The organism is Achromobacter agilis (assembly GCF_900496965.1).
GTDB classification, from domain to species: Bacteria; Pseudomonadota; Gammaproteobacteria; order Burkholderiales; family Burkholderiaceae_B; genus Achromobacter; species Achromobacter agilis.
Genome location: NZ_UFQB01000021.1, coordinates 1 through 110,369 on the forward strand (window position 1 = coordinate 1; position 110,369 = coordinate 110,369).

The 110,369-nt window shown below is 66.8% G+C and carries 111 protein-coding genes; 60 read left to right on the forward strand and 51 right to left on the reverse strand.

What is annotated here, in order from left to right; all coding sequences use genetic code 11:
* The 3 genes from AGI3411_RS21560 to AGI3411_RS21570 all read left to right on the forward strand — a co-directional run.
* The coding region (locus tag AGI3411_RS21560) for a phosphate acyltransferase (protein WP_279638354.1) at nt 1–1,158 on the forward strand (1,158 nt) is incomplete at its 5' end.
* Between the two features lie 49 nt (nt 1,159–1,207).
* Complete coding sequence (locus AGI3411_RS21565) at nt 1,208–2,368, forward strand: patatin-like phospholipase family protein (RefSeq protein ID WP_129529475.1); 1,161 nt, start codon at nt 1,208–1,210, stop codon at nt 2,366–2,368.
* Nucleotides 2,365–2,832, forward strand: coding sequence for a barstar family protein (locus AGI3411_RS21570; protein ID WP_129529377.1), 468 nt, complete (start codon nt 2,365–2,367; stop codon nt 2,830–2,832). The genes AGI3411_RS21565 and AGI3411_RS21570 overlap by 4 nt, the downstream gene beginning before the upstream one ends.
* A 5-nt stretch (nt 2,833–2,837) precedes the next feature.
* Here AGI3411_RS21570 and AGI3411_RS21575 read toward each other — a convergent pair whose 3' ends face one another.
* Nucleotides 2,838–3,569: a 16S rRNA (uracil(1498)-N(3))-methyltransferase gene (locus AGI3411_RS21575; RefSeq protein ID WP_129529378.1), complete on the reverse strand. Its 732-nt coding sequence runs from the start codon at nt 3,567–3,569 to the stop codon at nt 2,838–2,840.
* Nucleotides 3,570–3,788: 219 nt separating this feature from the next.
* Here AGI3411_RS21575 and tkt point away from each other — a divergent pair, with 219 nt between their 5' ends.
* From tkt to AGI3411_RS21590, 3 genes are all read left to right on the forward strand, one after another.
* Entirely contained in the window at nt 3,789–5,825 is a 2,037-nt protein-coding gene (gene tkt, locus AGI3411_RS21580) for a transketolase (RefSeq protein WP_129529379.1), read from the forward strand.
* 14 nt (nt 5,826–5,839) lie between these two features.
* A complete protein-coding gene (gene gap, locus AGI3411_RS21585) occupies nt 5,840–6,850 on the forward strand; it encodes a type I glyceraldehyde-3-phosphate dehydrogenase (protein ID WP_013395726.1) in 1,011 nt (336 codons plus the stop codon).
* A gap of 155 nt (nt 6,851–7,005) precedes the next feature.
* On the forward strand, nt 7,006–8,199 hold the full coding sequence (locus tag AGI3411_RS21590) for a phosphoglycerate kinase (RefSeq protein WP_129529380.1): 1,194 nt from the start codon (nt 7,006–7,008) through the stop codon (nt 8,197–8,199).
* 339 nt (nt 8,200–8,538) lie between these two features.
* On the opposite strand, the gene AGI3411_RS21595 is transcribed toward AGI3411_RS21590, so the two are convergent.
* Nucleotides 8,539–9,522, reverse strand: coding sequence for a Bug family tripartite tricarboxylate transporter substrate binding protein (locus AGI3411_RS21595; protein ID WP_129529381.1), 984 nt, complete (start codon nt 9,520–9,522; stop codon nt 8,539–8,541).
* 277 nt (nt 9,523–9,799) lie between these two features.
* On the opposite strand from AGI3411_RS21595, the gene AGI3411_RS21600 reads away from it, so the two are divergent.
* Complete coding sequence (locus AGI3411_RS21600) at nt 9,800–11,488, forward strand: SulP family inorganic anion transporter (protein ID WP_208748152.1); 1,689 nt, start codon at nt 9,800–9,802, stop codon at nt 11,486–11,488.
* 13 nt (nt 11,489–11,501) lie between these two features.
* Here AGI3411_RS21600 and AGI3411_RS21605 read toward each other — a convergent pair whose 3' ends face one another.
* The 7 genes from AGI3411_RS21605 to AGI3411_RS21635 all read right to left on the reverse strand — a co-directional run bounded on the left by AGI3411_RS21605 (nt 11,502) and on the right by AGI3411_RS21635 (nt 18,347).
* Nucleotides 11,502–12,686, reverse strand: coding sequence for an acetate/propionate family kinase (locus AGI3411_RS21605; protein WP_129529382.1), 1,185 nt, complete (start codon nt 12,684–12,686; stop codon nt 11,502–11,504).
* An 86-nt stretch (nt 12,687–12,772) separates the two neighbouring features.
* On the reverse strand, nt 12,773–13,717 hold the full coding sequence (locus AGI3411_RS21610; protein ID WP_129529477.1) for a phosphate acetyltransferase: 945 nt from the start codon (nt 13,715–13,717) through the stop codon (nt 12,773–12,775).
* Complete coding sequence (locus tag AGI3411_RS21615) at nt 13,717–16,107, reverse strand: DUF3141 domain-containing protein (protein WP_129529383.1); 2,391 nt, start codon at nt 16,105–16,107, stop codon at nt 13,717–13,719. Before AGI3411_RS21615 ends, AGI3411_RS21610 begins: the two co-directional genes overlap by 1 nt.
* Nucleotides 16,108–16,294: 187 nt before the next feature.
* The gene (locus tag AGI3411_RS21620) at nt 16,295–16,699 is read right to left on the reverse strand and encodes a VOC family protein (protein ID WP_129529384.1); all 405 of its coding nucleotides are present in this window, start codon (nt 16,697–16,699) and stop codon (nt 16,295–16,297) included.
* A gap of 27 nt (nt 16,700–16,726) precedes the next feature.
* Entirely contained in the window at nt 16,727–17,362 is a 636-nt protein-coding gene (yfcF, locus tag AGI3411_RS21625; protein ID WP_129529385.1) for a glutathione transferase, read from the reverse strand.
* Nucleotides 17,363–17,469: 107 nt separating this feature from the next.
* Complete coding sequence (locus tag AGI3411_RS21630; RefSeq protein ID WP_088447143.1) at nt 17,470–17,799, reverse strand: DHCW motif cupin fold protein; 330 nt, start codon at nt 17,797–17,799, stop codon at nt 17,470–17,472.
* A 62-nt stretch (nt 17,800–17,861) separates the two neighbouring features.
* Entirely contained in the window at nt 17,862–18,347 is a 486-nt protein-coding gene (locus AGI3411_RS21635; protein ID WP_129529386.1) for a GNAT family N-acetyltransferase, read from the reverse strand.
* A 200-nt stretch (nt 18,348–18,547) separates the two neighbouring features.
* Here AGI3411_RS21635 and AGI3411_RS21640 point away from each other — a divergent pair, with 200 nt between their 5' ends.
* The 4 genes from AGI3411_RS21640 to AGI3411_RS21655 are packed head-to-tail and all read left to right on the forward strand — an operon-like array spanning nt 18,548 to nt 20,930.
* Nucleotides 18,548–19,495 carry a DnaJ C-terminal domain-containing protein gene (locus AGI3411_RS21640; protein WP_129529387.1) on the forward strand — a complete coding sequence of 316 codons (948 nt, stop codon included), beginning with the start codon at nt 18,548–18,550 and terminating at the stop codon, nt 19,493–19,495.
* A 2-nt stretch (nt 19,496–19,497) separates the two neighbouring features.
* Nucleotides 19,498–19,815, forward strand: a complete 318-nt coding sequence (locus AGI3411_RS21645) for a chaperone modulator CbpM (protein WP_129529388.1) — start codon at nt 19,498–19,500, stop codon at nt 19,813–19,815.
* 60 nt (nt 19,816–19,875) lie between these two features.
* Nucleotides 19,876–20,586: an AzlC family ABC transporter permease gene (locus tag AGI3411_RS21650; protein ID WP_129529389.1), complete on the forward strand. Its 711-nt coding sequence runs from the start codon at nt 19,876–19,878 to the stop codon at nt 20,584–20,586.
* On the forward strand, nt 20,583–20,930 hold the full coding sequence (locus AGI3411_RS21655; protein WP_129529390.1) for an AzlD domain-containing protein: 348 nt from the start codon (nt 20,583–20,585) through the stop codon (nt 20,928–20,930). Before AGI3411_RS21650 ends, AGI3411_RS21655 begins: the two co-directional genes overlap by 4 nt.
* Here AGI3411_RS21655 and AGI3411_RS21660 read toward each other — a convergent pair.
* From AGI3411_RS21660 to AGI3411_RS21670, 4 genes are all read right to left on the reverse strand, one after another.
* Complete coding sequence (locus AGI3411_RS21660; protein WP_129529391.1) at nt 20,927–21,574, reverse strand: DsbA family protein; 648 nt, start codon at nt 21,572–21,574, stop codon at nt 20,927–20,929. The two genes, AGI3411_RS21655 and AGI3411_RS21660, sit on opposite strands and share 4 nt — an antisense overlap.
* A 104-nt stretch (nt 21,575–21,678) precedes the next feature.
* The gene (locus AGI3411_RS21665; protein WP_129529392.1) at nt 21,679–23,154 is read right to left on the reverse strand and encodes an inorganic phosphate transporter; all 1,476 of its coding nucleotides are present in this window, start codon (nt 23,152–23,154) and stop codon (nt 21,679–21,681) included.
* Nucleotides 23,155–23,440: 286 nt separating this feature from the next.
* On the reverse strand, nt 23,441–23,566 hold the full coding sequence (locus AGI3411_RS30540; RefSeq protein WP_279638355.1) for a hypothetical protein: 126 nt from the start codon (nt 23,564–23,566) through the stop codon (nt 23,441–23,443).
* A gap of 13 nt (nt 23,567–23,579) precedes the next feature.
* Entirely contained in the window at nt 23,580–24,704 is a 1,125-nt protein-coding gene (locus tag AGI3411_RS21670) for a D-alanyl-lipoteichoic acid biosynthesis protein DltD (protein ID WP_129529393.1), read from the reverse strand.
* A gap of 285 nt (nt 24,705–24,989) precedes the next feature.
* Between AGI3411_RS21670 and mog the strand changes: the two genes are divergently transcribed.
* From mog to AGI3411_RS21685, 3 genes are all read left to right on the forward strand, one after another.
* Nucleotides 24,990–25,613 (forward strand): molybdopterin adenylyltransferase, encoded by a 624-nt coding sequence (gene mog, locus AGI3411_RS21675; protein ID WP_129529394.1) that lies wholly within the window; start codon nt 24,990–24,992, stop codon nt 25,611–25,613.
* 102 nt (nt 25,614–25,715) lie between these two features.
* Nucleotides 25,716–26,054, forward strand: a complete 339-nt coding sequence (locus tag AGI3411_RS21680; protein ID WP_129529395.1) for a hypothetical protein — start codon at nt 25,716–25,718, stop codon at nt 26,052–26,054.
* Entirely contained in the window at nt 26,045–26,926 is an 882-nt protein-coding gene (locus tag AGI3411_RS21685) for a peptidoglycan DD-metalloendopeptidase family protein (protein WP_425265366.1), read from the forward strand. The genes AGI3411_RS21680 and AGI3411_RS21685 overlap by 10 nt, the downstream gene beginning before the upstream one ends.
* Before the next feature lie 24 nt (nt 26,927–26,950).
* Here the strand turns inward: AGI3411_RS21685 and AGI3411_RS21690 are convergent, their stop codons facing one another.
* The 4 genes from AGI3411_RS21690 to AGI3411_RS21705 form a co-directional block, all read right to left on the reverse strand.
* Nucleotides 26,951–27,238, reverse strand: coding sequence for a hypothetical protein (locus AGI3411_RS21690; RefSeq protein WP_129529396.1), 288 nt, complete (start codon nt 27,236–27,238; stop codon nt 26,951–26,953).
* A gap of 152 nt (nt 27,239–27,390) precedes the next feature.
* Nucleotides 27,391–27,654 (reverse strand): translation initiation factor IF-1, encoded by a 264-nt coding sequence (gene infA / locus AGI3411_RS21695; RefSeq protein WP_043545975.1) that lies wholly within the window; start codon nt 27,652–27,654, stop codon nt 27,391–27,393.
* A gap of 508 nt (nt 27,655–28,162) precedes the next feature.
* Nucleotides 28,163–28,702: an SRPBCC family protein gene (locus AGI3411_RS21700; RefSeq protein ID WP_129529397.1), complete on the reverse strand. Its 540-nt coding sequence runs from the start codon at nt 28,700–28,702 to the stop codon at nt 28,163–28,165.
* A gap of 57 nt (nt 28,703–28,759) precedes the next feature.
* Complete coding sequence (locus AGI3411_RS21705) at nt 28,760–29,191, reverse strand: GFA family protein (protein WP_129529398.1); 432 nt, start codon at nt 29,189–29,191, stop codon at nt 28,760–28,762.
* A 199-nt stretch (nt 29,192–29,390) separates the two neighbouring features.
* On the opposite strand from AGI3411_RS21705, the gene phnC reads away from it, so the two are divergent.
* The 3 genes from phnC (at nt 29,391) to phnE (ending at nt 32,115) form a co-directional block, all read left to right on the forward strand.
* Nucleotides 29,391–30,227 carry a phosphonate ABC transporter ATP-binding protein gene (gene phnC / locus AGI3411_RS21710; protein WP_129529399.1) on the forward strand — a complete coding sequence of 279 codons (837 nt, stop codon included), beginning with the start codon at nt 29,391–29,393 and terminating at the stop codon, nt 30,225–30,227.
* A gap of 31 nt (nt 30,228–30,258) precedes the next feature.
* Nucleotides 30,259–31,239 carry a phosphonate ABC transporter substrate-binding protein gene (gene phnD, locus AGI3411_RS21715; protein ID WP_129529400.1) on the forward strand — a complete coding sequence of 327 codons (981 nt, stop codon included), beginning with the start codon at nt 30,259–30,261 and terminating at the stop codon, nt 31,237–31,239.
* An 81-nt stretch (nt 31,240–31,320) separates the two neighbouring features.
* A complete protein-coding gene (phnE, locus tag AGI3411_RS21720; protein ID WP_129529401.1) occupies nt 31,321–32,115 on the forward strand; it encodes a phosphonate ABC transporter, permease protein PhnE in 795 nt (264 codons plus the stop codon).
* Between the two features lie 37 nt (nt 32,116–32,152).
* Here phnE and AGI3411_RS21725 read toward each other — a convergent pair whose 3' ends face one another.
* The 3 genes from AGI3411_RS21725 to AGI3411_RS21735 are packed head-to-tail and all read right to left on the reverse strand — an operon-like array spanning nt 32,153 to nt 35,524.
* A complete protein-coding gene (locus tag AGI3411_RS21725; protein ID WP_129529402.1) occupies nt 32,153–32,662 on the reverse strand; it encodes a GAF domain-containing protein in 510 nt (169 codons plus the stop codon).
* On the reverse strand, nt 32,659–33,633 hold the full coding sequence (locus AGI3411_RS21730; RefSeq protein WP_129529403.1) for a Bug family tripartite tricarboxylate transporter substrate binding protein: 975 nt from the start codon (nt 33,631–33,633) through the stop codon (nt 32,659–32,661). The genes AGI3411_RS21725 and AGI3411_RS21730 overlap by 4 nt, the downstream gene beginning before the upstream one ends.
* 55 nt (nt 33,634–33,688) lie before the next feature.
* Nucleotides 33,689–35,524, reverse strand: coding sequence for a gamma-glutamyltransferase family protein (locus tag AGI3411_RS21735; protein ID WP_129529404.1), 1,836 nt, complete (start codon nt 35,522–35,524; stop codon nt 33,689–33,691).
* Between the two features lie 105 nt (nt 35,525–35,629).
* Here AGI3411_RS21735 and AGI3411_RS21740 point away from each other — a divergent pair, with 105 nt between their 5' ends.
* The gene (locus AGI3411_RS21740) at nt 35,630–36,601 is read left to right on the forward strand and encodes a LysR family transcriptional regulator (RefSeq protein WP_129529405.1); all 972 of its coding nucleotides are present in this window, start codon (nt 35,630–35,632) and stop codon (nt 36,599–36,601) included.
* 6 nt (nt 36,602–36,607) lie between these two features.
* Here AGI3411_RS21740 and phnN read toward each other — a convergent pair whose 3' ends face one another.
* The 4 genes from phnN to phnF all read right to left on the reverse strand — a co-directional run bounded on the left by phnN (nt 36,608) and on the right by phnF (nt 39,958).
* A complete protein-coding gene (phnN, locus tag AGI3411_RS21745; protein WP_129529406.1) occupies nt 36,608–37,177 on the reverse strand; it encodes a phosphonate metabolism protein/1,5-bisphosphokinase (PRPP-forming) PhnN in 570 nt (189 codons plus the stop codon).
* On the reverse strand, nt 37,174–37,917 hold the full coding sequence (locus tag AGI3411_RS21750; protein WP_129529407.1) for a DUF1045 domain-containing protein: 744 nt from the start codon (nt 37,915–37,917) through the stop codon (nt 37,174–37,176). Before AGI3411_RS21750 ends, phnN begins: the two co-directional genes overlap by 4 nt.
* 2 nt (nt 37,918–37,919) lie before the next feature.
* The gene (locus AGI3411_RS21755) at nt 37,920–39,119 is read right to left on the reverse strand and encodes an alpha-D-ribose 1-methylphosphonate 5-triphosphate diphosphatase (protein ID WP_129529408.1); all 1,200 of its coding nucleotides are present in this window, start codon (nt 39,117–39,119) and stop codon (nt 37,920–37,922) included.
* Between the two features lie 116 nt (nt 39,120–39,235).
* A complete protein-coding gene (gene phnF / locus AGI3411_RS21760; RefSeq protein ID WP_129529409.1) occupies nt 39,236–39,958 on the reverse strand; it encodes a phosphonate metabolism transcriptional regulator PhnF in 723 nt (240 codons plus the stop codon).
* Nucleotides 39,959–40,130: 172 nt separating this feature from the next.
* On the opposite strand from phnF, the gene phnG reads away from it, so the two are divergent.
* From phnG to AGI3411_RS21805, 9 genes are all read left to right on the forward strand, one after another.
* Nucleotides 40,131–40,601 (forward strand): phosphonate C-P lyase system protein PhnG, encoded by a 471-nt coding sequence (gene phnG, locus AGI3411_RS21765; RefSeq protein WP_129529410.1) that lies wholly within the window; start codon nt 40,131–40,133, stop codon nt 40,599–40,601.
* Between the two features lies 1 nt (nt 40,602).
* Nucleotides 40,603–41,220, forward strand: a complete 618-nt coding sequence (phnH, locus tag AGI3411_RS21770) for a phosphonate C-P lyase system protein PhnH (protein ID WP_129529411.1) — start codon at nt 40,603–40,605, stop codon at nt 41,218–41,220.
* Between the two features lies 1 nt (nt 41,221).
* Complete coding sequence (locus tag AGI3411_RS21775; RefSeq protein WP_129529412.1) at nt 41,222–42,337, forward strand: carbon-phosphorus lyase complex subunit; 1,116 nt, start codon at nt 41,222–41,224, stop codon at nt 42,335–42,337.
* Complete coding sequence (locus AGI3411_RS21780) at nt 42,334–43,227, forward strand: alpha-D-ribose 1-methylphosphonate 5-phosphate C-P-lyase PhnJ (protein WP_129529413.1); 894 nt, start codon at nt 42,334–42,336, stop codon at nt 43,225–43,227. Before AGI3411_RS21775 ends, AGI3411_RS21780 begins: the two co-directional genes overlap by 4 nt.
* Nucleotides 43,224–44,000, forward strand: coding sequence for a phosphonate C-P lyase system protein PhnK (gene phnK, locus AGI3411_RS21785; RefSeq protein WP_129529414.1), 777 nt, complete (start codon nt 43,224–43,226; stop codon nt 43,998–44,000). The genes AGI3411_RS21780 and phnK overlap by 4 nt, the downstream gene beginning before the upstream one ends.
* Before the next feature lie 2 nt (nt 44,001–44,002).
* The gene (gene phnL / locus AGI3411_RS21790; RefSeq protein ID WP_129529415.1) at nt 44,003–44,725 is read left to right on the forward strand and encodes a phosphonate C-P lyase system protein PhnL; all 723 of its coding nucleotides are present in this window, start codon (nt 44,003–44,005) and stop codon (nt 44,723–44,725) included.
* Between the two features lie 2 nt (nt 44,726–44,727).
* A complete protein-coding gene (locus AGI3411_RS21795; protein ID WP_129529416.1) occupies nt 44,728–45,927 on the forward strand; it encodes an alpha-D-ribose 1-methylphosphonate 5-triphosphate diphosphatase in 1,200 nt (399 codons plus the stop codon).
* A gap of 31 nt (nt 45,928–45,958) precedes the next feature.
* Nucleotides 45,959–46,501 carry an MOSC domain-containing protein gene (locus AGI3411_RS21800; RefSeq protein WP_129529479.1) on the forward strand — a complete coding sequence of 181 codons (543 nt, stop codon included), beginning with the start codon at nt 45,959–45,961 and terminating at the stop codon, nt 46,499–46,501.
* Nucleotides 46,502–46,604: 103 nt separating this feature from the next.
* Nucleotides 46,605–47,039, forward strand: coding sequence for a hypothetical protein (locus AGI3411_RS21805; protein WP_129529417.1), 435 nt, complete (start codon nt 46,605–46,607; stop codon nt 47,037–47,039).
* A gap of 46 nt (nt 47,040–47,085) precedes the next feature.
* On the opposite strand, the gene AGI3411_RS21810 is transcribed toward AGI3411_RS21805, so the two are convergent.
* Together AGI3411_RS21810 and AGI3411_RS21815 are read right to left on the reverse strand one after the other, a co-directional pair.
* Nucleotides 47,086–47,463, reverse strand: coding sequence for a hypothetical protein (locus AGI3411_RS21810; RefSeq protein WP_129529418.1), 378 nt, complete (start codon nt 47,461–47,463; stop codon nt 47,086–47,088).
* A gap of 135 nt (nt 47,464–47,598) precedes the next feature.
* A complete protein-coding gene (locus AGI3411_RS21815) occupies nt 47,599–48,900 on the reverse strand; it encodes a dicarboxylate/amino acid:cation symporter (protein ID WP_208748154.1) in 1,302 nt (433 codons plus the stop codon).
* A gap of 345 nt (nt 48,901–49,245) precedes the next feature.
* On the opposite strand from AGI3411_RS21815, the gene AGI3411_RS21820 reads away from it, so the two are divergent.
* Nucleotides 49,246–50,145, forward strand: coding sequence for an SMP-30/gluconolactonase/LRE family protein (locus AGI3411_RS21820; RefSeq protein WP_129529420.1), 900 nt, complete (start codon nt 49,246–49,248; stop codon nt 50,143–50,145).
* Between the two features lie 47 nt (nt 50,146–50,192).
* Here AGI3411_RS21820 and AGI3411_RS21825 read toward each other — a convergent pair whose 3' ends face one another.
* Together AGI3411_RS21825 and AGI3411_RS21830 are read right to left on the reverse strand one after the other, a co-directional pair.
* Nucleotides 50,193–51,809, reverse strand: a complete 1,617-nt coding sequence (locus AGI3411_RS21825) for an ABC transporter substrate-binding protein (RefSeq protein ID WP_129529421.1) — start codon at nt 51,807–51,809, stop codon at nt 50,193–50,195.
* A 167-nt stretch (nt 51,810–51,976) separates the two neighbouring features.
* Nucleotides 51,977–52,750 carry an IclR family transcriptional regulator gene (locus AGI3411_RS21830; RefSeq protein ID WP_129529422.1) on the reverse strand — a complete coding sequence of 258 codons (774 nt, stop codon included), beginning with the start codon at nt 52,748–52,750 and terminating at the stop codon, nt 51,977–51,979.
* 228 nt (nt 52,751–52,978) lie between these two features.
* Between AGI3411_RS21830 and AGI3411_RS21835 the strand changes: the two genes are divergently transcribed.
* From AGI3411_RS21835 to fba, 7 genes are all read left to right on the forward strand, one after another.
* Nucleotides 52,979–54,301 carry an ArgE/DapE family deacylase gene (locus AGI3411_RS21835; RefSeq protein ID WP_129529423.1) on the forward strand — a complete coding sequence of 441 codons (1,323 nt, stop codon included), beginning with the start codon at nt 52,979–52,981 and terminating at the stop codon, nt 54,299–54,301.
* 41 nt (nt 54,302–54,342) lie between these two features.
* On the forward strand, nt 54,343–55,947 hold the full coding sequence (locus AGI3411_RS21840; RefSeq protein WP_129529424.1) for an ABC transporter substrate-binding protein: 1,605 nt from the start codon (nt 54,343–54,345) through the stop codon (nt 55,945–55,947).
* Nucleotides 55,944–56,921 (forward strand): ABC transporter permease, encoded by a 978-nt coding sequence (locus tag AGI3411_RS21845; RefSeq protein WP_129529425.1) that lies wholly within the window; start codon nt 55,944–55,946, stop codon nt 56,919–56,921. The genes AGI3411_RS21840 and AGI3411_RS21845 overlap by 4 nt, the downstream gene beginning before the upstream one ends.
* Nucleotides 56,918–57,757, forward strand: a complete 840-nt coding sequence (locus AGI3411_RS21850) for an ABC transporter permease (RefSeq protein ID WP_129529426.1) — start codon at nt 56,918–56,920, stop codon at nt 57,755–57,757. Before AGI3411_RS21845 ends, AGI3411_RS21850 begins: the two co-directional genes overlap by 4 nt.
* Nucleotides 57,757–59,385, forward strand: a complete 1,629-nt coding sequence (locus AGI3411_RS21855; protein ID WP_129529427.1) for an ABC transporter ATP-binding protein — start codon at nt 57,757–57,759, stop codon at nt 59,383–59,385. Before AGI3411_RS21850 ends, AGI3411_RS21855 begins: the two co-directional genes overlap by 1 nt.
* Nucleotides 59,378–60,820, forward strand: coding sequence for an amidase (locus AGI3411_RS21860; protein ID WP_129529428.1), 1,443 nt, complete (start codon nt 59,378–59,380; stop codon nt 60,818–60,820). The genes AGI3411_RS21855 and AGI3411_RS21860 overlap by 8 nt, the downstream gene beginning before the upstream one ends.
* A 208-nt stretch (nt 60,821–61,028) precedes the next feature.
* Nucleotides 61,029–62,093, forward strand: a complete 1,065-nt coding sequence (gene fba / locus AGI3411_RS21865) for a class II fructose-bisphosphate aldolase (RefSeq protein WP_129529429.1) — start codon at nt 61,029–61,031, stop codon at nt 62,091–62,093.
* Between the two features lie 99 nt (nt 62,094–62,192).
* Here the strand turns inward: fba and AGI3411_RS21870 are convergent, their stop codons facing one another.
* Nucleotides 62,193–62,648, reverse strand: a complete 456-nt coding sequence (locus AGI3411_RS21870; RefSeq protein ID WP_129529430.1) for a GFA family protein — start codon at nt 62,646–62,648, stop codon at nt 62,193–62,195.
* A 282-nt stretch (nt 62,649–62,930) separates the two neighbouring features.
* Between AGI3411_RS21870 and AGI3411_RS21875 the strand changes: the two genes are divergently transcribed.
* From AGI3411_RS21875 to AGI3411_RS21895, 6 genes are all read left to right on the forward strand, one after another.
* A complete protein-coding gene (locus AGI3411_RS21875) occupies nt 62,931–63,812 on the forward strand; it encodes a phosphoribosylaminoimidazolesuccinocarboxamide synthase (RefSeq protein ID WP_129529431.1) in 882 nt (293 codons plus the stop codon).
* Nucleotides 63,813–63,977: 165 nt separating this feature from the next.
* Nucleotides 63,978–64,136 carry a DUF5993 family protein gene (locus AGI3411_RS30165; protein WP_043545931.1) on the forward strand — a complete coding sequence of 53 codons (159 nt, stop codon included), beginning with the start codon at nt 63,978–63,980 and terminating at the stop codon, nt 64,134–64,136.
* A gap of 10 nt (nt 64,137–64,146) precedes the next feature.
* A complete protein-coding gene (locus tag AGI3411_RS21880) occupies nt 64,147–64,719 on the forward strand; it encodes a disulfide bond formation protein B (RefSeq protein ID WP_129529432.1) in 573 nt (190 codons plus the stop codon).
* A gap of 100 nt (nt 64,720–64,819) precedes the next feature.
* Nucleotides 64,820–65,341, forward strand: coding sequence for a 5-(carboxyamino)imidazole ribonucleotide mutase (purE, locus tag AGI3411_RS21885; protein WP_165359238.1), 522 nt, complete (start codon nt 64,820–64,822; stop codon nt 65,339–65,341).
* A 5-nt stretch (nt 65,342–65,346) separates the two neighbouring features.
* Nucleotides 65,347–66,537, forward strand: a complete 1,191-nt coding sequence (locus tag AGI3411_RS21890; RefSeq protein WP_129529433.1) for a 5-(carboxyamino)imidazole ribonucleotide synthase — start codon at nt 65,347–65,349, stop codon at nt 66,535–66,537.
* 11 nt (nt 66,538–66,548) lie between these two features.
* On the forward strand, nt 66,549–67,601 hold the full coding sequence (locus AGI3411_RS21895) for an L-threonylcarbamoyladenylate synthase (RefSeq protein ID WP_165359239.1): 1,053 nt from the start codon (nt 66,549–66,551) through the stop codon (nt 67,599–67,601).
* Between the two features lie 60 nt (nt 67,602–67,661).
* Here AGI3411_RS21895 and AGI3411_RS21900 read toward each other — a convergent pair whose 3' ends face one another.
* From AGI3411_RS21900 to AGI3411_RS21915, 4 genes are read right to left on the reverse strand one after another with little or no spacing between them, the layout of a single operon-like run.
* Nucleotides 67,662–68,489, reverse strand: coding sequence for an IclR family transcriptional regulator domain-containing protein (locus tag AGI3411_RS21900; protein ID WP_129529434.1), 828 nt, complete (start codon nt 68,487–68,489; stop codon nt 67,662–67,664).
* A complete protein-coding gene (locus tag AGI3411_RS21905) occupies nt 68,489–69,130 on the reverse strand; it encodes a 3-oxoacid CoA-transferase subunit B (protein ID WP_129529435.1) in 642 nt (213 codons plus the stop codon). The genes AGI3411_RS21900 and AGI3411_RS21905 overlap by 1 nt, the downstream gene beginning before the upstream one ends.
* Nucleotides 69,131–69,140: 10 nt before the next feature.
* Nucleotides 69,141–69,821, reverse strand: coding sequence for a 3-oxoacid CoA-transferase subunit A (locus AGI3411_RS21910; RefSeq protein ID WP_129529436.1), 681 nt, complete (start codon nt 69,819–69,821; stop codon nt 69,141–69,143).
* A gap of 46 nt (nt 69,822–69,867) precedes the next feature.
* The gene (locus tag AGI3411_RS21915) at nt 69,868–70,887 is read right to left on the reverse strand and encodes a Bug family tripartite tricarboxylate transporter substrate binding protein (RefSeq protein WP_129529437.1); all 1,020 of its coding nucleotides are present in this window, start codon (nt 70,885–70,887) and stop codon (nt 69,868–69,870) included.
* A 351-nt stretch (nt 70,888–71,238) separates the two neighbouring features.
* Between AGI3411_RS21915 and AGI3411_RS21920 the strand changes: the two genes are divergently transcribed.
* A complete protein-coding gene (locus tag AGI3411_RS21920; RefSeq protein ID WP_129529438.1) occupies nt 71,239–72,261 on the forward strand; it encodes an amino acid ABC transporter substrate-binding protein in 1,023 nt (340 codons plus the stop codon).
* 86 nt (nt 72,262–72,347) lie between these two features.
* Here AGI3411_RS21920 and AGI3411_RS21925 read toward each other — a convergent pair whose 3' ends face one another.
* The 4 genes from AGI3411_RS21925 to AGI3411_RS21940 all read right to left on the reverse strand — a co-directional run bounded on the left by AGI3411_RS21925 (nt 72,348) and on the right by AGI3411_RS21940 (nt 76,546).
* Nucleotides 72,348–72,758: a Zn-ribbon domain-containing OB-fold protein gene (locus AGI3411_RS21925; RefSeq protein WP_129529439.1), complete on the reverse strand. Its 411-nt coding sequence runs from the start codon at nt 72,756–72,758 to the stop codon at nt 72,348–72,350.
* Nucleotides 72,759–72,761: 3 nt separating this feature from the next.
* Nucleotides 72,762–73,931 carry a thiolase domain-containing protein gene (locus tag AGI3411_RS21930; RefSeq protein WP_129529440.1) on the reverse strand — a complete coding sequence of 390 codons (1,170 nt, stop codon included), beginning with the start codon at nt 73,929–73,931 and terminating at the stop codon, nt 72,762–72,764.
* 14 nt (nt 73,932–73,945) lie between these two features.
* Complete coding sequence (locus tag AGI3411_RS21935; protein WP_244240421.1) at nt 73,946–74,878, reverse strand: Bug family tripartite tricarboxylate transporter substrate binding protein; 933 nt, start codon at nt 74,876–74,878, stop codon at nt 73,946–73,948.
* A gap of 96 nt (nt 74,879–74,974) precedes the next feature.
* Nucleotides 74,975–76,546, reverse strand: coding sequence for an AMP-binding protein (locus tag AGI3411_RS21940; protein ID WP_129529442.1), 1,572 nt, complete (start codon nt 76,544–76,546; stop codon nt 74,975–74,977).
* 186 nt (nt 76,547–76,732) lie between these two features.
* Between AGI3411_RS21940 and AGI3411_RS21945 the strand changes: the two genes are divergently transcribed.
* Nucleotides 76,733–77,332, forward strand: a complete 600-nt coding sequence (locus AGI3411_RS21945) for a TetR/AcrR family transcriptional regulator (RefSeq protein ID WP_129529443.1) — start codon at nt 76,733–76,735, stop codon at nt 77,330–77,332.
* Between the two features lie 36 nt (nt 77,333–77,368).
* Here AGI3411_RS21945 and AGI3411_RS21950 read toward each other — a convergent pair whose 3' ends face one another.
* On the reverse strand, nt 77,369–78,286 hold the full coding sequence (locus AGI3411_RS21950; protein WP_129529444.1) for a LysR family transcriptional regulator: 918 nt from the start codon (nt 78,284–78,286) through the stop codon (nt 77,369–77,371).
* 102 nt (nt 78,287–78,388) lie between these two features.
* Here AGI3411_RS21950 and AGI3411_RS21955 point away from each other — a divergent pair, with 102 nt between their 5' ends.
* The 7 genes from AGI3411_RS21955 to AGI3411_RS21985 all read left to right on the forward strand — a co-directional run bounded on the left by AGI3411_RS21955 (nt 78,389) and on the right by AGI3411_RS21985 (nt 85,757).
* The gene (locus AGI3411_RS21955) at nt 78,389–79,657 is read left to right on the forward strand and encodes an MFS transporter (protein WP_129529445.1); all 1,269 of its coding nucleotides are present in this window, start codon (nt 78,389–78,391) and stop codon (nt 79,655–79,657) included.
* A gap of 43 nt (nt 79,658–79,700) precedes the next feature.
* Entirely contained in the window at nt 79,701–80,561 is an 861-nt protein-coding gene (locus AGI3411_RS21960) for an IclR family transcriptional regulator (RefSeq protein WP_425265367.1), read from the forward strand.
* Nucleotides 80,562–80,777: 216 nt separating this feature from the next.
* Nucleotides 80,778–81,686: an arginase family protein gene (locus tag AGI3411_RS21965; protein WP_129529482.1), complete on the forward strand. Its 909-nt coding sequence runs from the start codon at nt 80,778–80,780 to the stop codon at nt 81,684–81,686.
* Nucleotides 81,687–81,730: 44 nt separating this feature from the next.
* Nucleotides 81,731–82,519 carry an ABC transporter substrate-binding protein gene (locus tag AGI3411_RS21970; RefSeq protein ID WP_129529447.1) on the forward strand — a complete coding sequence of 263 codons (789 nt, stop codon included), beginning with the start codon at nt 81,731–81,733 and terminating at the stop codon, nt 82,517–82,519.
* 30 nt (nt 82,520–82,549) lie between these two features.
* Entirely contained in the window at nt 82,550–83,242 is a 693-nt protein-coding gene (locus tag AGI3411_RS21975) for an amino acid ABC transporter permease (RefSeq protein WP_043545915.1), read from the forward strand.
* Nucleotides 83,243–83,246: 4 nt separating this feature from the next.
* On the forward strand, nt 83,247–83,999 hold the full coding sequence (locus AGI3411_RS21980; protein ID WP_129529448.1) for an amino acid ABC transporter ATP-binding protein: 753 nt from the start codon (nt 83,247–83,249) through the stop codon (nt 83,997–83,999).
* A 198-nt stretch (nt 84,000–84,197) separates the two neighbouring features.
* A complete protein-coding gene (locus tag AGI3411_RS21985; protein ID WP_129529449.1) occupies nt 84,198–85,757 on the forward strand; it encodes an acetolactate synthase large subunit in 1,560 nt (519 codons plus the stop codon).
* A gap of 68 nt (nt 85,758–85,825) precedes the next feature.
* Here the strand turns inward: AGI3411_RS21985 and AGI3411_RS21990 are convergent, their stop codons facing one another.
* The 8 genes from AGI3411_RS21990 to AGI3411_RS22025 form a co-directional block, all read right to left on the reverse strand.
* Nucleotides 85,826–86,536 (reverse strand): ABC transporter ATP-binding protein, encoded by a 711-nt coding sequence (locus AGI3411_RS21990; protein WP_129529450.1) that lies wholly within the window; start codon nt 86,534–86,536, stop codon nt 85,826–85,828.
* Nucleotides 86,533–87,297, reverse strand: a complete 765-nt coding sequence (locus tag AGI3411_RS21995) for an ABC transporter ATP-binding protein (protein WP_129529451.1) — start codon at nt 87,295–87,297, stop codon at nt 86,533–86,535. Before AGI3411_RS21995 ends, AGI3411_RS21990 begins: the two co-directional genes overlap by 4 nt.
* Nucleotides 87,290–88,339: a branched-chain amino acid ABC transporter permease gene (locus tag AGI3411_RS22000; RefSeq protein ID WP_129529452.1), complete on the reverse strand. Its 1,050-nt coding sequence runs from the start codon at nt 88,337–88,339 to the stop codon at nt 87,290–87,292. The genes AGI3411_RS21995 and AGI3411_RS22000 overlap by 8 nt, the downstream gene beginning before the upstream one ends.
* A 2-nt stretch (nt 88,340–88,341) precedes the next feature.
* On the reverse strand, nt 88,342–89,223 hold the full coding sequence (locus AGI3411_RS22005; RefSeq protein ID WP_129529453.1) for a branched-chain amino acid ABC transporter permease: 882 nt from the start codon (nt 89,221–89,223) through the stop codon (nt 88,342–88,344).
* A 31-nt stretch (nt 89,224–89,254) separates the two neighbouring features.
* Nucleotides 89,255–90,415: an ABC transporter substrate-binding protein gene (locus AGI3411_RS22010; RefSeq protein ID WP_129529454.1), complete on the reverse strand. Its 1,161-nt coding sequence runs from the start codon at nt 90,413–90,415 to the stop codon at nt 89,255–89,257.
* A 36-nt stretch (nt 90,416–90,451) separates the two neighbouring features.
* Nucleotides 90,452–91,276, reverse strand: coding sequence for an alpha/beta fold hydrolase (locus tag AGI3411_RS22015; RefSeq protein WP_129529455.1), 825 nt, complete (start codon nt 91,274–91,276; stop codon nt 90,452–90,454).
* Complete coding sequence (locus AGI3411_RS22020; RefSeq protein WP_129529456.1) at nt 91,273–92,832, reverse strand: benzoate-CoA ligase family protein; 1,560 nt, start codon at nt 92,830–92,832, stop codon at nt 91,273–91,275. Before AGI3411_RS22020 ends, AGI3411_RS22015 begins: the two co-directional genes overlap by 4 nt.
* 73 nt (nt 92,833–92,905) lie before the next feature.
* Complete coding sequence (locus tag AGI3411_RS22025) at nt 92,906–93,376, reverse strand: 4-hydroxylaminobenzoate lyase (protein WP_129529457.1); 471 nt, start codon at nt 93,374–93,376, stop codon at nt 92,906–92,908.
* Nucleotides 93,377–93,557: 181 nt separating this feature from the next.
* Here AGI3411_RS22025 and AGI3411_RS22030 point away from each other — a divergent pair, with 181 nt between their 5' ends.
* The 5 genes from AGI3411_RS22030 to AGI3411_RS22050 all read left to right on the forward strand — a co-directional run bounded on the left by AGI3411_RS22030 (nt 93,558) and on the right by AGI3411_RS22050 (nt 99,547).
* Nucleotides 93,558–94,466 carry a helix-turn-helix transcriptional regulator gene (locus AGI3411_RS22030; protein ID WP_062683254.1) on the forward strand — a complete coding sequence of 303 codons (909 nt, stop codon included), beginning with the start codon at nt 93,558–93,560 and terminating at the stop codon, nt 94,464–94,466.
* Between the two features lie 143 nt (nt 94,467–94,609).
* Nucleotides 94,610–96,268, forward strand: coding sequence for a 2,3-epoxybenzoyl-CoA dihydrolase (gene boxC, locus AGI3411_RS22035; protein ID WP_129529458.1), 1,659 nt, complete (start codon nt 94,610–94,612; stop codon nt 96,266–96,268).
* Nucleotides 96,269–96,322: 54 nt separating this feature from the next.
* Nucleotides 96,323–97,750 (forward strand): benzoyl-CoA 2,3-epoxidase subunit BoxB, encoded by a 1,428-nt coding sequence (boxB, locus tag AGI3411_RS22040; RefSeq protein ID WP_129529459.1) that lies wholly within the window; start codon nt 96,323–96,325, stop codon nt 97,748–97,750.
* A gap of 54 nt (nt 97,751–97,804) precedes the next feature.
* The gene (gene boxA / locus AGI3411_RS22045) at nt 97,805–99,034 is read left to right on the forward strand and encodes a benzoyl-CoA 2,3-epoxidase subunit BoxA (protein ID WP_129529460.1); all 1,230 of its coding nucleotides are present in this window, start codon (nt 97,805–97,807) and stop codon (nt 99,032–99,034) included.
* Between the two features lie 69 nt (nt 99,035–99,103).
* The gene (locus tag AGI3411_RS22050; protein ID WP_129529461.1) at nt 99,104–99,547 is read left to right on the forward strand and encodes a MaoC family dehydratase; all 444 of its coding nucleotides are present in this window, start codon (nt 99,104–99,106) and stop codon (nt 99,545–99,547) included.
* Between the two features lie 42 nt (nt 99,548–99,589).
* Here AGI3411_RS22050 and AGI3411_RS22055 read toward each other — a convergent pair whose 3' ends face one another.
* The 3 genes from AGI3411_RS22055 to AGI3411_RS22065 all read right to left on the reverse strand — a co-directional run bounded on the left by AGI3411_RS22055 (nt 99,590) and on the right by AGI3411_RS22065 (nt 103,801).
* Nucleotides 99,590–100,579: a TRAP transporter substrate-binding protein gene (locus AGI3411_RS22055; protein WP_129529462.1), complete on the reverse strand. Its 990-nt coding sequence runs from the start codon at nt 100,577–100,579 to the stop codon at nt 99,590–99,592.
* Between the two features lie 215 nt (nt 100,580–100,794).
* Nucleotides 100,795–101,988 (reverse strand): acyl-CoA dehydrogenase, encoded by a 1,194-nt coding sequence (locus tag AGI3411_RS22060; RefSeq protein WP_129529463.1) that lies wholly within the window; start codon nt 101,986–101,988, stop codon nt 100,795–100,797.
* A gap of 130 nt (nt 101,989–102,118) precedes the next feature.
* Nucleotides 102,119–103,801 carry a thiamine pyrophosphate-binding protein gene (locus tag AGI3411_RS22065; protein WP_129529483.1) on the reverse strand — a complete coding sequence of 561 codons (1,683 nt, stop codon included), beginning with the start codon at nt 103,799–103,801 and terminating at the stop codon, nt 102,119–102,121.
* Nucleotides 103,802–103,986: 185 nt separating this feature from the next.
* Here AGI3411_RS22065 and AGI3411_RS22070 point away from each other — a divergent pair, with 185 nt between their 5' ends.
* From AGI3411_RS22070 to AGI3411_RS22085, 4 genes are all read left to right on the forward strand, one after another.
* Nucleotides 103,987–104,892 (forward strand): LysR substrate-binding domain-containing protein, encoded by a 906-nt coding sequence (locus AGI3411_RS22070; protein WP_129529464.1) that lies wholly within the window; start codon nt 103,987–103,989, stop codon nt 104,890–104,892.
* An 18-nt stretch (nt 104,893–104,910) separates the two neighbouring features.
* Nucleotides 104,911–105,894 (forward strand): site-specific tyrosine recombinase XerD, encoded by a 984-nt coding sequence (gene xerD, locus AGI3411_RS22075; RefSeq protein WP_129529465.1) that lies wholly within the window; start codon nt 104,911–104,913, stop codon nt 105,892–105,894.
* A 44-nt stretch (nt 105,895–105,938) separates the two neighbouring features.
* Nucleotides 105,939–106,430, forward strand: coding sequence for a Cys-tRNA(Pro) deacylase (gene ybaK, locus AGI3411_RS22080; RefSeq protein WP_129529466.1), 492 nt, complete (start codon nt 105,939–105,941; stop codon nt 106,428–106,430).
* Nucleotides 106,431–106,562: 132 nt separating this feature from the next.
* A complete protein-coding gene (locus AGI3411_RS22085; protein WP_129529467.1) occupies nt 106,563–107,141 on the forward strand; it encodes a DJ-1/PfpI family protein in 579 nt (192 codons plus the stop codon).
* Between the two features lie 156 nt (nt 107,142–107,297).
* Here AGI3411_RS22085 and adhP read toward each other — a convergent pair whose 3' ends face one another.
* Nucleotides 107,298–108,323 carry an alcohol dehydrogenase AdhP gene (gene adhP, locus AGI3411_RS22090; RefSeq protein ID WP_129529468.1) on the reverse strand — a complete coding sequence of 342 codons (1,026 nt, stop codon included), beginning with the start codon at nt 108,321–108,323 and terminating at the stop codon, nt 107,298–107,300.
* Between the two features lie 241 nt (nt 108,324–108,564).
* Between adhP and AGI3411_RS22095 the strand changes: the two genes are divergently transcribed.
* The gene (locus AGI3411_RS22095) at nt 108,565–108,951 is read left to right on the forward strand and encodes a ribbon-helix-helix domain-containing protein (RefSeq protein WP_129529469.1); all 387 of its coding nucleotides are present in this window, start codon (nt 108,565–108,567) and stop codon (nt 108,949–108,951) included.
* A 149-nt stretch (nt 108,952–109,100) separates the two neighbouring features.
* On the opposite strand, the gene pbpG is transcribed toward AGI3411_RS22095, so the two are convergent.
* A complete protein-coding gene (gene pbpG / locus AGI3411_RS30435) occupies nt 109,101–110,330 on the reverse strand; it encodes a D-alanyl-D-alanine endopeptidase (protein ID WP_165359240.1) in 1,230 nt (409 codons plus the stop codon).
* Between the last annotated feature and the right edge of the window lie 39 nt (nt 110,331–110,369).

Genomic DNA, 110,369 nt, shown 5'->3' on the forward strand with positions numbered 1-110,369 from the left:
CTGATTCCCAAGCCGTTCGACCCGCGCCTGATCGTGCGCATCGCGCCGGCGGTGGCCAAGGCGGCGATGGAAGGCGGCGTGGCGACGCGTCCGCTGGCGGACCTGGAAGCCTACGAAGAGCAGCTGCAGCAGTTCGTGTACCACTCGGGTGCGTTCATGAAGCCGCTGTTCTCGGCGTCCAAGCGCATCGTGCGCGAAGGCGGCAAGGCGCGCATCGTGTTCGCGGAAGGCGAGGATGAGCGCGTGCTGCGCGCCGTGCAGGTGGTGGTCGACGAAGGCCTGGCCCGTCCCATCCTGGTGGGCCGTCCGTCGGTGCTGCTGGCCCGCATCGAGAAACTCGGCCTGCGCCTGCGCCTGGGCGAGGACGTCGAGGTCACCAACCCCGAATACGACGAGCGCTTCCACCAGTACTGGACGACGTACTGGGAGCTGATGTGCCGCCGCGGCATCACCAAGGAAATGGCGCGCGTGGAAATGCGCCGCCGCCTGACGCTGATCGGCGCGATGATGGTGCGCCTGGGCGACGCCGACGGCATGGTCTGCGGTTCGGTGGGCGCTTACCACGACCACCTGCGTTTCGTGGACGAGGTGATCGGCCGCCGTGCGGGCCACAACGTGTATGCGGCGATGAACATCCTGCTGCTCAACGAGCGCACGGTGGTGCTGGTCGACACGCACGTGAACGATGAGCCCTCGGCCGAGCAGATCGCCGAATTCACGGTGGCGGCCGCGAATGAGATGCGCCGCATGTACCTGGCTCCCAAGGTGGCGTTGCTGTCGCGTTCGAACTTCGGTTCGGGCAGCTCGGCCTCGGGCGCGAAGATGCGCCGGGCGCTGGAGCTGGTGCGCCAGATCGCGCCGGAGCTGGAGATCGACGGCGAGATGCACGGCGACTGCGCGCTGGACGAGGCGCTGCGCATGCGCATCCTGCCGTCGTCTTCGCTCAAGGGCGAGGCCAACCTGCTGGTGTGCCCGAACGTGGATTCCGGCAACATCGCCTACAACCTGCTCAAGACCGCGGCAGGCGGCAACGTGGCCGTGGGCCCGTTCCTGCTGGGCGCGAATGCGCCCGTGCACATCCTGACCTCCAGCTCCACCGTGCGCCGCATCGTCAACATGACCGCAATGACGGTCGTCGATGTCAACACACCGCGTTGAAGTCAGGCCTGCCGGTCCGGCGTGCCCGCGCACGCCGACCGGATTGGTCCTGACCGGAGGCGGCGCCCGCGCCGCCTATCAGGTGGGCGTGCTCAGCGCCATCATGGAACTGCTGGATCCGGACTGGCATTCCCGTTTCCAGAATCCCTTTCATATCATCTGCGGCACGTCGGCCGGGGCGATCAACGCCGCGGCGCTGGCATGCCGGGCCGACCGGCCGCATCTGGGCGTGCGGCGCATCCGGCGCCTGTGGTCCTCGCTGAATACCGACATGATCTACCGGGCCGACGCGCCCGGCCTGCTCCGCACGGGCGTGCGTTGGCTGGGCCTGCTGTCGCTCGGCTGGATGTACTCGGGGCTGGCGCGCAAGCGGCCCACCTCCCTGCTGGACAACAGCCCCATGCAGGCCTTGCTGGGCCGCGTGCTGGACTTCCAGCACCTGCGGTCCAATCTCGAAAGCGGGGCGCTGTCGGCGCTGGCGATCACGGCCTCGGGCTACACCAGCGGGGAACACCTGACCTTCTACCAGGCGCACACGCCTATCGAGCCCTGGCACCGCTATCTGCGCCTGGCCATCCCCACTCCGATCGGCATCGACCACCTGATGGCGTCCTCCGCCATTCCGTTCGTCTTCCCGGCCCGGCAGGTGCAGGTGCACGGCAAAGGCGAATGGTGCGGCGACGGTTCGATGCGCCAGCTGGCGCCGATCAGCCCGGCCATCCATCTCGGGGCGCACCGGGTGCTGGTGATCGGCACCGGCTTCCGGGACGACACGCACCCCGAGAACCGCGAGGACTCGCCGCCTTATCCATCCCTGGCGCAGGTAGGGGGCCACGCGCTGGCCAGCATCTTCCTGGATGGCCTGTCCGCCGACATCGAGCGACTGCAGCGGATGAACTCCCTGATGGCCCTGTCCGGCGAGGACGGCCACAACCCCAGCGTGCGCCGCATCGAGGTCCTGACGATCACGCCGAGCCAATCGCTAGACCTGATGGCGCTGGAGCATTTGCAGGACATGCCGGCCCAGGCCCGTGCCCTTTTTCGCGTACTCGGTGTATCGTCCGATCCAAGCCGTCCGGGAGGGGGATCGCTGATGTCCTACCTCTTGTTCGAATCCAGCTACACCAAGCGATTGATTGAACTGGGTTATGCCGATACGATGCAGCGTAACGACGAAGTGATCGCCTTTTTCAAGGAGGCTCAGGCATGACGCGCAATGGCCAATCTACTTTGCAGCGGCAGCTCCTGCGCGGCGGTGCGCTGGCCGACGAAGGGCTGGACAAAAAGGCCGTGGTGGACGCTGCTCATGAGCTCGGCCTGGCCTTGTTCGTCGCCAATTGCGACCCCGCCCGCAGCCGTTCGGCGGTGTTGCGCGCCATCGTCAAGGCGGTGGACTTCCCCGAGTATTTCGGCGGCAATCTCGACGCGCTGTACGACTGCCTGTGCGATACGGTGCTGGATCACAAGGTCGGCGTGGTGCTCTGGCTGTACAAGCTGCATTCCGGCGATCCGGCGCTCGAGGAAGACGCCGCCCTGATCGAAACCGTCTGCTCCGATGCGTCGGATTTCGCCCGTGAAAACGGCCGCGTTTTCGCGTACGTCATTGAGCACGCCGGCAAGCACCCCGACCCCGAGCCCGGCGTGGCTGCCGCGCCCTACGGCGAAAACAGCTGACCGGCCTACCAGCCCAGCAGCGCGCTGGCGGCTGACACCAGCGCCAGCCCGGCCGTTTCGGTGCGCAGCACCCGGGGGCCGAAACGCACGGCCTGCACGCCTGCCTCGCGGGCCAGCGCCAATTCCTTGTCCGACCATCCGCCTTCCGGACCCACCAGCAGGGTCAGCGCCTGCAGGCCAGGGGCCGACCGCAGCCGCGCGGCAAGATCGTCAGCGGCTTCCGGGTGGCACATCAGGCGCAGGCCTTCGTCCGGTTGCGCCAGCCACTCGGCCAGCGTCCGGGGCGCGTCCACGGCCATGAGCCGGTTGCGGCCGCATTGCTCGCTGGCGGATTGCGCGATGCGCTGCCAGTGGGCCACGCGTTTTTCCAGGCGCGGGCCAGACAACTGCAGCACGCTGCGCTGCGCCGCGATGGGGCAGACCCGAGCCGCGCCCAGCTCCACGGCTTTCTCCACCACCCAGTCCATCTTGTCTCCGGAGGGCAGCCCCTGGACGAGGGTGACGCGGCCGCCGAGCTCGGCCTCGCGGGGCGAGAATTCGCCCAGCCGGGCAAAGCCGGCCTTGCCTTCCACTTCCAGCACCGCGGGATACTCGCCGCCCTGGCCGTTGAACAGCAGGAGGGCTTCGCCGTCGCGCAGGCGGAGCACCCGCAGCGCATGGTGCGCAAGGGCGTCGGGCAGGGCGACGCGTGCGCCGGAGCTGAGAGGGATGTCGCAAAAGAAGCGGGGGGCGGACATGAACGTTACAGAAAATGAAAAAATGGCCCCTCGGTGGGGCGGCAAACCCGTGAAACGGGCGCGGCGAGGGGCTTTTATCGAGGGGAGTAGCCTAGCATGGGGCTCGCCTTATGGCCGATGGCGTCGGGGAAACCCCTGGATGCTAAAATCCCCTGCTTCGCAACCTACTTAACTGGCCCTATTTTCATCTAGGCATGCCAGCCTCAAAGAGCCTTCCGAATGAGCAATCCGACCGCCCCTAAACTTGCCTTGGCGGATGCCATCCGCGCCCTCGCGATGGACGCCGTGCAACAAGCGAACTCCGGGCACCCGGGTGCTCCCATGGGCATGGCGGAAATCGCCCAAGCCTTGTGGGCCGGCAACCTGCGTCACAATCCCAAGGATCCCGCCTGGGCCAACCGCGACCGCTTCGTGCTGTCCAACGGCCACGGCTCGATGCTGATCTACGCCTTGCTCCACCTGACGGGCTACGATCTGCCGATCGAAGAACTGAAGCAGTTCCGCCAACTGCATTCCAAGACGCCGGGCCACCCCGAAGTGGGCATCACCCCGGGCGTGGAAACGACCACCGGCCCGCTGGGCCAGGGCCTGGGCAATGCCGTGGGCATGGCGCTGGCCGAAGCGCTGCTGGCCGCTGAGTTCAACAAGCCCGGCCACGCCATCGTCGACCACCACACCTACGCCTTCGCCGGCGACGGCTGCCTGATGGAAGGCATTTCGCACGAAGTGTGTTCGCTGGCCGGCACGCTGAAGCTGGGCAAGCTGGTCGTGCTGTATGACGACAACGGCATTTCCATCGACGGCCACGTCGAGCACTGGTTCGCCGACGACACCGCCAAGCGTTTCGAAGGCTACGGCTGGAACGTGATCCGCGGCGTGGACGGCCACGACGTCGCCGCCGTGGACGCCGCCATCAAGGCCGCGCGTTCGCAATCCGAAAAGCCCACGCTGATCGTTTGCCGCACCGTCATCGGCAAGGGTTCGCCCAACATGGCCGGCACGCACAATGTGCACGGCGCGCCGCTGGGCAAGGACGAGATCGCCGCCACCCGCGCCGCGCTGGGCTGGTCCGCGGAACCGTTCCAGATCCCGCAAGCCGTGTACGACGGCTGGGATGGCCGCCAGAAAGGCGCTTCGGCCCAGGCCGAATGGCAATCCGCGTTCGACGCCTACGCCGCCGAATTCCCCGCCGAGGCCGCCGAGTTCGCTCGCCGCATGAAGGGCGAACTGCCCGCCGGCTACGCCGAGCAGTTCCAGTCGTTCCTGAACGCCACCCTGGAAAAGGCCGAAACCGTCGCCACCCGCAAGGCTTCGCAGTTCGCGATCGCGGCGCTGGCCCCGGTCCTGCCGGAAATGCTGGGCGGCTCGGCCGACCTGACCGGCTCGAACTTCACCGACTGGAAGGGCGTCGCCGCCGTCCGCGCGGGCGAACAGGGTTTGCAGTTCGGCCGCCACATCAACTACGGCGTGCGCGAATTCGGCATGGCCGCCATCATGAACGGCGTGGCCCTGCATGGCGGCTACCTGCCGTTTGGCGGCACGTTCCTGACGTTCTCCGACTATTCGCGCAACGCCATCCGCATGGCCGCGCTGATGAAGCAGCGCGTGGTCCACGTGTTCACCCACGACTCGATCGGGCTGGGCGAAGACGGCCCCACCCACCAGTCCATCGAGCACGCCGCCAGCCTGCGCCTGATTCCCAACCTGTCGCTGTGGCGTCCGTGCGATACGGCCGAAACCGCCGTCGCCTGGAACGCGGCCGTGACGCGTCCGGCCAGCATCGGCATGGACGTGCATGACGGCGGCCCGACGGCCCTGTTGCTGTCGCGCCAGAACCTGCCGTTCGTGCCGCGCGACGCCGCCACCGTTGAAGCCATCGCCCGCGGCGGCTACGTGCTGCGCGACGCCGAAGGCGCCCGCGCCGTCATCATCGCCACCGGCTCGGAAGTCGCCATCGCGCTGGACGCGCAGGCGCAGCTGGCCAAGGAAGGCATCGCCGTGCGCGTGGTCTCCATGCCCAGCACCGACGTCTTCGACAAGCAAGACGCCGCCTGGAAGCAGTCCGTACTGCCCAAGGGCCTGCCGCGCGTGGCCGTCGAAGCCGGCGTGACCGCCTTCTGGCACAAGTACGTGGGCCTGGAAGGCGCCGTGGTCGGCATCGACCGCTACGGCGAATCCGCGCCGGCCGGCGCACTGTTCAAGTTCTTCGGGCTGACCGCCGACAAGGTGGCCGAGACCGTCCGCCAAGTTTTGTAAAAAGGAGCTTAGTCATGACCATTCGCGTCGCCATCAATGGTTACGGTCGCATCGGCCGCAACATCCTGCGTGCCCACTACGAAGGTGGCAAGAAGCACGATATCGAAATCGTCGCCATCAACGATCTGGGCGATCCCAAGACCAACGCGCACCTGACGCGCTACGACACGGCCCATGGCAAGTTCCCGGGCACCGTCGAAGTCGACGGCGACTTCATGGTCGTCAACGGCGACAAGATCCGCGTGCTGGCCAACCGCAACCCGGCCGAGCTGCCCTGGGGCGAGCTGAAGGTCGACGTGGTCCTGGAGTGCACGGGCTTTTTCACGACGAAGGAAAAGGCCGGCGCGCACATCAAGGGCGGCGCCAAGAAGGTCATCATCTCGGCTCCCGGCGGCAAGGACGTCGACGCCACCATCGTGTACGGCGTGAACCACGGCGTGCTGAAGGCCACCGACACCGTCATCTCGAACGCGTCGTGCACCACCAACTGCCTGGCCCCGCTGGTCAAGCCGCTGAACGACAAGCTGGGCCTGGAAAACGGCCTGATGACCACTGTCCACGCCTACACCAACGACCAGGTCCTGACCGACGTCTACCACGAAGACCTGCGCCGCGCCCGTTCGGCCACCATGAGCATGATCCCCACCAAGACCGGCGCCGCCGCCGCCGTGGGCCTCGTGCTGCCGGAACTGAACGGCAAGCTGGACGGCTACGCCATCCGCGTCCCGACCATCAACGTGTCGCTGGTCGACCTGTCGTTCGTGGCTAGCCGCGACACGACCGCCGAAGAAGTCAACGGCATCCTGAAGGCTGCCTCGGAAGGCGAACTCAAGGGCATCCTGGACTACAACACCGAGCCCCTGGTTTCGGTCGACTACAACCACAACCCGGCCTCCAGCACCGTCGACGCGTCGCTGACCAAGGTCTCGGGCCGCCTGGTCAAGGTCTCGTCCTGGTACGACAACGAGTGGGGCTTCTCGAACCGCATGCTCGACACCACCGTCGCTCTGATGTCGGCTAAGTAAAGCAACACGGCTGGGGCCTGCGCACACTATCGGGTGCTTATGCAAAGCGCCGTCTAGGGTGAGCAGGCCCCGGGTCCAGAGGGGACGGATTTGTTTTCCGCCATTGCGGAAAATGGGTTCGTCCCCTTTTGTTCGCCCATCGTAGGAATTCAAACATGTCCAAGGTCAATACCCTCTCCGCGCTGGCCAAGTCCGGCGCCCTGTCCGGCAAGCGCGTGTTCATCCGCGCCGACTTGAACGTGCCGTTCGACGACGCCGGCCGCATCAGCGAAGACACCCGCATCCGCGCCTCGGTGCCCGGCATCCGCATGGCGCTGGACGCCGGCGCCGCCGTCATGGTCACGTCCCACCTGGGCCGCCCCAAGGAGGGCGTGCTGACCGAGGCCGATTCGCTCGCCAAGGTCGGCCAGCGCCTGTCCGAGCTGCTGGGCATGCCCGTGCAGCTGGTGCGCGACTGGGTCGATGGCGTGCAGGTCGATCACGGCCAGGTCGTGCTGCTGGAAAACTGCCGCGTGAACGTCGGCGAGAAGAAGGACGACGAAGCGCTGTCCAAGAAGATGGCGGCGTTGTGCGACGTCTACGTCAATGACGCCTTCGGCACGGCCCACCGGGCCGAGGCCACCACCCACGGCATTGCGCGCTTCGCGCCCGTGGCCTGCGCCGGCCCCTTGCTGGAGGCCGAGCTGGAAGCCCTGGGCCGCGCGCTGCACGAACCCAAGCGTCCGCTCGTCGCCATCGTGGGCGGCTCCAAAGTGTCGACCAAGCTGTCCATCCTGCAATCGCTGGCCGACAAGGTCGACCAGCTGGTCGTGGGCGGCGGCATCGCCAATACCTTCATGCTCGCCGCCGGCCTGTCCATCGGCAAGTCGCTGGCCGAACCCGATCAGGTCGACCAGGCCCGCGCCGTGATCGACATCATGAAGCAGCGCGGCGCGGCCGTGCCGATCCCCGTTGACGTGGTTTGCGCCAAGTCGTTCGGCGCCGATGCCGAAGCAACCGTCAAGGCCGCCACCGACGTGGCCGAAGACGACATGATCCTGGATATCGGTCCCCAGACCGCGGCGCAACTGGGCGAGATCCTGAAGAAGGCCGGCACCATCGTCTGGAACGGCCCCGTGGGCGTGTTCGAATTCGACCAGTTCGCCAACGGCACGGAAGTGGTGGCGCGCGCCATCGCCGAATCCGAAGGTTTCTCGATCGCCGGCGGCGGCGACACGCTGGCCGCCATCGCCAAGTACGGCATCAGCGAGCAGGTCGGCTACATCTCGACCGGCGGCGGCGCGTTCCTGGAGTTCCTGGAAGGCAAGACCCTGCCCGCCGTGGCCGTGCTGGAAGCTCGGGCGGGGTAGAGGGTCCCTCCCACGCTGCGCCCCTGCGGGGCTAGCTGCCGTTCGAAGGGGCCTTGCCAGGTGTCTGACACCCTCAGGGCAAGGCGCTTCAAACTCGAAGCAGCCTCTCAAGGGTGTCTGACACCAACCGGGAAGGGGCAATACTTTCGCCGGTGTCAGACACCCGGCAACACCGGAGCAATCCGTGCCGGTGTCTCGTAAGGGTGTCAGACACTGCTGAGGCAGCTCTTCAAGGGTGTCTGCAATACTTTCGCTGGTGTCAGACACCCGGCGGCATCCGCGTAATCCGTACGGTCATCTCGTACGGGTGTCAGACACTGGCTTCCTCCTTCCTTTCCCTCACTCCATCTTCGCGCCGGACATCTTCACGATATCCGCATAGCGCGCGATTTCCGACTGCATGAACGCGCCGAACGCTTCCGGTGTCTGGCCCGCGGGCACGAGCGCGCCCATGCCTTCCATCCGCCGCTTCATCTCCGGATCGGCCACCACGGCATTCACTTCCTTGTTCAGGCGCTGCACCACGTCTTCCGGCGTGCCGGCAGGCGCCACGATGCCATACCAGGCGGATGCATACATGCCGGGCACGCCCGCCTCGGCGAAGGTGGGCACGTCCGGCAGCGCCGGCAGCCGCTGGCGGGACGCGACGGCCAGCGCGCGCAGGGCGCCGGCCTGGACCTGCGCCAGGGAGCCGGTGTCCAGCATCATGTCCACCTGGCCCGCCATCAGGTCCGAGACGGCCGGGCCGCTGCCTTTGTACGGAATGTGCAGCACGTCCACGCCCGTCAGGTGCTTGAACATCGAGCCCGCCAGGTGCTGCGATGAGCCGACGCCGCCGGAACCGTAGTTCAGCTTGCCGGGCTCGGCCTTAGCCGCGGCGATCAGGTCCGCGACCGAGCGGAAGCCCGATTGCTTGGGCACTTCCAGGATGTTGGGGATCTCGGCCACGAAGGCGACCGGCGCGAAATCTTTGGCCGGGTCGAAGCCCAGCCGCGAATACAGGTGTGGATTGGCGGCGTTGGTGGAACTGGTGGCCACCAGCAGCGTGTAGCCGTCGGCCTTCTCGCGCACGAAGGCGGCGGTGCCGATGTTGCCGCCCGCGCCGGCCTTGTTGTCCACGATGACCGTTTGCCCGAGACGCTCGGTCAGGCGCTGCGCCAGCATGCGGCCCAGCGCGTCGGTGGCGCCGCCCGGCGGCCATGGCACGACCAGCTTTACCGGACGATCGGGGTAGGTTTGCGCGACGGCGGCGGGGGTGAAGCCGGCGGCCAGCGCGGCCAGCGCGAGCGCGCTGCCGGCGCGGCGCAGGAGGGCGAAATGCATGGGGTCTCCAGGAGTGCGGGCCCGTGATCCACCGCGTGCGCGGGCGGCGGGCCGTCTTGGTCTATGGACGCGGCCGGGGCCGCTTTCTTATGGTGGCGACTCTACGCAATGGCCTCGCTGCCGAAAAGGGATAAATATTTAAGGAAATTCATTCCTTAAAGGAATATAGATGGCACCCGCACGATCCAGCGCATCTGCGCGGGGCGGGCTTGGTGTAGGCTTGGCGCACATACCGCGCGCGCCGCGGAATTCCGCTATCCGACTCGCCCGCAGCATCATGAACCTACGCCCGTTTCCTGGCCTGAATAACCTCCGGGGCATTACCCGGGAATCGGCGCGGCGCGACGTCATGGCCGGGCTGAGCGTGGCGGCCGTGGCGCTGCCGGTCGGGCTGGCCTACGCGGCCATGATGGGCGTTCCGCCCGTCGCGGGGCTGTGGGCGGCCATCGCCGGGATGCTGGGCTATGCCGTGTTCGGCTCGTCGCGCACGCTGATCGTGGGCCCGGACACGGCCACTTGCACCCTGATCGCGGCCACGCTTACCGGCATGGCGCTCAGCACGCCGGAAGACCGCCTGGTGGCGGCAACGGGCATCGCCCTGACCGTCGGCGTCGGCTGCCTGATCGCCCGCGTCCTACGCCTGGGCGTGCTGGCCAATCTGCTGTCCCGCCCCGTCCTGATCGGTTATATGGCGGGCGTGGCCATCACGCTGGCCGTCTCGCAGCTGAGCGGTCTGACGGGCGTGGGGCTGCGCAACAGCGGCCTGGTACACCCCTTCCTGGAGCTGTCGCGCCGGCTGCCTGAAATCCGCATCCCCACCCTTTGCCTGGGCGTGGCGTCCTGTCTGCTGCTGGTGGGGCTCAAGCGTTGGCGGCCGACCTGGCCGGGCCCCATTGTGCTGGTAGCAGGGTCCTGCCTGTTGTCGTGGATCTTCGATTTTCCCAGCCTGGGCATCGCGGTCGTGGGCGAGGTGCCCGCCGGGCTGCCGTCGCTGAGCCTGCCCGTCCGGCTGGAAGGCGTGGACGGCATCCTGATGGGCGCGGCCGGGGTGCTCGTCGTAAGCTTCTCCAGCGGCATCGTGACGGCCCGCAGCTTCGCCGCGCGCACCGGCGAACACGTCGATCCCAACCGCGAGCTGGTGGGCTTTGGCGCGGCCAACGTGGCGGCTGGACTGTTTCAGGGCTTCGTGGTGACCGGCGCCGATTCGCGCACCGCGGTGGGGCTGGTCGCCGGCGGCTCGTCTCCGCTGGTCAGCGTCAGCGCCGCGGCGGCGCTGGCGATAGTCGTGGGCCTGTTGAGCGCGCCGCTGTACTGGCTGCCGCAGGCAGTGTTGTCTGCCATCTTGCTGCTGGCAGCGGCCAGCCTGTTCGACGGCCACGCCTTCCTGCGCCTGGCCCGCATTTCGCGCATCGAGCTGGCGTTCGGCATCCTGGCGGCCGTAGGCGTTATCGGCTTCGGCGTGCTGCAGGGCGTGGCGGTGTCGGTGGGCGCCACGCTGCTGTACGCCATGTATGTGTCGGGCAATCCCCGCGACGCCTTGCTGGGCCGCCTGCCCGGCGAATCGGTGCTGGGCAAGCTGCACCTGAACCCCGATGCCCAGCCGGTGCCGGGCACGGTGGTCTGGTTGTTCGAGTCGTCCGTGTGGTTCTTCAATGCCGACGCATTCCGCCGGCGCGCGCGCGAAGTGATGGACCAGGCGGCCGGCGCGCAATGGTTCGTGCTGGACGCCGAAGCCATGACCCAGGCGGACGCCGATGCGGTCGAGGCGCTGTATGAGCTCAAACGCGAGCTGGATCTCCGCGGGATGGCGCTGCTGGTCGCGGGCGGGCATGGCCAGTTCCGCACGGCGCTGGAGCGTTCCGGCCTGGTGAAGAAAATCGGACGCGACAAGATCTTCGGCAGCCCCGAGCAGGCCGTCGAGGCCATCGAGCGCTGGCGCCAGGCGGCGCCTTCCACGCTGGGCTAGGGCCTCTGCGGCCTCACCGCTGCTTCACCAGCGCCAGCGTGTGCTGGGCGATGATCAGTTCTTCATTGGTGCGGACCACGTAGACGCCGATGCGGCTGTCGTCGCTGGAAATGCGGGGCCCGTGGCGGGCGTTGCGTTCCGGATCGAGCTTGATGCCCAGCCAGCCCCAATGTTCGCTGATCGCCTGGCGGATTTCGGCGGAGTTTTCCCCGACGCCGGCGGTGAAGACGATGGCGTCGACGCCGTTCATCGCGCAGGCCAGCCCGATCATGCCTTCGGCCACGCGCCATGCGAAGTACTGCAGCGCCAGCTTGGCCGAGGGCGCGTCGCTGGCCAGCAGTTCGCGCATATCGTTGCTGATGCCCGACAGGCCCTTCATGCCGCAGTCGTGGTACAGCATGTGCTCGATTTCGTCGTGGCTCATGCCGCGTTCCATCATCCACAGCACGATGCCCGGGTCCAGGCGGCCGGGGCGCGTGCCCATGGGCAGGCCTTCCAGCGCCGTGAATCCCATGGTGCTGTCTACGCTCTTGCCGTGGTGCATGGCGCAGGCGGAGACGCCCGAGCCCAGATGCGCGGCGATGATCTTGCCCATGGCGATGTCCGGCAGCGCCTGGCGCAGGCGCTGCGCGATGTATTCGTAGGACAGCCCGTGGAAGCCGTAGCGGCGCACCCCTTCCTGGTACAGGCGCTCGGGCAGCGCGTAGCGGTCGGCCACGTCGCAGTGGCTGCGGTGGAATGCGGTGTCGAAGCACGCCACCTGCGGGATCCAGGGCCGGCGTTCGCGGATGACACGGATCGGAGCCAGGTTGTTCGGCTGGTGCAGCGGCGCCAGCGGCGTGAAGGTATCCAGCTTTGCCAGGATTTCGTCGTCGACCAGCACCGGCTCGGACAGGTCGGGGCCGCCATGCACCACCCGGTGCCCAACCGCCAGCGGCGCGCCGCCCAGGTGGCCGCTCAGCCAGGTGCCGACCACTTCCTGGGCGTTGGGCACGTCGGGCGCGTGGCTGGGCGAGATTTCTCGCTCGACCAGGGTCTGGCCGGCCGCGTCGCGCACCCGCAGCCTCGGCCGCGGGGTGCCGATGCCTTCAAGCTGGCCCCCCAGGCGCGGGGCAAGTTCCTGCGCGCCGTCGATGTCGTACAGATAGAACTTGATGCTGGAACTGCCGGCGTTGATGACGAGAATGGTGTCGGTCATGGCGCTGTGATTCCACGTTGAGACAGGCCGCTTGAGCGCTCCCTTGAGGGAGGGCGCGTCGACGGGCAGGGGATGGATTCCATGCCTTAGGCCAGCGGGCGGGCTTGCTGCTGATCCAGGTGGTGCGCGTAGATGGCCGCCACCGCGCACGAGGCCAGGCGCGACCGCGGGCTGTCGGCGCGGCTGGTCAGGATGATGGGCACGCGCGCGCCCAGCACGATGCCGGCCGCTTCCGCGTTGGCCAGGAAGGTCAGGTTCTTGGCCAGCATATTGCCGGCTTCCAGGTCCGGCACTACCAGCACCTGCGCGATCCCGGCGACCGGCGAATGGATGCCCTTGATGCGCGCTGCATCCGCGCTGATCGCGTTGTCCAGCGCCAGCGGGCCGTCCAGCAGTCCGCCGGTGATCTGGCCGCGATCGGCCATCTTGCATAGCGCCGCGGCTTCGATGGTGCCGGGAATGCTGGGCGTGACCTGTTCCACCGCCGACAGGATGGCGATGCGCGGCTCGCCCAGGCCCAGGCCGTGATGCAGGTCGATCACGTTGCGGATGATGTCGGCCTTGGTTTCCAGGTCCGGGAAGATGTTGATGGCGGCATCGGTGATGAACAGCGGCTCCGCGTAGGTCGGAACCTCCATGATGAACACGTGGCTGATGCGTCGGCCGCTGCGCAGCCCGGTGTCGCGCGCCACCACTTCATGCATGAGTTCGTCGGTGTGCAGGCTGCCCTTCATCAGCAGCGTGGCCTCGCCGTTGCGCACCAGGGCGACCGCGCGTTCGGCGGCCGCGTGGCTGTGCGGCGCGTCGACGATACGGGCGTTGCCCAGGTCCAGCCCATGCTGGGCGGCCGTGGCGCGGATCTTGAGTTCCGGGCCCACCAGGATCGGCTGCAACAGGCCCAGGTCGCGGGCCTGCAGCGCTGACGATAGCGAGGGCTCGTCGCAGGGGTGGGCGATGGCGCATTGCGCGGGCGCCAGCGTCTGCGCGCGGGCGATGAGCTTGTCGTAGTGAGAGGACGCGGGCAGGGTCATCACGAGGCCGTCTTGGTGGATTTGCGCGCCGGGCGCGCGGGCGCCTTGGCGGCGCCGCGCTTGGCGCCGGCGGGCGAGGCCGCCTGCACGGGCTTGGCGGCTGCGGCGGCGGGCGGCTTGCTCTTGGCGGCAGCCGCTCGCGCCGGCTTGCGGGCAGGCGATTTGGCCGGCGCTCTGGCAGGGGCCGGCGCCAGCGCCTGTTCGCGCTTCTGCGCGCGGCGTTCGGCGGATTCGAAGATCCGTTCCATCTCGGCCAGGCTTTCGCGCGCCGCTTCGCTCAGTGGCTCGGCGGCTTCCAGCACGCGCTTCATGGTGTCCAGCGTTTCGCGGATGGCGGCGGCCGGCGAGTCTTCGAGCAGGCGCGGCATGGCCTGGATGGCGGCGGCGGAATCCATCGTCATCATGAGGGCCTGGTCGCGCGTGGTGTCCTTGAATTCCTGCAGGGTCAGGGCGTTGCCGGACTCCGCGCGCATTTTGCGGATCAGCGCGAAGCTGCGCTCGTCCAGGCCGCCTTCGGCACCCGACACGTACAGCAGCATCCGGATCGCGGCGACGCGCAGGCCGCCGGTCTGCAGCAGCGAGCGCAGTTCCGCCGCGCGTTCTTCCATGAAGCGGCGGTGTTCGGGCGATACGCCGGGGTGCTTGCGCGGCGGGCCGGAGCGCGCGCCCTGGCCGGCCAGGTCTTGCACGAGGGGCGAGCCGTACACGCCCATGAAGGTGCGTTCGTCGGCCGAATCGCGCAGCTCCTGCCAGATGTTCAGGCTAGTCTCGATCAGGTTCGAGAACATTTCCTGCGCGATCAGGAAGGGGTTGGAGGGCGAGACCGACTGACGGTGCTCGCGCACGTGTTCCGCCACCTGGGCGATCGGCGCGATCATGGGATTGCGGTCGGAAATGAGCTCATAGGGCAGGCGCAGCGGATGCAGGCGCTGGGCCCATTCCGCGGATTGCGGCGTCACCATGGCGCGCACCCAGGGCTGCATGAAACTGCGGTACATGCCCAGGTTGATGTCGGAGATCCGGGCGACGGCGGCAAAGCGGCGGTCGTCCTCTTCCTTGCGGTCCACTATGGCGCGCACGTCGTCCAGACTGCGCTGCTCGAACGACAGCACGTAGTTGCCGTAGGCCAGGTCCGCGTTCGGCGTATCGGGCGTCTTGTCGGCGATCTCGGCCTGGTAGATGCCCGGCGGCAGCACATCGATCATGTCGATGTTGGACGTGAACTCCTGGTGTTCCTTGCGGGCCACGCTGCCGGACACAAAGATGCCCAGGTGGCCGATGCTTTCGTGCACGGCGTAGACGATGGTCTGGCCGTGGGCCAGCACTTCGGCTTCGTCCTGGTACAGGTCGGGAATCCAGCCCAGCGCCTGCGGCGGAGGCGTGATGTTGTCGCCCTTGGAGCAGAACACCACGATGGGCGAACGAATGTTGCGCAGGTCGATGCGGATGCCGTCGGACGTCACGAGGCCGGCGGTTGCGAGGCGGTTGCCGACGAAGAGATTGTCGACGATGTACTGGATTTCGGGGCCGTTCAGGAAGACGTGGCCGCCCCACCATTTCTCGAAGCTCAGATAGCGCGCGGACTCGGTATCCACCTTGGAGTACAGGTTGTACTGCTTGGACCAGAGCGTATTCGCCGGATTCAGGTTTTCGAAGTTCTGTACCAGCCAGGCGCCGTCGAACTTGCCGTTGCCCAGGTCGCTGGTCAGCGCGGTGAGCCAGCTGCCGCCCAGCAGGCCGCCGGCATAGCGCATGGGGTTCATGCCGCGCCAGCCTGCCCAGTACGACAGCGGGGCGCCGGCGACGATGATCGGGCCGAACAGCTCGGGACGGACCGCGGCGGTCATCATGATCTGCCAGCCCGCCTGGCAATTGGCCACCACCACCGGCTTGCCCTCGGCGTTGGGGTGCAGCGCGATGATTTCTTCCAGGAAGCGCGCCTCGGCCATCATCACGTCTTCGACGGTCTGGGTGGGCATGGGCTGCGGCAGGAAGGTCGCGAAATAGCAGGGATGCCCCGCCCGCACGGCCACGCCGATTTCGCTTTCAGGCTTGAAGCCGCCGATGCCGGGGCCGTGCCCGGCGCGCGGGTCCACGACCAGGAAGGGGCGCTTGATCGGGTCCGTTTCCACGCCCTCGGGCGGCTTGATGCGCAGCAGGCCGTAGTTGACGGGGCGCGGCAGGCAGCGGCCGTCCAGCACCAGTTCGAATTCCATGCTCAGCACGTTCGGGGCGCGCTTGGCCATGTGGTCGTGATATTGATTGCCGCGCTGGCGCATCACGTCGGCGTAAAGCACGCCGCGCTGCCAGGCGTCCACTGCGTACTCATAGGCGGCCGTCCAGGGGTTGAAGGACGGAGCGGGGATGCGATCGTTGCCGGATCCGGCCATGGCGATCTCCTTGTAGTAGCTTCCGGCGGCGGTAGCCGCCAGGCCGATTCCGAGTGGAACCGGCCAGGTTGACCTCCCTATTACACCGCAACTAATGTTGCGCTGCAACATCGAGGGGATTGATCGCCGTCAAACCGGCCGGATTTGCTTGTCCCTTTTTGGATTCCGGCTTTGCCGGCGGCCGGGTTCAGGCCGGATCGTGGCAGACGGCTTCAATGCGGTTGCCGGCGGGGTCAAGCAGGAAGGCCGCGTAGTAATGCGGGTGGTAATGCTCGCGCAGGCCCGGCGCGCCTTCGTCGCGCCCGCCATGCGCCAGGCCGGCGGCATGGAACGCGTCGACGGCGGCGCGGCTGGCCGCCTTGAAGCACCAGTGGCGGCGCGCGCCGGCGGCGGCATCGACGGCCGCGCCGGTGGCGAATACGGAAAGATAGCTGTGCTGGGGGCTGCCGGGCCGGCAGCGCTCGCCGTAGCCGAGCGCGTCGGGGCGGTCATAGACCTTGGCCGCGCCCAGCGCCCGCATGACGGCATCGTAGAAGGGCCGGGCGGCGTCGAGGCCGGGCACGGTGATGGAAACGTGATCCAGCAGCTGCATCGTCGCCTCCGCGGGAATGAACCAGGATCAGGCGCGCGCGGCGGCGTTGTGCTCCAGCCATTTCTGGACGGAGGGCCGCTGCCACTGCCCATCGGCATAGGCGCGCAAGGGGGCCGGCAGATCGTCCAGGGACAGCCGCTTGAGCATGACCGCCAGGTCCGTGTCCGCGATGCACCAGTCGCCGAACAGACAGGCCTGGCCCGCGCCCACCAGGCTCTCCGCCACCCGGATGAGCTTGGCCGCGGCGGCATGGGCGGCGTCGGACAGCGGCTGGCCGGCCGCGCCGTAGAACACGGTTTCGGTGGGGCGTTCCTGGCGCAGGGCGGCCAGGTCGCTGCGCAGCCAGGCCTGCAACTGGCGGGCCCGGGCGCGCGCGCGGACGTCGCGGGGATACAGGGCCGCATGCGCGGGCGCGGGGAAGGCCTCGTCCAGGTATTCGGCGATGGCGCTGGATTCGGTCAGGTGGAAATCCTGGTGCGTCAGCGCGGGCACCCGGGATGTCAGTGCGCGCGCCTGGTAAGGCTGCATGCGCTGTTCGCCCACTTCGAGGTCGATCGGGCGGACCTCGAACGGCAACTGTTTTTCGGTCAGCGCCACATAGGCCGACATGGCGTAGGGGCTGAGGAACAGGGAATCGACGTATAGCGTAATCGGGGCGCCCAAGTGTGATCTCCGGTCAGGCGGGTAGTGGCTGGCGGCAGGGCCCCGCGACGCAAGGCCCCGCATGGGAAAGGGTAACGCAACTGCCGTCCGCCTGTCGCGCGGGGGCGTCAATCCACGATAAAGAGCTTCGCGCCCGTGGCGGTGGAGGAACGGTGCGGCTCGGCCTGGTCCGCGACCTGATAGCTCATGCCGGGCGTCAGCACGAACTGGCGGCCGTCTTCGAGTTCGGTGTGGAGCTCGCCTTCCAGGCAGAAAAGGATGTGGCCCTTGCTGCACCAGTGGTCGGCCAGGTAGCCGGGGGTGTATTCCACCATGCGCACTCGCAGGTCGCCGAACTGCCGGGTCCGCCAATAGGCCATGCCGGTCTCGCCGGCGTGTTCGGTGCGTTCCACCTCGGACCAGTCGGTGGTGCCGAAGGGGATGTTGCTCATCTTCATGATTGATCCTGCGTCGTGGTCCGGACGGCGCCGTCCGGCAAAAAAACAGATACTACGCTACCTCAGGCAGCCAGCTTCTTCTGCCAGAACATGGCGCGGCCCGTGGCGTCGTCGAGCGCGTAGCCCTCGAAGCCGAGCTTGCGGTACAGGCCCTGGGCCACCGCGTTGCCTTCCAGCACTTCCAGGGTGATCTTGCAGCAGCCCAGGCGGCGCGCGCGGTCTTCCAGCGCGGATAGCAGGGCCTTGCCCACGCCCAGGCCCTGAAACCGGGGAGACACGCCGAGGTCGTGCAGATTGACGAGCGGGCGGCAGGCGAAGGTGGAGAAGCCTTCGATGTAGATCGCCACACCGGCGGCTTCGCCGTCGACCCTGGCCAGCAGGGCATGGGCGGCGGGGCGGCGGGCCAGTTCGGCGATGAGGTTCTGCCGCGCGTAGTCGGACAGCGGCGCGCTGCCGCCCATCGGGCCGCTGGCGTATTCGTCTAGCATGGCCAGCACCTGGCGGCCGTGTTCGGAGTTGTTGAAGTCGACGTCGATAATTTCCAGCACGATCGTTCCTGTGGGGGCTTGTCCGTTCCGCGCGGCGGGCCGAGGGTTCCGGGCCGCTGCGGCAACCGGACATTATGCGCGATGCATCCGGCTTGGCAAGGCGCATTGAAAAAACGGTCCGCAACCCCTATCTTCTTGATATTCAAGACCGAATCCCGGCGCGATCCGGGGGCGGCCGCAACCCTTGCAAAGGGCGAAACATGGAGTTCAAGGACTACTACAGCATTCTGGGCGTGGAACGGGGCGCTTCCGAAGACGAGATCCGGCGGGCCTACCGCAAGCTCGCGCGCAAGTATCACCCCGATGTCAGCAAGGAAAAGGACGCCGAGACGCGCATGCGCGACGTCAACGAAGCCTATGACGTGCTGCGCGACCAGGAAAAGCGCCTGGCCTACGACAACCTGGCCGCGGGCGTGTCGTCCGAAGGCAGCTTCCAGCCGCCGCCAGGCTGGGACGAGGGTTTCGAGTTCCATCGCGGCGCGGCGCCTGGCGAAGAAGCGCAGTTCAGCGAGTTCTTTTCGTCGCTGTTCGGCGGACGCGGCCGCCACGGCGGCGCGCAGCGGCAGCAGCAGGAATTCCGCGCGCGTGGCGAAGACCACCATGCCGCGATCGAGGTGGACCTCGAAGACGCGCTCAAGGGCGCCACGCGCGACATCAGCCTGCGTTCCATGAAGATCGACGGCGAAGGGCGTCCGCAGATGCAGACCCGCACGCTTAGCGTGCGGATTCCGGCCGGCGTGCGCGAAGGCCAGTACATCCGGCTGGCGGGGCAGGGCATGCCCGGCTACGGCGGCGGCGAGAACGGCGATCTCTACCTGGAAATCCGCTTCAAGCCGCACCCGCAGTACCGCGCCGACGGCCGCGACCTCTATATGACGCTGCCTGTCGCCCCCTGGGAGGCCGCGCTGGGCGCCAGCGTCAAGACGCCGACGCCGGGCGGCACGGTCGAAGTCACGATCCCGTCGGGCTCCGGCAACGGCCGCAAGCTGCGGCTGCGCGGGCGCGGCATTCCGGGCGACCCGGCGGGAGATCTTTACCTGGTGCTGGACCTGGTGCTGCCGCCCGCCGACAGCGAGGCCGCCAAGGCGGCCTATCGGAAGCTGCAGCAGGATCTGCCTTTCAATCCGCGGCGCCACCTGGGGGTCTGACCATGAAGAAGCTTGTCATTACCAGCGCCACCGTCGTGGGCAAAACGCAACCCCTGAGCGCCGACGACCTGGCCCGCGCCTGCGGCCAGGAAGTGGAATGGATCGTCCGGCTGGTCGAAGTCGGCATCGTCAACGCCAGCGGACGCCGGCCCGCGGAATGGCGCTTCTACAGCGTGGACCTGCAGCGCGCGCTGGACGCCCGGCGCCTGGAGCGGGATTTTGGCGCGAGCTTGGACGCGGCGGCGCTGATCCTGGACCTGAGCCAGGAGGTCCGGCGCCTGAAGGCGCAATTGCGCGTGCTGGGCGCCGACGAGACGTAGCCGCCCCAGGCGGATGGGTAAACTAGCCGCTTGCCGCAACACGGAACAAGCGAAATCCCCTTGGAGACCTCATCCGCCCCGGCGCCGGCCCCGGCTGGCGCCCGCATCGATGGCCTGAAATCGTGCCTGCCCGTCATGATCGGCTACTTCCCGGTGGCCGTGACGTTCGGCATCGCCGGCATGGCGGCGGGCCTGACGCCCCTGCAAGTCATCCTGATCTCCGTGCTGGTCTACGCCGGCGCCAGCCAGTTCCTGCTGCTCGCCTCCATCAAGGCGGGTACGCCATGGCTGTGGGTCGTGGCGCTGTGCTCGCTGCTCAATGCCCGCCACTTGCTGTATGGCCCGCTGCTGTCGCGTTTCCTGCCCGCCGCGCTGCGCGGCCGCCTGAAGATCGCCTTCCTGCTGACCGACGAGGTTTTCGCCACGGCGTTCAACCGCCTGCAGACCGTGGATCCCGCGCGCCGCCAGGGCTGGATGACCGCGCTGGGGCTCGGCGCCTGGCTGACCTGGATCGCCGGCACCGCCGTCGGCGTGTATGCCGGAGACGGCCTGGAACGCCACTACCCCATGTTGTCGCAGGTGATGCGTTTTGCGCTGCCGGCGCTGTTCATGGCCCTGGTTTGCCAGAGCGCCAAGCGCGGCATGGGCCTGCCCATCGTGGCGGCGGTGGCGGGGGCGGGCGTCGTGGCCGCCCTGGGCCATACCAGCGCGGCCATTCTGGCCGGCGCCATCATCGGCTGCGTCGCGTACCGCTTGAGGAGATCCGCATGAATACCGACGGATTGGGATTCTGGGGCGCGGTGGCCGCCATGGCCGTGATTACCTATCTGACCCGCGCGCTGCCGTTCATGCTGTCCGAACGCAGCCGCCTGCTGCGCCATCTGTCGCGCGAAGGCTCGGCGCTGGCCGCGCTCGGGCCATCCCTGCTGGCGGGGATCGCCGCCGCGGTGATCGTGCCCGACCTGCTGGACGCGGGCGAGCAGGCTGCCCGCATCGGGCCTTACGCGGGCGGCCTGGTCGTGACCGCCGTGGCGGCGCGCCTGGTCAGCAATACGGGCGTTGCGGTGCTGCTGGGCATGGCCGGCTACGGCGTGTTGCTGGCCCTGGCGGGCTAGCCGATACGCGTGCGCAGATCCGCCTGCCATTGCTCGGGGCGGCCCAAGTAACGGGACGGCTCCAGCAGGTCATAGACGCCGTCGCGTTCCAGCGCCAGGGTGGGAAAGCCCGTGCCGCCCAGCTGGGCCAGCAACTGCCGGCTCGCTGCGATGTGCGAGGCGGTTTCGGCGCCTTGGGCCGCCGTATAGGCGGCGTCGAAGGCTGCTGCGTCCAGCCCGATGTCGGCCGCCAGCGCCGACAGCACGGCGGGGGCCGCGACGCGCTTGCCCTGCACATAGTGCGCGCGCTGGATGCGCTGGAGCAGTTCCGGCCCGTGGCCGCCCAGCGCCTGCGCCGCCAGGATCGCCGTGATGGGAGGTTCGGAATCGAACACCGCGCCGGTATCGCGCAGCAGCCCGTTGAAGTAGTCCTCGCCGAACGTCTGGCCTGTCAGGCCGGCGATGCGCTCGTCGTGCGGCATGACATAGCGGCGCAACGCCTCGGTTACCGGCCGGCGGTTGGCGCCCGCCATCATGCCGCCGCCGTGGAGCGCAATGTCCAGGCCGGCAATGGCGCGCGCGGACTCCAGCAGCGGCGCGGCGCCGTAGCACCAGCCGCAGAGCGGATCGAAAATGTAATGCAGGGTGGGATTGGGAGTAGCCATGGCGCCATGGTAGACGCAGGCCGCTTCCGGCGTAAGGCTGGCGCGGTAGCCAGAGTGTTGCGCCGGCCGTGCGGATCGCCCGCAAGGCCAGGGGGGGGCGGGCGTCAGCCCGCGATCTGCACGCCGATCCAGAACAGGCCGGCCGCCAGCAGCATCGAGGCGGGCAGGGTCAGCACCCAGGCCATCAGGATGTTGCGCACCGTGCCGCCATGCAGGCCGGTCTTGTTGGCCACCATGGTTCCGGCCACGCCCGAGGACAGGACGTGGGTGGTGGATACCGGCAGGCTGAATACGTTGGCCAGCCCGATGGCGCCCATGGCGGTTACCTGGGCGGACATGCCCTGCGCGTAGGTCATGCCCTGCTTGCCGATTTTCTCGCCTACCGTCAGCACCACGCGGCGCCAGCCGACCATGGTGCCCGCGCCCAGGGCCAGGGCGACCGCCACGATCACCCAGAAGGGCGCGTACTCGGTGGTGGCCGTCAGGTCGGCGCGCAAGCGCTGCAGGTCGGCCCGTTCGCGGGCCGGCAGCCCTTCGATGCGTGCCACCTTCTTGGCCGTGTCGTCCAGGCAGAGCAGGTAGCGGCGCACGGAGATACGCTTCTCGGCCGGCAGGTCGGCGTAGGTGGACACGCCGTGCAGATCGGCCTGCAGCGCGGCGATGGTCGGCATGGTCAGTTCGGGATCGCAGCGGAAGTTGCGCGGCAGCTCGGTGGTCGCGTCGGAGCGCTTGAGCGCCAGGTAGTCGCCCAGCATCGCCTCGTTGCGCTGGTAGAAGACGTTCAGGTGATTGGCGGCGTCGCGGGTGCGTTCGATCTGGTAGGTGGTGCTGTTGGTATCGAGCACGAAATTGGCGGGCACGATGCCGATCAGCACAAGCATGATCAGGCCGATGCCTTTCTGGCCGTCATTGGAGCCGTGGACGAAGCTCACGCCCATCGCGGACAGCACCAGGACCAGCCTGTTCCAGAACGGCGGATGTTTCTTGTTGTCGATGGCGCGGCGCTGTTCGGGCGTCTTGTGCATTTTCGACAGGGGCAGCCAGCGCCTGAGCACCAGCAGCAGCCCGCCCGCGACCAGGAAGCCCGCCACCGGCGACACCACCAGGGACAAGCCGATGTCGATGGCCTTGCCCCAGTTGACGCCGTCCGCCAGCGGCAGGTCGGTGATCAGCGCGTTGGCCAGGCCCACGCCCAGGATCGAGCCGATCAGGGTGTGCGAGCTGGAAGCGGGGATGCCGAAGTACCAGGTGCCCAGGTTCCAGGCGATGGCCGCCGCCAGCATGGCGAACACCATGGCCAGCCCGCGGCCGGTGTCCACATTGATCAGCAATTCCACCGGCAGCAGATGGACGATGGCGTAGGCCACGCCCACGCCGCCGAGCAGCACGCCCAGGAAATTGAAAATTCCCGAAAGCACGACCGCCAGGTGCGGCGGCATGGCTTTGGTGTAAATGACCGTTGCCACGGCGTTGGCCGTGTCGTGGAATCCGTTGATGAATTCAAAGGCCAGGACGAATGTCAGGGCCAAGACAAGACTGAGGCCTACCCAAAGGTCTAGGCCGTGGAAGAGGTCGAACATGGAGGCGGGGGGAGATTCCGGCGAGACGCTGATTATTGCAGATTTGTGACCTGTCACTGGTTGCGTCCGGCTACCAACTGGGGGCGGTTGGGGAGGGCGTCTGGGCAAGGGGGGTGTCAGACACCCGCGGGCACCCAGGCAAGGCGACGGCCGTCTCCTCGGGTGTCAGACACTTGAGCGGCGGGCGGCGTCGGACACCTGCGCAATAGCCAGTGTCTGACACCCGAGGAGACGGCCTTCCCCCTGTGCAACCCGCTCGCGGGTGTCTGACACCCCCCAAAAACACTCAAAACTTCGAATACTGGAACTCGATTTCCATCGGCTTGCCCAGATTCGCAGCCGTATCCGCCTGGATCAGCATGACCGCCAGGAGGCCCAGGTACAACAGGCAGAGCCACAGGGTTCTTTTCATGGGATCCGGTACCTCATGGCCGAAACACCTCGGCGATTCTCTGGTTGACGCGCAGCCAGCCCAGTTCTCCCAGATGCTGGACGTCGCGCAGCGTGCCCACTTCGAAGGGCGCCCCGTACATGTCCATGCAGTGCATGGCGTAACGCCGGCATAGCGCCGCGACTTCGCGCTGCACCGGTCCGAAGCGGTCCAGGTCCTTGAACACCATGGGGTGCAGCGGCTGCATGACGAACAGCGCGTCCACGCCGTGCCGGCGCAAGAGCGCCATCAGGGCGGTCAGTTCGCGCAGTTCGTCGCGGCCCGTCAGCGGCTGCGGCAGGTAGGCCGTCTTGCCGCCTGCGGGAACGGTCCGCAGGTACTTGTCGAAAAAATCGTCGCGCACCGCGTAGGGGTTGTCGGCCATCAAGGCCTGTTCCGCGCCCTGGGCCTGGTTGGCCAGGGCGTCCCAGTCCACTACGCGGGCGGCGGCGGCCGGTCCCGAGCGCTCCGGCTCGGGGGCGGGCGCGGCGTAGGCGGGCGCCCACAGGTCGACCAGACGCTGGCGGAAGACATAGGCCTGCTCGGACACCATCGACCACGCGACGCCGGCATCGCCCTTGGCTTCGAGCCAGCGCAGCATCTCGGCCCGGCCCTCGGGCTGGCTGAGCAGCCGGGGCAGCAGGGGATTGGCGTGTTCCTTGAATTCGTCCGGCCCCAGCCCGCCATCCCCGTCGAACCAGCCCGGCGAGAGCATGACGACGACGCGGGAGGCCGGCGACAGGTCGTCGGCCAGCGCCGCCAGCACCAGTTGCATGCCCAGGGACTGGAAGCCGGAATGGCCGTAGGCCAGCACCGGCATCTGCAATTCGTCGGCCAGATAGCGGTAGGGGACGAAGCGCAGGTCGTTGCTGGTCAGCTCCGACGAGCCCAGGATGACCAGGCGGTCGCCCGTGCGCAGGGCCTGGCTCAGGCGCGACAGGTTGCGGGTCTGCTCCTGCAGCGTATTGCCCAGGTTGGGGAGGTAGATGCCCGGCGCGGCGGCCGGCACGGGCTCCGTCTGCAGGGCCAGCGCATGCACGGCGCCCCACCCGGCGGCCGCGGCGGCGGCCAGGGCCAGCGCCGCCGCCAGCGCGTGCTGCCGGAGAGTGCGTTTGATCATGCCGGGAAACCAGGAAAGGGCGCGGGGCGCCTCGATAGCGGGTCGGATTGTGAGCGGATGTTAGCGAGCGGCCATTGCCGGAACAAGCGCGAAAAAGCGGGGCCATGGACGATTCGCTTTTTCGCCACAGGCCCGGATCCTGCGAATGGCGTAGGCGGCCGGTACTTCCCCTGGGAAAGAATGCGATAGCATCGTTGTTGCGGGGCTCTTCTGGATTTCCATGATTGACCGCGCCACAAGCCGCATCCGCGGCGCCAAACCGTTCCATTCAACGATTCTGCAACCATGACCGCCACCCGTATCGCCCGCAGCCACCCCGACGAATTGATCATAGGCCTGGTGTCCGTTTCCGATCGCGCCTCGGCCGGCGCCTATCAGGACCAGGGGCTGCCCGCGCTGCGGGAGTGGCTGGGCGGCGCGCTGGCGTCGCCGTGGCAGGCGGTGGACCGCCTGATCCCCGACGAGCCCGCCCGCATTTCCGAGACGCTGATCGAACTGGTGGACGGCTGCGGCTGCGACCTGGTGCTGACCACCGGGGGCACGGGTCCGGCGCGGCGCGACGTCACGCCGGAAGCAACCCTGGCCGCCGGCACCAAGGAAATGCCCGGCTTCGGCGAACAGATGCGCCAGATCAGCCTGCGCTTCGTGCCCACGGCCATCCTGTCGCGCCAGGTCGCCGTCATCCGCGAAACCGCCGGCCATGCCGCGCTCATCGTGAACCTGCCCGGCCAGCCGAAGTCCATCCGCGAAACGCTGGAAGGGCTGAAGGCGGAAGACGGCGCCGTGCTGGTGCCGGGCATCTTCGCCGCCATTCCCTATTGCATCGACCTGATCGGCGGCCCTTACGCCGAAACCCATCCGGAAGTCATCGCGGCTTTCCGGCCCAAATCAGCCCGCCGCGCGCCCTAGCCTGTGCAACGCTCCAGTTAGCGCGAACAGGCCCCAAGCCTGGCGCTGCGCTATAGTTGGCCGCGCTTTTTCCATTTCCATCCGTTCGAGAGTTCCATCGCCATGAAGGTCCGTACCGCTCTGTCCCTTACCGTCCTGGCCGCCCTGACGGCCTGCGCCAACGTCAAAGATGTGCGCGAGCGCGACCCCGTGTTCTACGGTTCGACCCAACGCTCGGCCGAGGACTACACGAACTGTGTGGCGGAATCCTGGAAGAACATGGGCATCAATTTCGAGCGCAAGGCGGTACGCAACGGCTTTGAACTCATCCAGCAAGACAGCATGGGCGTGGAGGCCGTGCTGACCACAACCCACTGGAAGGGCAAGACGGAAACGCGCCTGTCCACGCGCATCGCCCGCCGCGACCAGACCATCATCGAACCGGCGAATCTGTGCCTGTAAGCGCGATGTTCCGCCGCCGCGATGTCTTGCGGTTGGGCCTGGCCGCGGCTGCCGCCAGCCTGGGCCTGCCCGTCCGCGCGCAGCAGGAAGGCTATCTCACCCGCAAGCTCAACTTTGCCGTTCCGGGCGGGGTCGCGGTCCTGGGCCTGGGCGACGCCGAGCGCGCCCCGGAAGTCACGTTCCTGGGGCGGCGCGTCCTGGTCGTGCGCGAAGAAGGCAGGCAGTGGATCGCCGTGGTCGGCATTCCGCTCAGCGTGAAGCCGGGCGAACAGCAGGTGTCGGTTGCCGGCGCGCAAGGCCAGCGCAAGCTGTCCTTCAAGGTCGGCGCCAAGGAATACGCGGCCCAGCGCATTACGCTGAAAAACCAGCGCCAGGTCGAGCCGAACCCGGACGACCTGAAGCGCATCGAACGCGAGATGGCCGAGCAAAGCGCTGCCAACCGCGGCTACCGCGCCGGCGTCACGCCCAGCAACCTGCTGCTGGACCGCCCGGTGAACGGCGGCCGGCTGTCCAGTCCGTTCGGATTGCGGCGCTTCTTCAACGGCCAGGAGCGCAACCCGCACTCGGGGCTGGATTTTGCAGTGCCCGCGGGCACGCCGATCAAGGCGCCGGCGGCCGGCGTGGTCGTGCTGGTGGGGAATTACTTCTTCAATGGCAAGACGGTGTTCCTGGACCACGGCCAGGGCTTCGTCAGCATGTTCTGCCACATGTCGGCCATCGACGTGAAAGTCGGCGACGAGCTGCCGCGCGGCGGCCTGGTGGGCAAGGTGGGGGCGACGGGGCGGGCGACCGGCCCGCATCTGCACTGGAATGTCAGCTTGAACGACGCCCGGGTCGATCCCGCCATCTTCATCGGCGCGTTCAAGCCCTGATTCAGGGGCGGGCTACGCTTTGCTTTACGCGGGCGTGGCCTGCAGTGCGATCCGGTGCAGCACATGCTGGTGCATGCGCTCGGCGTAGTCCATCTGCTGGCGCACGCGCAACTGCTGGGCTTCCTGTTCGTCCAGGCAGTTGTCGTACTTGGTCTTGGCCTCGGCGTACGTCAGGCCAGTGTTGCGCAGGCTGTTGATGAACGCCTCGCGCGATTGGTGGAGCAGGCGCAGGCCTTCCTCGCCCTTCGCGAATCGCCTCCGCGCCAGGGCAAGCTCGTCAGCGGCCGCTTGCAACTCTTCTGTCAGATCCATCGTGCATCGTGCGCGCCCCGCGGGGTGTCGCGCCTGGTGGGGCGCCATTCGTCCGTGAACAGGCGCTCCATGCATAACGGCATATTGCCGTGGGGCTTAAGGCCCGCGAGCAGGGCAGGGAGCCGGCGCGGCGCCGGCCCTGGCGCCCTGGCTCAGCGGCGGTACTGCTGGGGACGCGGCGTGGAGGGCGCCCGTTCGTCCTTGTGGCGGAAGTTGATGCGGCCCTTGGTCAGGTCGTACGGCGACATTTCCAGGGTGACGCGATCGCCGGCCAGGATGCGGATGCGGTGCTTGCGGATGCGGCCCGAGGCGTAGGCGCCGACTTCGATGCCGTTGTCCAGCTTTACGCGGTAGCGGCTATCGGGCAGCACTTCGTCAACGATGCCATCCAATTCGATGAGTTCTTCTTTAGCCATTTTCTACTCCTATCAATACGCGCAGCCATGCCGGCGGCATGGCTCGCCGCGCGGGGCGGCAAGCGCGTTGGACTCAAATAACCAGGGTCCAGCGGGTTGAACGTAAAACGTCCGGGCAGGCGCGGGTAGGGGCCACGGCATCCCAATCGGATGTCTGAAATGACGGATACTCGCGCCGCGAGGGCAATGTGCGCGCGATGCGCGGCTCGGTCGCGGCGGTGCGCTACGCGCATGTCGCCGGAAGAAGCGGGTTGGAGCGTTTATTGCAGTGCCGGATGGCGCTGCGCTTGGTGCGGCGACGCCTCTTGCGGCGGCAGGCTTCGTCCTGGAATGCAGGACACGTCCTGAGGGGGCCTCACAGTACTGCCCAGAGGCGTTACAGGTTGGCGACGCAGAATGACCGAAGCCCGGTTTTCGCGGAGAAATCACGGACTTATGTTACTGCAAAGCGCAGTGATTAGCCAGTTTTTATCTGTCAATGCGCCATGATAGTTGTGGCTGAACGACTCTAGGGCCGGGGGATCCGGGCCTGGTAATCGGCCTCCCACTTGCCGTGGGTGGACCAGAACGGCCCGGGCTCGCGTCCGGCCAGCCGGGCCGACAGCACGCCCAGGTGCGTGTGCCAGCCCGCGGCTACGTCCACCATCTCGTCGCGGCCGGCGAGTTTGCGGTGGGTGAGCGTCAGCAGGGTGCCATTGCCTTGCGGGGACAGTTCGAAAACGACCTCGGAAGGCTCGCCCTGCGAACCGCCCCAGGTGAAGGACAGCAGGCGGGGCGGTTCGCACCGGGTGATCAGGCCCTGGGTGGTGACCCCGTTTTCATAGGGTTTGTAGGGTTCCGGCGTGGGTTCGGGCACCGACGACAGGTCCGCGTGGACGAAGCGCAGGGTCACGCCTCCGCCATCGCGCAATTCCATGTCGCCGGTCGCGAGCCAGCGGCCCCGCTTGCTGGAGTCGGTCAGGTAGGCCCAGACCGTTTCGACGCTGGCCGGCAGTTCGCGCGTGAAGCGCAGGCTGGCGGGATCGAGCATCGCGCCGTAGTCATTCATATCGTTCTCCTTGGGTGCGTCCGGAGCTGGACGTACATCGCTTCCGTTTACGGGCGCTCAGGCAACCGCCTGCGGGCTGTGTTCGGGCGTTTCGTCGAAGGCTCCGGCGTACTGCGGCAGCGTATCGGTGATGTCGAACCAGGGCGCCTTGCTGGCTACGTGGCAATGCGCCGCCGGCTTCACGCCCGGGTCGTCGTCCAGTGCGCCCAGCGGCAGGCCGTAGACGTCCGGCGTCTGGTCGAAGCGGCTGAGCAGGGGCGTGCCGCAGGCTTCGCAAAACCCGCGATAGCTGCCCGGGGACGAGCAATACCAGGTGACGTGGTTCTCTCCGCGCGTCCAGGCGAAATCCTTGGACTGGACCGTGGCCCGGCTGCGGAACGCGGCGCCGTGCGACTTGCGGCACATCGTGCAATGGCAGTTGAGGGCGTTGGTGAGCGGGCCGGTGATCTCATACGCAATGCGGCCGCACAGGCAGGTACCTTTGATCATGATGAGCGCCAGGCAGGTGAGGGAATAGCTTCAATATACCCGTCGCGCGGGGGCGATGGCGTCCGCTTTTATGACGAATGTCTTTCAGCGCATTGCGGCGTCCCTGATTTACGCCGGATCATTCGGCGCCCCGGGTCATCGTGCTGTCATGCCGTGAAAACAGAATGCGGCAATGAACAAACCCTCGGGGGATTCGACAATGACTTACGCCATCGAAGTGCAAGGGCTCAGCAAGAGCTTCCACGCAGGCGCCAAGGCGCTGGACGGCGTGGACCTGCAGGTGGCCGACGGCGAGATGGTCGCCTTGCTGGGCGCTTCCGGTTCGGGCAAGTCCACCCTGCTGCGCCATCTGGCGGGCTTCGTTGCCGGCGATGTGGGCAGCGTGACCATCAACGGCCAACTGATCCAGCGCAACGGCCGCCTGAGCCGCAACGTGCGCGGCGCGCGCGCCGGCATCGGCTTCGTGTTCCAGCAGTTCAACCTGGTGGGCCGCCTGCCCGTCATCACCAACGTCCTGACCGGCCTGCTTCCGCGCGTGCCGCTGTGGCGCAGCCTGACGCGCTGGTTCCTGCGCGCCGAGGTGCGCCAGGGCCTGGATGCGCTTGCCCAGGTTGGTATAGACGACTACGCATTTCAACGCGCGTCGACGCTGTCCGGCGGACAGCAGCAGCGCGCGGCCATCGCCCGCACTCTGGTGCAGAACGCCCGCGTCATCCTGGCCGACGAACCCATCGCCTCGCTGGACCCCGAATCGTCGCGCCGCGTGATGGATACGCTGGCCCAGATCAATCGCGGCCGCAAGGTGGCGGTGGTGGTGTCCCTGCACCAGGTCGACGTCGCGTTGCGCTACTGCCCGCGCGTGGTGGCCCTGCGCCACGGCAAGGTGGTCTATGACGGCCCCTCGGCGGCCCTGACCCCGTCCATGCTGCGCGAGCTCTATGGCGCAGACCTGGGCGAACTGCTTCCCGAATACGAGACGCCGGCGCCCGCCGCGCCGGGCGTCGCCTCCCTGTCCCGATTGGCGCACGCCGCCTGACCTCCTGCCCCTTTCCTCCCCGGAGCCTTCCATGCTACGCAGAACCTTCTTCACCCTGATCGCCGCCGCGACCCTGTCCACGCAGGTCCACGCCCAGGACGCCAAGCCGCTGAACTTCGGCATCATCTCGACGGAGTCGTCGACCAACCTGAAGTCGGTGTGGCAGCCTGTCATCGACGACCTGAGCCGCTCCATCGGCGTGCCGGTCAAGCCGTTCTTCGCCTCCGACTACGCCGGCATTATCGAAGGCATGCGCTTCAACAAGGTGCAGCTGGGCTGGTTCGGCAACAAGTCCGCGATCGAAGCCGTTGACCGCGCCCAGGGCGAAGTGTTCGCCTCTGTCATCGACAAGGACGGCAACCCCGGTTACTGGTCGCTGCTGATCGTCAACAAGGACAGCGACCTGAAGACGCTGGACGACGTGCTCAAGCGCGGCGGCAAGCTGAGTTACGGCGCCGGCGACCCCAACTCCACGTCGGGCACCGCCGTTCCGGGCTACTACCTGTGGGCCGCCAACAAGATCGAACCCAAGACCTTCTTCAAGACGGTGCGCGCCAGCAACCACGAAGCCAACCTGCTGTCGGTCATCAACAAGCAGGTGGACGTGGCGGTCAACAACACCGAGGCCCTGGAACGCTATCGCCTGAACACGGGCAAGGACGCCAACGACAGCGTGCGCGTGCTGTGGAAGTCGCCCCTGATCCCGGCCGATCCGCTCGTCATGCGCACCGACCTGCCGGCCGACCTGAAGGTCCGCATCCGCGACTTCTTCATCAACTACGGCAAGGGCAAGGACGCCGAGCGCGAACTCGCCAACCTGAAGGCGCTGACCTACCAGGGTTTCCGCGCGTCCGACAACCAGCAGCTGGTTCCCATCCGCCAGATCGAGCTGGCGCGCGAGAAGGCCAAGGTTGAAGCCGATTCCACCTTGGGTCAGGCCGAAAAGCAGAAGCAGCTGGCCGAGCTGGACAGCAAGCTGGCCAGCCTGGGCCAGCCGGCCGTCAAGCAGTAAACGCAGTTCGCACGCCGGCGCGCCATCCGGCGCGCCGGCGTGCGCGCAACCGAAAACCCTCTACGCCAATCGCCAGCTCTTATGAACCTAGCCACGCAGACCTCCCGTCTTCCTTCCGCGCCGCGCTCGTCGCTGCCGGTCCTACTTGTCTGGGCCGTCGTGCTGGCGTTGCTCGTCATGTCGTGGAAGGGCGCGGACATGCGGCCGCTGGACCTGCTGCGCGACTCGGGCAACATGGCCCAGTTCGCGGCGGACTTCTTTCCGCCGAACTTCCGCGACTGGCGCATGTACCTCGACGAGATGATCGTGACCGTGCAGATCGCCGTCTGGGGGACGTTCCTGGCCATCGTGGTGGCGGTGCCCCTGGGGCTGCTGTGCTCGTCGAACATGGTGCCCGCCTGGGTCTACCAGCCCATGCGGCGGCTGATGGACGCCTGCCGCGCCATCAATGAAATGGTGTTCGCCATGCTGTTTATCGTGGCGGTGGGCCTGGGGCCGTTCGCCGGCGTGCTGGCGCTGTGGGTGCACACGACGGGCGTGCTTGCCAAGCTGTTCTCGGAGGCGGTCGAGGCGATCGACCCGCGTCCGGTGGAAGGGGTGCGCGCAACCGGCGCGAACGCGCTGGAGGAAATCGTCTACGGTGTGATCCCGCAGGTGCTCCCCTTGTGGATCTCGTATTCGCTGTACCGCTTCGAATCGAACGTGCGCTCGGCCTCCGTCGTGGGGATCGTGGGCGCCGGCGGGATCGGGACCGTGCTGTGGGAGATCATCCGCAGCTTCCGTTACGCGGAAACCTGCGCGGTCATGATCATCATCGTCGCCTTCGTCGTGGTGATCGACATGGTGTCTTCGCGGATCCGCAGCGCGCTGATCTGAACGGGCGGAGGCCGGGCCCCGGGCGGGGCCCGGCGCTTCATTGCGGCTGGCTCAGCGCCTGGAGCGCCGGCAGCGCCAGCAGGCCCGCCAGGCGCGCGGTCTGGACGTCGGCATCCGACACCGCCGCGCGCGGCATCAGGAAATTGACGGTGCCCAGGCAGGCGCCGCCGTACTCCACCGGCACATTGATGACGGACCGCAGCCCCAGCTCGCGGATCGCGCCATGGTCATCGAAGAACGCGCGGATCGCGTCTTCGCCTTCGCCGACGAAGACGCGCCGCTCCTGCAGGACGTGGCGGCCCCATGCGGTGCCCGCCTTGTCCTTGCTGCCGCCGGGCGGATAGGCCTCGGGGTTCGAGCTGTACAGCCGCACGACGCGCTCGGCGCCGGCGTCATACCGGTTGATCGTGCACAGGGTGTGCGCCAGCGAGGCGTGCGCGTAGGCATCGATGGCCTGGAAGGCGGCGGCCGGATCGGCGGCGGCATAGGCCTGGACGATCGCCTGCACCGCTGCCAGCGCCGGGTTCAGGGGCGGGGCTGCGTTCATTCGGCCGTGATCCCCAGTTCTTTGATCAGCTTGCCGTACTTGTCGGCGTCGCGCGCCAGGATCTGGCTGAACTGTTCCGGCGTGGTCTCGGTCAGCAGCACGCCCATGTCGGCCATTTTCTTGATGACGTCGGGACGCTTGAGGATCAGGTTGATCTCGCGGTTCAGCCGCGCGGTCAGTTCGGGCGGCATGCCGGCGGGGCCGAACGCGCCATACCAGACTGACAGTTCGTAGCCGGGCAGCGTTTCCGCGACGGTGGGCACGTCGGGCAGGAACGGCGAGCGCGATTCCTCGGTGACGGCCAGCAGCTTGAGTTTGTGGGTCTGCACGTGCGGCAGGGTCTGCGTGCCGGCGCTGAACAGCACCTGCGTGCGTCCGGCCACGGTGTCCAGCACCGCCGGCGCGCCACCCCGGTAGGGAATGTGCGTCATCTTCACGCCGGCCGCCTTTTCGAACAGCGCGGCGCTGAGATGGTTGGTAGAACCCTGGCCGGCCGAGGCATAGGTCACGGTGTCGGGATGCGCCTTCAGGTAGGCGATGAACTCCTTCAGGTTGGAGGCCGGCACGGACGGGTGCACCACCATGGTGTTGGTGACCAGCGCGAGTTCGGCGATGGGCGTGAAGTCCTTCACGCCGTCGAACGGCATATTGGAATAGAGCGCCTGGTTCATCGTGTGCGTGCTCATGGAGCCCACGAGCAGCGTGTAGCCATCGGGCTTGGCGCGGGCGACGAAGGTGGTGCCGATGTTGCCGGACGCGCCCGACCGGTTCTCGACGATGACGGATTGGCCGAGAGACTGGGTCAGCCCTTCGGACAGCACGCGCGCCAGGATGTCGGTGGAGCCGCCTGCGGCCCAGGGCACGATCAGCGTGATGGGCTTTTCGGGCCAGGCGGCGTGGGAGGCGGCGGGCGCGGCCAGCGCCAGGCCCAGGGCGCATGCGCGCAGCAGTCGTTTGAATCGCAGTGTCATGGTTGGTACCCCTTGTGCAAAGGCCGGTCTGTGCGCCGGCTGGAACGAAACAGGTTTATCGGCCGACGGCATACCCTTGCATGCCGCGCGGATTGGCGCCCGCGCGCAGCAACAGGCCGCCGCCGGCGGCGGGTTCGCGGGTGCAGGCGCTGATGCGGCCCTCCGACCAGTCCGGCCCCACCTTGACGTCATGGCCGGCGGCGCGCAGCGCGTCCAGCGTGGCGGCGGGCATGCGCGACTCCACCGTCAGCCGGTTCAGCGTTTGGGTGCGGGGCCAGAACGATCCCGGGAAGTGATCGATGTGCCAGGACGGCGCGTCGATGGCCTCCTGCAGGTTCATGCCCATGGCATGGCGCAGGAAGAACGCCACGGTCCATTGGTCCTGCTGATCGCCGCCCGGCGTGCCGAAGGCCATATAAGGCTGGCCGTCGCGCAACGCCAATCCGGGAGAGAGGGTCGTGCAGGGCCGCTTGCCCGGTTGCAGCTGCCCCGGCACGCCGTCGTCCAGCCAGGTCATCTGCAGGCGGGTGGTGAGCGGGAAACCGAGCCCCGGCACCACGGGGCTGGACGACAGCCAGCCCCCAGACGGCGTGGCGGCCACCATGTTGCCGTCGCGGTCGATGACGTCGATCTGGCAGGTGTCTCCCACGAATAGTTCGCGCGCGGCCCACTCGGAGACCGGCGGCAGCGCGGCGAAGGTCGGTTCGCCCACGCCGAAGCGGGTGTCGGAAGCGGCCAGGGCGCGGACCGCGGCATCCAGGTCGGGCAGCCGGGGAGCGAGGCCGCCGGGGCTGCCCGGCTGCAGGGCGGTGGAGGCCCGCGCGCCGATACCCGCCGCGCGGGACCGGGCATAGGCATCGCCCAGCAGGTCCGCCAGCGGCACCTGCACGAAGTCGGGATCGCCGTACCAGGCGCAGCGGTCGGCGAACGCCAGCTTGGCCGCCTCGGCCACGCGGTGCACGAATGCCGGAGACAGCGGGTCCAGCCCGTCCACGCCGAGGTGGCGCAGCATGGCCAGCTGTTGCAGATGGACCGGGCCCTGCGACCAGACGCCGCATTTGGCCACGGTGTAGCGGCCGTATTCCACGGTGAGCGGATCGTCGTACGTGGCGCGCCAATCCGCCAGGTCGGACTTGCGCAACAGGCCGCGGTTGCGCTGGCCGGTCGTGTCGCGCACCGCTACGCGGCTGTAGTAGGCATCGATTTCGTCAGCCACGAAGCCGCGGTACCAGACCTCCAGCGCAGCGTCGATGCGGCCGCGGCGATCGGTGCTGGCGGTATGCGCTTCGTCCAGGATGCGGGTGTAGGTGGCCGCGATCGCGGGCGTGCGGAACAGCGTATCTGGGGCCGGCGCCCGGCCATCGGGCAGCCAGACATCGCGCGAACTGGTCCATTCGTCGCGGAACAGCGCCTGCACCGCCAGGATGGCCTGGGAAATGCGCGGCACTAGCGGAAAACCGTTGCGCGCGTAGTCGATGGCGGGGCGCAGCACGTCGGCCAGTTCCCATGTGCCGTAGTCGCGCAGCAGGGTCAGCCAGGCGCCGAACGCGCCAGGCACGGTGGCGGGCAGCAGGCCGATGCCGGGCACCAGGTCCACGCCCAGGCCGCGGAAGTAGGCTGGGGTGGCCAGCGCCGGCGCGGGCCCCTGGCCGCACAGCGCGCGCAGGCGTTGTTCGCGTTCGCTCCAGAACAGGATGGGCACTTCGCCGCCCGGTCCGTTCAGGTGGGGTTCCACGATCTGCAGCGTGAAGCCGCCCGCCACGGCCGCGTCATAGGCGTTGCCGCCGCGCTCCAGCACGCTCATGGCCACTTGCGAGGCGAGCCAGTGGGTGGAGGAAACCACGCCGAAGGTGCCGCGTATTTCCGGACGGGTAGTGAAGGAGGCGCTCATGAGACGTACCGGGCAAGGGGGGATGCCTGCAGTATAGGATCGAGAAATAACTGGTTTTGTATTTGTTGGCATAATTGAATAACCAACTGGTTATGGAGAAAGACCGTGAACTGGGATGCGGCCCGTCTCGCCAATCGCCTGAAGCACCGCCACCTGGCGCTGCTGCTCAACATCGCCCGGCATGGATCGTTGACGCGGGTGGCGGCGGCGGCCGGCATCAGCCAGCCCGCGGTGACCAAGGCGCTGGCGGAACTCGAGGACATCTTCGGGGCGCCGCTATTCACGCGCACCGGGCGCGGACTGCAGCCTACGTCCCTGGGCAGCCTGGCCCTGGTGCGCGCGCGCCACATGCTCAGCGACCTGGACCTGTGGGCGCGCGAAGTCGAAGCCCTGCACGCGGGCCGGTCGGCGCACCTGCACGTCGGCGTCGTGCCGTATGTCTCCAGCGCCTTGCTGACGGCGGCGATCAGCCGCCTGCACCAGCGCCACGGCGTCACGCTGAGCCTGCACCGCGCCACCACGGACCACCTCGTTCCGATGCTGCGCCAGCATGAACTGGACTGCATCATCAGCCGCGCCACGCCGATGGTGGCGCACGACGACCTGATCCACCGCGCGCTGTATCGCCAGCGGCCGCGCCTGATCGCGCACGGCCGGCTGGCCCAGCGGCTGGCGCGGCGCCAGCCCGACTGGGCGGCGGTGGCGGCGATGGACTGGGTGCTGCCGGCGGCCAACACACCCACTCGGCAACTGATCGTGGAGCATTTCATCCGCGAGGAGCTGAGCCCGCCGTCTCCGGTGCTGGAAGCCTATTCGACGGACGTGATCGAAGGCATGCTGACCATGAATGAAACCTTTGTTTCCGTCGTGCCCGAAGAGATCGCGCGTGAACTGTGCCAGCGCGGCAAGCTGGGGATGGTGCCCTGGGATTTCGGCTGGGAATTGCCGCCGATCAACCTGATCCGGCGCAAGCGCGAGCAGCCGTTGGCAGCCGAGACCTACTTCTCGGACATCCTGCTGGATCTGTGCGGCGACGCGGCCGCGCCGTGGGGCCTGGGCGCGCCCGGCCCGGGCTGAACCGGGTTACGCCAGCTTCGCGCGGGCGATGTCCAGCAGCGCGGCCGCCGCGATCTCCGGGGCGGTGTCGTTGTTGACCCGCATCAGCCGGCACCGTTGCGGCACCGGGAACGCCTGCGTGGCGCGCGACAGCCGCTGCGCGATCTGTTCCGCATTTTCGCGGCCGCGTCCCGCCAGGCGGCGGGCCAGCAGGCCGGGGTCGACCGTGACCTCCACCGCCGTCAGCGCCGGATAGCGCGCATGGGCCTGTTCCAGGTGCGCGCGCGAGCCGTTGATGATGACGGCCGCACCGCAGGAGAGCCACGCGTCGAGCTCGATGCCGATACCGTAGCGCAGGCCATGGCTGCGCCAGCGCAGCGCGAAGCAGCCCAGCGCGTCGCGGCGGACGAATTCGTCGTCCGTCAGGCTCAGCGCGTCCTCGCTGCCGCCGCTGTCGCGCGTGATGTAGCGGTGCGCCACCAGCACGGGCTCGTCGCCGCGCAGATGGCTGCGCAGCAGCCGCAGCAGCGTGTCCTTGCCGCTGCCCGAAGCGCCCATCAGGTAGATCAGGCGCGTGCCGTCGGCGGGGGTATTCATGCGGCGGCCGGCCCCTGCAGGTAGGCGGCGCCCGCGGCGTCCGAGCACGTGCCGTCGAAATGGTAGTGCCGCGCCGCGACGAAGTCGGCGCCCGGCGCCGCCTGCACGTAGATGCTGATGCCCGGCACGTCCATCGCCTGTCCGCGCAGCGGGTCGGCGAAGGTAGCGATGCCGGCCTGCGCCTGCGCCAGCGCATCGCCCTCCAGCTTGCCCGTCAGCGTGATGTGGAAGGTATAGGTGTCGAACACATAGGGATAGCCCCAGCGCGCCAGCATGGCCTGCTGCGCGGGCGTGAGCGACTGCGGCTGGCGGCGCGCGATGTCTTCGGGCGTGGGTGGCGCGCGCAGGGGATCCAGATCGCGCACGGCCGCGTCGGCCAGGGCCTGGATGCGAGCCTGGCCCGGCTGGTCGGCACCGGCGATGCGCCAGGCCAGGAAGCCGCGCAGCGGCTCGCACTCCAGCGCCAGCGTGAACGGGGCGCGGTTGCCCGCCAGACGGCGCGCGGCGGCATCCACTTCCTGCGGGCTCGCGCCCGGGCACAGGCGGAAGGGCGGCTTCAGGGTTGCGTGCAGGCCGTAGTGGCGCGGCGCCTGCGTCCATTCGCGCGGATAGCCGGCCTGTCCGGGCAGGGGAGAGAGCGCCTCGCCGGTGTCGGCGCAGCGGCCCAGCCAGCGGCTGCCGTGTTCGCGCCAGGGGCCGGTGGGCGCCAGGTACAGGGCGTAGCGATGGGCGAGCGGCATGGTCAGGCCGCCATCCGCTGATTGTGGCTGTCGCCGAACGCGCGGCTGGCGTAGCGCAATTCGCCGCCCACGATCGCCGCGCAGACCCGGGGCAGCTCCGGCACCTGGTCGTCCACCACGATCGCGTCGGCGATCAGCCCCGGCGCGAGGGCGCCGCGGTCCTTGAGGCCGGCGGCGCGCGCGGGGTTCAGCGATACCAGGTCCCAGGCTTGCGCCAGCGGCAGCACGCCGTCGGCGGCCAGCCGCAGGGCGGCCGTGAGCGGAGCGGGGTAGTAGTAGTCGGAAGTCAGGACATCGCACAGGCCGGCGCGGACCATCTCGGTGGCGCTGGGCGCGCCGGTGTGGCTGCCGCCGCGCACCACGTTGGGTGCGCCGAACACGACGGCATTGCCCAGGTCGCGCGCGACGCCGGCCGCATCGCGGGTCAGCGGAAATTCCGCCACGCTGCAGCCAAGCTGATGGTAGTAGCGGCGCGTGGCGGCATCCGGGTCGTCGTGCGAAGCCACCTTCAGGCCGGCCTCCCGCGCGCAGGCGGTCAGCTCGCGCATGGCGTCGCCCACGGCGCCTGCCGCTGCCATGGCGGCGCGGATGCGGTCCTGGAAAACGTCGAGATCGCATTCCGCGCGGCTGGCGTACTGCATGAGTTTGCGGTCGTCGCCCAGGCGCCGCGCCATGCTGGGCAGGTGGTCATTGAGCGCCAGGAAGCGGACCCGTCCATTGCGTATCCATTGCTGGGCAATGTCCAGACCGCCCACGTGATGCGTTTCGAAGCGCAGGTGCACGTAATGCCGCGCGCCCATGATGGGATGCATTTTTTCCAGGGCCTCGAACATGCGCTCGGCGTAGCCCTCGCCGCGCAACCCGCCCTCCCACGATAGCGTGACGCCATGGAATTCGGTGGTGATGCCGTTGGCCAGCAGCTGGCGGTCCACGTCGAACAGGGCGCCCTCATAGGGGAAGGTCACGCTGGGCCGCGGCATGATGGCGCGTTCAAAGGCATCCCCGTGCAAGTCCACGATACCCGGCAGCACCAGCAGCTCGCCGGCGTCGAACCAGGACGCGCCCCGGGCCGCGGGGGAGGCCGAGTCGTCGATCAGCCCGCCATGGAAGCGCAGGCTGGCATGTTGGACGCCGCGCGGCGTCAGGATGCGCTGGCCTGTGACACCGGCCAGGGGCGAGGGGGCGTGTGTGCGTGTATTCATGGTGCGACGTTAGCGGGCTTGCATTACAACCAGATGTCTAGATGAGTTGAGGCGGCCTGCGGCGGTTTCGCACCGCTGCCGCGCCAGGCCGGGCGGGCGGCGGTGCGCGGGCGTGTTCAGCTGTCGTCCGTCACCATCAGCTGCACCAGGTCGCCCACGAAGCGCGCGATGCTGTATTGCAGGGGGGCGCCGTCCTGGTCGACGTTGAGGGCTTCGACCTGGAGGATGGGGCGGGTCTTGGGCTGCCCCAATTGGCGGGCGATTTCGGGCGAAGGCAGGACGGCGGTGATGCGCGACCACTTGCGTGTGTAGTCGCCGATGCCGTAGTGCGCGTAGACCTTGGAGATCGAGTGCAGGGCGGCCAGGCGTTGCGCGAAATCGGGGAAACGCTTTTCGTCGAAGTAGTGCTCCGACGCGCTGATGGGGCGGTTCTCGGCCTTGCCTACGATCTGCACGCGCAGCAGCGGCGCGCTGCGGGCCAGCCCCAGGTGCTTGGCGATCTCGGCCGCGCGCAGCGACTGGCTGCCCAGCACCTCTTGGTGGCCCAGCATGCCCTGGCTGCGCAGGTTCTCGGAAAAGCGCGTGCGCTTGCCGATGGCGTAATCGATCGCGTGCTCCTGGACGAACGTGCCGCGGCCCTGTTCGATCCTGACCAGGCCGCTTTGCTCGAGCTCGCCCATGGCGCGCCGTATCGTGTGGCGGTTGACGGAGAACTTGGCGGCCAGTTCGGGTTCGGAGGGCAGCTGTTCGCCCGCCGCATAGAGCTTGTTGCGGATGTCGTCCGCAAGCGATTCGCCGATTTGCCGCCAGACGGCGATGCCGGAACCTCTTTCAACCATGGGGTGCGCTCGTGCTGTCATATCCGCTCGTCAAGAATGGCCCCGATTGTGCCCGATGCGGCCGCTCCCGGAAAGGCGCAACCGCTGTCATCAAAAATTCACGCCAGACTGTTGAACTTGCATTTCGAAGCGATCATACTCCATCCGGTCGTCTAGACGTTTAGAGGAAAAAATGGATCACCCACAGGCAGGACAGGATGCGGCCAGCGCCCGGCGCGCGGCCTGGATGCGCGTGTTGGCGCTGGCGGACCCCGGCGCGCTGGATGACGCGTTCTGCGCATTGGCCGGCGTGCCCGCGCACCGCACGCTGCGGCCGGCCCAGACCGGCATGGCCATGGTCCGCGCCCGCAGCGGCGGCACCGGCGCCCGGTTCAACCTGGGCGAAATGACCGTGACACGTTGCGCGGTGACGATGGGCGAGGGCGTGGTCGGCGTGGCCTATGTGCAGGGCCGCTCGCTGCGCCACGCGGAACAGGCCGCGGTGGCCGATGCCTTGCTGCAGTTGCCCGAATGGCGTGAAACGGTGCAGGCGCAGCTCATCGCGCCGCTGGCCCGCCAGCATGCCGACAAGGTGGCGCGCCAGGCCCGCGTGGCGGCGCAGACCAAGGTGGAATTCTTCACGGTGGTGCGAGGCGAGGACTGATATGGAACAACAGATACTGGCCGCCGCGGCCTCGGGCCAGGCGCTGCTGCCCGGCTTCGCGGACCCTGTCGACGATGCGCAGGCCACTTTCCGCGCCGCGCTGAACGCGCTGGCCCATCCGGGGCGTGCATACGAAATCCTGGCCGACAGCGGCGTGCCGGCGGGCCTGTCGCCCGCCATGACCGCCTTGCTGCTGACGCTGGTGGATGTGGACACCCCCCTGTGGCTGCCGGCGTCCGTCAGCGCGGACATCGTCGCCTTCCTGCGCTTTCATTGCGGCTGCCCCATCGTGCCGTCGCCTGCGCTGGCCCGCTACGCCGCGGTGCCTGCCGGCGTAGCGGCGCCCGCGCTCTCGTCCTGCCACCAGGGCGACCCCGCCTACCCCGATCAATCGACCACCCTGCTGATCGAGGTCGAATCCCTGGACGCGGGGCCGCAGGCCGTCCTGAGCGGCCCGGGCATCCAGACGCGGCAGACCCTGGCCGCGGCGGGATTGCCGGAGGGCTTTTGGCGCGAATGGCGCATCAATCATCAACGGTTTCCGCTGAGCGTCGACGTATTCCTGACGCAGGGCCGGCGGATTTGCGGGCTGCCGCGCAGCACGCGGCTGGAGAACTGACATGTACGTAGCCGTAAAAGGGGGCGAGCGCGCCATCCTCAATTCCTACCGCATGCTGGATGACTACCGGCGCGGCGACCGCGAAGTGCCCGAACTGAGCCTGGACCAGATCCGCGAACAGATGCCGCTGGCCGTCTCCCGCGTCATGGCCGAGGGCTCGCTCTACGATCCGCAGCTGGCGTCCCTGGCGCTCAAACAGGCGGCTGGCGACGTGATCGAGGCCGTGTTCCTGCTGCGCGCCTACCGCACGACCCTGTCGCGCTACGGCTACACGCAGCCGATCGATACCGGGCGCATGCGTCTGCAGCGCCGGATATCGTCCACCTTCAAGGACGTGCCCGGCGGCCAGATCCTGGGGCCGACCTACGACTACACCCAGCGCCTGCTGGACTTCTCGCTGCTGGCGCAGCGCGAGGCCGATGCCTTGCCCGCGGGCGAGGATGCCCTGGACAGCGCCATGCCGCGCGTTACCGACCTGCTGGCGCAGGACGACCTGATCGATGCGGAACCCGTGCCGGAAGGCGATCCCGAACCCTTCGACCTGACCCGGCAGCCGCTGGACTTTCCCGCGTCGCGCGCCGCGCGCCTGCAGAACCTGGCACGCGCCGACGAAGGCTTCCTGCTGTCCATGGGCTATTCGACGCAGCGCGGCTACGGCAATACCCATCCCTTCGCGGCCGAGATACGCTACGGCGCGCTGGAGGTGGAGATGCACATCGAGGAACTGGGCTTCGCCGTCACCGTGGGCGAGATCGAGGTCACCGAATGCCAGATGGTCAGCCAGTTCGCGGGCAACGCCGAGGAAGGGCCGAAGTTCACCCGGGGCTACGGGCTGACGTTCGGCTACGGCGAACGCAAGTCCATGTCGATGGCGTTGGTGGACCGCGCGCTGAAGGCGGCCGACCTGGGCGAACGTGCCGATTCCCCGGCCAACGACCATGAGTTCGTGCTCTATCACAGCGACAACGTCGAGGCATCGGGCTTCGTGCAGCACTTGAAACTGCCGCACTACGTGGACTTCCAGGCCAACCTGGAATTGCTGCGCCGCATGCGCGCCGAGCGGAGCGCGCCCGGGGCCGCGCAGAACGAATTGATGGACGAGGCGGTTTCCTCATGACGACGCAACACGCAACGGTCGAACGCGACGACCACTACAACTTCGCCTACCTGGACGAATCCACCAAGCGCATGCTGCGCCGCGCCTTGCTCAAGGCCGTCGCCATTCCTGGCTACCAGGTGCCGTTCGGCAGCCGCGAGATGCCGCTGCCCTACGGCTGGGGCACGGGCGGCATCCAGGTCACCGCCTCCATCATCGGGCGCAACGACGTGCTCAAGGTGATCGACCAGGGTTCCGACGACACCACTAACGCCATCAACATCCGGCGTTTCTTCGGCCGCGTCACGGGCGTCGCCACCACCGAGTCGACGCGCGCGGCCACCATCGTGCAGACGCGCCACCGCGTGCCCGAGACGCCGCTGGCGGAAGGGCAGGTGATGGTGTTCCAGGTGCCGATCCCCGAACCGCTGCGTTGGCTCGAACCCAGCGAGACCGAAACGCGCACCATGCACGCGTTGGCCGAATACGGCGGCATGCACGTCAAACTGTACGAAGATATCGCGCAGCACGGCCATATCGCCACCACCTACGACTACCCCGTCGTCGTGAACGACCGCTACATGATGCGGCCCTCGCCGATTCCCAAGTTCGATAACCCCAAGCTGGACCGCAGCCCCGCGCTGATGCTGTTCGGCGCAGGCCGCGAAAAGCGGGTCTATGCGGTGCCGCCGTACACCCGCGTAAAGAGCCTGGACTTCGAAGACCATCCTTTCCGGGTGGAAACCTGGACCGAATGCTGCGACCTCTGCGGATCGCGTGACAGCTACCTGGATGAAATCATCCTGGACGACGCGGGCACGCGCCGCTACGTCTGCTCGGACACCGAATATTGCAACGACCGCCAGGCGCAGCAGCGTCCGGACCACTCCCCGAACGAGGCCGCAGCATGAATGCCCAACCCTTGCTTTCCGTGCGGAACATGACGCGCACCTGGGACGGCGTGCACGGTTGCCGCAACGTCAGTTTCGACCTCTATCCCGGCGAAGTGCTGTGCGTGGTCGGCGAGTCTGGCTCCGGCAAGAGCACGCTGCTGTCGGCGGTGTCGTACCAGACCCGGCCGGACGCGGGCAGCGTCTGGTACGACACGCGGGACCAGGGCTTCACCGACCTGGCCGCGCTGCAGGGCGCTCGCCTGCGCCTGCTGTCGCGCACCGATTGGGGCTTCGTGCGCCAGAACGCCCGGGACGGCCTGCGCATGCAGGTCAGCGCCGGCGCCAACATCGCGGAGCGCCTGATGGCGGTGGGCGACCGGCACTACGGCGAGCTGCGCCAGGTGGCGGGGAATTGGCTGCAGAAGATGGAGATCGACGCCGGCCGGCTGGACGACACGCCTGTGTCGTTTTCCGGCGGCATGCAGCAGCGCCTGCAGATCGCCCGCAACCTGGTGACGCATCCCCGCCTGGTGTTCATGGACGAACCCACGGCATCGCTCGACGTGTCGGTGCAGGCGCGCCTGCTGGACCTGCTGCGCCAGCTGGTGACCGACCTGGGCCTGGCCGCCATTGTCGTGACGCACGACCTGGCCGTCGCGCGCCTGCTGGCGCACCGGACCCTGGTCATGCGTGGCGGCGAGGTCGTGGAAAGCGGCCTGACCGACCAGATTCTCGACGATCCGCAGCATCCCTACACCCAATTGCTGGTGTCCTCCATTTTGCAGAGCTGACCATGCGCGCAACGACTCCCATGATCGAGGTGCGGGGCCTCGGAAAGATGTTCACCCTGCATAACCAGGGCGGCATGCGCCTGCCGGTGCTCGACGCGGTCGACTTCGACGCCTCGGCCGGCGACTGCCTCGTGCTCGCCGGACCGTCGGGCACCGGCAAGAGCACGCTGCTGCGCTGCCTCTACGGCAACTACCTCGCCACCGAAGGCAGCATCCGCGTGCGGTCCGGGGACCAGTGGGTCGAACTGGTGGGCGCTCCCGAGCAGCGCATCCTGGCCTTGCGCCGGGACGTGATCGGCTACGTCAGCCAGTTCCTGCGGGTGATTCCGCGCGTGGCCGCGCTGGACGTGGTGGCGGAGCCCCTGCGCGCGGCCGGCGTCGATGCCGAAACGGCCCGCGCGCGGGCCGCCGCGCTGCTGCAGCGCCTGAATGTGCCCGCCCGCCTCTGGGGGCTGGCCCCGGCCACCTTCTCCGGCGGCGAGCAGCAGCGCGTGAACATTGCGCGCGGCTTCATCGCCCGACATCCGGTCCTGCTGCTGGACGAGCCCACCGCGTCGCTGGATGCCGACAACCGCAAGGTAGTGATCGAGCTGATCCACGAGGCCCGCGCCGAAGGCCGCTGCCTGCTGGGGATTTTCCACGACGAAGAGGTGCGCGACGCCGTCGCCACCAAGATCCTGACGCTGCGTCCCGCGCTGGCGGCCACGGCCGACATGGAGGCCTGATCATGCAAAGCACCTACCTTACCCACGCCCGCGTGGTCATGCCCGACCGCGTGCTCGAAGACAGCGCCGTGCTGATCGACGACGGCCGCATCGTCGCTATCGAGCCGGCCGGCGCGCGCGCCGGCCGGGAGATCGATCTGGGTGGCCAGACCCTGCTGCCGGGCCTGATCGATCTGCATTGCGATGCGATCGAAAAAGAGGCCGAACCGCGCTCGCGCGTGCTTTTCCCGTTGGACTTCGCCGTGGCGCAGGTGGACCGGCGCAACGCCGCCGCCGGCATCACCACGCCCTATCACGCGCTGTCGTTCGCCAACAGCGAATGGGGCGTGCGCAACAACCAGACGGCGGCCGAAGTGGTGCGCACGGTGCGCGCGTTCCGCCGGCACAGCCTGGTCGACAACCGCATCCACTGCCGCTACGAAGTCACCGACGCTACCTCCGTGGACGTGTTGCGCGCGCTGATGGACGAAGGCGCGGTGGACCTGCTGTCCGTCATGGACCATTCGCCGGGCCAGGGGCAGTTCAAGACGTTGGAGTCCTATCTGCAATACATGATGGGCAACCACGCCATGAGCCGCGAGCAGGCCGAGGAGGCCGCAGAGGCCAAGGTCCACGCCAAGGAAGGCGCGGTGGCGCGGGTGGAGGCGTTGCTGTCGCACGCCCAGGGGCTGGGCATCCCCACCGCCAGCCATGACGACGACTCGATCCACCGGATCGCCACCATGCGCAACCTGGGCGTGGCGATGAGCGAGTTCCCCATCACGCTGGATACCGCGCGCGCCGCCGTGTCCTGCGGCTTGCCGACCATCCTGGGCGCGCCCAACGTGCTGCGCGGCCAAAGCCAGAGCGGCTCCATGCGCGCCATCGATGCCGTCCGCGCGGGCGTGGCGAACTGCCTGTGCTCGGATTACCAGCCGTCCACGCTGATCGCCGCGGCGTTCGCGGTGGCGGCGCAGACCGACCTGACCCTGTCGCAGGCGGCCGCGCTGGTTACCTTGAACCCGGCGCAGGCTTGCGGCCTGTCGGACCGGGGCCGCATCGCGCCGGGATTGCGCGCCGACCTGGTGGCGGTGGCGCAAGTGGGCGGGCAGCCGCTGATCAGCCACACATGGTCTGCGGGCCGGCTGGTATTCTCGGCCCACTATCCCCCCTTGCGCGCGGCCGAGACCCGGATTGCCGAGCCGCAGGGCCTGGCAGCCTGAGGCAGCGAAACACCGACAGGAAGGCAACGTGATGAATTCCATCGTGACCGCCGTGGCGCGTAGCGCCGCGCATTCGTTCAGCAAACCGGTCGTGCCCGCGATCATGCTGCTGGCGGGGCTGGGCGTGGAGGGCGATGCCCATCTCGGCGTTACCGTCAAGCACCGCTCCCGCGTCAAGGCGGATCCGACGCAGCCCAATCTGCGGCAGGTGCACCTGATCCACGGCGAGCTGCATGACGAACTCCAGCTCGCCGGCTTCAACGTGGCGGAAGGCACGATGGGCGAGAACATCACCACCCGGGGTATCGATCTGCTGGGCCTGCCGCGCGGCGCGCGGCTGCACCTTGGCGAGTCCGCGGTGGTGGAGATCACCGGCCTGCGCAATCCCTGCGCACAGCTGGATAACTACCAGCAGGGCCTGACGGCCGCCGTGCTGGGCCGGCACCCCGATGGCAGCCTGATGCGCCGGGCGGGCGTGATGGGCATCGTGATCGAAGGCGGCGAGGTGCGCGCGGGCGATTCCGTCCGCGTCGCGCTGCCGGCCTTGCCGCATTTGCCGCTGGAGCGTGTTTGAAATATCCGCCAATGCGGGGACGCGGCGCCGCGCATCTGGTTAAATGACGGCAAGAGCGCTGCCGCATTTCCGGCGGACGGCGACCCTTTTTCCGGAGCGCGCGATGGCACGAATCAATTTCACCCAGGATCTCGAAGAACCTGATCTGTGGGCGGCCGAAAACGTCGCCGCGGGCGAGGGGCGTCCGCCCATCCACGTGATGGTCCAGACCGATGGCGAAGAGCCCGGCGGCGGCGCGGCCAAGGTGGTCAAGGCCATCATCGACAATCTCGATGAGCAGATCCTCGCCGCCGCGGATTTCCTGCTCGACAACTACTCCTACGAGCACTGCAAGAAGCTCGGGCTGGAAGACAACCAGCTGCTGCAGGAAGAAACCGCCGAAGCGATGGCGGAAAAGGCCGTGCTGCGCGCCCTGTGGCTGTTCGACGAGGACGGCGACGGCTACGAACTGTGGTTCACGCTGCCCTGGGACCCGGTGCACACGTACGACGTGGAATTCGAGGACGGCGCGCCGGTTTCCTGCTCGGTAAACGACTGACGCCGCCCTGGGGCGTGCGCGCGGCGCCGTTCGGCGCGGGCACGCCCTAGCGGACCAGCTCGAATCGGATGGCCTGCGACTGCCCCAGCGAATCGTCATAGCGGTACCGCATCTTCAGGGGCTTGCCTTTGCGCACGGCGCCGGCGCCGGCATTGTCCAGCACCACGTCGATTTCCCGATCGAGGAATTCGCTGCAATCGGTATCGGCGCGGGCGCCCTCGGGGATGTCCGCGCTGCTGACCTTGAGCCTGAACATCAGCAGTGTGATTTCCGTGCCGTCGATGCGGTACTGGCGCATTTGTTCCGGCAGGTTGGCCACGGTGCCGCCAAGGTCGCAGGAAATGCGCGTCCAGGCATACGAGGCGGGCGCGGCGGCCGTCAGGACGACGGCCGCCAGGGTACGGCGCAGGCGTGAGGAGATCATGGCTTGCGGACGGCGCGGGATGTGCAGGCGGGGCGCGCCGGTATGTCGGGCAAAGGGTTTATATGTTGCTCCCGGCGATTCCGCGGGTCAAGCGGGGGCTGCCCCATGAAAAACGGGCCTTGCGGCCCGTTTTTTTTATGCGCGCTGCGTCGCGGGCAGGCTTGCCGGGGCGTCGTCCGCCTCGCCGGACGCCAGCTCGGACTCGGGCGTTTCCTGGGGGCCTTCCAGCTTGGAAATGACCGCCGTGGCCAGGCTGTTGCCCACCACGTTGGTGGCCGTGCGGCCCATGTCGAAGAACTGGTCGATGCCCATGATCAGCAGCAGGCCGGCCTCCGGCAGATGGAACATTGGCAGCGTCGCGGCGACGACGACCAGCGACGCGCGGGCCACGCCGGCCATGCCCTTGCTGGTCACCATCAGCACCAGCAGCAGCGTCAGCTGCTGCGTGAAGCTCATTTCGATGTTGTAGGCCTGCGCGATGAACAGCACCGCGAAGGACTGGTACATCATCGAGCCGTCCAGGTTAAAGGAATAGCCCAGGGGCAGGACAAAGCCCGAGATGCGCTTGGGCACGCCGAAGCGCGTGAGCGCTTCGATCGTCTTGGGGTAGGCCGATTCGCTGCTGGCCGTCGAGAACGCCAGCAGCGTGGGTTCCTTGATGAGGCCGCCCAGCCGGAACGTGGACTTGCCCAGGAACAGGTAGCCGACGGAGAACAGGACGGCCCACAGCAGCGCCAGGCCCAGGTAGAACTCGCCGATCAGTTTGCCGTAGCTGACCAGCACGCCCAGCCCTTCGGTCGTGATGGCGGCGGCCATGGCGGCGAACACGCCCAGCGGCGCGAAGCGCATAACGTAGTCGGTTACCCGGAACATGATTTTGGCGAGCTCGTCGATCATGTTGTAGATGGTGTTGTGGCCCTTGCCGCGGATGAACGACAGCGCGGCGCCGAAGAACAGCGAGAACACCAGGATCTGCAGGATCTCGTTGGTGGACATGGCTTCCACGATGCTGCGCGGGAACACGTGCGTGAGGAAGGCCTTGAGCGTGAAGTCGCCCGTCTTCAGGCCGGAGGAGGCGCTGACGTCCGGCAGCGTCATGTTCAGGTGCGCGCCCGGCTGGAAGATATTGACCAGCAACAGCCCCAGTAGCAGCGAGATGGCCGAGGCGCTGATGAACCAGATCATGGCGCGCATGCCGATGCGGCCCACGGCGCTGGCGTCGCTCATGCTGGCCAGGCCGGTCACCAGGGTGGCGAACACCAAGGGAGCGATGATCATCTTGATCATGCGCAGGAAGATGTCCGTGATTAGGCTGAAGTACGAGGCGATCTGCGCGGCCTCTTTGGGAGTCTGCGCATATTTGTGGCAGAAGTAGCCCACCACGATGCCCAGCACCATGGCGATGCCGATGTAACGCGTCAGCTTCTTAGTGTTCATGATCAAAACGGAAAACGGCGACCCTGTGCCTGGCCCCGAGGGGGCCGGGTCCGCCGGCATGGGGGGGCGGGCGAGCGGGTCCGGTGACAGACATGCCAGGGCAGGCCCGGAAGTTGCGGGTTTACCCTTGGTGCGCGATGTTAACGCCGCGAACCTGACAGCCAGTTGTCAGCAGCGCGCGGATCGGCGGCGGCCTGCTACGGACGCCCCGCGGGCGGGCCGATAGCGGGTTTGTATCAATTTGGAAACGCCGCGCTATCGCCTGCCGCCGTGCCAGAATGGACCCGGGCACAACACTGAAACCGCCCCGCCCAAGGGGCGAAAAAGGCAAAAGGAGACAAGACAATGCCGAAACGCGAATTGGCCGTGCTGGCGTCCGGATACACCTATCTGGAGGGGCTGCGCTGGCACGAGAACCGCTTGTGGGCGTCGGACTTCTATACCGGGCAGGTCTTCGCCGTGGACCTGGCCGGCCAGGTGGAACGGATCTGCGACGTGCCGCAGCAGCCCTCCGGGCTGGGCTGGCTGCCCGACGGCCGCCTGCTCATCGCCTCCATGAAGGACCGCAAGCTCCTGCGCCGGGAGCCGGACGGCGCGCTGTCGGTCCACGCCGATCTGTCTGCGCTGACGGGCGGCCACATCAACGACATGGTGGTCGACGCCCAGGGCCGGGCCTACGTCGGGAACTTCGGTTTCGACCTGATGGGCGGGCAGCCGGTCCGCAATACGACGATCGTGCTCGTGGAGCCCGACGGCGCCGCCCGGATCGTGGCGGATGGGCTGTGCTTTCCCAACGGCTCCTTCATTACGCCGGACGGCAAGACCATGATCGTCAACGAGACCTTCGGCAACCGCATTTCCGAATTCGACATCCTGGCCGATGGCGGACTGGGGCCGCGCCGCGACTGGGCGAACTTCGGTCCGCTGCCGGACAGCGACGACCTGGGCGTCCTGATCGCGGCATCCGCCATCGGGCCCGACGGCGGCGCCCTGGACGCGGAAGGGGCGCTGTGGGTCGCCGACGCCATCGGCAAGCGCATCGTGCGGGTGGCGCGCGGCGGCAAGATACTGGAGCAGATCGACACGGGCGAATTCGGCATTTTCGCGGCCGCCCTGGGCGGACCGGACGGCCGCAGCCTGTTCATGGCGGCGGCGCCGGACTTCATCGAAGCCAACCGCAGGGCCAAGCCCGAGGCCCGGATCCTGATGACGCGGGTGGACGTGCCGCACGCCGGCAGGCCGTAGGGCAAGAGCGGGCGCCGCTCGCGCGCGGCGCTCGCAACCGGGCGCTGCTACTTGGGTTCCATCCAGGCGTCGGCGTACGTGTCCACGGCGCCCAGGCCCGTCGTGATGGCGTCATGCACGCGCTTGTCCAGGAAGGTGGAGTAGTTGGTGTCGTCTATCCACGCCAGCGGCACGTCTTCTGCCAGGATTTTCTGCACTTCTGTGTACAGGCGCTGGCGTTCCTCATCGGTGGGGGCGGTAGCCGCCTGGTCGAACAGCTCGTCCACCTTGGGATTGCGATACTGCGAGGTGTTGGTGAACGCCAGGCCCTTCTTGATGTTGCTGCTGATGTAGGTGCGCGAGACGCCGATCGCCGGGTCGCCGTACTGGAACACGCCGTTGTAGGCCATGTCGAAATCCCAGTTGCCCATGCGCGTCGTCCAGCCGCCGACGTCGGTGTTCTCGATGTCGATGACGATACCGACCTTGCCCAGGCTCTGCTTGGTGTATTCCGCGATGCGGCGCTGCATTTCTCCGTAGGGGTTGGGAATCAGGCCCAGCTTCACGCGCACGCCCTTGGCGTCGGGCTTCAGGCCCATCTCGTCCAGCAGGGCGATGGCCTTCTTGGGGTCATACGGGTACTGCTTGATGTTGGCGTCGTAGAAGCGCGTATTGCGGTGGAACGGCCCGGTGGAGACCGTACCCATGCCGAACATGATGCGCTTGGCGATGAACTCGCGGTCGATGGCGTACATCACCGCCTGGCGGAAGCGCTTGTCGTCCATCGGCTTGCGCGCTTCGTTCATTTCGATCCAGTGCAGCGTGGACCAGTACTCGTAGCCTTTCTGCGTGGCGTTGATATGCGCCAGTTTGGATACGCGCGGGATATCGAAGGGTTCGATGTCTTGCAGCCAGGCCTGCTGCACCGTGCGCTGCTCGAGCGCCAGACGACGCGAAGCTGCGTCCGGGATGACCCGGTAGGTGATGCCGTCCAGGTAGGGACGGCCTTCCTTCCAGTAGTGCTCGTTCTTGACCAGCTCGATATACGAGCCTCGCTCCCAGCGCTTGAACTTGAACGGGCCCGTGCCGACCGGCGCATTGTTGTGCGGATTCTGCGCCAGGGGCGTATCCACGTCGTAGAGATGCTTGGGCAGGATGACACCGCCGCCGATATCGAAGGCATACAGAAAGGCGGAGTAGCGTTCCTTCAAGCGGAAAACAACGGTGTGGTCGTCGGGCGCGGTGATGTCCTGGATATAGCGCATCAGTGAACGCGTGCGCGGCGTATTGGCCAGGATCTTGGTGTAGGTGAACACCACGTCCGCGGACGTAAAGGGCTTGCCGTCATGCCATTGCGCATTGGGCTGCAGGTGGAACGTGTAGGTCAACTGGTCGGGAGATATGTCCCAGGACGCCGCCAGGCTGGGCTGCGGCTTCAGATCGAAGGAGTAGGTCAGCAGGCTTTCATAGATCTTGCCGGCCACCATCTGTGTGGTGCCCACCTGCTGCATCGCCACGTTCAGGTTGGGCGGCTCGGGGTTCAGGATGGCGGTCAGTACGCCGCCGTACTGCGGCTGGGCGCCGGACGGGGACGCGGGGGCGGCTGCGCCGGCGGGGAATGCGGTGATCGCGGCGGCGGCCAGCAGCCCCTGCACGAGGGCGCGGCGGACGATATTGCACTTCAAGGCACACCTCCTTGGACGGCGGCGCCGTGGCCTGCCAAGGGCCGCCATTTTGTTAAATCTTAAGTATCAATTATTGATACTTAAGAATCCAAGTTGATTATGGTGCAGCAGTGGACGCGGCCGCGCAAGGCGGCCGGCGCTAGGGATTACCCCGGGGAAGCGGCGATTCAGCTGCGGTTCGGGCGGCCGCTGAGCGCGCGTGCCGCGGAGATGGCCAGCGAGCTGAAGCGTTGCGAAAAAGAGTCCAGCGTCCACTCGGCCAGCAGGCCGGAGATGTGGATGGCGGCCTGGGGACGGCCGCTGTGATCGACGACCGCGCTGGCCAGCACGATCTCGCCCACCATGCTTTCCTCCAGACAGATGGAGTAACCCTGTATGCGGGCTTCTCGCACGCGCTCGCGAATCCGTTCCGGATCGATGATGGTCTTGGGCGTCAAGGGGCGCAAATCGCTGCGCGCCAGGATGTCGTCGACTTCCGCATCCGGCAAGTGCGACATGATCGCCCGGCCGCCCGACGAGGAGAACGTGGGCATGCGCCGGCCCACCAGCGTGGCGTAGAAGGTCTGGCGTTTGGTCTGGCGCCGCAGCGCATAGACGATGCTCAGGTCATCGAACAGGCTTAGGTCGACGCGTTCGCCGCATTCCTGCTGCAGTTGTTCCAGGATGGGCGTCGCGCGCTCAAGCAAGGGGTGGCTGCGAAGGAAGTCGAAAGTGCGGTCCAGGATTTTCTTGCCCAGCACATAGCCGCGTTGGTTGCTGCCCCGTTCCAGGTAGCCCAGCGCCACTAGGGTGTGCAGCATCCGCTGGGTCGAGCTGCGATCCAGCCCCGACAGTTCCGTCAGTTCGTTCAGGCTGAGCGGGCCGGGGTGGCTGGAGAAAGCTTCCAGGATGCCGAAGCCTTTTGCCAGGGATTGGTTGAACCGGGTCTCGGTCGTGGCCATCTTGATTACTCCAATTTTTCTTGGTCTTTGCGGCGAGCGTTGGCTCGCGCCGCGCATGCGGATACGCAATGTAGCGGCAAGCGATTTCCGCGAGGGCTAGGGAAATCACTCATGGTCGCCGTCTTGTCCCACGCATTCGTGAACTCTATCATGACAAATATAGATATCTAAGTATCAAATATTGATGCCTATGATATTCAAAACTTCAACCTCGATAAGGAAAGCGCAATGAGTGCCGTCGCAGCAGCCAGCCTGGACCAGGACCATATCGCCGAAGCCGTGGGAAATCTTCGCCAGTACATGACCGACACGCTGACCGGATTCGTACAGTGCCGTAGCCTGCCGGGCCAGGAAACGTCCGCCGCCGAGTTCCTGGAAGGCGCGCTTTCGGACTTGGGATTGGAATCCGAGCGCATCGCGCTTCGTACCGAGGAACTCAAGAACCTGCCGCTCTACTCGCCGGCCTGCTGCCCCGACGGCGGCCGCTACAACGTCCTGGCGCGTCACGAGCCTCGCGGCCAGGGCGGGCGGGCCGTGCTGTTCAACGGCCACCTGGATGTCGTGCCCACCGGCCCGCATGAGCTCTGGGACCCGGCGCCGTTCGACGGCGAGTTGCGCGACGGCTGGCTGTATGGACGGGGCGCGGGAGACATGAAGGCGGGCATCGTATGTGCGTTGGCGGCATTCAGGGCGTTGCGCGACCTGGGCTTCCAGCCCGCCGGAGCGGTGGGTTTCAACGGCGTCCTGGAAGAGGAAAACACCGGCAACGGCACGCTGGCCACCGTGTCGGCACTGCAAAGCGCCATCGCGGCCGCCAAGCTCAGCGCGTTCGACGCGGTGGTCATTCCCGAGCCCACCCATGAACGCATGATGAGCGCGCAGCTCGGCGTGTTCTGGATGTATGTGGATATTGTGGGCCGGCCGGCGCACGCAGCCTATATGACCACCGGCGTCAACCCGGTCGAAACCGGCTTGCGCATCGTCGACGCGATGAAGCAGCTGGAGCACGAATGGAATCTGCCGGAGAACAGGCATCCCGCCTATCGCGAGCACCAGCATCCCATCAACTTCAACCTGGGCCAGATCCATGCCGGCGATTGGAATTCCTCGGTACCCAGCGTCTGCACGCTGGGCATGCGCATCGCCTGCTATCCGGACATGACCATCGACGCCGCCAAGCAGCTGGTGGAAGCGCGCATCCGCGCCGTCGAGACGGCGTTGACCGATAGCGATGTGCGCATCGACGTCCGCTATGAAGGATTCCATGCGCCAGGCTGCGAGTACGACCTGGATGTCCCCGCCATGCAATTGCTGGCCGACGCCCATCGCCGCGTCGCCGGCGAACTGCCCCAGCCGACCGCGCTGACGGCTACCACCGACGGGCGCCATTTCCGACTGATGATGGATGTGCCGGTGACCTGCTACGGCCCCAAGGTGCAGAACGTGCACGGCTTCAACGAATGCGTATCGGTGGACAGCATGGTGCGCGTCGCGACTTCGCTCGCGCTGTTCATCCACGACTGGTGCGGCGTCGAGCCGCTGCAAGCCTGAGCCCGTCCGCGGTTTCCCTTCTTCACACGGAAGTCCCTGCCATGAAATCCTTCAATGCCCGGCACGCCCTGGCGCGCTGCGCCCTGGCCGCCGCCAGCCTGCTTGCCTATGCCGCGCCTTCGGTGCACGCCGCGGAAACGCCGCAATATGGCGGCATCCTGACCGCCATTCTCAGTCCGGAACCCCCCACGCTGAACGTGGCCGTGCAGCAGGTTGCCGGCACGCAGTTGGTGGCCGGCAAGATCTTCGAAAGTCTGCTGACCTACTCCTTCGACCTGAAGCCGCAGCCCAGTCTGGCGAAGTCCTGGGAAGTGTCTCCCGACCAACTGACCTACACGTTCCATCTGCAGCCCAAGGTGCAGTGGCATGACGGCAAGCCGTTCTCCGCTGACGACGTGGTATTCACCTACACCAAGATTCTGGCCAACACGCCGCGCACGCGGACCCTGATGGCCAATGTGCAGGAAGTCTCGGCGCTGGACCCGCAGACGGTCGTTTTCAAGTTGAAGCAGCCATACTCCGCCTTCCTGTATGCCCTGGACATCGGCGGCGGCGCGATCCTGCCCAAGCACCTTTACGATGTGGACACGCCCCTGGCGCAGAATCCGAACAACAATGCGCCGGTCGGCACCGGCCCGTTCAAGTTCAAGCACTGGGAGCGCGGTTCGTACGTCGAACTGGTCAAGAACGAACATTACTGGAAGGAAGGCCGCCCCTACCTGGACGGCATCACCTACCGGGTGATTCCCGATTCCGCCTCGCGCCGCGTGGCGCTGGAGCAAGGGACGGTATTGCAGGCGTGGCTGCAGGACATCGAGCCGGTGGACGTTCCGCGCGTGGCCAAGCTGCCCACGATCAAGCAGGTCTACAAAGGGTACGAGTACTGGTCCACGATGTACTGGATAGAACTGAACGGCGGGCGCGAGCCTTTCTCGGACAAGCGCTTCCGCCAGGCCCTGATGTACGGCATCAACCGCCAGTTCATCGTTGACAAGATCATGTTCGGCTCGGGCACGGTGGCCACGGGTCCGATCCATCACAACACGCGCTTCTACGACGCCAACGTCAAGCCCTATCCCTACGATCCGAAGAAGGCCGTCGCCCTGCTGGACGAAATGGGTTTGAAGCCAGACGCCAAGGGCGTGCGCGCCACCGTCGGCCTGATCCCCTTGCCCTACGGCGAAATGCAACGTCGCATGGCCGAATACATCAAGCAGAACCTGGCCAAGATCGGCGTGATGGTCACGCTGGAGAACACGGATGTGGGGGGCTGGACCAGCCGCGTGGGCAACTGGGATTTCGATATGGGCGCGAACGGCGTGTTCCAGTACGGCGACCCGGCGATCGGCGTCTCGCGCACCTATCTGGGCAGCAACATCAAGAAGGGGCTGATGTTCAGCAACACCTCGCAGTACAACAATCCGAAGGTCGACGAACTGTTCAATGCCGCTGCCGCCGCGCCCTCCGATGAAGCGCGCCAGAAGCTGTACAGCGAAGTGCAACGGATCCTGGTGGAGGATGTGCCGGTGCTGTGGCTGGCCGACACCAACTATTCGACCCTGCTGAACAAGCGTGTGCACAACGCGGTAACGACGGCGCTGGGCGTGGTGGATTCGCAAAGCGAAACCTGGTTGTCCAAAGAATGAAGAAGATCGCCAAGTTCCTGGCGAACCGGGTGGTCAAGAGCGTCCTGGTTCTGCTGATGATCGCGCTCTTCAATTTCTTCCTGGTGCGCGCGGCGCCGGGCGATCCGGCGGAAATCCTGGCCGGGCAGTCCGGCGCGGTGGACGCCGAGTTCATTGCCAAGCTGCGCCAGGAGTTCGGGCTGGATAAGCCCATTTCGACTCAGCTCGGGCACTATCTCAAGAACGTGGCGACGTTCGACCTCGGGTATTCCTATCGCCAGCAGGCGCCGGTGTCCAGCCTGATCCTCCAGCATTTGCCGGCGACCTTGTTGCTGACCTTGTCCGCCTTCGCCTTCGCGCTGCTGGCCGGGATCAGCCTGGGCACGCAGGCCGCGCTGCGGGTGGGCAAGTGGGGAGACACCGTCATTACCACCTTGTCCATGCTGGCCTACGCCACGCCGCTGTTCTGGGTCGGGCTGATGCTGGTGCTGCTGTTCTCGGTGAACCTGGAGTGGCTGCCCGCCTTCGGCTATGAGAGCGTCGGCGCTAACTTGACCGGGCTGGCCCGCGTGGCCGACGTGGCGAAGCACCTGCTGCTGCCGGCCCTGACCCTGGGCATGTTCTACATGGCGGTCTATGCCCGGCTGACGCGCGCCTCCATTCTGGAAATCAGCCAGCTGGACTTCGTGAAAACGGCCCGGGCCAAAGGGTTGTCCGAACGCACCGTGATCGTCCGCCACGTATTGCGCAATGCGTTGCTGCCCGTCATCACTTATGCCGGAATCCAGGCGGGCGGGCTGATCGGCGGGTCTTTGCTGGTGGAAACCGTGTTCGCCTGGCCCGGCATCGGACGGCTGGCCTTCGACGCGCTGATCCAGCGTGACTACAGCGTCCTGCTCGGCGTGTTCTTCGTGGCCTCGCTGATCGTGGTCGTGGTCAACCTCATTACCGACATTCTGTACACGGTGGCGGATCCCAGGATCGAACTCAAATGAAAGCGTTCATGCAATCGTTCAGCCGCAACAAGGGCGGCATCATGGGCCTGATCGTGCTGGGCCTGGTGACGCTGATGGCCGTGTCCGCCAGCTGGATCTTCCCGGACAGCCCCTGGGACATCATCAACGGCCCGTTCATGCCGCCGCTGTCGGAAGGGGCCTTGCTGGGCACCGATACGCTGGGCCGCGATATCGCGACCGGCATCGCCTATGGCTCGCGTGTCACGCTGGTGCTGGCGGCGGTGTCGACCGCGGTGTCGATCCTGCTGGGCATTACGGTCGGCGCGCTTGCCGGCTTTTATGGCGGGCGCGTGGACCAGGCCATCGTGGGGTTCATCGAATTGTTCCAGACCATTCCCAGCTTCTTCCTGGCGGTGGTGCTGGTGGCCATTCTGACGCCCAACATGGGCACGGTGATCTTCGCGATCGCCGTCGTATCGTGGCCGCCGCTGGCGCGCCTGGTACGGGCCGAGTTCATGAGCCTGAAGAACCGCGAATTCGTGCAGGCCGCGATGTTGGCGGGGCAGACGAACCTGCGCATCATCCTCACGCAGATCCTGCCCAACAGCCTATCGCCCGTCATCGTGTCGGGTTCGCTGATGATCGCGAGCTCGATCCTGCTGGAATCGGCGCTGAGCTTCCTGGGCCTGGGCGACCCCAACGCCATGACCTGGGGCTACATCATCGGCGCGTCGCGCAGTGTGCTGCGCGACGCCTGGTGGATGAGCGTGTTTCCTGGCGTGGCGATCCTGCTGACGGTGCTGTCGCTGAACCTCATCGGCGAGGCCCTGAACGACGCGCTCAATCCCAAACTGGCCCGCAGGAGGACGACGTAATGAGCGCACTGCTTGAAATCCGTGACCTGAGCGTGACCGCGGCGCACGGCGGTCCGACCGTGGTGCAGGGCGTTTCCTATACCGTGAACCGCAACGAAATCCTTTGCGTGGTGGGGGAGTCGGGGTCCGGGAAGTCGGTGACGGCGCATTCCATCATGGGCCTGCTGCCCGTCGACCAGTTGAGCGTCACGCAGGGACAGATCCTGTACGGCGGGCGCGACCTGGTCGGCCTGGCTGCGGCGGACTGGTGCGAGCTGCGGGGCAAGAGTTTCGGCATGGTGTTCCAGGAGCCCATGACGGCCTTGAACCCCATCATGCGCGTAGGCCGGCAGGTGGACGAGGTCCTGGAACGCCATACGGACCTGGGCGCCGCCGCCCGCAGGCAGCGGGTGCTGGACTTGTTCGGCCAGGTGCTGCTGCCGGATCCGCAGGCCATGTACGACGCCTATCCGTTCCAGCTGTCAGGCGGCCAGCGCCAGCGGGTGGTGATCGCCATGGCGCTGGCGCTGGAGCCGGACGTGCTGATCGCCGATGAACCCACGACCGCGCTGGACGTTACGACGCAGGCGCAGATCCTCAGCCTTATCAAGGATATACAACGGCGCATGGGCATCGGCGTCATTTTCATCACGCACGATTTCGGCGTGGTGGCCGACATCGCCGACCGCATCGTGGTGATGCGCAAGGGCGAGGTGGTGGAGGCGGGCCCGGCGGACGACATCCTGAACCGCCCGCAGCATTCCTATACGCGCCAGTTGATCGCGGCCGTCCCGCACAAGCCCGAGGGCAAGGACGAGGCCGCGCCGGCGCCGCCGCTGATGGTGGTGCAAAGGCTGTGCAAGACGTTCGCCACCGGGGGGCGCCGCGTGGATGCCCTGCGCGACATTTCGCTCGAGATACACCAGGGCGAGACCCTGGGCCTCGTCGGCGAGTCCGGCTCGGGCAAGTCGACGCTGGGCCGCGCCCTGATCGGACTGGTCCCGCCCGACAGCGGCAGCGTGTGCATGGAAGGCCGCGAGCTCCTGGGCATGAAGCCGCGCGAGTTCCGCCCCTACCGGCGCCAGATCCAGATGGTGTTCCAGGATCCGTACGCTTCGCTGAACCCGCGCCATCGCATCATCGAGGCCGTGGCCCAGGGGCCCATCGCCTTCGGCGAAAGCCGTAAGACCGCCTTGCGCGAAGCGCGCGAACTGCTGGAGCTGGTCGGTCTGGGCGGAGACGCCGGCGACCGCTATCCCCACCAGTTCTCGGGCGGGCAGCGCCAGCGGATCGGCATCGCGCGCGCGCTGGCGCTCAAGCCTCGGCTGCTGGTCGCTGACGAGGCCGTCTCGGCGCTGGACGTTTCCATCCAGGCCCAGGTGCTGGATTTGCTTAAGACCGTCAGCGGGCAGTTCGACCTGTCGGTGCTGTTCATCACCCACGACCTGCGGGTCGCCGCCCAGATTTGCGACCGCATTGCGGTGATGCGGCAAGGTCAATTGGTCGAGCTGGACCGCGCGGCCACGATTTTCTACCACCCCCAACATGAATACACGCGTCGCCTGATCGATTCTGTGCCAGGCAAGTCCTGGAACAAGCCCGACCTGGACGCGCAGGACGACCCCTCTAGGAGCAAGCAGTATGCATGACACCGAGTATCAGGCGCTGGATGGACTGGCGCTGGCCGATTTGCTGGCGCGGCGCGAAGTCAGTCCCGAAAGTCTGATGGCCTGCGCAATCCGGCTCGCGCAGCAGCGCGCGCCGGCGCTCAACGCCCTGTGCTATGAGCGTTTCGAAGAATCGCTGGACGTGGCGCGCGAGTGGCGGCCCAGGGGCGCGTTCGGCGGCATTCCGTTCCTGCTCAAGGATTCCGGGCTGGCGCACACGCGGTTCCCGTCCAGCGTGGGATCGCGCTTGCTCGAGGGCACGGGTTACACGCGCAACGCCACGCTGGCGGACCGGTTCGAGGACGCCGGCCTGATTTCCTTCGCGCGCACGACCGTGCCCGAATTCTGCATGGCGCCCACCACGGAAGCCGCCCGCAACGGCGGGCCGACGCGCAACCCCTGGGACCTGACTCGCTCCTCCGGGGGATCGAGCGGCGGCGCGGCGGCGGCGGTGGCCGCGGGCATCGTCCCGCTGGCCCACGGCAGCGACGGGGGCGGGTCGATCCGGATCCCGGCGGCCTGTTGCGGCGTGTACGGCCTGAAGGTGTCGCGCGGACGCGTGCCGATGGGTCCATTCCGGGGCGAAGGGTGGGGCGGCCTGGCGACCGACGGCGTGCTGTCGCGGTCCGTGCGCGACACGGCGGCCGCGCTGGACGCCATCGCCGGCTATGAGCCTGGCGCGCCCTACGCGGCGCCGCCGGCGCCGGCCTCCTATCTCAAGGGCCTGGACGAGCCGCCGCGGCGGCTGCGCATCGCCCTGTGGCGCGAGGCCTGGAACGGCGTCGCGGTGGCTCCCGAGTGCGTGGCGGCCGTCGAGCGCGCCGCCGCCCTGTGCCGGGACCTCGGACACGAAGTGGTCGAGAGCGCGCCGCCCGACATCGAGTACGAGGCGTTTGTGCTGGCCCACGCCAACGTGCTCGCGGGCAACATCGTGCTGGCGGTCGATACTCGCCTCGGCATCACGGGGCAGGCGGCCCTGCGCGACGACGACCTGGAACCCGCCCTGCGCCAGGGCTATGAATACGGCAAGACGCTGCCCGCCGCCCAATATATCGGCAGCGTGAACCGCTTCCATGCCATCGGACGGATTCTGGAAGGCTATATGGAGGGCTACGACGCGATCCTGTCCCCCTCGCTGACCCAGTTGCCCTTGAAGCTGGGCGAACTTTCCACCGCGAAGGGCTCCTTCCTGGATTTCCGCCGCCAGGTGGGCGCCTATGGCACCTTCTCCGCCGCGTTCAATGCTTCGGGCCAGCCCGCCGCCAGCCTGCCGCTGGCCTGGACGGACGCCGGATTGCCCGTCGGCGTGCAGGTGGTCGGCCGTTACGGCCGCGAAGACCTGGTGCTCGCGCTGTCGTCCCAGCTGGAGGCCGCCCAGCCCTGGGCCGGGCGGATCGCCGTTCCCGGCCAGCGTTAAGGGAACGGGCCGGGCCGCCGGGCCTTGCCGCCCCGTTGCGCATCCCCCGTCCGGGGGGAGGTGCCGGGGCGGTTTACCACTTTCGGTGCAACCCGAATGGCCTGGATACCGCCGGTTGCAAGACCTTTCGGCGAATCCCCCGTAAAATCACCCCATTCAGCAGGACTTCAACCATCTTTCAATAGACAGTACCTAAGGAGGACCACTCATGGCCCTAGTCTCCATGCGCCAGTTGCTCGACCACGCCGCCGAGCACGGCTACGGCATTCCCGCTTTCAACGTCAACAACCTGGAACAGGTCCAGGCCATCATGGAAGCCGCTGCGGAGACCGACAGCCCGGTGATCATGCAAGCCTCGGCCGGCGCGCGCAAGTACGCGGGCGAAGGCTTCCTGAAGTACCTGATCCAGGCCGCCGTGGAATCCTATCCGCACATCCCCGTGGTCATGCACCAGGATCACGGCCAGTCGCCCAAGATCTGCCAAGGCGCCATCGACCTGGGCTTCTCCAGCGTCATGATGGACGGCTCGCTCAAGGAAGACGGCAAGACCATCGCCGACTACGAATACAACGTGGACGTGACCAAGAAGGTCGTGGACACCGCGCACAAACTGGGCGTCACGGTCGAGGGCGAACTGGGCTGCCTGGGCTCGCTGGAAACCATGCAGGGCGACAAGGAAGACGGCCACGGCGCCGACGGCAAGCTGACCATGGACCAGCTGCTGACCGATCCGGAACAGGCGGCCGATTTCGTGCGCAGGACGCAGCTCGACGCGCTGGCGATCGCCATCGGCACCAGCCACGGCGCCTACAAGTTCACGCGCAAACCCACCGGCGACATCCTGTCGATCTCCCGCATCAAGGAAATCCACGCCCGCCTGCCCAACACCCACCTGGTGATGCACGGCAGCTCCAGCGTGCCGCAGGAACTGCTGGCCGAGATCCGCGAATTCGGCGGCAACATGAAGGAAACCTACGGCGTGCCCGTCGAGGAAATCCAGGAAGCCATCAAGTATGGCGTGCGCAAGATCAATATCGACACCGATATCCGTCTGGCCATGACGGGCGCGATCCGCCGCTTCTTCGCCGAAAACCCGGAGAAGTTCGACCCGCGCGAATACCTGAAGCCGGCCCGCGCCGCCGCCAAGGCCATCTGTGTCGCCCGCTACACCGAGTTCGGTACCGCCGGCAACGCCAGCAAGATCAAGGCGCAGCCGCTGACCGAAATCGCCGCGCAGTACGCATCGGGCAAGCTGGCCCAGGTGGTCCAGTAAGCATCGGCCAGGCCCCGGCATCCGGGGCTGCGGCATGAAAAAGGCGGGCCCGCAAGGGCCCGCTTTTTTTCGTCCCGAGGCGCCCGGCGGCAGGGCGGGTTAGGCCGCGGGGGAGTTGCGCGGGAAGTGCGGCATGCTGCGGTCCACGTGGTGCCAGGACGGGGCGGAATCGGTCCAGAGGCTGACCTGGGCGTGGAAGGCTTCCGGGTCGTCCAGCGAGCCCGCCCGCAGCACTTCGTAACCCATGCCAACCGAGCCGCCGAACAGCGGCGTGCCGCAGTCCCCGCAGAAGCTGCGCATGACGGTATGGCCCGAATCGCCCCGGTAGCGGTGTTCCTTGGCGGCGCCGCGCAAGAGGGTGATGGAGCCGGCGGGGAAGATCAGCGCATGGGCCGGGGCGCCGCCGCTGGAATACTGGCAGTCCCGGCAATGACAGGTAGCGGCCATGATCGGTTCGTCGGTGATGGCGTAGCGGACGGCGCCGCACTGGCAGCCACCGGTCAGGTGCACCTGCGCGTCGGCGTGGGCGGTGCGTTTGAGGGAAGCATCCTGCATACGGCTCTGTCTCCGGGGTCAGCACCGTAACGCCAGCGGCGGTCGGCGCGCATTGTGTGAGCCCACAGCCTAACCCGGGCGCCGGACGGCGTCGAGGGGAGGGCGGGCGCCCCTGGGCCGCCGGGGGAGTCCGGCAAAACCGGCCCATTTGCAGTAACCTATGCGCTTTGCAGGACCCGCGCCCCGCGCCGGCCCTGTCCGTGGTTCCCGGATTCCGTTCTACTTCCCGCCCTGGCGCCTGCCCGAGGCGGGAATCTTCATTATTGCCATAGGCCATTTCCCGTGACTTCTGCTTTGCATCAATCCAGCATCAAGTCCTTGCCGCTGCTGGGCCGCGGTAAGGTGCGCGATATGTACGCGGTGGGCGACGACAAGTTGCTGATCGTCGCGTCGGATCGCATCTCCGCCTTCGACGTGATCCTCGACGACCCCATCCCCGGCAAGGGGCAGGTGCTGACCGAACTGACCGAGTTCTGGCTGCAGAAGCTGGCCCATATCCTGCCGAACCACTCCACGGGCGTGAAGCCCGAAGACGTGGTGGCGCCGGACGAAGTCGACCAGGTGCGCGGCCGCGCCGTCGTGGTCAAGCGGCTGAAGCCCATCCTGGTGGAAGCGGTGGCCCGCGGCTACCTGATCGGCTCGGGCTGGAAGGACTACCAGGCCACCGGCTCGGTCTGCGGCATCAAGCTGCCCGCCGGCCTGCAACAGGCCAGCCAGCTGCCCGAACCCATTTTCACGCCGGCGGCCAAGGCCGAATTCGGCATGCACGACGAAAACGTGGACTTCGCGCATGTGGTCAAGGAAGTCGGCCAGGAAATGGCCGAGCGCATCCGCGACGTGACGCTCAAGCTCTACGCCGAAGCCGCCCGGTTCGCGGCCACCAAGGGCATCATCATTGCCGACACCAAGTTCGAGTTCGGCCTCGACGACGACGGCACGCTGTACCTGATGGACGAAGTCCTGACGCCCGATTCCTCGCGCTTCTGGCCCGCCGACGGCTACCGCGTAGGCATCAGCCCCCCGTCGTTCGACAAGCAGTTCGTGCGCGACTGGCTGGAAACCCAGACCTGGGACAAGACGCCGCCGGCGCCGCGCCTGCCCAAGGACGTGCTGGAAAAGACGGCCGCCAAGTACCGCGAAGCCCTGGATCGCCTGGTTGCCTGACCCGCTGCGTCCCGCAAAAAACCGCTCGGCATCGAGCGGTTTTTTTTCGTCTACCGCCAGCATGCGCGCCGCTTCCCTCCGGGTATTCGATAACATTTATTGCGTATTGTTACGTTATACTTCCCGGCTGCTTGTATCGGGACGTCCCAGAAAGGAGCGCTACGCATGGTAATGATGTTGCCTTTCCTGACCGGCCTGGTCGCAGTGTGGTTCGGGATGCTTGGAAAGCGCCGTCCCTGCGTGACCTTCTGGCTGCTCACCCTGGCGATCTTCGCCGCCTGGTGCCAATACCACATGACCAGCCCGCTGGCGCTGTCGTTCTAAGGGCCGGGCGATGATCTTCTCCCGCAATCCCGCGCGCGGCTCGCGCATCCTGAACGGCCTGGCCCTGCTCGGCGTCACCGCCGCCCTGGGGATGGCGTTCTTCTGGCAGTTCGCCTATGACGAGCTGCCGTGCCCCCTGTGCCTGCTGCAGCGCGCCGCCCTGATCCTGGCGGGAGTCGGGTTCCTGCTGAATCTGCGGCTGGGCCCGTCGCCGATGCACTATGCGATGAGCATCGCGGCCGCGCTGGGCGGCATGCTGGCCTCGGGCCGGCAGGTGCTCCTGCACATCGCGCCGGGCGACCCCGGTTACGGCGCTCCGTTCCTCGGCCTGCATTTCTACACCTGGGCATTCATCGCCTTCGTGGCCATCATTGTGTTCTGCGCCGTGATGCTGTCGGCCGACCGCAAGTGGGGCGACAGCATGCTCAAAAAGCCCGTGTCGGCGCTGGGCGTCCTGGTCATGGCCCTGTTTTTCATCGTTACGCTGGCCAACGTCGGAAGCACGACGCTGGAGTGCGGGTTCGGGCCTTGCCCGGACAATCCCACGGCCTATCTGTGGCTGGATTCCGGCGCCGCGCGGTAGCCTCGCGCCCGCCCGGTTAAAATACCCGGTTTCGCGGCCTGGTTCCGCGGTTCTCCGACTCTCCGCGGCCCTGCGCCGCGGTCTCAACTTCAGACCGGTTATGACAGCCAAGACTTCCGCAGCGGCCGAGGCCACCCCAGTGGTGGGCGTGATTATGGGTTCTTCCAGCGATTGGGAGGTCATGAAGCACGCCGTCACCATGCTGGAGGACTTCGGCGTGCCTTACGAGGCGCGCGTGATTTCCGCGCACCGCATGCCGCAGGACATGGCCGAGTACGGCGCCGCCGCGCATGGGCGCGGCCTGCGCGGCATCATTGCCGGCGCCGGCGGCGCGGCGCACCTGCCGGGCATGATGGCGGCGCTGACCGAAGTGCCGGTATTCGGCGTGCCGGTGCCGTCCAAGTACCTGCGCGGCGAAGACTCGCTGCTGTCGATCGTGCAGATGCCCAAGGGCGTGCCGGTGGCCACCTTCGCGATCGGCGAAGCCGGGGCTGCCAACGCGGCGCTGCACGTGATCGCCACCCTGGCGGGCACGGACGCCGGCCTGCATAAGAAGCTGGTGGCGTTCCGCGCCCGCCAGACGCAGGCCGCGCGCGATATGAAGGTTCCGCCCGAGGCCTGATCAGAATGACTCAATCCACTGCTTTCATGATTGCGCCCGGCGGCTGGCTGGGCATGCTGGGAGGCGGCCAGCTGGGCCGCATGTTCTGCCATGCGGCGCAAAGCCTGGGCTACAAGGTCGCGGTGCTGGACCCGGCCGCCGAATGCCCCGCGGGCATGGTGGCCGACCTGCACATCCAGGCGGCCTACGACGACGAGGACGGCCTGGCCCGCCTCGCCCAGACCTGTCAGGCCGTGACGACCGAATTCGAGAACGTGCCCGCCGACAGCCTGCGTACGTTGGCCACGCGCTGCCGCGTGAGTCCCGCGGGCGACGCCGTGGCCATCGTGCAGGACCGCATCGCCGAAAAGACCTTCATCGCGTCGCAGGGCATCCCCGTGGCGCCGCACGCGGCCATCCGCAACGAGGCCGACCTGCGCGCCGCGCCCGACAGCCTGTTCCCCGGCATTCTGAAAGTGGCGCGCCTGGGTTACGACGGCAAGGGCCAGGCCCGCATCGGCACGCGCGACGAGGCGCTGGCCGCTTTCGCCGAATTCGGCGGCGTGGCTTGCGTGCTGGAAGCGCTGATGCCGCTGGACTACGAGATCTCGGTGGTGCTCGCGCGCGGTTTCGATGGCGCGAGCATGGTGTTCCCGGTGGCGCGCAACGTGCACCGCGACGGCATTCTGGCGGTTTCCACCGCCGAGCCGGTCCAGCTGGACGCGGCCCATGCCGAACGGCAGGCCCAGGCTACCCAGGCGGCGCAATCGATCGCGCAGGGCCTGGGCTACCACGGCGTGCTGTGCGTGGAGTTCTTCGTGCTCAAGGACGGCAGCCTGATCGTCAATGAAATCGCGCCGCGTCCGCACAACAGCGGCCACTACACGATGGACGCCTGCCTTTCCAGCCAGTTCGAGCAGCAGGCGCGTGCCATGGCCGGCCTGCCGTTGGGCGGCACGGACCTGCTGGCGCCCGCCGTCATGCTGAATATCCTGGGCGACATCTGGTATCCGTCGGCCACGGCCACGGCGCAACGCGAACCCGACTGGGCCGCCGCGCTGGCGGTGCCCACGGCCAAGCTCCATTTGTACGGCAAGCGCGAAGCGCGCCGCGGCCGCAAGATGGGCCACGTCACCATCGTGGCGCCCACCCTGCAGCAGGCCCGCGACGACGCCGCCCGCGTGGCGGCGGCGCTGGGCATGCAGGCTCCCGAGTAAGCGCGACACCGATGAACTCTCAGCCTTCGTCGGATTCCGCCAGCGCGGCGGACATCGCCCTGGCCGCCCGGCGTCTGCTGGACGGCGAACTGGCCGCGTTTCCCACCGAGACCGTCTACGGCCTGGGTGCGGACGCGGAAAACCCGCAAGCGGTGGCCAAGATCTACGCCGCCAAGGGGCGGCCTTCCAATCATCCCGTCATCGTGCACATCGCGCCGCAAGGCGACCTGTCGTACTGGGCGGCGGAGGTGCCGCCGGAGGCGCGCCTGCTGATCGACGCGTTCTGGCCCGGTCCCTTGACCCTGATCCTCAAGCGCGCGCCGCACATCGCCGATACGGTGAGCGGCGGGCAGGACAGCATCGGCATCCGCTGCCCGTCGCATCCGGTGGCGCAGGCGCTGCTGGCGGCCTTCGCCGCGGGCAAGCCGAACGGGCAGGGCGGCGTGGCCGCGCCATCGGCCAACAAGTTCGGCCAGGTCTCTCCCACGAGCGCCGAACACGTGCGCGGCGAATTCCCCGAGGAAGTCGCGGCCGGCATGCCGGTGCTGGAAGGCGGCGCCTCGGAGGTCGGCATCGAATCCACGATCCTCGACCTGTCGCGCCTGGACCGCGGCGCGGGCCCGGTGCTGCTGCGTCCCGGCCATATCAGCGCCGCGCAGATCGAAGCCGTGCTGGGCGTGCAGGTGTTCGCCCCGGATGCGGCCGCGCCGCGCGCTTCAGGCACGCTGAAGGCGCACTATGCGCCGCGCACGGCGCTGGAGCTGGCGTCCGACGCGCGCCTGCGCGATGTGGAGCAGGGCCGCGGCCTGCCTGAAGGCCGGGTAGTCGTGGTGGCCTATGCCGAACCGCCAGCCATGCTCGATCCCCGGGTGCAGTGGCAGCCGATATCCGCCGACCCGGCGCGCTATGCGCAGGCGCTGTACGGCCTGTTGCGCGACCTGGACAAGCAGGGGTATGCCCGCATCATCGTGCAGGCGCCTCCCGCCACCGCCGACTGGCACGCCGTGAATGACCGCATCGGCCGTGCGGCCGCCGCGTTCACGCTGGACACGACCAACCTGTAGGGCGGGGCGCGGACGATCCCGGGCCCGGCGGCGCCCCGGCCCGCGTTCCGCGGCCAGGCGCTACGCTGCCAGGAATTCGCCTATCCGTTCCACCGCCTGCCGCAGCGGCGGCAGGAATTCTTCGGTCAGCCGGTTCAAGGGCACCCTGGCGGCCTTCACGCTGACGTTGACGGCGCCGCAAGCCTTGCCGCTGGCCGAGCGCACGGCTACGGAAATGGCCCGCACATTCAATTCCAGTTCCTGGTCGACGACGGCGTAGTCCTGTTCCCGGATGCGCGCAAGCTCGGCGCGCAGCCTGTCTTCGGCGATGATGGTGAATTCGGTATAGGGCTGCAGCTCGGTCGCGGCGAAGTAGCGGGCGAGGGCGGGCTCCGGCAATTGCGCGAGCAGCACGCGCCCGATGGACGTGCAATACGCCGGCAGCCTGCTGCCCAGCCCCATCGAGGTGGCCAGCAGCCGGTTCACCTCAGAGCGCGCCAGATACAGCATTTCGTGGCCTTCCATGATGGCCAGCGCGCAGGTTTCGTTCACCGTGGCGCTGAGCTCTTCCAGCACGGGCTGGGCCAGCGACACGAACGGCGTGGATGAGAAGTACGCATAGCCCAGGCCCAGGATGCGGGGCGTCAGCACATACAGCCTGCCGTGCTGTTCGGCCATGCCCAGCAGGATCAGCGTATGCAGGCAGCGCTGCACGACGGCGCGGGGCAGGCCCGCGCGGCGGCTCAGCTCGGCCGCGGTCTGCGGCTGGCGGCGGGTGCCGAAGGCGCGGATCACATGGAGCCCGCGCGCCAGCGTGAGCATGTAGTCCGGGTCGCCGCGCAGCTGGTCGGGGTGGTCTTCCGCCGCCGGCGGCGCGGCGTAGCCGGGAGGAGGAAGATTCGGCGGCATCAGTCCGTGCGCAGAGGCGCGCCGGTGCGTCCTTGCAGTTCTTTCAGGGTCATGCCGTCGATCATATCCCGAACGCGCAGCCCGGAAGGCGTTACGTCGATGACGGCCAGGTCGGTATAGATGCGGTCCACCACGCCCGCGCCGGTCAGCGGATAGGCGCAGCGTTCAACGATCTTCGGTTCGCCGTTCTTGGCGTTGTGCTCCATCATGATGTAGACGCTGCGCGCGCCCACCGCCAGGTCCATCGCGCCGCCCACGGCCGGCGCCTCGCCCGGGCGGCCAAGCGACCAGTTGGCCAGGTCGCCGTTGGAGGCGACCTGCATGCCGCCCATGACGCAGATGTCCAGGTGGCCGCCGCGCATCATCGCGAACGAGTCCGCGTGATGGAAGTACGAGCCGCCCTCGAGCAGCGTCACCGGTTGCTTGCCGGCGTTGATCAGGTCCAGGTCGATCTCGTCTTCCGCCGGCGGCGGGCCCATGCCCAGGATGCCGTTTTCGCTGTGCAGCACGATCTCGCGGCCGGGCGGCAGGTGCGCGGCCACCAGCACGGGCATGCCGATGCCCAGGTTGACGTAGCTGCCGTCGGGGATGTCCTGGGCCAGGCGGCGCGCCATGGCCTCGCGGGTCAGGGGATGGAACATGCGGGCTCCTTCAGCTGGAGAAGGCGGCATTGGCCACCTGCGCGACGCGCTTGACGAAAATGCCGGGCGTGACCACGGCCTCGGGCTGCAACTCGCCCAGCGCGGCCTTGGCCCGCACTTGCGCGATGGCGACCTTGGCCGCCATGCACATGACGGGCCCGAAGTTGCGCGCGCTTTTGTTGTAGGTGAGATTGCCCCAGCGGTCGGCCAGGTCGGCCTTCACCAGCGCGAAGTCGCCGTGCAGGGGCTGTTCGAAGACGTGGCCCCGGCCGTCGATCATGCGAGTTTCCTTGCCGCGCGCGAGTTCGGTGCCGTAGGCGGTGGGCGTGAAGAAACCGCCCAGCCCGGCGCCGGCCGCGCGCAGGCGTTCGGCGATGGTGCCTTGCGGCACGCATTCAAGTTCGATCCGGCCCTGGCGGTACAGCTCGTCGAAGACCCAGGAGTGCGACGCCTTGGGAAACGAGCAGATCACCTTGCGCACGCGCCCGGCCTTGATCAGCGCGGCCAGGCCGGTTTCCCGGTTGCCCGCGTTGTTGCTGACGACGGTGAGCTCGCGCGCGCCCTGTTCGATCAACGCGTGGATCAGTTCCGTGGGCATGCCCGCGCCGCCGAAGCCGCTGATCAGCACGGTGGCGCCGTCGTGGATGTCCGAGACGGCCGCCTCGGGGGAGTCGAAGAACTTGTCGATCATGATGGAATCCCGTTCGGGCCGGGCGCGGCGGGCGCGCCCGCCGCGTTCAATTCACGGTGATGTGCGCCTGCTTGATGATCTCGGCGTACCGCGCCGAATCCTTCTTCATCAGCGCCGCGAATTGCTCGGTGGTGCCGCCAGCCGGGAGGAAGCCTGCGTCCAGGAATTTCTGCCTGACGTCGGGTTCCTTGACGATCTCGCTGATTTCGCGCGCCATGCGGTCGATGATGGGCTTGGGCGTATTGGCGGGCGCCATCAGGCCGGCCCAGGAACCGGTGACGAAGCCGGGCAGGCCGGCTTCCTCCATGGTGGGAATGCCGGGCTCGGTCGGCCAGCGTTCCTTGCCGGTGAAAGCCAGCGCTTTCAACCGGTTCTGCTTCACGTACTGCATCGGCACCAGGATGGGGTCGAACACCATGGAGACGCGCCCGCCCAGCAGGTCGGTCAGGATGGGGGCGCTGCCCTTGTAGGCCACGTGCGTCATCGTGATCTTGCTCTGCAGGGCAAAGTCGGCGCCGGTCAGGTGCGCGCTGGATCCGTTGCCGCTGGAGGCGTAGGTCAGCTTATCCGGGTTCTTGCGCGCGTAGGCGACCAGGTCCGCGACGGTTTTCACCGGCAGGTCTTCCGCGACGAACAGGAACAGGGGCAGGTCGGCCATCTGCACCACCGGCGTCAGGTCGGCCGGGCTGTAGGCCAGCTTGTACAGATGGAAGTTGATGATGTAGGCGGGCAGCATGGAGAGGAAGGTGTAGCCGTCCGGCTCGGCCTTCGCGGCCATGGCCGAGCCCACGCTGCTGTTGGCGCCGGGCCGGTTCTCGACGACGATGGTCTGCTTCAGCCGCGGCCCCAGTTTTTCCATCACGATGCGGGTGACGATGTCGGTCGATCCGCCGGGCGTGTAGGGGACGATGATCTTGATGGGCTTGTTCGGCCAGTCGTCCGCCGCCTGGGCGGAGCCGGCGGCCAGCCCGGCGGCGGCCAGGGCGGCGCAGAACAGGGTCTTCAAGGTGTGGCGGCGAGGGTTTGCCGCAAGGCGGCGATGCTGCGGTTTGCTTGCATGTGCCATGGAATTTGTCTCCTCCATGAGTCGGCCGACTATCGATGCGCGTCCGGATGTCGTGCCGGCGCGCCCTTTTTTTGGGGGTGGCAATGGCGGCGATCGGCCAAAGCGCAAAAAAAGTATGGCATGCAAGGCAAGCCGTCCGCGCCGTATGATCGGGCAATAAAGTTCGATCACCGGACAGAAGAGCAACGCCCTGGCACGCCGGCAATTCCCCTCGGGTTTCCACTAAGTAGCGTTACGTTGTTCACGCCGTGGACATCGCTTAATCTGGCGGCCGGCCCCGTAAAGCAGGGCTCGGTTTCAACCGCAGCCGGCTTACAAGCCGGCGCGGCATTCATCTCAGGAGAGGCAATAATGAAGCGGTCTATCTTGTTTGCAGCCAGCGCGCTCGCCCTGGCTTGCGCGTCCCAGGCGGCGGTGGCGGGTCCCACCCTGGATGCGGTGAAGAAAAAGGGATTCGTGCAATGCGGCCTGACCGACGGCGTGTCGGGTTTCTCGGCGACGAACAGCAAGGGCGAATGGGAAGGCATGGATGTGGACATCTGCCGCGCCGTCGCCGCGGCCGTGTTCGGTGATCCGACCAAATTCAAGGGCACCGCGCTGTCTACCCAGCAGCGTTTCACCGCGCTGCAATCGGGCGAAGTGGATGTGTTGCTGCGCACCGTCACGCTGACGCAGACGCGCGATACCTCGCTGGGCCTTTCGGCGGTCGCGGCCAGCTTCTACGACGGCCAGGGCATCCTGGTGAACAAGAAACTGGGCGTGAAGAGCGCCAAGGAATTGAACGGCGCCACGGTCTGCGTGCAGCCGGGCACCACCACCGAGCTCAACCTGGCCGATTGGTTCCGCGCCAACAACATCGAATTCAAGCCAGTCGTGATCGACAAGGTGACGGAAGTCGTGCGCGCCTTCGAGTCCGGCCGTTGCGATGCGTTCACCGACGACTCCTCGCAACTCGCCGCCGTGCGCGCCACGCAGGTCGCCAAGCCTGACGACTACGAAATCCTGCCGGAACGCTTCTCCAAGGAGCCGCTGGGCCCGATGGTGCGCCAGGGCGACGAGAACTGGCTCGGCATCGTGCGCTGGACGCTGTTTGCGTTGATGGAAGCCGAGGAATACGGCATCACGCAAAAGAACGTGGACGAGATGCTCAAGAGCAAGAACCCGAACGTCTCGCGCATCCTGGGCGTGACGCCGGGCGCCGGCAAGAACATGGGCCTGGACGAAAAGTGGGCCTACAACGCGATCAAGGCCGTGGGCAATTACGGCGAAGTCTTCGAGCGCAACGTCGGCAAAGACAGCAAACTGGGCCTGCAGCGCGGCACGAACGCGTTGTGGAGCAATGGCGGCGCTATGTATCCTTGGCCGATCCGCTAGTGCGATGAACGCCAGGCCCCTGTAAATCGTACGTCGATCTGCAGGGGCTTTTCGTTTGCTGCGGCGCCTCGAGAGGGGCCAGCGCCCTACGTAATGCGTGTGAAACAGGGCGCGTAGCGGCCATCCGGCGTTTGCCGGAACACGGCGGATACTCGCTGCCCGATCTTCGCGGCGCGGATATCGCAGTCGACGAGATTGCTCAAGAGGATCGGTCCCTCGTCCAGTTCGACATACGCCAACGCGTACGGCGGATCGGCGCGTTCAACAATGGTGAACGCATAGAGGCTGCCTTGGCCGCTTGCAGGTTTCCATTCCGTGTCGTCACTGGCGCACAGTGGGCATACGATGCGCGGATACCAGTGGGCGCGCTTGCATTGATTGCAGGTCTTCAGAAGCAACTGCCCCTTTTCCGCGGCGGCCCAGAATGGAGCGGTTTCCGGGTAAGCCTGGGCATAGGGATCGTCCCGGTAGGTGGAGAGCTTGCTTTGGCGATTCACGAGTCACTCCCGTTCGAGAATAAGGGTGGAATGCGCATGGGCGACGCCCATGACCAATCCCGGGCCGCAAGCCAATGCGAGATTGCAGCCAGGGACTTGTACGGCGGGATGCGCTTCACCCCGCAGTTGGCGCACGGCTTCGATCACTTTCGTCATGCCTCCCCGGTTCGAGGGATGGTTGTTGCACAGCCCGCCGCCGTCCGTATTGAAAGGCAACTGGCCCCGGCCGGCGATCAGATTGCCTTCGGCCACGTAGGGGCCGGCCTGCCCCTTTTTGCAGAATCCCAGGTCCTCCAGTTGCATAAGCACCATGATGGTGAAGTTGTCGTAGAGGGACGCGTACTTGATGTGGGCGGGCGAGATCCCCGCTTCGGCGAACGCCAGTTTGCCGCTCTCGACGGCACCCGAGGTGGTGGGTTCGATGTAGCCGCCCCGGCTGGTCTTGATGCTCTCGCCCGCCCCGATGAGTTTGACGAGAGGCCGCGGCAGGCGCCGGGCGATCTCCGGACTCGTCAGCACCAGAGCGCCGCCGCCGTCCGTGATGACGCAGCAATCCAGGCGGTGCAGGGGGCTAGAAATAATGGGCGAGGCCAGCACGTCCTCGACGGTGACCGGCTTGCGCAGCGCCGCGAACTCGTTGTACTGCGCATGGTGCGCCGCGGCCACCTTGACGGCGGCGAGGTGTGCGGAGGTCGTGCCGTGCTCATGCATGTGGCGTTGGGCCAGCATCCCGTATATGCCGGTAATGGTGGAACGATAGGGCCTGTCCCAGGGTGTTTCGGGCCTTTCCGGTCCCAGCTCGCGCGGCGCGGTTCCCGTCGCCATGCCGCTGCTTTTGGGCTTGCCGGCCAGCGTGATCAAGGCGACCGAGCATTTTCCTTGCGCGATGGCGAGCGCGGCGTGGCGCACGTGCACCATGTACGAGCAGCCGCCAAGCTCCGTGCCGTCTATCCACTTCAGGTCTAGATTCAGGTACTCTGCCATGGATAGGGGGCTGCCGCCCGGCGCGTCGCCCGCGCAGAAATACCCGTCTACGTCTTTGAGGCCCAACCCCGCGTCGCGCAGGGCACCCAGCGCACATTCGGCATGCAGCTGGGTGACGGACTTGTCGGGCGCATATCGGGTCGGGTGTTCGTATGCGCCTGCTATGTAGGCCTTGCCATTGAGTGTCATAAGTTGCCCGGCGGTCACAGTTTCGGGATGTTGCCGTCGCGGATGACGCGGCCCCATTTCGTATATTCGTCCTGCACGAATTTCGTGGTGCCGTCGGGCGTCGCCACCACGGGGATGAGCGCGGCCGCGTCCAGCGTCTTGCGCAACTCCGGATTGGCCTGCGCGTCATTGATGACCTGGTTCAGGCGCATAGCGATCTCGGGCGGCGCGCCTTTCGGCAAGAAGGCCGCGATCCATCCAACGACTTCGAACCCGGGCACGCCCGACTCGGCGATGGTGGGCACATCCGGCAACTGTGCTTCTCGTTTGGCCGTGGTGACCGCGATGGCTTTGATTTTCCCGGACTTGATCTGGGTGATGGCCGCGCCGATGTTGGCGAACATGAAATCCACGTGGCCGCCGATCAGGGCCGACATGGCTTCGGACGGGCCGTTGTAAGGCACGTGCATGTAGTCCAGGCCCTTGACTTCCTGCTTCAGTAATTCGGCCGCCAGGTGGGCGGAGCTGCCGACGCTGCCCGATGCGTAGTTGATGTCGCCGGGTTTCTCCTTGACGTACTGGATGAACTCATCGAAGTTGTTTGCGGGAAACGACGCCTTGACGACCAGCACGTTGCCATTGAGCCCGAACATCGCAACGGGCTGGAAATCCTTGATCGGATCATAGGGAGTGGATGCCATCAATTGTGGGTTGATCGCGTGGGTGACATTCGTGCCCAGCAGCATCGTATAGCCGTCGGCAGGCGCGCGCGCCACGTAGTTGGCACCGATGAGCGCGCCCGCGCCCGGCTTGTTTTCCGTGATGAGCGGTTGTTTCAGCGCCTCCGACATGTACTTCGCGAAGGTGCGGCCGGTCAGGTCGGTGATGCCGCCGGGGGCGAAGGGAATGATGAACTTGATGGGACGGTCCGGGTAGGCTTCCTGTGCATGAAGATTTACGCTAACCATGCCGAGAGCCAAAATACATGCTTTGAAAAGGCGGTGTCTGATGCGCATCGTTGTCTCCTTGGTTGCCTGAAGGCCTGCCCGTGAACGGGATGTAGGTCAGCTGACCTGGCGCCTCTGGTCGGCCCAGTACTTTTTTCTGAGGGTCTTGCGGTCAATCTTGCCCAACGCGGTGAGGGGAAGCTGGTTGTCGAACACCACGGTTTTCGGTGCATTCACCACGCCTTTCTTCCTGGTGACGTACTGAATGATTTCGGCCTCGTCGGCGACCGCGCCGGGTTTGAGTACCACGATGGCGGTCACGGCTTCACCCCATTTCTCATGGGGTACGCCAATGACGGCGGACATCGCGATGCCGGGGTGCTGCGCGAGGCAGTTCTCGACTTCGCTGGGATAGACGTTGAAGCCGCCTGTAATGATCATGTCCTTGACACGGTCGACGATGTACAGATAGCCCGCGCTATCCATGCGCGCCATGTCGCCGGTGTGCAGCCAATTCCCCGCGAAGACCTTCTCGTCCTCCTCCGGACGGTTCAGGTAGCCGTCCATCACGAGCGGGCTCCGCACGCACAGTTCACCGATTTCGCCCGTCGGCACTTCCCGCAGGTCCTGGTCGAGCAGCTTGACATGATTGCCCGCGACGGCCTTCCCGCAGGAACCCAGCAACTCGGGGCGGGCGGGATCGTGGTCCTGCTTGCGCAGGTAGCAGATGGTCATCGGCGCTTCGGCCTGGCCATACAGTTGGCCAAACACCGGTCCGATCTTGCGCAATGCCTCCAGCAGCCTGGAGGGGGCCATAGGGGCCGCGCCATAAAGCACCAATTCAAGGCTGGCGCAATTGCCGCCGGCCAACCCTGGGTGGTCCAACAGGCCGTAGATCTGGGTCGGCACAAGGAAGGTGAAGTTGATGCGGTGCCGCTGCACGTGCGCGAGAAAGCCGGCAGGCGTGAATTTCTCGCTCAGGTAGACCGTGCCGCCCCGGATGAAGACCGGCAGGATCAAGCCGCCCGCCGCATGCGAGATAGGCGTGGTCACGAGATACTTGATGTGCTCGGGCCATTCATACGCGCCCAGCATCTGGAGCACCATGGTGACAGTGGTGCGATGGGCGTGCAGGATTCCCTTGGAGCGCCCGGTTGTGCCTCCGGTATAGGACAGCTTGGTGATCTCGCTGGCGAGGGCATCCGGCGTAAGGTCGCCGCCATCCATTGCCGCCGCTTCGCCGAAAAGTCCGGCGCCGCGCACGCCGCCGTCAAGGGGCAACACCAGCGGAACGATGCCGCGTGCCTCGATGGCCAGGGCGCGATCCGCATATTTGTCCTCGTCCACCACCAACGCCTTCACCTGCGCGTCCCGCAGCACAAAAACGTGATCTTCCTCCGAGGCCATCGGGTGCAGCGATACCGATTTCAGGCCGATGAATTGCACGGCGATGATGGCGGCGATGGCTTCGGCGCGGTTTCCGACGAGAAAGGCGACAGCGTCCTGCCTTTTCAAGCCCTTGGCGCGCAGCAGGCGCGCGATACGGTAGCACTGCGCTTCCAGCTGTGAATAGGTAACGGACTTCTCGTTGGAGACGATGGCCAGCGCATCGGGAAATGCCTTGAATGCCGAACGGTACAGGGACGCGACCGTGGCGCCTTCGTACAGGGAGTTAGACGAGGGTGGCATTCTGTCTCCATTTTTTGGTACTGATATTTATTTTCTGGTACCGATTTGAGATGACAAATGGTACTGTGTCAATATTATTGGTACCGAAATGGCGGGCTTTTGGGCTAGGTGTTTTACCTAGGCGTCGTAGAATTCCCGTTTTCGAAACCCCACGGTTTTTTCACGTCAAGAGGCAAGCGGCGATACATGGTGAAGCGGCGTACGGATGAAGTTTTCATCAAGGAACTGACGGCCTTGTTGATCGTCGAAGGCGTTTCTACGCTGACGATCGGCGACATTGCGCAACGCATGCAATGTTCGCGTCGGCGCCTATACGAAATCGCCGCTACCAAAGAAGAGCTCTTCGTCAGTATTTGCCGGCAGGTGCTGGACGCGAATCTGGAAAAAGGATTTGCTGCGGCGCGCGGCGAAGCCGACGGCGCCAAGGCGATTGCCACGTATCTGCGCGCAACCTTGAACGCATCAGGCTTGAGCAAGGCGGCGTTGACGGATCTGGATTCGACCGAGAGTGGCCGCGCGGTTTTCGACGCCTATCAGTTGGCGCGAGTGCGCGGTCTGGAAGATATGATCGACGATGGCGTGCGCCAGGGGCTGCTCGTGCCACACAATCCGAGGGTGATCTCGGAAGCGATCCTCGGCGCGGCTCACCGGTTGAGGAATCAGCGATTCCTGGAGGAAACCGGTCTTTCGATTGGCGCCGCCTTCACCGAGTTCTACGAAATCGTGCTCAATGGCCTGCTGGTCAAGCCGAAGGCCAGCCCGTCTCGCGGCAACGAGCGGCGGTGAGACAGAAGTTCGGTCGGGAGGTTCGCCAGCGGATGATCAGAACCGCCCCGGCACGCCCTCCAGGATGCGCATTAGTTCATCGCGCAACAGGCCGATGGGCTGGGCCAGCGTGCCGACGCGGGGCAGGTGGATCAGATAGGATCGCAAGCCTACCGTGAAAGCCGGTACGTTAAGAATGGACAGCGCGTCCCGGTATCGGCTGCGCGCCAGGGCACCGGGCGTGACCAGCCCGATGCCCATGCCGCGTGCCGTCAGCGACAGTTGTAGCTCTGCGCCATAGGCTTCGACAGCGACGGAAAAGGGCAGTCCGGCGCTTTCGAAGGCATGGCGGATGGCGTGGCGCAGGCCGCAACCGTCCTGGTTCAGCACCCAGGGATGGGCGGCCAGGCTAGCCAATGTCGTCTCGCCGCCGGCTTCGCGCTCGATCTTCAGCGTCGGCGACGCCACGATGAGCGCGGGCGATTGCGCCAGCGGCAGGGCGGTGATATGCGGCGGCAGCGTGTAGTTGTCCGGCACGGCCACTGCGGCGACGTCGATGGCGCCGGATTGAATCATGGCCAGCAGATTGGGCGACCACGCCGCGTTGATCCGCAGCGTCAGGCGGGGATAGCGTGCGCGCAGCGCGTCCAGCGGATCGGCCAGCGTCTGTTCCGCCAGGAAGGGCGGCATGCCCAGCCGGAATTCACCTTCGGGTTCGGCGCCAGGGGCGGCTCCGACGCGCAGTTCTTCAACCGAGGTCAGTACCTTGCGGCCCAGTTCATACACCTTCAGGCCTGCCTGACTGGGCCGCAGAGGTTTGGACTGACGGTCCAGCAGAGCCACTCCCAGGGTTTCCTCCAGGCTTTGCAGCCGTCGGCTGATGCCCGGCTGCGTCAGGTGCAGCCGCGCCGACGCGCCGACGATGGAGCCGGTCTCGACGACAGCGATAAAAGCTTCAATATCCCGGGTGTTCATCGCTATGCAAATAAATGCGCATATTTATTCAAATAATAATTCAATAGACGCAATATGTCTCGGTCCAGACAATGAGTCCGTTGTTCTGTTGCTGGAGAGACCATGAGACCTTCCGAACCCGGTCTGGCGTTGACCGGATCAACCGCTCAGTCGCCGCAAACGGCCAGCGGTGCGGGGAGCGGCCAGGTGCTGCTATTCGCCGCCGCCGTGGCCATCATGGTGATGAACCTGTTCGCGGTGCAGACGGTGGCACCTTCGATCGCCCGGTCGTTGGGTCTAGGCAATGGCAGCATCGGCCTGCTCGCCATGCTGCCGCAGCTGGGCTATGCGGTGGGCTTGGTGCTGTTGGTGCCGCTGGCGGACCGGTTGGAAAACCGCCGGCTGATTGTTTCCGTTATCGCCATCTGCGCGCTGTGCATGGCCGCCGCAGCGGCGGCGTCTGGGCCCGCGATGTTCCTGTTGTCTGTTTTCCTGGGGGGCGCGTCTTCCTGCGCGATCCAGATGCTGGTGCCGATGTTGGCGTTCATGACGCCGCCTGAGCGGCGCGGCGCCGTCGTGGGCAATGTGATGAGTGGCCTGCTGGTCGGCGTACTGCTGTCCCGGCCCGTAGCCAATCTGCTGGACGCTGCTTGGGGATGGCGCGCGATCTACGCTTGTTTTGCGCTGGCCGTAGGGACGCTGGGCCTGTCGCTGTGGCGCCTGCTGCCCGCGCGCCATCCCGGGCCCGGTCCGGCCTATCCGGCGCTGATCGCGTCAATGGCGGCCCTGGTGCGCGAGGAGCCGGTGTTGCGCTGGCGGTCGTTGCTTGCAGCGCTGGGCATGGCGGGCTACAGCGTGTTCTGGACGGCGGTGTCGCTGCTGTTGTCGCAACCACCCTTTGAGATCGGCCCCAAAGGTGTGGCGTTGCTGGCGTTGTGCGGAGTGGCCGGCGCATTACTGGCGCCATGGGCGGGGCTGGCGGGCGACCGCGGCCATACGCGCCGCGTCAGCTTCTGGGCCTATATCATCGTGATGCTGTCCTGGTTATTGGCGGGCGTCGTCGGCGCAGGCTGGCTGGGATTCGACGTGGCCGGTCATGCGGCTTTGGCGGTCGGCCTGCTGACCCTGGCTGCCGTTGCGCTGGACGCAGCGGTAACGGCGGATCAGACACTGGGGCGGCGCGCCATAAACATGATCCGGCCCGAGGCGCGCGGTCGCCTGAATGCCCTGTTCGTGGGGACGTTTTTCGTGGGCAGCGCGTTGGGATCGGCCGCTGCCGGTGCCGCCTGGGGCCTGGGAGGCTGGAGCGGGGTGTCGGTTCTGGGAGTCCTGATCGGGGCGGCGATGCTGTTGATTTTCCGTGCATCGCCACGCGATATGTCTGCACCGTAATACGGTACGCTATGCGCTTTCCCACCGGACGCGCTGCGCCATGATACCGACCCGAAACGCCGAGGACTCCCCCCTGTTCATCACCGCGCTGGCGCGCGGCGTTTCCGTCCTGCGCGCGTTCAGCGAGGGGCAGCCGGCCATGACCCTGCCAGAGCTGGCCGAGGCGACCGGCCTGAGCAAGAGTTCGGTCCAGCGGTTCGCCCATACGCTCTGGACGCTGGGCTATTTGCGCAAGGATCCGGGCAGCAAGAAGTTTTCGCTGGCGCCGTGGTCCCTGGAGCTGGGCATGAAGTACGTGCAGACCAGCCCCCTGGTGCTGGGGGGCAATCCCTTCCTGCACATGCTGAACCGCAACAGCCAGGAAACCTGCAGCCTGGCCGAGCCCGATGGCCTGGACATGGTTTATGTTGCGCGGTTCGCGACCCACAAGGAAATGTTCGTGAACATGCCGGTAGGCATGCGGCTGCCGCTGTATTGCACGGCGGCGGGCCGTGCGGTGCTGGCCAGGCTGGACGCTTCCGTGGCGCGCGGCCTGCTTGAACGCTGCGATCGCAAGGCATACACGGTGGGAACGATCACGGACATGGACGCCTTGCTGGCCGAACTGGAATTTGCGCGGCGCAACGGCTATGCGCGCTCCAACGGCGAGTTCTACCCGGGCGACATCACGGTCAGCGCCGCCGTGCTGGACGCCGGAGGCACACCGGTGGGGGCGGTGAACGTGTCGGTGCCTTCCAGCCGCTGGTCGTTCGAACAGGCGCAAGCGGTATTCGGCCCGCAGGTCATGGAAACCGCGCACGCCATCAGCGCGTCGCGCACCCTGGGCCGCACGCGCCCGTTCTACGAAATGGAGCCTCCGGGAGGCGCCCTGCGCGGCGCGGCGCTGGAAGCCGAGGGTCTCTAATTCCGATAAATTCGGTCAACTAATTTTCCAGCTATTAGGGGAAACTCCCTAATTGGCGGCCTGTGCTCGTGCTTGATACTCTTATTTCGCCATAAGCGTATCGCATAGCGATTCAGTCGAATCTAAATTGCCCGGAGGTGTGCCGACCGGGAGCCGCACAGGAGCCGCGTTGTGCAGCAGTCAGCCGAAGTCTGTTTCCATCCCGTCCCGGGATTCATGGGCCTGCCGTCCGCCCGCGCCGCCGGAACCGGCGAGGCGCGAGCCTGTGTGGTGGGCATCCCCTTCGATTGCGGCACGCACCCGTTCCGCGTGGGATCGCGCCAGGGGCCGGACGCCATCCGCGAGCAATCGAGGCTATTGCGTCCCGTCGACATCTTTCGCCGCAACGGCATCGACAATCCGCCCGAGTTCCTGCGCGCCATCGACGTGGGCAACGTGGCCTGCCATCCGGGCGACCCCGATGCGTCCTATCCGCTGATCGAGGCCGGCATCGGCGCCATCCTGGACCGCGGCGCGATTCCCATTTCGATGGGCGGCGACGGCGCGGTAACGCTGCCGCAGCTGCGCGCCGTGGGGCGGCGCCATCCGGATTTCGTCGTGCTGCATTTCGATTCGCACACCGACACCTATCCCATCCCCGGCTACAACACGGCCACCACGTTCACGCGGGCGGCGGAAGAGGGCCTGCTGGATGTGGCCTCCAGCTTCCACGTGGGCACGCGCGGCAGCTCGTTTATGCCGGGCGTGCTGGAGTTCGGCCGCGAGGTGGGCTACACGATCCTGCCCTACGAGGATTTCGACCGCGACCAGCAGGCCGCGCTTGCCGACATCAAGCGGCGCATCGGCCAGCGGCCGGTCTACCTGTGCTTCGACATGGACATCTTCGACCCCTCCTGCGCGCCGGGCGTCTGCACGCCGGAGTGGGGAGGGCTGTCTCCCAAGGAAGGGCTGGCGCTGCTGCGCCAGCTCGCCGGCCTGAACTTCGTGGCGTTCGACGTCAACACCGTGTCGCCTCCGCAGGATGTGCAGGGCGCCACGGCCTTCCTGGCGGCCACCGTCATGCAGGAGTTCTGCGCGTTGGCGGCGGCAGCAGTGCAGCAGTACCCGCAGGGGCGTCCGGCCTGAGCCGGCTAGGCCTTGCCATCCAATTTCATCCAAGGGGAAAAACGATGAAGCTCAAATCCATCCTGTTGGGCCTGGCGGCCGCCGGCCTGCTCATCCAGTCCGGCGCGCAGGCGCGCACGCTGGACGAAGTACGCGCGGACAAGACCCTCAATGTCGTCACGACCGCATCGGCGCCGCCGCATGGCTTCAAGAATCCGAAGTCCAATCAGCTCGAAGGCATCATGGTGGACGTGTCGGCGGCCGTGGCCAAGCACCTGAAGGTTGCGGACGAGCTGTCCGACGTGCCGTTCTCCGGACTGATCCCCACACTGACCTCCGGCCGCGCCGATGTCATGTCCGCGCCGCTTTTCATTACGGAGGAGCGCGCCAAGGCCATCGACTTTTCCGCGCCGGTCTATGAATGGGGCGAGGGCGTCGTGGTCAGCGACAAGGCCGACAGGAAGTACGGCAAGTTCGAGGACATGAAGGGCAGGCGCGTCGGCGTACTGGTGGATTCGGTGCAGTTCAACATGATCAAGGACATGCCCGGCACCAAGGTCTCCACGTACCAGGATTACTCCACGCTGCTGGCCGACGTGCGCGCCGGCCGCATCGACCTGGGCATCGTGGATCCGCCCAGCATCATCTATCAGATCAAGACCAAGAACATTCCGGGCGTGAAGCTCGACACCGGCTATCAGCCCCAGCGCAAATGGCAGGTGGGCATGGCCGTGCAGAAGGGCAATGCGGCGCTGCTGGAAGCCGTCAACGCGGCGCTGGCCGAGATGAAGAAGAACGGCGAACTCGCCGCGATCGGACAGAAGTGGGGCGTGTCGGACCTGATCAGCAAGTAAGCCCGCAACCGCACGGACAAGGAGCACGTCTTGGATCTCGCTACCCTGCGCATGTACCTGACTCCCCTGGCCGAGGGCACGGTCTGGACCCTGGCGCTGTTTTTCACTTCGGCTTTCCTGGCGGTGGCGCTGGGCCTGGTCGTCTGTCTTTGCCGCCTTTCGCCCTCTCCGGTACTGAGCCGGGTCGCGCGGTTCTACATCGACGTGATACGGGGTACGCCGCTGCTGTTGCAGCTGTTCTACATCTACTACGGCCTGCCGGAAATGGGCGTGGTGATCAACGGCTTCGTCGCCGGCGTGCTGGGCCTGACCCTCAATTTCGGCGCCTATCTGGCGGAACTATTCAGAAGCGGCATCCAGTCCGTGGACACCGGCCAGTACGAGGCGGCCCGCGCGCTGGGGCTGCGCAAGGTGCAGCGTTTGCGCCGCATCGTCCTGCCGCAGGCGTTGCGCACGGTGTTCCCGGCCCTGGGCAACTATGCGCTGGTGCTGATCAAGGAAACCTCGTTGGTCGCCGTCATCAGCGTTTATGAACTGATGCGGGCGGGCGAAATGCTGGCCGGCGCCACGTTCCAGGCGCTGACGGTCTACACGATGGTGGGCGTCATCTACTTCGCCATGTGCAGCGTCCTGTCGTATCTGTTCCGCCGTTCCGAAAAGCGCCTGACCGTGCCGGGCTACTGGAGCGGCGCCGGCGAAAACCACGACATTTCGAAGGCCTGACGCGATGGATGGATTGAACGTTCCCGCCCCTATCATCACGATGCAGGGCGTATGCAAATGGTATGGCGACTTCCAGGTGCTGGACGACCTGGAGCTGGATGTGCTGCCTGGGGAAAAACTGATTCTCTGCGGCCCGTCCGGTTCCGGCAAATCCACCACCATACGGCTCCTGAACCGGCTGGAAGAACATCAGAAGGGCCGCATCGTCGTCGACGGCATCGAGCTGAACGAAGACGTGAAGAACATCGAGCGCATCCGCGCCGAGGTCGGGATGGTGTTCCAGCATTTCAACCTGTTCCCGCACCTGACCGTGCTCGAGAACTGCACGCTGGCGCCGATGCTGGTCAAGGGAGTGCCACAGGCGCAGGCCGAATCCTGCGCGATGGGCTATCTGGAGCGCGTCAAGATCCCGCAACACGCGGCCAAGTATCCGGGCCAGCTGTCGGGCGGCCAGAAGCAGCGCGTGGCGATCGCGCGCGCCCTGTGCATGCAGCCCAAGATCATGCTGTTCGACGAACCCACTTCCGCGCTGGATCCGGAGATGGTCAAGGAAGTGCTGGACACCATGGTAGCGCTGGCGCGGGACGGCATGACCATGGTGTGCGTGACGCACGAAATGGGTTTCGCGCGCGAAGTGGGCGACCGGGTCGTGTTCATGGACCAGGGCGCGATCGTGGAAGCGGATACGCCGGACAATTTCTTCCGCGCGCCGCGTTCCGAGCGAGCGCAGGCGTTCCTGGGCCAGATACTGGCTTGAGCGGGGTGGCCGTCCCCTGCGGGCGGCTTTCGCGCAGGGCATTCCGCCGCTTTGTTCCGGCAGGCGGAATGCGTGGGAATGGTTCCATGCGCGCAAGCTGAAATGGTTCCATCCCGCCCCGTTCGGGCTACCTATGATGTCCATCACGCGGCCGCGACGGCGCGCCCGCAAGCCATTGATAACGACTAGGGAAACACGATGAACGGCGCAGACAGCCTTTGCGACACCTTGCTTGCCAACGATGTTGACGTTTGCTTTGCGAATCCGGGCACCTCGGAAATGCACTTTGTGGCGGCCCTGGATCGCAAGCCCAAAATGCGTTGCGTGCTGGGCCTGTTCGAAGGCGTGGTGACGGGCGCCGCCGACGGCTACGCGCGCATGGCCGACAAGCCGGCCGCCACCCTGCTGCACCTGGGCCCGGGGCTGGGCAACGGCCTGGCCAACCTGCACAACGCCAAGCGCGCGCGCACGCCCATGGTCAACATCGTGGGCGACCATGCCACCTACCACGTCCAATACGACGCGCCCCTGACGAGCGACGTCGAAGGGGTGGCGCGCCCGATGTCGCATTGGGTCAAGCGCACGATGACGGCCGCCGCCTTGTCCGCCGACGCGGCCGAGGCCGTGGGGGTGGCGCGGCGCTCGCCGGGCAATATCGCCACGCTGATCCTGCCCGCCGATACGGCCTGGACCGACTTGCCGGAGAGCGCGGCCCAGCCGGTGCTGGCGCCTCGCGAGGAACTGACCAGGACGTCGGCGGAGGCTGTGCGCGCCGCAGCGGCCGCCATCCGCTCGGGCGAAGTCGTGACGCTGATGCTGGGCGGCACCGCGCTGCGCGAGCGCGCGCTGAACGCCGCCGGCCGCATCGCGCGCGCTACCGGCGCGCGCCTGGTGTCGGAAACCTCGAACCGCCGCATCGAGCGCGGCGGCTCGCGCACGCCGGTCGACCGCCTGCCATATCCGATCGACCTGGCCGTGGCCAAGCTGAAGGACGTTCGGCATTTGGTGCTCGTCGGCGCGAAGTCGCCGGTCGGCTTCTTCGCCTATCCGGGCAAGCCCAGCCTGCTGGCTCCGGCCGATTGCAACCAGGTCGTGCTGGCCACGGCCGAGCAGGACCTCGCGCATGCGCTGGAATGGCTGGCCGACGAACTGGGCATCGCGGCGGACGCGCCTCGGCTGGCAGCGCCAGCCGCCAGCTACGAAGTGCCGCAATCCGGAAAACTGACCGGCGCCGCCGTGAACATCCTGGTCGCGCGCATGCTGCCTGAGCAGGCCATCGTATGCGACGAGTCCATCACCCAGGGCCGCGAGTTCCCCATCTACAGCGCCAGCAGCGCGCCGCACGACTGGCTGATGCTGACCGGCGGCGCAATCGGCATCGGCCTGCCGCTGGCGACCGGCGCCGCGGTGGCGTGTCCGGACCGCAAGGTCGTCACGCTGCAGGCCGACGGCAGCGGCATGTACACCCTGCAGGCGCTGTGGACGCAGGCGCGCGAGAACCTCGATTGCCTCACGGTGATCCTGGCCAACCGCTCCTATGCCACCCTGCACGGCGAAATGAAGAACGTCGGCGTGAAGGAGCCGGGCCGCAACGCCCGCCGCATGCTGGACCTGCAGGAACCCCATCTGGAGTGGACGCATCTTGCGCGCGGCATGGGTGTGGAGGCGGTCAGCGTGGACACCGTGGAAGGGTTCGCGCGTGCCCTGCAGGAAGGGTTGAAGCGCCGCGGGCCTTTCCTGATCGAAGCGGTGATCTGAAGGGGCTACGCGCCGGCAGGGCTCGCCCAGGGCAGGGTATTCACCCTGGGCTAAACGCCCACCCTGGGCTAAACGCCCAGGTGGCGGGTCAGTTGTTCGGGTTGGCGGGCGAGCGACGCGCTGTCGCCGTCTTGCACGATCAAGCCTTTTTCCATCACCAGGCAGCGGTCGGTGTGTTCCAGAACGGCCCGGTAGTTGCGATCGACGATCAGGGTGGACATGCCTCCGGCGCGGATCTGGCGGATGATCCGCCAGATTTCCGCCACGATCAGCGGCGCCAGGCCCTCGGTGGCCTCGTCCAGGATCAGCAGTTCGGGATTGGTCATGAGCGCCCGGCCGATGGCCAGCATCTGCTGCTCACCGCCCGAAAGCTGCTGCCCGCCATGCCCCAGCCGTTCCTGCAAGCGCGGGAACGTATCCAGCACGCGTTCGTAGGTCCAGTCCTTGCGGCCGAGCCTGCCGGGACGCGCCGCCACCAGCAGGTTTTCGCGCACGTTCAGGTTGGGGAAGATCCCGCGCCCTTCCGGCACGTAGGCCACGCCCAGCCGGGCGATCGCGTGCGGCCGCGCGCGGGTGCAGTCGAGACCGTCGACGCGCACGCTGCCCCGCGCGCATTTCACCTGCCCGACCAGGCTGCGTATCAACGTGGTCTTGCCCATGCCGTTGCGGCCCACCAGCCCCACGGATTCACCGGGGGCAATATGCATATCGACGCCACGCAGCACGTGGCTGGCGCCGTAGTAGACATGCAGGCCGCCGGCTTCGATCAGGGTGTTCATCGGCCCTCTCCCGGCGTGTCGTCGCCCAGGTAGGCGGTCCGCACTTCGGGGTTGGCGCGGATGTCCTGCGGCGTGCCGCTGGCGATGGCGGTGCCGTTGACCATGACGGTGATCGTTTCCGCGACGCGGAAGACGGCGTCCATGTCGTGCTCGACCAGCAGGATGGCGTGGCCGGCCTTCAGCGTCTGCAGGAGCGCCAGGATGCGGTCGGTTTCCTCTGGGCCCATGCCGGCCAGCGGTTCGTCGAGCAGCAGCACTTGCGGTTCGCCCGCCAGGCACATGGCGATTTCGAGTTGGCGCTTGCGGCCATGCGGCAGCAGCCCGGCGTCGCGCGCGGCGTCGTCCGCCAGCCCCGTGCAGTCCAGCGCATGGCGCGCCAGTTCGGCGCTTCGGCGGCAGTCCGAGGCGGGCCGCCACCAGTGCCAGAACCGTTGGCGCCGCGCCTGCGCGGCCAGCCGGCAGTTTTCCAGCACGCTCAGTTCGGGAAAGATGGTCGATCGCTGGTAGCTGCGGCCCAGGCCGGCGCGCGCCCGCTCGGGCTGGCGCCACGCTGTGATGTCGCGGCCCTCCAGCATGACCTGGCCGCTGCTGGGCGCCAGTTCGCCCGACAGGATGTTGATCAGCGTGGATTTGCCCGCGCCGTTGGTGCCGATGACGGCATGGACCTGGCCGCGGCGCAATCCCAGCGATACGTCGTTGACCGCCGTCAGGCCGCCGAAGCGGCGCGTGACCGCGCTGGCGGCAAGCAGGACTTCAGACATGAGGCTCTCCCTGGACGGGCAGGCGCGCGGGAGCGGCCTTGCGGGTGGGCGTGGCGGCCTCCGGTTTCGGGGCGGCGGCACGGGCGGCGCGGCGCTGGCGCAGCTGCACGGGCAATCCGGCCAGGCCGTTGGGCAGCAAGGCCACGAGCGCGATGATGGCGATGCCCAGGGGCAGGTGCCAGTGGCGGGCGTAATCGCCGAACAGCGCCTGCGACTGGAACAGCTCCTGCAGCAGTACCAGCGCCACGGTGCCCAGGACCGCGCCGCCCAGGCTGCCCATGCCGCCCAGGATCACCATCAGCAGGACCAGGCCGGACTGTTCCCAGGCCAGCAGTTCGGGCGTGACGAAGCCATCTTTCAGCGCGAACAGGAAGCCGGCCACGCTGGCCAGCGCGGCGCCCACCACGTACGCGGCAAGCTTGTATGGATAGGTCGAATAGCCGGCCGCGCGCATGCGCTGTTCATTGCTGCGGATGCCCGCCAGCGCAGCGCCGAAGGCGGAGCGCCGCAACAGGGCCAGGAAGCCCCAGGCCGCCGCCAGGCAGGCCAGCACGAAGAAGTAAAAGCTGCGGGCGTTCCCCAGGTCGAAGGGCATCCAGCCGCCCAGCAACAGTTCGGGCCGGAAGTACAGGTAGATGCCATCGCTGCCGCCGCCGATATCGGTGTCGTGGAACACGTAGTACGCCATTTGCGAAAAGGCCAGCGTGACCATGATGAAGTACACGCCGCGCGTGCGCAGCGCCAGTGCGCCCGTCACGGCTGCATAGGCGGCCGCCGTCAGCACCGCGACCGGCAGCAGCAGCCACAGGCTGCCGGCTTCGGACGCTGGCGACAGCAGCGCCGCGACATAGGCGCCGATGCCGAAGAACGCGGCATGCCCCAGGCTGACCAGCCCCGCGCCGCCCACCAGCAGTTGCAGGCTCAGCGCGAAGATCGCGTAGATCATGAGCTTGATCGCGAGGCCTGTGTAGTAGTCGCTGCCGCTCCAGGAAAAGGCGGCCAGGGCCAGTAGCGTCGCGACGGGTAATAGTCGGTTCAACATGTTCAGCCCTGCTTGAACAGCCCTTCGGGCTTGCAAAGAAGAATGAACGCCATCAGCAGGTACACCAGCACGCCCGCCGCGGAGGGAAACAGCACCTGCCCGAAGGTCTCGACCACGCCCACCAGCATCGCGGCCAGGAACGCGCCGCGGACCGAGCCGATGCCGCCGATCACGACGACCACGAAACAGATGATGAGCACGCCGTTGCCCATGCCCGGATAGACGGACGAGACGGGCGCGGCGATGCTGCCGGCCAGCGCCGCCAGCGCCACGCCCGCCGCGAACACCAGGCGGTAGAGCTTGTTGACGTCGATGCCGAGGGAGGCGGTCATTTCGCGGTTGCTGGAGCCCGCCCGCAGCATCATGCCCAGCCGGGTCCGGGAGATGACCCAATACAGTAGCAGCGCCACCGCGATGCCGACCGCCGAGATGAATAGCCGGTACACCGGATAGGTCATCACGCCGCCCAGCGAAATGCTGCCCTGCAGCCATGAGGGCAGCGGCACGCCATGCACGTCGTTGCCCACCAGGATGCTGCGCAGCTCCTCGAAGACCAGGATCAGCCCGTAGGTCATTAGCACCTGCTGCAGGTGGTTACGCCGGTACAGGTAGCTGAAGAAGGCCGCCTCCAGCAAGTAGCCCAGCACGGCGGCGGCCGCCACGCACACGGCCAGCGTGGCCAGGAAGCCGCCGCCCAGCCATCGGTCCACCGCCGGCCCCAGCGCGAACGCCATGTATGCGCCGATCATGTAGAAGCTGCCGTGGGCAAGATTGATGATGCCCATGATGCCGAAGATCAGCGTCAGGCCGCTGGCCACCAGGAACAGCAGCAAGCCGTACTGGAAGGCGTTCAGGCTCTGGATGAGCAGGATGCTGAAGTCCATGGGACCTCCCTGTGGCGGAATGCGGTCAGCGTCAGAGCTTGCAGCCGCGGGCGGGGTCGGCCAGCTTCTTCACGGCGATATCGACGACTTTGTTCTCCAGGCCGTCGACGCGGCGCAGGTAGATGTCCTGCACGGGGTTGCCGGCGGCCGACAGCGTGAAGGGGCCTCGCGGGCTGTCCACGGTCGCGCCGCGCATGGCCTTGCGGAAATCGTCCTTCTTGCCGAAGTCGCCCTTGACCGCGGCCAGGCCCGATTGCATCAACTGGGCGGCGTCGTATCCCTGCACGGCGTAGACGTCCGGCTGCGCCTTGTAGGCCTTGGCGTAATCGGCGCGGAAGGCGTTGTCGCGCGGCGTGTTCAAGCCGTCCGCGTAGTGCAGGGTGGTGAGCAGGCCCTGCGCGGATTCGCCCTGCGCCTGCAGGGTGCCGTCGGTGAGAAAGCCCGAGCCGTACAGCGGAATGGTCTTGTCCAGGCCCGCGGCATGGTAGTCCTGTACGAACTTCACGGCGCCGCCGCCGGCGAAGAACGTGAACACCATGTCGGGCTTGAGCGCGGCGATCTCGGTGAGGAGCGGCTGGAATTCCACGTTGGGAAAGGGCAGGCTCAGTTCCTTTACGACCTTGCCGCCGGCTTTCTCGAAACCTTCCTTGAAGCCGCCGATGGCCTCATCGCCCGCGGCATACTTCCAGGTGATGGTGACGGCCGTCTTGTGGCCCTTGCCATACGCCACCGGCCCCATGGCATAGGCGGGCTGCCAGTTGGTGAACGAAGTGCGGAAAATGCCGGGGCTGCAGAGCGGGCCGGTGATGGCGTTGGCGCCCGCGTTCGTGACGATCAGGGTGGTGTCGGCGTCCTTCGCCGCCTTGGCCAGGGCCATGGCCACGCCCGAGTGCACGGTGCCGATCAGCACGTCGACCTGGTCGCGCTTGATCAGGCGGTTGGCGTTCTCGGCCGCCTTGGCCGGGTTGGATTCGTCGTCCACCTTGAAGTATTCGATGTCGCGTCCGCCCAGCTTGCCGCCCTGTTCGGCGACATACAGCTTGAAGCCATTTTCGATGGCATTGCCAAGCGCGGCGTAAGTGCCGCTGTAGGGCAGCATGAAGCCGACCTTGAGCTTGTCGGCCGCCTGCGCGCCGCCGGCGGCGAGCATCAGGGCCGCGGCGAACGCGGTCCGGGTCAGGGCGTGGTTCATGGTTTGTCTCCGTGCTTGTTATGGGCCGACGCGGGGTCAGCGGGGTTTTTCCAGTCCGCCGACGAAACCGGCGACGGCCTGGATGACGCTGGCGGGCTGGTCCCGGTGCGGCGAATGGCGGCAGCCGGGAATCTCCAGCAATTCGGTCTGGGGCGCGAGGCGGCGTATGCCGCGTATCTGCGCGAGCGTGCCGTATTCGTCGTCCACGCCCTGGATGGCGAGCACGGGGCAGGCGATCCGGGGCAGGTATTCCTCGATATTCCAGGCGCGGAATCCGGGATCGAGCCAGACGTCGTTCCAGCCCCAGAAGGCGGAATCCGCATCCGCGTGATGGCGGCCCAGCCGGGCGCGCAGGTCCGTTTGCAGGTAGGCCTGCCGCGCCTGTTCGATGCTGGATACCGTCACGTCTTCGATGAAGATGTGCGGGGCGGCGACCACGATGCCGGCGACGGCGTCCGGGTGCATCGCGGCGTACAGCAGGGCGATCGAACCGCCGTCGCTGTGGCCGAACAGCACCGGCCTGTCTTGCCGGGCGTCCACACCCAGCGCCCGGAGCAGGGCGGGCAGCACCTCGCGCGCCTGGCCGTGCATGAAGTCCACCGGCCATTTTTCCTGGAGGGGCCGCGGCGTTGACTGGCCATAGCCGTCGCGCGAGTACACCAGTCCGCGGCATCCGGATGCTTCGCATACCTGTTGCGGCCAGTCCTTCCACATGGATACCGATCCCAGCCCTTCGTGCAGGAAGACCAGCAGCGGGGCTTGCGGGCGAGGGGACGCGATCCACCGGCATTCCAGGCGCATGTCGCGCCCCAGCGCATGGACGTCGGCGAAGACGGTCCCGGCCGTGGCGGGGCCATTCATAGCGCGGCCTCTTCCAGCTGCCGAAGGCGGAAGCGCTGGATCTTTCCGGTGGCGGTCTTGGGCAGTTCGTCGGTGAAGTTGATCTGGCGCGGGTACTTGAACGGCGCCAGGTGCTGCTTTACATAGGTTTGCAGGGCGGCCCCGGTGTTGGCGTCGGGCTCGAAGCCCGGGCGCAGCACCACGTAGGCCTTGGTCTTGACCAGCCCGTCGTGGTCTGGCACGCCGATCACCGCGGCTTCGAGCACGGCCTCGTGCTGCACCAGGATGTTCTCGACCTCCACGGGCGAAACGTACTGGCCGCTGACCTTGATCATGTCGTCGCTGCGGCCCGCGTAGGTGTAGAAGCCGTCGGCGTCGCAGGTGTATTTGTCGCCGCTCTTGAGCCAGTCGCCCAGAAAACACTGGCGTGTTTTGTCGCGGTTGTTCCAGTACATGAGGGCGGCGCTGGGACCCTTGATGTAGAGGTCGCCGATGGCGCCGGGCGCCACGGGCGCGCCGCTTTCGTCTCGCAGCTGCACTTCGTATCCGGGCACCGGCTTGCCGGTGGTGCCGTAGCGCAGTTGTCCGGCCTGGTTGGAAATGAAGATGTGCAGCATTTCCGTGGAGCCGATGCCGTCCAGGATGTCGCAGCCGAAATGCCGCGTGAAGCGCTCGCCGATATCGCGGGGCAGGGCTTCGCCGGCCGACGTACAGACGCGCAGGCCGACCTGGTCGCGTGGCGGCAGCTCGGGCGAGGCCAGCATGCTGGCGTAAAGCGTGGGTACGCCGTAGAACACCGTCGGCCGGTGCCGGGTCAGCCGCTGGAAGACGGCTTGCGGAGTGGGGCGCTCGCTCATCAGGACGACGGTCGCGCCGACCGACAGCGGAAAGGTCAGGCCATTGCCCAGGCCATAGGCGAAGAACAGCTTGGCGGCCGAGAACACCACGTCGTCCTCGCGGATGCCGAGCACCGGCTTGGCATAGAGTTCGGCCGTATGCCACAGGTTGCCGTGAGTATGGACCACTCCCTTCGGCTTGCCGGTGGAGCCGGAAGAATACAGCCAGAAGGCGATTTCGTCGGACAGGGTGCGCACGGCGGGCGCAAGCGGCGCGGACGCCAGCAGGGTGTCGAGCTCGTGCGCGCCGGCGGGCAGCGGACCGTCCGGCTGAGAGACGACCAGGTGCTCGATGTCGGCGCCCGCCTGTTTCAGCGCCGCCTGCACGGTGGGCAGCAGCGCGCCGGAGACGAACACCGCGCGCACGCGGCTGTGCCCGATGATGTACGCGTAGTCGTCCGCGGTCAGCAGGGTGTTGACCGCCACGGGAACCACGCCGGCGTGCAGCGCACCCAGGAATACGACGGGCCAGTCGGCCGTGTCCTGCATCAGCAGCAGGATGCGTTCCTCGCGCCGCAGCGCCAGATTGCGCAGGGCGCCGCCCAGGCGGGCCACGCGCTCCGCCAGTTCCCCATAGGTAAGCTGGCGGGTGTCGTCGATATAGGCGGGCTTGGCGGCGCGCGGGGCGTTGAGCGCCGCCAGGTGGCTGGCGAAGTTGAGTTCGGCGGGACAGATGTTCACGGTTGTCTCCTGATGTCCTGGTGGGCGGATGCCGCGCCTGTGTTTTTCTGGAAAGCGTTGGCGTCGGCGGGCGCTAGGAACGCGCGAAATCGATGGCGCCGCCGGGCAGCAGGTACAGCACCAGGGCACGGCCGCCGGTCACGGTGGGGCGGTGCGCGCTGCCGGGGCCATAGACCAGCCAGCCGGCGCCGTGGCCGTCGAAGCGGGCGCCTTCGGTCAGCGGCATGATCATGTCGATCTCGCCATTGGGGTGCGCATGTTGCGGGCCGGCAAGGCTGTCCATATCCACGACGTCCACGGAGCAGTCCGCCAGGTCGGGCGCCGGCTTGATGACTCGGCCGTAGCGGATGCCGCCGCCTTCCCGGCTGCACATCCAGCCATCGGCCACGCCCTGCCGACAGGCGGCGAAGATGTCCTGGAACAGACTGCTGTGCGGGCCGGCTTCGAGATTCAGCTTCGCTTGCAGGCCCGCGTCCAGGCCGTGGCCGGCCGTCAGGCGCGCGACGTCGCGCATCAGGGCATGGAATCGATCTGGCGTGCTCACCGTGGCTCCTCCTTTACACTTGTCGGCGCTTCGAAAGCGGAATGCATTCCACTGCTGTTTCTGTGCATCTGACCGGCAGTTGAATTCATTGAATGGAAAAATAGTGCTTCCATTGATTTGGGTCAAGCACTATAGTGCATAAATCGACGATTATCAGGGTTTTTGCGGAGTCAGCCAGAACATGAATCAAGCGCTAGACGCGGCGCCATCCGAACCTCGGCGGGAAGCTTTCCTCGTGGCATTGGGCGAGCGGGTGCGCCGCTTGCGGGCCATACGCGGGATGACCCGCAAGAGCCTGTCGCAGGTGACGGGCGTGTCGGAGCGCCACCTGGCCAATCTCGAGCATGGGGTGGGCAACGCGTCGATCCTCGTGCTGCTGCAGATCGCGAAGGCGTTCAACTGCGCGCTGGCCGAACTGGTCGGCGACGTCACCACGGAATCTCCAGACTGGCTGCTGATCCGGGAACTGCTCAGCGGCCGGACGGAGTCCGATTTGCAGCGCGCGCGCGAGGCGCTGACGCAACTGTTCGGTGTGGGCGCGGGCGCGCAGCGGCCCAACCGCACCCAGCGCGTGGCGCTGATCGGCCTGCGCGGCGCGGGCAAATCCACGTTGGGCCAGATGCTGGCGGACGACCTGGGCTATCCCTTCGTGGAGCTGAACCGCGAGATCGAACGCGTGGCGGGATGCAGCATCCTGGAGATCCACAATCTGTACGGCCCCAATGCGTATCGCCGCTACGAACGGCGGGCGCTGGAAGAGGCTGTGCAGATCTATCCGGAAATGGTGCTGGCGACACCGGGAGGGCTGGTGTCCGAGCCGGCCACCCTGAATCTGCTACTGGCGCATTGCTATACGGTCTGGCTGCGCGCCACGCCCGAGGAGCACATGGGCCGCGTCATGGCGCAAGGCGATTTCCGCCCCATGTCGGGCAACAACGAGGCGATGGCCGATCTGAAGCGCATCCTGGCCGGACGCGAGGCCTTCTATGCGAAGGCCGATCTGACCTGGGTTACCAGCAACCTGGAAGTGAAGGAAAGCTTCGCGGGCCTGCGTACGCAGGTGCGCAAGGCCTGCGGCCTGCCGCTGTAGGCCAGCCAGGCGCCGAGCCAGACACACGGAAACAGGAAGTTTTTTGCATGTCCCCGCTTGACGGGGATTTTTTTTGCCCTTAATCTGCATAATAATTCATGTTGTGCAGTATTTTTCCTATTAGGCGTACGAGGAGACACACAATGAGCAGCACCCTCAACCGGGTAGATTTCCGGACCGACCCCGGGCAGTACCGCCATTGGCGCCTGTCGTTCGACGGCCCCGTCGCCACGCTCGCCATGGACGTCGCCGAAGACGGCGGCCTGCGTCCCGGCTACAAGCTCAAGCTGAATTCTTATGACCTGGGCGTCGATATCGAACTGCATGACGCCTTGCAGCGCATCCGCTTCGAGCATCCCGAAGTGCGCACCGTGGTCGTGACCAGCATGAAAGAGCGCATCTTCTGTTCAGGCGCCAATATCTTCATGCTGGGGCTGTCCTCGCATGCCTGGAAGGTGAACTTCTGCAAATTCACCAATGAAACCCGCAACGGTATCGAGGACTCCAGCCGCCATGGCGGCCTGAAGTTCATCGCCGCGCTCAACGGCGCCTGCGCCGGGGGCGGCTACGAACTGGCGCTGGCGTGCGACGAGATCCTGCTGATCGACGACCGTTCCTCTTCCGTGGCGCTGCCCGAGGTGCCGCTGCTGGGCGTGCTGCCGGGTACCGGCGGCCTGACCCGCGTCACCGACAAGCGGCACGTGCGCCACGATCATGCCGACATCTTCTGCACGCTGGTGGAAGGGGTGCGGGGCCAGCGGGCCAAGGATTGGCGGCTGGTGGACGACGTGGTCAAGCCCGCCCGTTTCGAGGAAACCGTGCGCGAGCGCGCGCTGGCGCTGGCGCAAGGCAGCAACCGCCCGGCGGGCGAACCGGGCGTGGCGTTGACGCCCTTGCAGCGCACGGAAGGCGCGGACAGCCTGTCCTACCGCTATGTGGACATCCGCATCGACCGCGAAAAGCGCCTGGCCACCTGGACGCTGCGCGCGCCCGAAGGCGACGTACAGACCGAACTGGCGGACATCCTGGCGGCTGGCGCCGCCTGGTGGCCGCTGCAGATGGCGCGCGAACTGGATGACGCGATCCTGTCCATGCGCACGAATGAATTGGATATCGGCACCTGGGTTCTCAAGACCGCGGGCGACGCCGGCCGCGTCCTGGCCGCCGACGCCGCGCTCGAGCGGCATGCGGACCACTGGTTCGTGCGGGAAACGGCCGGCATGCTCCGCCGCACGCTGGCGCGCCTGGACGTCACGTCCCGCAGCCTGTTCGCCCTGATCGAGCCTGGGTCCTGCTTCGTCGGCACCCTGCTGGAACTGGCGCTGGCCGCCGACCGCAGTTACATGCTGGACAACGAGGACGAATCGGCGCCCGCGCAGGTCGTGGTGGGCAGCCGAAATTTCGGCGCCTATCCCATGGTGAACGGGCTCAGCCGCCTGCAACGCCGCTTCCATGAAGAGGCCGGTCCCCTGGAGGCCTTGCGGGCGCACGCAGACCAGCCGCTGTCCGCCGCCGATGCGCTGGACCTGGGGCTGGTCACGTTCGCGCCGGACAGCATCGATTGGGACGACGAGGTGCGCATGATGCTGGAAGAGCGCCGCGCCCTGTCGCCCGACGCCTTGACCGGCCTGGAGGCCAACCTCCGTTTTGGCGGCCGGGAAACGATGGAGACCCGGATATTCGGCCGCCTGACCGCCTGGCAGAACTGGATCTTCAACCGCCCGAACGCCGCGGGCGACAAAGGCGCGCTCAAGCTCTACGGCAAGGGCGAGCAGGCCGCATTCGACTGGAACCGGGTCTGACCGACCCGCGACGCCGCGCCGCGCGGCCGACACCCAAGGAACAGGAGCGAGACGATGTCCGGAATCAACTACACCGATAAGATCCCCAATAACGTCAATCTGGCCGGCGACCGCACGTTACAGCGCGCGCTGGAGCATTGGCAGCCCAATTACCTGCAATGGTGGCAGGACATGGGGCCCGACGGTTCGCACGGCTTCGACGTCTATCTGCGCACGGCGGTCAGCGTGCAACCCGACGGCTGGGCGCACTTCAACCACGTCAAGATGCCGGACTACCGCTGGGGCATCTTCCTGGCGCCCCAGGACGGCCAGCGCAAGATCCATTTCGGCGAGAACATGGGGCGCGACGCCTGGCAGGACGTGCCCGGCGAACACCGCGCCAACCTGCGCCGCATCATCGTGACGCAGGGCGATACCGAGCCGGCCTCGATCGAGCAGCAGCGTCATCTGGGCCTCACCGCTCCGTCGCAGTACGACCTGCGCAACCTGTTCCAGATCAACGTCGAGGAAGGCCGCCATCTGTGGGCCATGGTCTACCTGCTGCACCGCTACTTCGGCCGCGACGGCCGGGAAGAGGCCGACGCGTTGTTGCAGCGCAGTTCGGGCGATGCCGACAATCCGCGCATCCTGGGCGCGTTCAACGAAAAAACGCCCGACTGGCTGGCGTTCTACATGTTTACCTACTTCACCGACCGCGACGGCAAGTTCCAGCTGTGCGCCCTGGCAGAGTCGGGCTTCGATCCGCTGGCGCGCACCACGAAGTTCATGCTGACCGAAGAGGCGCACCACATGTTCGTGGGCGAATCGGGCATCTCCCGGGTGATCCAGCGCACCTGCGAAGTCATGAACCAGCTGAAGACGGACGATCCGGAAAGCGTGCGCGCGGCCGGCGTGATAGACCTGCCCACCATCCAGCGCTATCTGAACTTCCACTACAGCGTCACCATCGACCTGTTCGGCGCGGACCAGTCCTCCAACGCGGCCATCTTCTACAGCTCGGGCCTGAAGGGCCGCTATGAAGAAGGCAAGCGCACGGACGACCACCAGCTGAAGAACGATACCTATCGTGTGCTGACCGTGGAAAACGGCAAGCTGGGCGAGGCCGAGGTGCCGATGCTGAATGCCTTGAACGAAGTCCTGCGCGACGACTTCATCCGCGATTCGATCGCCGGCATCGGGCGTTGGAACAAGGTCATCGAAAAGAGCGGCATTCCGTTCCGGCTGCAGGTGCCGCACAAGGCGTTCAACCGCCAGATCGGCACCCTGGCGGGTATCCGTATGTCCCCGGAAGGCGAGATTCTCTCCGAGTCGCAATGGCAGGCCAACCGCCACAAATGGCTGCCGACCCCGGAAGACCGCGCGTTCGTTGCGTCGCTGATGGGGCGCGTCACCGAACCGGGCAAGTTCGCCAACTGGATCGCGCCGCCGGTCATGGGCATCAACCGCCAGCCGGTGAACTTCGAGTACGTCCGTTTCAACTAAGGCGGGGCGGCGGCCGCGTGGGCGGCCGCCTTCCGGAGCATGGGGAAGATTGTGATGAACGCTCCCTTACCAGCAGAAGTCCTGAAGCAGCATCTCATCGATCCCGAGATCTGCATCCGCTGCAATACCTGCGAAGAGACCTGTCCGATCGACGCGATCACGCACGACGCCAACAATTACGTGGTGGACCCGGACATCTGCAATGGCTGCATGGCCTGCGTGCCGCCGTGTCCCACGGGCGCCATCGACAACTGGCGGCTGGTGGCGCGCGCCGAGGCGCATTCCGTGCACGACCAGCTGGGCTGGGAAGAACTGCCCAAGGAACAGGCGCCGCCCATCGCCGCCGGGTCGGAATCGCCCGCTGCCGCGGGCGAGCCGCCACCGGCTCCGGCCGCCCCGGCCGCGCCGGGCGCGGCCGTTCCACCCTGGTCCGCCGCGCATCCGTACGTCAATCTGTATACGCACAAAACGCCCATGACGGCCACCGTCGTCGGCAACTACCGCGTCACTGGCGCCGACACCGACAGCGACATTCACCATATCGTGCTGGATTTCGGCGAACTGCCGTTTCCGGTGCTGGAAGGGCAGTCCATCGGTATCCTGCCGCCGGGCCTGGACGCGCAGGGTCGGCCGCACCATGCGCGCCAGTATTCACTGGCCAGCCCGCGCGATGGAGAACGGGCGGGCTATAACAACCTCTCCCTGACGGTCAAGCGCGTCACGGAGGACCACGCCGGCGCGGCCGCTCACGGCGTGTGTTCGAACTACCTGTGCGATCTGGTCAAGAACGACAAGGTGCAGGTGATCGGGCCGTTCGGCCACACCTTCCTGATGCCCAACCACTCCCGGGCCAACCTCATCATGATCTGCACGGGAACCGGCTCGGCACCCATGCGCGCCATGACGGAGCGCTGCCGCAGGCGCATCGACGCCGGCGAAAACGGCAAGCTCATGCTGTTCTTCGGCGCGCGCACCGAGCGCGAACTGCCGTACTTCGGGCCGTTGATGAAGCTTCCCCCCGATTTCATCGACATCAACCTGGCGTTGTCGCGCGAGGCCGGTCAGCCCAAGCGTTACGTGCAGGACCTGATCCGGGACCGCGCCGCCAAGGTGCTCGAATTGCTGGCCGACCGCAATACCTGCATCTATGTCTGCGGCCTGAAGGGTATGGAAGTGGGCGTGCTGGACGCATTGCGCGACGTGACGGTGCAATCGGGTCAGGATTGGTCTATCCTGCATGATGCGCTGCGCCGCGAAGGGCGCCTGCATTTCGAGACCTATTAATCCGGAAACATGCGTGACGATCGGCGCGCGGTGGCGCGCCGATCGCATTTGCGGGGGGAAAACCACAACATGAAGTTCGCCGATTTCAAAGACGGCATGCTCATCAAGGCCGGTCCGGTTACCGTGACCGAACCGGAGATCCTGGAGTTTGCGCGCAAGTACGATCCCCAGTGGTTCCACACCGATCCCCAGCGCGCCTCCGAAGGCCGGTGGGGCGGGTTGATCGCCAGCGGCTGGCACACCTGCGCGCTGACCATGCGCATGGCCGTGGATGCGGCGCTTCACGATTCCGAATCATTCGGCTCGCCCGGCCTGGGCGAAGTGCGCTGGCGCACGCCCGTGCGTCCCGGCGACACGCTGCGCCTGGAGGCGCGGGTGCAGGGCGTGCGCACGTCGTCGTCGCGCCCCGACCTGGGCATCATCACCTGGGCCTGGACGGTCTACAACCAGCACGACGAAGGCGTGCTGGAACTGGACGCGACCAGCCTGTTCGATCTGTCCGGCGACAACTAGCAAGGCGCAGCGGTTCCTGGCCCCCGGATGCCGCCGGGTGGCCTAGCGCTGCTTGCCCGCCTGTTTCAGGATGGCGTCGGCCTCGGGGCCGACGGCGGCCTTCCACGCCGCCACCGAATCCGACGCTGCGTCCTTCAGCGCCTTTCGCACGGGCAGCGGCACGGCGGTGTTGATCGCCACGCCATTCTTGCGCATGTTGGCGTAGTTCTGCTGCAGGCGGCCGTCTATCCGCTTCCATTGCTCGGTTTCGGTCTGCGCCGCAGCCTGGTCGATGGCGCGGCGCGTGCGCGCGTCCAGGGCCTGGTACGCCTGCAGGTTCATCGTCGCGACCGAGATCGGCATGGCGTAGTTGATCTCGGCGAAGTTGGGCAAGTGTTCCCACAGCTTGCGGCCCGCGCCGCCGTCGCCGGACGACAGCACCGCGTTCACCTCGCCCGAGGCGATCAGCGGCATCGCGTCCGCGAAGGAAATGTTCTGCGCACGGGCGCCCGCTTTCTGCATTACCTTCTGCGACGTGGCGTCGTAAGTGCGGATGTTCAGGCTCTTCAAGGCGGCGACGCTGTCGATCTTCTTCTTGGACCAGATGCCCGAGGCCGGCCACGGCGTGGTGTAGAGCAGTTTCTGCCCGTGCGCCGCCAACAGCTTTTCGTAGGCGGGGCGTGCGGCCTTGTTCAGGTTGCGGGCCTTGGACAGCGAGTCCGCCAGGAAGGGCAGGGACGACACGCCGAACAAGGGGTACTTCGTGGCCAGGGCGCCCGCGAACGCATCGCCCGCGTCGACCTTGCGGGCCTCCACGGCATCGATCATGTCGCCGGACTTGATTCCCCGGGCGGCGTCGTAGCTGGCGTCGATGAGCACCGACCCGGCCGTCTTCGCGCGGACCAGCTCCGCGAAGGTGGATACGCCCTGGCCGGGCATGGAGGTGGCCGGGTACTCGGTGGCCATGGTCAAGGTGGTGGCGGCATAGGCGCCATGCGCCATGAACGCGATGGCCATGCCCGCCATTAGGCGGATGGATGGATTGCCTTGCATGCGCGACTCCTGGTCGGTTGGGATAAGCCGGGGTCGGGCACTCGGGACGGCGCGCGAGCGCCTGGGCCTGTGCCTGGCCGATGCCGCAAAGCGTACGGCCTGTGCAAGGCCGCCGCTATCCGGGCTTACGGCAATGCGCGAAGCAGGGCCGGGCGCCAGGCAATGAAAAGCCGCCCCTCGGGGCGGCTTTGCGTGCTGCCGGGACCGGCGGACGATCAATAGAACGCCTGGATACCCGTTTGCGCGCGGCCCAGGATCAGGGCGTGCACATCATGGGTGCCTTCGTAGGTGTTGACCACTTCCAGGTTCACCAGGTGGCGGGCTACGCCGAACTCGTCGGAGATGCCGTTGCCGCCGAGCATGTCGCGCGCCAGGCGGGCGATGTCCAGGGCCTTGCCGCAGGAGTTGCGCTTCATGATCGACGTGATTTCCACGGCGGCGGTGCCTTCGTCCTTCATGCGGCCCAGGCGCAGGCAGCCTTGCAGGGCCAGCGTGATTTCGGTCTGCATGTCGGCCAGTTTCTTCTGGATCAACTGGTTGGCGGCCAGCGGGCGGCCGAACTGCTTGCGGTCCAGGGTGTATTGGCGGGCAGTGTGCCAGCAGGCTTCGGCGGCGCCGACGGCGCCCCAGGCGATGCCGTAGCGGGCGGAGTTCAGGCAGGTGAACGGACCCTTCAGGCCGGAAACGCCGGGCATCATCTGCTCATCGGACACTTCCACTTCGTCCATGACGATTTCGCCGGTGATCGAGGCGCGCAGGCCGACCTTGCCGTGGATGGCCGGGGCCGACAGGCCCTTCATGCCCTTTTCCAGGATGAAGCCGCGGATCTTGCCGTCGAAGTCGCCGCCGACGCACTTGGCCCACACCACGAAGACGTCGGCGATGGGGGAGTTGGTGATCCACATCTTGTTGCCGGAAACCTTGTAGCCGTCGGACGTCTTGACGGCGCGGGTTTCCATGCCGCCGGGGTCGGAGCCGTGGTTGGGTTCGGTCAGGCCGAAGCAGCCGATCCATTCGCCGCGGGCGAGCTTGGGCAGGTACTTCTGCTTTTGCGCTTCGCTGCCGAATTCGTTGATGGGAACCATCACCAGGGACGACTGCACGCTCATCATGGAGCGGTAGCCGGAGTCGATGCGTTCGACTTCGCGGGCGATCAGGCCGTAGCTGACGTAGTTCAGGCCGGCGCCGCCGTATTCGGTGGGGATGGTGGCGCCCAGCAGGCCCAGTTCGCCCATTTCGGAGAAGATCGCCGGGTCGGTCTGTTCATTGCGGAACGCGTTCAGGACGCGCGGAGCGAGCTTGTCCTGCGCATAGGCGTAGGCAGCGTCGCGCACCATGCGTTCTTCTTCGGTCAGTTGCTGGTCCAGCAACAGGGGATCTTGCCAGTGAAAGGAAGGATTCGAGGACATGCTGGGTCTCCGCTATGGATTTCCGTATTCGGAATGCTAGAAAGTTTAAACCTAAAATAAATGGGACGGCAAGCTGCCGGTTTCCCGGCGCGCAGGGCGCGCCGCCGGCGCCTGCCGTGCCCTTGCCGTATCAGTGCTGCGCCTTCAGGGCCGCGTCGCGGATCTTTTCCAGGGTCGTGGTCGGCGTGATGGTTTCCGGATCGATGAAGCAGTGCAGGATCGCCGGCTTGCCGCTGGCCAGGGCGCGTTCGAAGGCCGGTCCGAATTGCTCGGTGGTCTCGACGCGTTCGCCGTGGCCGCCAAAGGCGCGCGCGTAGTCGGCGAAATCGGGGTTTTTCAGCGCGGTCGCGGAAACGCGGCCGGGGTAGTGCTTTTCCTGGTGCATGCGGATCGTGCCGTACATGCCGTTATCCACCAGCACCACCACGATGGGCAGGTCGTACTGCACGGCCGTGGCGAATTCCTGGCCGTGCATCAGGAAGCAACCGTCGCCGGCGAAGCACACCACCGTCTTGTCGGGCCAGACGCGCTTGGCGCCCACGGCCGCCGGCAGGCCGTAGCCCATGGAGCCCGAGGTGGGCGCCAATTGCGTGCCGTAGCGGGTAAAGCGGTGGAAGCGGTGCAGCCAGGTGGCGTAGTTGCCGGCGCCGTTGGTCATGATGGCGTCGGCTGGCAGCGTCTTTTCCAGATAGGCCATGACCTGGCCCATCTGCAGCGCGCCGGGTGTCGTGACCGGGGCGGGATCGCTCCATTTCAGGTGCGACTCGCGCATGGCTTGCGTGCCTTCCGCCCAGACGGGCTTGGCGGGTGCCTTCAGGCCGGCAAGCGCCTGCGCGAACGCGGCGGGTGAGGTATTGATGGCCAGCGTGGGGCGGTAGACGCGCGCCAGCTCGGCGGCGTCGGGATGCACGTGCACCAGCTTCTGCCTCGGCACCGGGATGTCCAGCAGGGTATAGGCCTGGCTGGGGCTTTCCGACATGCGGCCGCCCACCAGCAGGACCAGGTCGGCGTCGGTGACGCGCTGGAGCAGGGCGGGATTGATGCCCAGGCCCACATCGCCGATGAAGCAGGGGTGGTCGGCGGGGAACAGCATCTGGCGGCGGAACGACACCGCCGTGGGCAGCGCGTGGCGCTGCGCGAAATCGGCGAATTGCTGCACGGCGCGGGCGTCCCAGCGCGTGCCGCCCAGGATGGCGACCGGATGCTTCGCTTCGGCCAGCAGCTTTTCCAGATCGGCCAGTTGCCCGGCGGAGGGCGCGGAGTCGATGACTTCGTAGCGGGGCGCGTCGGCCACGGCCGCCGCTTCCACCAGCATGTCTTCGGGCAGGGCGATGACGACCGGACCGGGGCGGCCCGAGGTGGCGATGTGAAAAGCGCGCGAAATCAGTTCGGGAATCCGTTCGACCTGGTCGATTTCGGTGACCCACTTGGCTTGCGTGCCGAATACGGCGCGGTAATCCATTTCCTGGAAGGCTTCGCGCTCGCGCATGCCGCGTTCGATCTGGCCGACGAAGAGGATCAGGGGGGTGGAGTCCTGCTTGGCGATGTGCACGCCGGCCAGCGCGTTGGACGCGCCCGGGCCGCGGGTCACCATGCAGATGCCGGGTTCGCCGGTCAGCTTGCCGTGGGCGTCGGCCATCATGGCCGCGCCGCCTTCCTGGCGGCATACCGTGACCTTGATGTCCGCGTCGTGCAGGCCGTCCAGCACCGCGAGGTAGCTTTCGCCGGGAACGCAGAAAACATGTTTGACGCCCTGCGCAACCAGCTGGTCGACCAGGATGTGTCCGCCAAGGCGGGATTTTTGCTGGGACATGGGGGTGGTAGTCATGATGAGCCGAGGTTAGGACATCCGAGCATAATGTTCCTCGATCGCACAATGCAATTGATAAAATTGCACAATCTATTGACCCACCGGCACGACATGCCATGTTGCGCCGCGGCAAGCGCAGCGCCCCCGCGCGCGGCGGCGAGCCTCGGCGGCAGGACGGTTCCCGCTCCATGAGAAACGGTATTCCCAACCTGAGCGCCCTGCAGGCGTTCGAAGCTTCGGCCCGCCTGGGCAGCTTTTCCCGCGCGGCCGAAGAACTGTCCCTGACGCACAGCGCCGTCTACCGGCAGGTGGCCAGCCTGGAGTCGCGCCTCGGGGTGCAGCTGTTCACCCGCGTGAGGCGGCGCATCGTGCTGACCGATCACGGGGCAGAGTACGCCGGCCGCATCCGGCATCACCTGGACCAGATCGAAAAAGACACCTTTGGCCTGGTCAGTCGCACCGGCATGGGCCGCAGCATCCACATTGCGGTGGTACCCACCCTGGCGACGACCTGGCTGATTCCGCGCCTGGCCGACTTCCAGCGCGAGCACGGCGACATCACGGTCAGCCTGTCGGTGCGCACGCTGCCTTTCCAGTTCAAGGACCAGCCTTTCGACGGCGCGCTGTATCACGGGGACGGATTGTGGCCGGGCACCCAGGGCGTGCTGCTGTTTCCCGAGCGCGAGCTGGTGCCGGTGTGCGCGCCCGAGCTGGCGGCGCGCCCGCTCGAGCCCGGCGCCGGCGCGCTGGCCGGCATGACCCATCTGCACCTGGCCTCGCGTCCGGATGCGTGGCGGCAATGGTACGGCGCCAACGGCTGTCTGTACGGGCCCCAGGCCGCAGGCGGGCCGCGCTATGAGCTGTTCACCATGGTGATGGCGGCGGTGCAGGCCGGGCTGGGGGTCGGCCTGATGCCGCGCTTCTTGGCGCAGCCGGCGCTGGACCAGGGTACGCTGGCGATGCCGGTGCCGCAGGCGCTGGCGGTCAGCCAGGGGTACTACTTCGGGTATCCGCTGCGCAGCGAACGCTCAGAGGCGTTGAAGCTCTTCGAGACCTGGCTCAAGGCGGCCGCCGCGGGCGTGGGCGAGCGCTGAGCCGTAGAATCCTCCATCATGTCCGACACCCGCCCGCCACTCGCCTCTCAGGCCGATATCGACGCTTTCATCGACGCCGTATGGCTCGAGGACGGCCTGTCGGCCAATACCCTGGCCGCATACCGGCGCGACCTGACCGGTTTTGCGCGCTGGCTGGAAGACCCCGAAGCCTACGCCCGCGAAATGGCCGATCGCCATGGCGACGCGGCGCATCCGCATGCGCTGCCGGCGGGGCCGGCCAAGCCCCTGCGCGATGCCGGCAAAGGCGACATCGAGGCCTGGTTTTCCTTCCGCCACGAGGAAACGCGGGCGACCACCGCCAACCGGCGGCTGGCCGCGTTGCGCCGTTTCTATGCCTGGGCCCTGCGCGAACACCGGTGCGAGCGCGATCCCTGCCTGACGCTCGTCGCCGCCAAGCAGCCGCCGCGCATGCCCAAGACCCTGTCCGAGCAGCAGGTGGACGCCTTGCTGCGCGCGCCCGATCTGGAACAGCCCAGGGGCCTGCGCGACCGCGCCATGCTGGAGACCCTGTACGCGACCGGCCTGCGCGTGTCCGAACTCGTGGGCGTGCGGACCCTGGACGTGAGCCTGAACGAAGGGGTGGTGCGCGTGGTGCTGGGCAAGGGCGGCAAGGACCGGCTGGTGCCCCTGGGCGCGGAGGCGGCGCACTGGATCGACCGCTACCTGAAGGCCGGGCGGCCGGAGCTGCTGGCGGGCCGCGTGAGCGATGCGCTGTTCATCACGGGCCGGGCCGAACCGATGTCGCGGCAGGCCTTCTGGCAGCTCGTGAAAAAGTACGCCCTGCTGGCGGACGTCCGCGCGCCGCTCTCGCCGCACGTCCTGCGGCATGCGTTCGCCACGCACCTGCTGAACCACGGCGCGGACCTGCGCGTGGTGCAGATGCTGCTGGGCCACGCGGATATTTCCACCACGCAAATCTATACGCACGTCGCGCGCGAGCGCCTGAAGGCGTTGCACGCGGCGCATCACCCGCGCGGCTAGCCGCGCCTGTCCCCACCGATTCTTTTAGCTGTCCCGCATCCTCCATGAGCAAAGCCCGCCATATTTCTGAAACTCCGGCCACCCAGTTCCTCAAGCAGCACAAGGTCGCCTATACGGAACACACCTACGATTACGTGGACCACGGCGGCGCCGGCGAGGCCGCGCGCCAGTTGGGCCTGGACCCGCACGCGGTGGTCAAGACGCTGATCATGGAAGATGAATCGGCCAAGCCCCTGATCATCGTCATGCACGGCGACCGGGAAGTCTCCACCAAGAACCTGGCCCGCCAGGCCGGCCTGAAAAAGATCGAACCCTGCAAGCCCGAGGTGGCGCAGCGCCATTCCGGCTACCAGGTGGGGGGCACGTCGCCTTTCGGCACGCGCAAGAAGATGCCGGTGTGGGTCGAATCGGAGGTGCTGGACTATCCGGTCGTCTACATCAACGGCGGCCGGCGCGGCTATCTGATCGGGATCGATCCCAAGGTGCTGGTCAGCCTGCTGGGCGCGAAAGGCGTGTCCGTCGCGCTGGAGTCGTAGCGGCAAGCGGCGCGCTTGCGGTATCCCGATACCACCTCCCGGCCCGATGGCGGCGCCACAATAGGTCTACAAAACCCGGAACCCGCCCCGCGGGGTGGTCAACCGGTTTCCAGCCATCCCTAGGAGACTCACATGAGCAAGCGCTTGTTGATGCTGGTCGGCGACTACGCCGAAGACTACGAAACCATGGTGCCGTTCCAGATCCTGCTGGCGGTGGGGCACACGGTGCACGCGGTGTGCCCGGACAAGAAGGCGGGCGATACCGTCGCCACGGCCATCCATGATTTCGAGGGTGGGCAGACCTACACCGAAAAGCGTGGCCACAATTTCACGCTCAACTACGATTTCGACCGCGTCGAGCCCGCCTCCTATGACGGCCTGGTCATCCCCGGCGGACGCGCGCCGGAGTATCTGCGCCTGAACGAAAAGGTGCTGGACATCGTGCGCGCCTTCGACCAGGCCAAGAAGCCCATCGCGGCCGTGTGCCACGGAGCGCAACTGCTCGCCGCCGCGGGGATCCTGAAGGGGCGCACCTGCTCGGCCTATCCGGCGTGCGCACCGGAAGTCCGCCTGGCCGGCGGCACGTACGCTGAGATCGGAATCGACCAGGCCTACACCGACGGCAATCTGGTGACGGCGCCCGCCTGGCCTGCCCATCCCGCCTGGATGTCGCAGTTCCTGGCGGTGCTGGGCACCAAGATCGTCCCCTGAGGCTGGGGGGTCCCCCCCAAAAACCTCACGCTGGCGCGCTACGCGCTTGCTGCCCCCCGAGGGAGGCGTTTTTTGCCTTGGGGCGGCCCGGCGGCAAAAAAGAAAAAGCGCCTGGGCAGCCCCAGGCGCTTTTGGCTTGCCTGCCGCGCGTTGCGGTCAGGCGAAGTCGAGCACGATGCGGCCTTCGATCTGCCCGTGGCGCATGCGGTCGAAAACGTCGTTGATGTTCTCCAGGCTCTCGGTGGCGACGGTGGCGTGCACCTTGCCCTCTTCGGCGAATTGCAGGGATTCCTGCAGGTCCAGGCGCGAACCGACGATGGAACCGCGCACCGTGATGCCGTTGAGCACCATGTCGAAAATCGACAGCGGGAAGTCTCCCGGGGGCAACCCGTTGAGCGCCACGGTTCCGCCGCGCCGCACCATGCCCAGGGCCTGCTCGAACGCCTTGGGCGATACCGCCGTAATCAGCGCCCCATGGGCGCCGCCGATTTCGCGTTTCAGGTAGGCGGCCGGGTCGGTGGTTTTGGCGTTGACTGTGACCTCCGCGCCGAGACGGCGGGCGAAATCCAGCTTGGCGTCGTCGATGTCGACCGCGGCGACGTTCAGGCCCATCGCCTTCGCATATTGCACGGCCATGTGGCCCAGGCCGCCGATGCCGGAAATTACCACCCAGTTGCCCGGGCGGGTGTCCGTCATCTTCAGCCCCTTGTACACGGTAACGCCGGCGCACAGCACGGGCGCGATGTCGACGAAGCCGACGTTCTTGGGCAGCAGGCCCACGTAGTCCGCGGCGGCCAGCGCATATTCGGCGAAGCCGCCGTTCACCGAATAGCCTGCGTTCTGCTGCTGTTCACACAAGGTTTCCCAGCCGCCCAGGCAATGTTCGCAGTGCCCGCAGGCGGAATAGAGCCACGGGATGCCGACGCGGTCGCCTTCCTTCACGTGGGTGACGCCGGCGCCCACCGCCACGACGTGGCCGACGCCTTCATGCCCCGGGATGAACGGCGGATTGGGTTTGACCGGCCAGTCGCCCTCGACGGCGTGCAGGTCGGTATGGCACACGCCGCAAGCTTCGATCTTCACCAGGAGTTCGCCCGGACCCGGGCGCGGCACCGCGACTTCTTCGATTGCGAGGGGCTGGCCGAATGCTCGTGCCACCGCTGCTTTCATGGTTTTTTCCATCACTACCTCCGAAGTCAGATCAGTATTGATATCCTCGAACGCGTGCGCTTTCCCGACCATGATTTATATCAATGCGCAGGGAAGGGAGGGCGGCTGGAAACGTGTGGTTTCAGAATCGAGGATAGCGGGTCCGGATTTCCGGCCGGCGCCTCGTCTTGCCGGCGCGCCGCCAAACGGCGTACAGTGAGCCGTAGGCGTCCCGGCCCGGGCGCGCGCCTTGCCCAGAGCTCCAGGATCTCCCATGTGTGAAATCTTCATCCGCGCCAGCGAGCAGTCCTATACCCCCGAAACCCGGTCCTTGCGCCTGCATGGCGTGGCCACGAGCCTGCGGCTCGAACGCCTGTTCTGGCAGGTGCTGGAAGAGATCGCGGGCCGCGACGGCATGCGCGTGACGCAGCTGATCGAACGCCTGTACGACGAACTGATCGAGTACCGCGGCGAGGCCGCCAACTTCACCTCTTTCCTGCGCGTATGCTGCTTGCGCTATCAACTGCTGCAGGCCGAGGGCAGGATCCCGCTGGACGCTGGCGTGCCGATTCGCTCGCTCAATGCCCAGGCCGTGCTGGAAGGGTTGCCGCCCTCGCTGTACGACGCGGAGCCCCTGCGCCCGAAGCGCAAGGCCGCCTAGCAACGCACCGGCGGCCAGGCGCCGGCACGGAGGCAAGCGCGCTCACGCCATGCGCGGCGCCGCGGATCGCGGCGTTGGCCCCGGCTAAAAAAAGAAAAGGGCCCGATCCAATCGGGCCCTTCGCTTGAAGGCGGGCAACGCAGGGGCGTTCAACCGCCAGACTCGATCGAGGCCAGCGCCACCTCGCTTTGCACGATGCGGCGGATGCGCACGGCATCGCCGATGCGCGAGAGCTTGCCCTGGGAGTCCAGCAGCACGATGGCCAGATCACGGCCATTGATGCGGGCCAGCATCACCAGGCATTCCCCGGCTTCGTTGATGTAGCCGGTCTTGGAAATCTTGATGTCCCAATCGGGCTTGCGCACCAGTAGGTTGGTATTGCGGAACGTCTGCGTGCGGTTGTTGATCTCGACCTCGTACTCGGTATCGGTGGAGTAGCGATGGATCAGCGGACGCTGCGAGGCGGCGCGCAGCAGGCGGGCCAGGTCGTGCGGCGAAGAGACGTTGTCGCTGGACAGGCCGGTGGGCTCGATGAAGCGCGTGCTGGTCATGCCTAGCGCCTGCGCCTTGGCGTTCATGGCGGCCACGAAAGCGGGCAGGCCGCCCGGATAGTGGCGGCCCAGCGCGTTGGCGGCGCGGTTTTCCGACGACATCAGGGCCAGGTGCAGCATATCGCCGCGCGACAGCTTGGTACCCACGCGCAGGCGCGAGGTGGTGTGCTTGAGGCCATCGACGTCATCGTCGGTGATCTCCAGCATTTCATCCATGGGCAGGTTGGCGTCCACGACGACGACGGCGGTCATCAGTTTCGAGATGGAGGCGATAGGGCGCACGACATTTTCGTTCTTGGCGAAGATGACCGTGGACGTTTCCAGGTCTTGCACGTAGGCGGTGCTGGAGCGCAGGGCGGCGGCCTCGGCGCGCGCGGAGACGGCGGGCGGCGGCATGGCGGCGGCGCTTGCCGCGGCGGCGGCGCGCTGCGCGCGCGACGGCTTGTTCGGCTTGCCGTTCCTGCCCGTGGCGCCGCCCTTCTTGGACGGCGTGCCCTTCGCGGCCACCTGCTTGCCACCCTTGGGGGCGGCGGCCTTCTTGCTGGAAGATGGCTTGGGCGGGGCTTTTTTGGCGGACGAGGATTTGGGCGGGGCCTTCTTGGCGGTGGGGGAGGCTTTCTTGGGTGTCGAAGCAGCCTGTTTGCCGGAACCGGCCTTGGCGGCCGGCGCCTTCTTGGCTTGTTGCGCCTTGCAGGCCGACGACTTGGCGTTGGTCTTGCAGGGATCGGAATTCTTGGCCGCTTGCGCGGCGGGGGGCAGGAGCGCGCACATCGCCAGCGCCACAGGCGCTATCGCGTTCGCAATCGCACGTTTCCAGGAAAATGCCATGGTTTGAGCAGGCTTGTCAGTCTGTGAAGAAATGTTTCT

Excerpts from the sequence above, each read along its gene's own strand:
- boxB (WP_129529459.1), top strand. The coding sequence starts at position 96,323 with ATGTCCGGAATCAACTACACCGATAAGATCCCCAATAACGTCAATCTG.
- phnK (WP_129529414.1), top strand. The coding sequence starts at position 43,224 with ATGAATGCCCAACCCTTGCTTTCCGTGCGGAACATGACGCGCACCTGG.
- AGI3411_RS21570 (WP_129529377.1), top strand. The coding sequence starts at position 2,365 with ATGACGCGCAATGGCCAATCTACTTTGCAGCGGCAGCTCCTGCGCGGC.
- AGI3411_RS21845 (WP_129529425.1), top strand. The coding sequence starts at position 55,944 with ATGAAGAAGATCGCCAAGTTCCTGGCGAACCGGGTGGTCAAGAGCGTC.
- AGI3411_RS21940 (WP_129529442.1), bottom strand. The coding sequence starts at position 76,546 with ATGCCACCCTCGTCTAACTCCCTGTACGAAGGCGCCACGGTCGCGTCC.
- AGI3411_RS21990 (WP_129529450.1), bottom strand. The coding sequence starts at position 86,536 with ATGAACACCCTGATCGAAGCCGGCGGCCTGCATGTCTACTACGGCGCC.
- AGI3411_RS21905 (WP_129529435.1), bottom strand. The coding sequence starts at position 69,130 with ATGTTCCATCCCCTGACCCGCGAGGCCATGGCGCGCCGCCTGGCCCAG.
- AGI3411_RS21995 (WP_129529451.1), bottom strand. The coding sequence starts at position 87,297 with ATGTCTGAAGTCCTGCTTGCCGCCAGCGCGGTCACGCGCCGCTTCGGC.
- AGI3411_RS21955 (WP_129529445.1), top strand. The coding sequence starts at position 78,389 with ATGAGACCTTCCGAACCCGGTCTGGCGTTGACCGGATCAACCGCTCAG.
- AGI3411_RS21860 (WP_129529428.1), top strand. The coding sequence starts at position 59,378 with ATGCATGACACCGAGTATCAGGCGCTGGATGGACTGGCGCTGGCCGAT.
- AGI3411_RS21595 (WP_129529381.1), bottom strand. The coding sequence starts at position 9,522 with ATGCATTTCGCCCTCCTGCGCCGCGCCGGCAGCGCGCTCGCGCTGGCC.
- AGI3411_RS21605 (WP_129529382.1), bottom strand. The coding sequence starts at position 12,686 with ATGACCGACACCATTCTCGTCATCAACGCCGGCAGTTCCAGCATCAAG.
- AGI3411_RS21660 (WP_129529391.1), bottom strand. The coding sequence starts at position 21,574 with ATGGCTACTCCCAATCCCACCCTGCATTACATTTTCGATCCGCTCTGC.
- AGI3411_RS21870 (WP_129529430.1), bottom strand. The coding sequence starts at position 62,648 with ATGCAGGATGCTTCCCTCAAACGCACCGCCCACGCCGACGCGCAGGTG.
- AGI3411_RS21640 (WP_129529387.1), top strand. The coding sequence starts at position 18,548 with ATGGAGTTCAAGGACTACTACAGCATTCTGGGCGTGGAACGGGGCGCT.
- AGI3411_RS21665 (WP_129529392.1), bottom strand. The coding sequence starts at position 23,154 with ATGTTCGACCTCTTCCACGGCCTAGACCTTTGGGTAGGCCTCAGTCTT.
- AGI3411_RS22055 (WP_129529462.1), bottom strand. The coding sequence starts at position 100,579 with ATGCAAGGCAATCCATCCATCCGCCTAATGGCGGGCATGGCCATCGCG.
- AGI3411_RS22095 (WP_129529469.1), top strand. The coding sequence starts at position 108,565 with ATGTGTGAAATCTTCATCCGCGCCAGCGAGCAGTCCTATACCCCCGAA.
- AGI3411_RS22030 (WP_062683254.1), top strand. The coding sequence starts at position 93,558 with ATGAATCAAGCGCTAGACGCGGCGCCATCCGAACCTCGGCGGGAAGCT.
- AGI3411_RS22005 (WP_129529453.1), bottom strand. The coding sequence starts at position 89,223 with ATGGACTTCAGCATCCTGCTCATCCAGAGCCTGAACGCCTTCCAGTAC.
- AGI3411_RS21750 (WP_129529407.1), bottom strand. The coding sequence starts at position 37,917 with ATGCCGCTCGCCCATCGCTACGCCCTGTACCTGGCGCCCACCGGCCCC.
- AGI3411_RS21935 (WP_244240421.1), bottom strand. The coding sequence starts at position 74,878 with ATGGTTAGCGTAAATCTTCATGCACAGGAAGCCTACCCGGACCGTCCC.
- AGI3411_RS21895 (WP_165359239.1), top strand. The coding sequence starts at position 66,549 with ATGAACTCTCAGCCTTCGTCGGATTCCGCCAGCGCGGCGGACATCGCC.
- AGI3411_RS21725 (WP_129529402.1), bottom strand. The coding sequence starts at position 32,662 with ATGAACGCAGCCCCGCCCCTGAACCCGGCGCTGGCAGCGGTGCAGGCG.
- boxA (WP_129529460.1), top strand. The coding sequence starts at position 97,805 with ATGAACGCTCCCTTACCAGCAGAAGTCCTGAAGCAGCATCTCATCGAT.
- AGI3411_RS21920 (WP_129529438.1), top strand. The coding sequence starts at position 71,239 with ATGAAGCGGTCTATCTTGTTTGCAGCCAGCGCGCTCGCCCTGGCTTGC.
- AGI3411_RS21930 (WP_129529440.1), bottom strand. The coding sequence starts at position 73,931 with ATGACACTCAATGGCAAGGCCTACATAGCAGGCGCATACGAACACCCG.
- pbpG (WP_165359240.1), bottom strand. The coding sequence starts at position 110,330 with ATGGCATTTTCCTGGAAACGTGCGATTGCGAACGCGATAGCGCCTGTG.
- AGI3411_RS21970 (WP_129529447.1), top strand. The coding sequence starts at position 81,731 with ATGAAGCTCAAATCCATCCTGTTGGGCCTGGCGGCCGCCGGCCTGCTC.
- phnC (WP_129529399.1), top strand. The coding sequence starts at position 29,391 with ATGACTTACGCCATCGAAGTGCAAGGGCTCAGCAAGAGCTTCCACGCA.
- phnG (WP_129529410.1), top strand. The coding sequence starts at position 40,131 with ATGGATCACCCACAGGCAGGACAGGATGCGGCCAGCGCCCGGCGCGCG.
- AGI3411_RS21775 (WP_129529412.1), top strand. The coding sequence starts at position 41,222 with ATGTACGTAGCCGTAAAAGGGGGCGAGCGCGCCATCCTCAATTCCTAC.
- AGI3411_RS21900 (WP_129529434.1), bottom strand. The coding sequence starts at position 68,489 with ATGCCGCCGAATCTTCCTCCTCCCGGCTACGCCGCGCCGCCGGCGGCG.
- phnH (WP_129529411.1), top strand. The coding sequence starts at position 40,603 with ATGGAACAACAGATACTGGCCGCCGCGGCCTCGGGCCAGGCGCTGCTG.
- AGI3411_RS21670 (WP_129529393.1), bottom strand. The coding sequence starts at position 24,704 with ATGATCAAACGCACTCTCCGGCAGCACGCGCTGGCGGCGGCGCTGGCC.
- adhP (WP_129529468.1), bottom strand. The coding sequence starts at position 108,323 with ATGGAAAAAACCATGAAAGCAGCGGTGGCACGAGCATTCGGCCAGCCC.
- AGI3411_RS21810 (WP_129529418.1), bottom strand. The coding sequence starts at position 47,463 with ATGATCTCCTCACGCCTGCGCCGTACCCTGGCGGCCGTCGTCCTGACG.
- AGI3411_RS21835 (WP_129529423.1), top strand. The coding sequence starts at position 52,979 with ATGAGTGCCGTCGCAGCAGCCAGCCTGGACCAGGACCATATCGCCGAA.
- AGI3411_RS21690 (WP_129529396.1), bottom strand. The coding sequence starts at position 27,238 with ATGGATCTGACAGAAGAGTTGCAAGCGGCCGCTGACGAGCTTGCCCTG.
- AGI3411_RS21950 (WP_129529444.1), bottom strand. The coding sequence starts at position 78,286 with ATGAACACCCGGGATATTGAAGCTTTTATCGCTGTCGTCGAGACCGGC.
- xerD (WP_129529465.1), top strand. The coding sequence starts at position 104,911 with ATGTCCGACACCCGCCCGCCACTCGCCTCTCAGGCCGATATCGACGCT.
- AGI3411_RS21700 (WP_129529397.1), bottom strand. The coding sequence starts at position 28,702 with ATGAATGACTACGGCGCGATGCTCGATCCCGCCAGCCTGCGCTTCACG.
- AGI3411_RS22000 (WP_129529452.1), bottom strand. The coding sequence starts at position 88,339 with ATGTTGAACCGACTATTACCCGTCGCGACGCTACTGGCCCTGGCCGCC.
- phnD (WP_129529400.1), top strand. The coding sequence starts at position 30,259 with ATGCTACGCAGAACCTTCTTCACCCTGATCGCCGCCGCGACCCTGTCC.
- AGI3411_RS22085 (WP_129529467.1), top strand. The coding sequence starts at position 106,563 with ATGAGCAAGCGCTTGTTGATGCTGGTCGGCGACTACGCCGAAGACTAC.
- AGI3411_RS21655 (WP_129529390.1), top strand. The coding sequence starts at position 20,583 with ATGAATACCGACGGATTGGGATTCTGGGGCGCGGTGGCCGCCATGGCC.
- mog (WP_129529394.1), top strand. The coding sequence starts at position 24,990 with ATGACCGCCACCCGTATCGCCCGCAGCCACCCCGACGAATTGATCATA.
- AGI3411_RS21850 (WP_129529426.1), top strand. The coding sequence starts at position 56,918 with ATGAAAGCGTTCATGCAATCGTTCAGCCGCAACAAGGGCGGCATCATG.
- tkt (WP_129529379.1), top strand. The coding sequence starts at position 3,789 with ATGAGCAATCCGACCGCCCCTAAACTTGCCTTGGCGGATGCCATCCGC.
- AGI3411_RS22050 (WP_129529461.1), top strand. The coding sequence starts at position 99,104 with ATGAAGTTCGCCGATTTCAAAGACGGCATGCTCATCAAGGCCGGTCCG.
- AGI3411_RS21680 (WP_129529395.1), top strand. The coding sequence starts at position 25,716 with ATGAAGGTCCGTACCGCTCTGTCCCTTACCGTCCTGGCCGCCCTGACG.
- AGI3411_RS21610 (WP_129529477.1), bottom strand. The coding sequence starts at position 13,717 with ATGACCCTGCCCGCGTCCTCTCACTACGACAAGCTCATCGCCCGCGCG.
- AGI3411_RS21820 (WP_129529420.1), top strand. The coding sequence starts at position 49,246 with ATGCCGAAACGCGAATTGGCCGTGCTGGCGTCCGGATACACCTATCTG.
- AGI3411_RS21815 (WP_208748154.1), bottom strand. The coding sequence starts at position 48,900 with ATGAACACTAAGAAGCTGACGCGTTACATCGGCATCGCCATGGTGCTG.
- AGI3411_RS21780 (WP_129529413.1), top strand. The coding sequence starts at position 42,334 with ATGACGACGCAACACGCAACGGTCGAACGCGACGACCACTACAACTTC.
- AGI3411_RS21915 (WP_129529437.1), bottom strand. The coding sequence starts at position 70,887 with ATGGCACATGCAAGCAAACCGCAGCATCGCCGCCTTGCGGCAAACCCT.
- boxC (WP_129529458.1), top strand. The coding sequence starts at position 94,610 with ATGAGCAGCACCCTCAACCGGGTAGATTTCCGGACCGACCCCGGGCAG.
- AGI3411_RS22060 (WP_129529463.1), bottom strand. The coding sequence starts at position 101,988 with ATGTCCTCGAATCCTTCCTTTCACTGGCAAGATCCCCTGTTGCTGGAC.
- fba (WP_129529429.1), top strand. The coding sequence starts at position 61,029 with ATGGCCCTAGTCTCCATGCGCCAGTTGCTCGACCACGCCGCCGAGCAC.
- AGI3411_RS21795 (WP_129529416.1), top strand. The coding sequence starts at position 44,728 with ATGCAAAGCACCTACCTTACCCACGCCCGCGTGGTCATGCCCGACCGC.
- AGI3411_RS21590 (WP_129529380.1), top strand. The coding sequence starts at position 7,006 with ATGTCCAAGGTCAATACCCTCTCCGCGCTGGCCAAGTCCGGCGCCCTG.
- AGI3411_RS21800 (WP_129529479.1), top strand. The coding sequence starts at position 45,959 with ATGAATTCCATCGTGACCGCCGTGGCGCGTAGCGCCGCGCATTCGTTC.
- AGI3411_RS30165 (WP_043545931.1), top strand. The coding sequence starts at position 63,978 with ATGGTAATGATGTTGCCTTTCCTGACCGGCCTGGTCGCAGTGTGGTTC.
- infA (WP_043545975.1), bottom strand. The coding sequence starts at position 27,654 with ATGGCTAAAGAAGAACTCATCGAATTGGATGGCATCGTTGACGAAGTG.
- purE (WP_165359238.1), top strand. The coding sequence starts at position 64,820 with ATGACAGCCAAGACTTCCGCAGCGGCCGAGGCCACCCCAGTGGTGGGC.
- AGI3411_RS21910 (WP_129529436.1), bottom strand. The coding sequence starts at position 69,821 with ATGATCGACAAGTTCTTCGACTCCCCCGAGGCGGCCGTCTCGGACATC.
- AGI3411_RS21805 (WP_129529417.1), top strand. The coding sequence starts at position 46,605 with ATGGCACGAATCAATTTCACCCAGGATCTCGAAGAACCTGATCTGTGG.
- phnL (WP_129529415.1), top strand. The coding sequence starts at position 44,003 with ATGCGCGCAACGACTCCCATGATCGAGGTGCGGGGCCTCGGAAAGATG.
- AGI3411_RS21615 (WP_129529383.1), bottom strand. The coding sequence starts at position 16,107 with ATGGCCGGATCCGGCAACGATCGCATCCCCGCTCCGTCCTTCAACCCC.
- AGI3411_RS21840 (WP_129529424.1), top strand. The coding sequence starts at position 54,343 with ATGAAATCCTTCAATGCCCGGCACGCCCTGGCGCGCTGCGCCCTGGCC.
- AGI3411_RS21965 (WP_129529482.1), top strand. The coding sequence starts at position 80,778 with ATGGGCCTGCCGTCCGCCCGCGCCGCCGGAACCGGCGAGGCGCGAGCC.
- AGI3411_RS21575 (WP_129529378.1), bottom strand. The coding sequence starts at position 3,569 with ATGTCCGCCCCCCGCTTCTTTTGCGACATCCCTCTCAGCTCCGGCGCA.
- AGI3411_RS22070 (WP_129529464.1), top strand. The coding sequence starts at position 103,987 with ATGAGAAACGGTATTCCCAACCTGAGCGCCCTGCAGGCGTTCGAAGCT.
- gap (WP_013395726.1), top strand. The coding sequence starts at position 5,840 with ATGACCATTCGCGTCGCCATCAATGGTTACGGTCGCATCGGCCGCAAC.
- ybaK (WP_129529466.1), top strand. The coding sequence starts at position 105,939 with ATGAGCAAAGCCCGCCATATTTCTGAAACTCCGGCCACCCAGTTCCTC.
- phnF (WP_129529409.1), bottom strand. The coding sequence starts at position 39,958 with ATGGTTGAAAGAGGTTCCGGCATCGCCGTCTGGCGGCAAATCGGCGAA.
- AGI3411_RS21705 (WP_129529398.1), bottom strand. The coding sequence starts at position 29,191 with ATGATCAAAGGTACCTGCCTGTGCGGCCGCATTGCGTATGAGATCACC.
- AGI3411_RS21730 (WP_129529403.1), bottom strand. The coding sequence starts at position 33,633 with ATGACACTGCGATTCAAACGACTGCTGCGCGCATGCGCCCTGGGCCTG.
- AGI3411_RS22010 (WP_129529454.1), bottom strand. The coding sequence starts at position 90,415 with ATGAACCACGCCCTGACCCGGACCGCGTTCGCCGCGGCCCTGATGCTC.
- AGI3411_RS21890 (WP_129529433.1), top strand. The coding sequence starts at position 65,347 with ATGACTCAATCCACTGCTTTCATGATTGCGCCCGGCGGCTGGCTGGGC.
- AGI3411_RS21830 (WP_129529422.1), bottom strand. The coding sequence starts at position 52,750 with ATGGCCACGACCGAGACCCGGTTCAACCAATCCCTGGCAAAAGGCTTC.
- AGI3411_RS21980 (WP_129529448.1), top strand. The coding sequence starts at position 83,247 with ATGGATGGATTGAACGTTCCCGCCCCTATCATCACGATGCAGGGCGTA.
- AGI3411_RS21630 (WP_088447143.1), bottom strand. The coding sequence starts at position 17,799 with ATGAAGATGAGCAACATCCCCTTCGGCACCACCGACTGGTCCGAGGTG.
- AGI3411_RS21985 (WP_129529449.1), top strand. The coding sequence starts at position 84,198 with ATGAACGGCGCAGACAGCCTTTGCGACACCTTGCTTGCCAACGATGTT.
- AGI3411_RS21735 (WP_129529404.1), bottom strand. The coding sequence starts at position 35,524 with ATGAGCGCCTCCTTCACTACCCGTCCGGAAATACGCGGCACCTTCGGC.
- AGI3411_RS21855 (WP_129529427.1), top strand. The coding sequence starts at position 57,757 with ATGAGCGCACTGCTTGAAATCCGTGACCTGAGCGTGACCGCGGCGCAC.
- AGI3411_RS30540 (WP_279638355.1), bottom strand. The coding sequence starts at position 23,566 with ATGAAAAGAACCCTGTGGCTCTGCCTGTTGTACCTGGGCCTCCTGGCG.
- phnN (WP_129529406.1), bottom strand. The coding sequence starts at position 37,177 with ATGAATACCCCCGCCGACGGCACGCGCCTGATCTACCTGATGGGCGCT.
- AGI3411_RS21945 (WP_129529443.1), top strand. The coding sequence starts at position 76,733 with ATGGTGAAGCGGCGTACGGATGAAGTTTTCATCAAGGAACTGACGGCC.
- AGI3411_RS21755 (WP_129529408.1), bottom strand. The coding sequence starts at position 39,119 with ATGAATACACGCACACACGCCCCCTCGCCCCTGGCCGGTGTCACAGGC.
- AGI3411_RS22065 (WP_129529483.1), bottom strand. The coding sequence starts at position 103,801 with ATGTCCCAGCAAAAATCCCGCCTTGGCGGACACATCCTGGTCGACCAG.
- AGI3411_RS21620 (WP_129529384.1), bottom strand. The coding sequence starts at position 16,699 with ATGCAGCTGCTGGATCACGTTTCCATCACCGTGCCCGGCCTCGACGCC.
- AGI3411_RS22015 (WP_129529455.1), bottom strand. The coding sequence starts at position 91,276 with ATGAATGGCCCCGCCACGGCCGGGACCGTCTTCGCCGACGTCCATGCG.
- phnE (WP_129529401.1), top strand. The coding sequence starts at position 31,321 with ATGAACCTAGCCACGCAGACCTCCCGTCTTCCTTCCGCGCCGCGCTCG.
- AGI3411_RS21600 (WP_208748152.1), top strand. The coding sequence starts at position 9,800 with ATGAACCTACGCCCGTTTCCTGGCCTGAATAACCTCCGGGGCATTACC.
- AGI3411_RS21645 (WP_129529388.1), top strand. The coding sequence starts at position 19,498 with ATGAAGAAGCTTGTCATTACCAGCGCCACCGTCGTGGGCAAAACGCAA.
- AGI3411_RS21880 (WP_129529432.1), top strand. The coding sequence starts at position 64,147 with ATGATCTTCTCCCGCAATCCCGCGCGCGGCTCGCGCATCCTGAACGGC.